74 protein-coding genes (1 of these 74 running past the window's edge) are annotated in these 84,023 nt (G+C 73.2%); 34 read left to right on the forward strand and 40 right to left on the reverse strand.

Annotated elements, in window-relative coordinates; all coding sequences use genetic code 11:
• A protein-coding gene (locus tag ACZ44S_RS05955) for a carbohydrate ABC transporter permease (RefSeq protein ID WP_466924914.1) crosses the window boundary here: on the reverse strand, positions 1-732 show its 5' portion. The gene continues 102 nt to the left of window position 1, outside the view; the window shows 732 of its 834 coding nt (coding positions 1-732); it begins with the start codon at positions 730-732; its stop codon lies off the left edge, out of view.
• Positions 729-1,667, reverse strand: a complete 939-nt coding sequence (locus ACZ44S_RS05960) for a carbohydrate ABC transporter permease (RefSeq protein WP_466924916.1) — start codon at positions 1,665-1,667, stop codon at positions 729-731. The genes ACZ44S_RS05955 and ACZ44S_RS05960 overlap by 4 nt, the downstream gene beginning before the upstream one ends.
• 162 nt (positions 1,668-1,829) lie before the next feature.
• On the opposite strand from ACZ44S_RS05960, the gene ACZ44S_RS05965 reads away from it, so the two are divergent.
• Entirely contained in the window at positions 1,830-2,693 is an 864-nt protein-coding gene (locus tag ACZ44S_RS05965) for a phosphotransferase enzyme family protein (RefSeq protein ID WP_466924919.1), read from the forward strand.
• Positions 2,694-2,728: 35 nt separating this feature from the next.
• Here the strand turns inward: ACZ44S_RS05965 and ACZ44S_RS05970 are convergent, their stop codons facing one another.
• Positions 2,729-3,451, reverse strand: coding sequence for an exonuclease domain-containing protein (locus ACZ44S_RS05970; protein ID WP_466924922.1), 723 nt, complete (start codon positions 3,449-3,451; stop codon positions 2,729-2,731).
• Between the two features lie 121 nt (positions 3,452-3,572).
• Positions 3,573-4,814, reverse strand: coding sequence for an SAV2148 family HEPN domain-containing protein (locus tag ACZ44S_RS05975; RefSeq protein ID WP_229853728.1), 1,242 nt, complete (start codon positions 4,812-4,814; stop codon positions 3,573-3,575).
• A gap of 300 nt (positions 4,815-5,114) precedes the next feature.
• Here ACZ44S_RS05975 and glgX point away from each other — a divergent pair, with 300 nt between their 5' ends.
• On the forward strand, positions 5,115-7,253 hold the full coding sequence (glgX, locus tag ACZ44S_RS05980; protein ID WP_466924925.1) for a glycogen debranching protein GlgX: 2,139 nt from the start codon (positions 5,115-5,117) through the stop codon (positions 7,251-7,253).
• A 175-nt stretch (positions 7,254-7,428) separates the two neighbouring features.
• On the forward strand, positions 7,429-9,783 hold the full coding sequence (gene treY / locus ACZ44S_RS05985; protein WP_466924928.1) for a malto-oligosyltrehalose synthase: 2,355 nt from the start codon (positions 7,429-7,431) through the stop codon (positions 9,781-9,783).
• Positions 9,784-9,835: 52 nt separating this feature from the next.
• On the opposite strand, the gene ACZ44S_RS05990 is transcribed toward treY, so the two are convergent.
• Positions 9,836-10,804, reverse strand: a complete 969-nt coding sequence (locus tag ACZ44S_RS05990) for a LysR family transcriptional regulator (RefSeq protein ID WP_466925193.1) — start codon at positions 10,802-10,804, stop codon at positions 9,836-9,838.
• Between the two features lie 85 nt (positions 10,805-10,889).
• Between ACZ44S_RS05990 and lpdA the strand changes: the two genes are divergently transcribed.
• Complete coding sequence (gene lpdA, locus ACZ44S_RS05995) at positions 10,890-12,302, forward strand: dihydrolipoyl dehydrogenase (protein WP_466924930.1); 1,413 nt, start codon at positions 10,890-10,892, stop codon at positions 12,300-12,302.
• Between the two features lie 125 nt (positions 12,303-12,427).
• Entirely contained in the window at positions 12,428-13,675 is a 1,248-nt protein-coding gene (locus ACZ44S_RS06000; protein WP_466924932.1) for a M14 family zinc carboxypeptidase, read from the forward strand.
• A gap of 21 nt (positions 13,676-13,696) precedes the next feature.
• Here ACZ44S_RS06000 and ACZ44S_RS06005 read toward each other — a convergent pair whose 3' ends face one another.
• The 3 genes from ACZ44S_RS06005 to ACZ44S_RS06015 form a co-directional block, all read right to left on the reverse strand.
• The gene (locus tag ACZ44S_RS06005) at positions 13,697-14,116 is read right to left on the reverse strand and encodes an SSI family serine proteinase inhibitor (protein ID WP_466924934.1); all 420 of its coding nucleotides are present in this window, start codon (positions 14,114-14,116) and stop codon (positions 13,697-13,699) included.
• Entirely contained in the window at positions 14,113-15,465 is a 1,353-nt protein-coding gene (locus tag ACZ44S_RS06010) for a M14 family zinc carboxypeptidase (RefSeq protein ID WP_466925195.1), read from the reverse strand. The genes ACZ44S_RS06005 and ACZ44S_RS06010 overlap by 4 nt, the downstream gene beginning before the upstream one ends.
• 117 nt (positions 15,466-15,582) lie before the next feature.
• Complete coding sequence (locus ACZ44S_RS06015; protein ID WP_466924936.1) at positions 15,583-16,134, reverse strand: FHA domain-containing protein; 552 nt, start codon at positions 16,132-16,134, stop codon at positions 15,583-15,585.
• A 174-nt stretch (positions 16,135-16,308) separates the two neighbouring features.
• Between ACZ44S_RS06015 and treZ the strand changes: the two genes are divergently transcribed.
• A complete protein-coding gene (gene treZ, locus ACZ44S_RS06020; protein ID WP_466924938.1) occupies positions 16,309-18,054 on the forward strand; it encodes a malto-oligosyltrehalose trehalohydrolase in 1,746 nt (581 codons plus the stop codon).
• A gap of 11 nt (positions 18,055-18,065) precedes the next feature.
• Here the strand turns inward: treZ and ACZ44S_RS06025 are convergent, their stop codons facing one another.
• Both ACZ44S_RS06025 and ACZ44S_RS06030 read right to left on the reverse strand, forming a co-directional pair.
• On the reverse strand, positions 18,066-19,007 hold the full coding sequence (locus ACZ44S_RS06025) for an aminoglycoside phosphotransferase family protein (RefSeq protein ID WP_466924941.1): 942 nt from the start codon (positions 19,005-19,007) through the stop codon (positions 18,066-18,068).
• A gap of 49 nt (positions 19,008-19,056) precedes the next feature.
• On the reverse strand, positions 19,057-20,184 hold the full coding sequence (locus ACZ44S_RS06030) for an aminopeptidase P family protein (RefSeq protein WP_466924943.1): 1,128 nt from the start codon (positions 20,182-20,184) through the stop codon (positions 19,057-19,059).
• Positions 20,185-20,372: 188 nt separating this feature from the next.
• Here ACZ44S_RS06030 and ACZ44S_RS06035 point away from each other — a divergent pair, with 188 nt between their 5' ends.
• Positions 20,373-21,128, forward strand: a complete 756-nt coding sequence (locus ACZ44S_RS06035) for a metallophosphoesterase (RefSeq protein WP_466924946.1) — start codon at positions 20,373-20,375, stop codon at positions 21,126-21,128.
• On the opposite strand, the gene ACZ44S_RS06040 is transcribed toward ACZ44S_RS06035, so the two are convergent.
• From ACZ44S_RS06040 to ACZ44S_RS06060, 5 genes are all read right to left on the reverse strand, one after another.
• Positions 21,121-21,714, reverse strand: coding sequence for a PDZ domain-containing protein (locus ACZ44S_RS06040; RefSeq protein ID WP_466924949.1), 594 nt, complete (start codon positions 21,712-21,714; stop codon positions 21,121-21,123). The genes ACZ44S_RS06035 and ACZ44S_RS06040 overlap by 8 nt on opposite strands.
• Positions 21,715-21,743: 29 nt before the next feature.
• Complete coding sequence (cyc2, locus tag ACZ44S_RS06045; protein ID WP_466924952.1) at positions 21,744-23,900, reverse strand: germacradienol/geosmin synthase Cyc2; 2,157 nt, start codon at positions 23,898-23,900, stop codon at positions 21,744-21,746.
• A 95-nt stretch (positions 23,901-23,995) separates the two neighbouring features.
• Positions 23,996-25,174 carry a damage-control phosphatase ARMT1 family protein gene (locus ACZ44S_RS06050; protein ID WP_466924955.1) on the reverse strand — a complete coding sequence of 393 codons (1,179 nt, stop codon included), beginning with the start codon at positions 25,172-25,174 and terminating at the stop codon, positions 23,996-23,998.
• Positions 25,175-25,205: 31 nt separating this feature from the next.
• Positions 25,206-25,853 carry a ScbR family autoregulator-binding transcription factor gene (locus tag ACZ44S_RS06055; RefSeq protein WP_466924958.1) on the reverse strand — a complete coding sequence of 216 codons (648 nt, stop codon included), beginning with the start codon at positions 25,851-25,853 and terminating at the stop codon, positions 25,206-25,208.
• Between the two features lie 255 nt (positions 25,854-26,108).
• On the reverse strand, positions 26,109-27,938 hold the full coding sequence (locus ACZ44S_RS06060; protein ID WP_466924961.1) for a S8 family peptidase: 1,830 nt from the start codon (positions 27,936-27,938) through the stop codon (positions 26,109-26,111).
• Positions 27,939-28,286: 348 nt separating this feature from the next.
• Between ACZ44S_RS06060 and ACZ44S_RS06065 the strand changes: the two genes are divergently transcribed.
• From ACZ44S_RS06065 to ACZ44S_RS06090, 6 genes are all read left to right on the forward strand, one after another.
• Complete coding sequence (locus tag ACZ44S_RS06065) at positions 28,287-29,219, forward strand: lytic polysaccharide monooxygenase (RefSeq protein ID WP_466924963.1); 933 nt, start codon at positions 28,287-28,289, stop codon at positions 29,217-29,219.
• A gap of 262 nt (positions 29,220-29,481) precedes the next feature.
• On the forward strand, positions 29,482-30,492 hold the full coding sequence (locus ACZ44S_RS06070) for a substrate-binding domain-containing protein (protein WP_466924966.1): 1,011 nt from the start codon (positions 29,482-29,484) through the stop codon (positions 30,490-30,492).
• A 51-nt stretch (positions 30,493-30,543) separates the two neighbouring features.
• A complete protein-coding gene (locus ACZ44S_RS06075) occupies positions 30,544-32,970 on the forward strand; it encodes a sensor histidine kinase (protein ID WP_466924969.1) in 2,427 nt (808 codons plus the stop codon).
• A gap of 15 nt (positions 32,971-32,985) precedes the next feature.
• Positions 32,986-33,417 (forward strand): roadblock/LC7 domain-containing protein, encoded by a 432-nt coding sequence (locus ACZ44S_RS06080; RefSeq protein WP_190165912.1) that lies wholly within the window; start codon positions 32,986-32,988, stop codon positions 33,415-33,417.
• 1 nt (position 33,418) lies between these two features.
• Entirely contained in the window at positions 33,419-33,778 is a 360-nt protein-coding gene (locus tag ACZ44S_RS06085; RefSeq protein ID WP_190165913.1) for a DUF742 domain-containing protein, read from the forward strand.
• A complete protein-coding gene (locus tag ACZ44S_RS06090) occupies positions 33,765-34,361 on the forward strand; it encodes a GTP-binding protein (protein WP_466924973.1) in 597 nt (198 codons plus the stop codon). Before ACZ44S_RS06085 ends, ACZ44S_RS06090 begins: the two co-directional genes overlap by 14 nt.
• Positions 34,362-34,404: 43 nt before the next feature.
• Here ACZ44S_RS06090 and ACZ44S_RS06095 read toward each other — a convergent pair whose 3' ends face one another.
• The 7 genes from ACZ44S_RS06095 to ACZ44S_RS06125 all read right to left on the reverse strand — a co-directional run bounded on the left by ACZ44S_RS06095 (position 34,405) and on the right by ACZ44S_RS06125 (position 40,590).
• Positions 34,405-35,358, reverse strand: coding sequence for an ABC transporter substrate-binding protein (locus tag ACZ44S_RS06095; RefSeq protein WP_466924975.1), 954 nt, complete (start codon positions 35,356-35,358; stop codon positions 34,405-34,407).
• Positions 35,359-35,438: 80 nt separating this feature from the next.
• Positions 35,439-36,104 (reverse strand): ABC transporter permease, encoded by a 666-nt coding sequence (locus tag ACZ44S_RS06100; RefSeq protein WP_466924977.1) that lies wholly within the window; start codon positions 36,102-36,104, stop codon positions 35,439-35,441.
• Positions 36,101-36,799 carry an ABC transporter permease gene (locus ACZ44S_RS06105; RefSeq protein WP_190165917.1) on the reverse strand — a complete coding sequence of 233 codons (699 nt, stop codon included), beginning with the start codon at positions 36,797-36,799 and terminating at the stop codon, positions 36,101-36,103. The genes ACZ44S_RS06100 and ACZ44S_RS06105 overlap by 4 nt, the downstream gene beginning before the upstream one ends.
• The gene (locus tag ACZ44S_RS06110) at positions 36,796-37,920 is read right to left on the reverse strand and encodes an ABC transporter ATP-binding protein (protein ID WP_466924980.1); all 1,125 of its coding nucleotides are present in this window, start codon (positions 37,918-37,920) and stop codon (positions 36,796-36,798) included. The genes ACZ44S_RS06105 and ACZ44S_RS06110 overlap by 4 nt, the downstream gene beginning before the upstream one ends.
• A gap of 123 nt (positions 37,921-38,043) precedes the next feature.
• Positions 38,044-38,784, reverse strand: coding sequence for an FAD:protein FMN transferase (locus ACZ44S_RS06115; protein ID WP_466924983.1), 741 nt, complete (start codon positions 38,782-38,784; stop codon positions 38,044-38,046).
• Position 38,785: 1 nt separating this feature from the next.
• A complete protein-coding gene (locus tag ACZ44S_RS06120) occupies positions 38,786-39,184 on the reverse strand; it encodes an FMN-binding protein (protein WP_466924986.1) in 399 nt (132 codons plus the stop codon).
• A gap of 65 nt (positions 39,185-39,249) precedes the next feature.
• Positions 39,250-40,590 (reverse strand): ferredoxin reductase family protein, encoded by a 1,341-nt coding sequence (locus ACZ44S_RS06125; protein WP_466924988.1) that lies wholly within the window; start codon positions 40,588-40,590, stop codon positions 39,250-39,252.
• Positions 40,591-40,739: 149 nt separating this feature from the next.
• Between ACZ44S_RS06125 and ACZ44S_RS06130 the strand changes: the two genes are divergently transcribed.
• The 3 genes from ACZ44S_RS06130 (at position 40,740) to ACZ44S_RS06140 (ending at position 44,112) form a co-directional block, all read left to right on the forward strand.
• Entirely contained in the window at positions 40,740-41,429 is a 690-nt protein-coding gene (locus ACZ44S_RS06130; protein WP_466924990.1) for a response regulator transcription factor, read from the forward strand.
• A 38-nt stretch (positions 41,430-41,467) separates the two neighbouring features.
• Complete coding sequence (locus ACZ44S_RS06135; RefSeq protein ID WP_466925198.1) at positions 41,468-42,871, forward strand: sensor histidine kinase; 1,404 nt, start codon at positions 41,468-41,470, stop codon at positions 42,869-42,871.
• 239 nt (positions 42,872-43,110) lie between these two features.
• Positions 43,111-44,112, forward strand: a complete 1,002-nt coding sequence (locus ACZ44S_RS06140) for an NAD-dependent epimerase/dehydratase family protein (RefSeq protein ID WP_466924993.1) — start codon at positions 43,111-43,113, stop codon at positions 44,110-44,112.
• Between the two features lie 118 nt (positions 44,113-44,230).
• Here ACZ44S_RS06140 and ACZ44S_RS06145 read toward each other — a convergent pair whose 3' ends face one another.
• Together ACZ44S_RS06145 and ACZ44S_RS06150 are read right to left on the reverse strand one after the other, a co-directional pair.
• Positions 44,231-45,343: a sensor histidine kinase gene (locus ACZ44S_RS06145; RefSeq protein ID WP_466924996.1), complete on the reverse strand. Its 1,113-nt coding sequence runs from the start codon at positions 45,341-45,343 to the stop codon at positions 44,231-44,233.
• Positions 45,344-45,345: 2 nt separating this feature from the next.
• Positions 45,346-46,071, reverse strand: coding sequence for a response regulator transcription factor (locus tag ACZ44S_RS06150; RefSeq protein ID WP_466924998.1), 726 nt, complete (start codon positions 46,069-46,071; stop codon positions 45,346-45,348).
• Between the two features lie 104 nt (positions 46,072-46,175).
• Between ACZ44S_RS06150 and ACZ44S_RS06155 the strand changes: the two genes are divergently transcribed.
• Genes ACZ44S_RS06155 through ACZ44S_RS06165 form a run of 3 tightly spaced genes read left to right on the forward strand, consistent with a single transcriptional unit; the run spans position 46,176 to position 48,213 of the window.
• Complete coding sequence (locus ACZ44S_RS06155) at positions 46,176-46,898, forward strand: glycosyltransferase family 2 protein (RefSeq protein WP_466925000.1); 723 nt, start codon at positions 46,176-46,178, stop codon at positions 46,896-46,898.
• Positions 46,895-47,521, forward strand: a complete 627-nt coding sequence (locus ACZ44S_RS06160) for a TIGR04282 family arsenosugar biosynthesis glycosyltransferase (RefSeq protein ID WP_466925003.1) — start codon at positions 46,895-46,897, stop codon at positions 47,519-47,521. The genes ACZ44S_RS06155 and ACZ44S_RS06160 overlap by 4 nt, the downstream gene beginning before the upstream one ends.
• Complete coding sequence (locus tag ACZ44S_RS06165) at positions 47,518-48,213, forward strand: class I SAM-dependent methyltransferase (RefSeq protein WP_466925006.1); 696 nt, start codon at positions 47,518-47,520, stop codon at positions 48,211-48,213. The genes ACZ44S_RS06160 and ACZ44S_RS06165 overlap by 4 nt, the downstream gene beginning before the upstream one ends.
• 95 nt (positions 48,214-48,308) lie before the next feature.
• On the opposite strand, the gene ACZ44S_RS06170 is transcribed toward ACZ44S_RS06165, so the two are convergent.
• Together ACZ44S_RS06170 and ACZ44S_RS06175 are read right to left on the reverse strand one after the other, a co-directional pair.
• Positions 48,309-48,773 (reverse strand): hypothetical protein, encoded by a 465-nt coding sequence (locus ACZ44S_RS06170; protein ID WP_466925009.1) that lies wholly within the window; start codon positions 48,771-48,773, stop codon positions 48,309-48,311.
• A 13-nt stretch (positions 48,774-48,786) separates the two neighbouring features.
• Positions 48,787-50,067, reverse strand: a complete 1,281-nt coding sequence (locus tag ACZ44S_RS06175; RefSeq protein WP_466925012.1) for a molybdopterin-dependent oxidoreductase — start codon at positions 50,065-50,067, stop codon at positions 48,787-48,789.
• Between the two features lie 113 nt (positions 50,068-50,180).
• Between ACZ44S_RS06175 and ACZ44S_RS06180 the strand changes: the two genes are divergently transcribed.
• Entirely contained in the window at positions 50,181-51,554 is a 1,374-nt protein-coding gene (locus ACZ44S_RS06180) for a hypothetical protein (protein WP_466925015.1), read from the forward strand.
• 39 nt (positions 51,555-51,593) lie between these two features.
• Here the strand turns inward: ACZ44S_RS06180 and msrB are convergent, their stop codons facing one another.
• From msrB to ACZ44S_RS06200, 4 genes are all read right to left on the reverse strand, one after another.
• Positions 51,594-52,004 (reverse strand): peptide-methionine (R)-S-oxide reductase MsrB, encoded by a 411-nt coding sequence (gene msrB / locus ACZ44S_RS06185; RefSeq protein ID WP_466925017.1) that lies wholly within the window; start codon positions 52,002-52,004, stop codon positions 51,594-51,596.
• A 14-nt stretch (positions 52,005-52,018) separates the two neighbouring features.
• The gene (murC, locus tag ACZ44S_RS06190) at positions 52,019-53,407 is read right to left on the reverse strand and encodes a UDP-N-acetylmuramate--L-alanine ligase (protein ID WP_466925020.1); all 1,389 of its coding nucleotides are present in this window, start codon (positions 53,405-53,407) and stop codon (positions 52,019-52,021) included.
• An 81-nt stretch (positions 53,408-53,488) separates the two neighbouring features.
• Positions 53,489-53,962: an indole-3-glycerol phosphate synthase gene (locus ACZ44S_RS06195; RefSeq protein ID WP_190165930.1), complete on the reverse strand. Its 474-nt coding sequence runs from the start codon at positions 53,960-53,962 to the stop codon at positions 53,489-53,491.
• Positions 53,963-54,165: 203 nt separating this feature from the next.
• Positions 54,166-54,960, reverse strand: coding sequence for a pyrimidine reductase family protein (locus ACZ44S_RS06200; protein WP_466925023.1), 795 nt, complete (start codon positions 54,958-54,960; stop codon positions 54,166-54,168).
• A gap of 37 nt (positions 54,961-54,997) precedes the next feature.
• On the opposite strand from ACZ44S_RS06200, the gene zapE reads away from it, so the two are divergent.
• The 3 genes from zapE (at position 54,998) to ACZ44S_RS06215 (ending at position 58,637) form a co-directional block, all read left to right on the forward strand.
• Positions 54,998-56,092 (forward strand): cell division protein ZapE, encoded by a 1,095-nt coding sequence (zapE, locus tag ACZ44S_RS06205; RefSeq protein ID WP_466925026.1) that lies wholly within the window; start codon positions 54,998-55,000, stop codon positions 56,090-56,092.
• A gap of 217 nt (positions 56,093-56,309) precedes the next feature.
• Complete coding sequence (locus ACZ44S_RS06210) at positions 56,310-57,152, forward strand: slipin family protein (protein ID WP_466925029.1); 843 nt, start codon at positions 56,310-56,312, stop codon at positions 57,150-57,152.
• Positions 57,153-57,242: 90 nt separating this feature from the next.
• The gene (locus ACZ44S_RS06215; RefSeq protein ID WP_466925031.1) at positions 57,243-58,637 is read left to right on the forward strand and encodes a PhoX family protein; all 1,395 of its coding nucleotides are present in this window, start codon (positions 57,243-57,245) and stop codon (positions 58,635-58,637) included.
• A gap of 57 nt (positions 58,638-58,694) precedes the next feature.
• Here the strand turns inward: ACZ44S_RS06215 and ACZ44S_RS06220 are convergent, their stop codons facing one another.
• Together ACZ44S_RS06220 and ACZ44S_RS06225 are read right to left on the reverse strand one after the other, a co-directional pair.
• The gene (locus ACZ44S_RS06220) at positions 58,695-59,180 is read right to left on the reverse strand and encodes an SRPBCC family protein (RefSeq protein WP_466925034.1); all 486 of its coding nucleotides are present in this window, start codon (positions 59,178-59,180) and stop codon (positions 58,695-58,697) included.
• Positions 59,177-59,584 carry an ArsR/SmtB family transcription factor gene (locus ACZ44S_RS06225; RefSeq protein WP_466925036.1) on the reverse strand — a complete coding sequence of 136 codons (408 nt, stop codon included), beginning with the start codon at positions 59,582-59,584 and terminating at the stop codon, positions 59,177-59,179. Before ACZ44S_RS06225 ends, ACZ44S_RS06220 begins: the two co-directional genes overlap by 4 nt.
• An 89-nt stretch (positions 59,585-59,673) precedes the next feature.
• Between ACZ44S_RS06225 and ACZ44S_RS06230 the strand changes: the two genes are divergently transcribed.
• Positions 59,674-61,197 carry an FAD-dependent oxidoreductase gene (locus ACZ44S_RS06230; RefSeq protein WP_466925039.1) on the forward strand — a complete coding sequence of 508 codons (1,524 nt, stop codon included), beginning with the start codon at positions 59,674-59,676 and terminating at the stop codon, positions 61,195-61,197.
• A gap of 94 nt (positions 61,198-61,291) precedes the next feature.
• Positions 61,292-62,146 (forward strand): polysaccharide deacetylase family protein, encoded by an 855-nt coding sequence (locus ACZ44S_RS06235; RefSeq protein ID WP_466925041.1) that lies wholly within the window; start codon positions 61,292-61,294, stop codon positions 62,144-62,146.
• 124 nt (positions 62,147-62,270) lie between these two features.
• Here ACZ44S_RS06235 and ACZ44S_RS06240 read toward each other — a convergent pair whose 3' ends face one another.
• From ACZ44S_RS06240 to ACZ44S_RS06250, 3 genes are read right to left on the reverse strand one after another with little or no spacing between them, the layout of a single operon-like run.
• Complete coding sequence (locus tag ACZ44S_RS06240; protein WP_466925043.1) at positions 62,271-63,851, reverse strand: FAD-dependent monooxygenase; 1,581 nt, start codon at positions 63,849-63,851, stop codon at positions 62,271-62,273.
• A 25-nt stretch (positions 63,852-63,876) separates the two neighbouring features.
• A complete protein-coding gene (locus tag ACZ44S_RS06245; protein WP_466925046.1) occupies positions 63,877-64,419 on the reverse strand; it encodes a DUF2231 domain-containing protein in 543 nt (180 codons plus the stop codon).
• 57 nt (positions 64,420-64,476) lie between these two features.
• Entirely contained in the window at positions 64,477-66,714 is a 2,238-nt protein-coding gene (locus ACZ44S_RS06250; protein ID WP_466925049.1) for an MMPL family transporter, read from the reverse strand.
• A gap of 98 nt (positions 66,715-66,812) precedes the next feature.
• Here ACZ44S_RS06250 and ACZ44S_RS06255 point away from each other — a divergent pair, with 98 nt between their 5' ends.
• The 4 genes from ACZ44S_RS06255 (at position 66,813) to ACZ44S_RS06270 (ending at position 70,258) form a co-directional block, all read left to right on the forward strand.
• Entirely contained in the window at positions 66,813-67,466 is a 654-nt protein-coding gene (locus ACZ44S_RS06255; RefSeq protein ID WP_466925052.1) for a TetR/AcrR family transcriptional regulator, read from the forward strand.
• A gap of 48 nt (positions 67,467-67,514) precedes the next feature.
• Positions 67,515-67,700, forward strand: a complete 186-nt coding sequence (locus ACZ44S_RS06260; protein ID WP_466925054.1) for a hypothetical protein — start codon at positions 67,515-67,517, stop codon at positions 67,698-67,700.
• 34 nt (positions 67,701-67,734) lie between these two features.
• The gene (locus tag ACZ44S_RS06265) at positions 67,735-68,457 is read left to right on the forward strand and encodes a peptidyl-tRNA hydrolase (protein WP_466925056.1); all 723 of its coding nucleotides are present in this window, start codon (positions 67,735-67,737) and stop codon (positions 68,455-68,457) included.
• Positions 68,458-68,647: 190 nt separating this feature from the next.
• A complete protein-coding gene (locus tag ACZ44S_RS06270) occupies positions 68,648-70,258 on the forward strand; it encodes an alpha/beta hydrolase (RefSeq protein ID WP_466925058.1) in 1,611 nt (536 codons plus the stop codon).
• Between the two features lie 17 nt (positions 70,259-70,275).
• Here ACZ44S_RS06270 and ACZ44S_RS06275 read toward each other — a convergent pair whose 3' ends face one another.
• Together ACZ44S_RS06275 and ACZ44S_RS06280 are read right to left on the reverse strand one after the other, a co-directional pair.
• Positions 70,276-72,144 carry a glycoside hydrolase family 76 protein gene (locus tag ACZ44S_RS06275; RefSeq protein WP_466925061.1) on the reverse strand — a complete coding sequence of 623 codons (1,869 nt, stop codon included), beginning with the start codon at positions 72,142-72,144 and terminating at the stop codon, positions 70,276-70,278.
• A gap of 47 nt (positions 72,145-72,191) precedes the next feature.
• On the reverse strand, positions 72,192-73,667 hold the full coding sequence (locus ACZ44S_RS06280; protein WP_466925063.1) for a glycoside hydrolase family 76 protein: 1,476 nt from the start codon (positions 73,665-73,667) through the stop codon (positions 72,192-72,194).
• A 239-nt stretch (positions 73,668-73,906) separates the two neighbouring features.
• Between ACZ44S_RS06280 and ACZ44S_RS06285 the strand changes: the two genes are divergently transcribed.
• On the forward strand, positions 73,907-75,976 hold the full coding sequence (locus ACZ44S_RS06285) for a neutral/alkaline ceramidase (RefSeq protein WP_466925065.1): 2,070 nt from the start codon (positions 73,907-73,909) through the stop codon (positions 75,974-75,976).
• Positions 75,977-76,005: 29 nt separating this feature from the next.
• Here ACZ44S_RS06285 and ACZ44S_RS06290 read toward each other — a convergent pair whose 3' ends face one another.
• Positions 76,006-76,206 (reverse strand): DUF2191 domain-containing protein, encoded by a 201-nt coding sequence (locus ACZ44S_RS06290; RefSeq protein WP_466925068.1) that lies wholly within the window; start codon positions 76,204-76,206, stop codon positions 76,006-76,008.
• Between the two features lie 240 nt (positions 76,207-76,446).
• On the opposite strand from ACZ44S_RS06290, the gene ACZ44S_RS06295 reads away from it, so the two are divergent.
• From ACZ44S_RS06295 to ACZ44S_RS06305, 3 genes are all read left to right on the forward strand, one after another.
• Entirely contained in the window at positions 76,447-77,763 is a 1,317-nt protein-coding gene (locus ACZ44S_RS06295; RefSeq protein WP_466925071.1) for an MbnB/TglH/ChrH family RiPP precursor modification enzyme, read from the forward strand.
• 118 nt (positions 77,764-77,881) lie between these two features.
• Entirely contained in the window at positions 77,882-78,664 is a 783-nt protein-coding gene (locus ACZ44S_RS06300) for a TIGR04222 domain-containing membrane protein (RefSeq protein WP_466925074.1), read from the forward strand.
• A 91-nt stretch (positions 78,665-78,755) separates the two neighbouring features.
• Positions 78,756-80,360 carry an alpha/beta hydrolase gene (locus tag ACZ44S_RS06305; RefSeq protein WP_466925076.1) on the forward strand — a complete coding sequence of 535 codons (1,605 nt, stop codon included), beginning with the start codon at positions 78,756-78,758 and terminating at the stop codon, positions 80,358-80,360.
• A 123-nt stretch (positions 80,361-80,483) separates the two neighbouring features.
• Here the strand turns inward: ACZ44S_RS06305 and hemQ are convergent, their stop codons facing one another.
• Together hemQ and hemG are read right to left on the reverse strand one after the other, a co-directional pair.
• Positions 80,484-81,215 (reverse strand): hydrogen peroxide-dependent heme synthase, encoded by a 732-nt coding sequence (gene hemQ / locus ACZ44S_RS06310; protein WP_466925077.1) that lies wholly within the window; start codon positions 81,213-81,215, stop codon positions 80,484-80,486.
• A gap of 5 nt (positions 81,216-81,220) precedes the next feature.
• Positions 81,221-82,678: a protoporphyrinogen oxidase gene (gene hemG / locus ACZ44S_RS06315; protein WP_466925078.1), complete on the reverse strand. Its 1,458-nt coding sequence runs from the start codon at positions 82,676-82,678 to the stop codon at positions 81,221-81,223.
• Positions 82,679-82,852: 174 nt separating this feature from the next.
• Between hemG and ACZ44S_RS06320 the strand changes: the two genes are divergently transcribed.
• The gene (locus ACZ44S_RS06320) at positions 82,853-83,815 is read left to right on the forward strand and encodes a DUF4349 domain-containing protein (protein ID WP_466925080.1); all 963 of its coding nucleotides are present in this window, start codon (positions 82,853-82,855) and stop codon (positions 83,813-83,815) included.
• Positions 83,816-84,023: the final 208 nt, after the last annotated feature.

The raw sequence follows: 84,023 nt of genomic DNA on the forward strand, positions 1-84,023 counted from the left end.
CAGCGGGCCGAGGTCGGCGACTCCCTCGGCGCCGATGAAGTGGGTGAGGATCACCGGCAGGGTCTGTTTCTCGGGGGTCTTGAGCAGAACGAGGGCGAAGAAGAACTCGTTCCACGCGGTGATGAAGGCGAACAGCGCGGTGGCGATGATGCCCGGCGCGAGGAGCGGCGCGGTCACCGACACCAGGGTCCGCAGCCGCCCGGCCCCGTCGACGGCCGCCGCCTCCTCCAGCTCGGCCGGTACGGCACGGACGTAGCCGGTGAGCATCCACAGCGCGAAGGGCAGCGCCCAGACCACGTAGACCAGCACCAGACCGGGCACGGAGTCGATCAGCCGCAGATTCTTCAGCACCAGGAACAGCGGAATGATCAGTAGCACGAACGGGAACGCCTGGCTGACCACGACCCAGCCCGTCGCGACCCGGGCGAGCGCGGTGCGGTGACGGGCCGTCACATACGCCGTCGGGGTGGCGACGACGACGCAGACCACGGCCGCGGCGAAGGCGGCGAGCAGGGAGTTGAGGGCGGCCCGCAGCAGCGGCTGCTCGTCGAAGGCCTGGCGGAAGTTGTCGAGGGTGGGGTCGCTCGGGATCCAGGTCGGGTGGAGCGCGGCCAGCTCGGCCGGGGGCTTGAACGCGGTCGAGACCAGCCAGAGGAACGGGAAGGCGAGGAAGGCGAGATACGCGAGCAGCGCGGCGTACTGGCCGACGCGGGCGCCGGTGGAGGTCCTCACGCCTTGTCACCTCCCCGGAGCCGGCCGGCGAGGAAGACGGCCAGCGCGATCGAGATCGCGGCGACCATGACACAGCCCATCGCCGCCGCGTAGCCGAACTGTCCGTAGCGGAACGCCTCTTCGTAGGCGAAGAGCATGGGCAGCCGGGTGCGTCCGCCGGGGCCGCCGTTGGTCAGCACATAGACCAGGGCGAAGGAGTTGAAGTTCCAGATCAGGTTGAGCGCCGTGATGGCGAGGGCGACGGGGCGGATGGCGGGCCAGGTGACCGTGCAGAAGCGGCGCCATGCTCCGGCGCCGTCCACGGCCGCCGCCTCGTGCAGCTCGCGCGGGGTGTTCTGCAGCCCGGCGAGCAGCGCGACCGTGGTCTGGGGCATGCCGGCCCACACGCCGACGACGATCACCGCGGGCAGGGCGGTGGCGAGCCCGCTGAGCCAGTCCCGGCCGCTGCCCAGGCCGAAGTCGCGGAGCGTCTCGTTGAGGAGGCCGGCGTCCGGGTTGTAGACGATCCGCCACATGATGCCGACGACCACCTCGGGCATCGCCCAGGGGACGATCGCCAGGGCGCGGGCGAGCCAGCGCAGCTTCAGGTCCTGGTGGAGCAGCAGGGCGAGACCGAGCGCCAGCAGGAACTGCGGCACCGTCACCCCGACCGCCCAGACCAGCCCGATCCGGAACGACTCCCAGAACAGCGTGTCGTGCAGGAGGTCCTGGAAGTTGAGGGTGCCGATCCACCGGGTCGGTTCGGTGCGCCCCGACTGGGCGTCGGTGAAGGCCAGCAGGATGCCGTAGAGCAGCGGACCGACACTCAGGACGAGGATCGGGATCAGCGCGGGCAGCACCAGGAACCACGGGCCGTGGCCCAGGGCGCGCCCCGGTGCGGTGCCCGGGCCGGGCGCACGGGGCGCGGATCTCCTCGCCTCGGTCACCGACGTCACGGAATCAGCCCCTTTGCACGGCGCGGGTGGGCCCGGTCATGGTCGTGAAGGGGTTCTGCCTCGTCAAGACACCGCGCACTCCGGCCGACCTGGGCGAATGCGAGACTGGCCGGCGGATGGCCGGATTACGGCGGCCGGAGGCGGACGGACCTGGAGGGACGGATGGACGAGGCACGGGCGCGGGAGGTCCTGGCGGCGGCGGGGGTGCTGCCCGGCGCGGCGGGGGACGCGCGGTTGCTCGCCCTCGGCGAGAACGCGGTGTTCGCCGCCGGTGACCTGGCCGTCAAGGTGGGCCGTGACCCCGAGCTGATGGACCGGGCCCGCCGGGAGCTGGACGTCGCGGGATGGCTGGAGTCGGAGGGTGTGCCGGCGGTGCGGGCGGCCGAACCGGAGGCACTGCTGGTCGAGGGGCACCCGGTGACCGTGTGGCACCGGCTGCCGGAGGCGGTGCGGCCCGCCGGACCACGGGATCTGGCCGAACTGCTGCGGCGGGTCCACGCACTGCCCGCTCCTCCCTTCGCCCTGCCGCCCCGCGAGCTGCTCGGCGGGGTGGAACGCTGGCTGCGGCTCGCGGGCCAAGCGATCGACCCGGCGGACGCGGCGTATCTGCGCGAGCGGCGCGACGGATTCGCGGCGTCCGCCGCGCAGCTGACGCCCCGGCTGCGACCGGGGCCCATCCACGGCGACGCGCTGCCGCGCAACGTGCACATCGGCCCTGACGGGCCGGTCCTGATCGACCTGGAGACCTTCTCGGCCGATCTGCGCGAGCACGACCTGGTGGTGATGGCCCTCTCCCACGACCGCTACGGGCTCCCGGACGAGGAGTACGCGTCCTTCACCGCCGCCTACGGCTGGGACGTGCGCGACTGGGAGGGCTGCTCGGTGCTGCGCGGCGCGCGGGAGACCGCCAGCTGTGCCTGGGTCGCCCAGCACGCGCCGGGCAACCCCAAGGCGCTGGCGGAGTTCGAACGCCGGGTGGCGTCGTTGCGGGACGGGGACGACAGCGTGCGCTGGTATCCCTTCTGACCTGGCGTCCCTTCCGGCCCCGGACGCCCGGCGGGTCAGACCGGCTCGCCCGCCGGCTCCCGCAGCGGCCAGGTGCCGTCGATCACCGCGCCGACGTCGCCCTTGCGGCGCAGGAAGTCCTGGAAGTCCGCCGCCCACTCGGCGTACCACTCGATCTGACGGCGGTGCAGCTCCGCCGGGCCGAGGACCGCGACCTTGGGGTGGCGGACGGCTATCGCGCAGGCCAGCCGGGCCGCGGCGAGGGCGTCGGCGGTCGCGTCGTGCGCCGAGTCGAGGATCACGCCGTACTCCGCGCAGACCGCTTCGAGGTTGCGCTTGCCGCGCCGGTAGCGGTCGACGGAACGGTCGATGGTGTACGGGTCGATGACGGGGGCGGGGTCGATGCCGCCCAGGCGCTCACGCAGGGACGGCAGTCCGTACCTCCGCAGTTCGGCGGCCAGCAGGCTCAGATCGAAGGCCGCGTTGTAGGCGACGACCGGTACGCCCGTCTTCCAGTAGGCGGTGAGAACGCCGGCGATGCCGTCGGCGACCTGGTCGGCGGGGCGGCCCTCGGCGGCCGCCCGCTCGTTGCTGATGCCGTGCACGGCCACCGCCTCCGCGGGGATCGGCACGCCCGGGTCGGCCAGCCACTCGCGGCGCCCCATCGGCTCCCCCGCCCTGACCTCGATCACGGCGCCCGTGACGATCCGTGCCTCGCGCGGGTCCGTGCCCGTCGTCTCCAGGTCGAAGCCGATCAGCAGCTCCCGGTGCCAGCCCATGGGCTGCCCCCCTTCATGTGTGGTGCGTTCCCCCAGTGGTCCCCACCTTCGCACGCACCACTGACAATCAGAGGATCGCCTTCCGCTTACTGCCGGAACGGTGGGCGCCGGAACCGGGCGTTCACGACACCGGCCGCGAATCCGCCCACATCAGCTCGAACTCCTCGCGATACGTGGGGAACAGTCCGCCTTCCTCGACTTCGCCGGGCTTGACCACTTTGGTGCCGTTGCGCAGGACCAGCACGGGCGCCTCCATCCCGCGGGCGCGCCGCAGATGGTTCTGCACGACCGCGATGCCGTCCGACCCGTCGCCGTCCACGAGGTAGGCGGTGCAGCGGGGCGTCTCGTCGTAGACCTGGATCTCGAAGGCACCCGGGTCGCGCAGCCGGGAGCGGACGCGGCGCATGTGCAGGATGTTCATCTCGACGGCGCGCCCCAGCTCGCCCCGCTTGATGCCGAGCTCACGCTCGCGCCGCTTGACGGCGCTGGACGCGGGGTTGAGGAACAGCAGCCGCACCCGGCAGCCGGACTCGGCCAGCCGCACCAGACGGCGCCCGGAGAAGTTCTGCACCAGCAGGTTGAGCCCGATACCGATGGCGTCGAGCCGGCGGGCTCCGCCGAAGATGTCCTCGGCCGGGAACGTGCGCAGCAGCCGCACCCGGTCCGGATGGACGGCGACGACGTCGGCGTACCGGTCGCCGACCAGGTCCTCCACCGCGTCCACCGGCAGCCGCCGCGCGGACGGCACGTCGCCGCCGGCGCCGAGCATCTCCAGCAGCCGCGCGGAGGCCCGCTCGGCCTGGGCGAGGACCGACTCCGACAGCGCGCGGTTGCGGGAGACGACGTTCCGGGTGACCTCCAGCTCGTCCAGGGCGAGCTCGACGTCCCGGCGGTCGTCGAAGTACGGCTCGAAACAGGGCCAGTGCTGGACCATCAGCTCGCGCAGCTGCGGCAGGGTGAGGAAGGACAGCACGTTGTCGTCGGCCGGATCGAGCAGATAGCCCTTGCGGCGGCTGACCTCGCGGACCGCGACCGCGCGCTGCACCCACTCCTGTCCGGCCGGTCCGGCGGCGGCGACCACCCAGTCGTCCCCGTGCACGGGCTCGTACACGGGCCGCAGCACGGCCGCCACGACCGCGCGGAGCCGCTGTTCCACCAGGTTCAGCCAGATGTAGGCGCGGCCTGCCCGCTGGGCGCGGGTGCGCACCTCACGCCAGGCGTCGGCGCCCCAGTCCAGCTCCGGCCCGATCGAGCCCGCGTCCATCGGCCGTGCCAGGGACACCGCACCGGGCGGGACGTCCGTGGAACTGCTCCCCTCGTGACCCTCGTCACCAGGGGGCAGTTCCAGCCCTCCCGAGCCCACCCGCGCACCGCCTTCCGCTCCCCCGAGCACTCCCCGTCCCAACGATCAAGGAGAGTACTCCGCAAGCGGCACACGGTGCAGCCCGATGGACCGGGTCGTTTCTCAACTTCCCGGTGCCGTGCGACCGTTCCGTCCGAACGGGTACCGGGAGTGAGCGGATTCATACCAGGAGCGGCGGATGCGCGGGTCGTGGTCCGAGCGGGCATGGGTAGAAGGTGGTTCCCGCCCTTTCGGGGAGACACGGGAACACTCGGAGCCAAGGCGCCCCACCGGCGCCGTACACCTGAAAGAGTCCTATCCATGCAGGTCTGGCCTGGCGAGGCGTATCCGCTCGGTGCCACGTACGACGGCGCCGGAACGAACTTCGCGGTCTTCACGGAGGCCGCGGACCGAGTAGAGCTGTGTCTGCTGCACGACGACGGCTCCGAGACCGCGATCGAGTTGCGCGAGAGCGACGCGTTCGTACGGCACGCGTACCTGCCCGGCGTCATGCCCGGGCAGCGGTACGGCTTCCGTGCGCACGGGCCGTACGCCCCCGAGCGGGGGCTGCTCTGCAATTCGGCGAAGCTGCTGCTCGACCCGTACGCGCGTGCGATCAGCGGGGCGGTCCAGTGGGGCGAGGAGGTGTACGGCTACCACTTCGACGACCGCGACCGGCGCAACGACCTCGACTCGGCGCCGCACACGATGACGTCGGTCGTGGTCAACCCGTACTTCGACTGGGGCGACGACCGGCGCCCCCGTACGGAGTACCACCACACGGTGATCTACGAGGCGCATGTGAAGGGCCTCACCATGCGCCATCCGGGGCTGCCGGAGGAGCTGCGCGGCACCTACGCGGGTCTCGCGCACCCGGCGGTGATCGAGCATCTGACCGAGCTCGGGGTGACGGCGCTGGAACTGATGCCGGTGCACCAGTTCGTGAACGACCACCGACTGGTGGACATGGGCCTGAACAACTACTGGGGCTACAACACGATCGGCTTCTTCGCCCCGCACAACGCCTACGCGTCCTGGGGCGACCGCGGCCAGCAGGTGCTGGAGTTCAAGTCCGCGGTCAAGGCCCTGCACGAGGCGGGCATCGAGGTGATCCTCGACGTGGTCTACAACCACACCGCCGAGGGCAACCATCTGGGACCGACGCTGTCCTTCAAAGGGCTCGACAACCCCTCGTACTACCGGCTCACCGACGACCCCCGCTACTACATGGACACCACGGGCACCGGGAACTCCCTGCTCATGCGGTCCCCGCACGTGCTGCAGATGATCATGGATTCGCTGCGGTACTGGGTCACCGAGATGCATGTCGACGGGTTCCGCTTCGACCTCGCGGCGACCCTCGCCCGGCAGTTCCACGAGGTGGACCGGCTGTCGTCGTTCTTCGACCTGGTCCAACAGGACCCGGTGGTCTCCCAGGTCAAGCTGATCGCCGAGCCGTGGGACGTGGGTGAGGGCGGCTACCAGGTGGGCAACTTCCCGCCGCTGTGGACCGAGTGGAACGGCAAGTACCGCGACACCGTGCGGGACCTGTGGCGGGGCGAACCGCGCGCCCTCGCGGAGTTCGCCTCCCGGCTGACCGGCTCGTCCGATCTGTACCAGAACGACGGCCGGCGTCCGCTGGCCTCGATCAACTTCGTGACCTGCCACGACGGCTTCACCCTGCACGACCTGGTGTCGTACAACGACAAGCACAACGAGGCCAACGGCGAGGACAACCGGGACGGCGAGAGCCACAACCGGTCCTGGAACTGCGGGGCCGAGGGCGAGACCGACGACCCGGACGTGCTGCGGCTGCGGGCCCGGCAGATGCGCAACTTCATCGCGACGCTGATGCTCTCCCAGGGCGTGCCGATGATCAGCCACGGCGACGAGGTGGCCCGCACCCAGCGCGGCAACAACAACGCCTACTGCCAGGACAACGAGCTGGCGTGGCTCGACTGGCCCGCGTCAGGCGAGGAGGACGAAGCCGAGGAGGACCTGCGCCGGCAGCTGCTGGAGTTCACCCGCGCGATGGTGTGGCTGCGCAAGGACCACCCGGTCTTCCGCAGGCGCCGCTTCTTCCACGGCCGGCCGGTGGAGGGTACCCACGACGATCTCTCCGACATCGCCTGGTTCACTCCCGAGGGCGCGGAGATGACCCAGCGGGACTGGGACTCCGCGCGGGCGTCGGCGCTGACGGTGTTCCTCAACGGCAACGCGATCTCCGAGCCCGGTCAGCGTGGGGAGCGCATCACCGACGACTCGTTCCTGCTGATGTTCAACGCCTCGCCCAAGCCCCTGGACTTCGTGGTACCGGTCGATCACGGCCGGCAGTGGCAGGTGGTCGTCGACACCGCCCGCGCGGACGGCGTGCCGCCGGGCACCGGGCCGAAGGTGACGGCGGGGACGCGGCTGACCCTGGCGGACCGGAGTCTGACGGTATTGCAACGGCCGGTGTAGGGGATCCAGCCCGTCCGGCGTTTGAGGACGAGGCCCGAAGCGCCGAAAGGGGGTCTGGGGGCGCAGCCCCCAGGGACGGGAAGGGAAGGGGCGGCGGGGGCGGAAAACATCCCACTCACGTCCCGAACGGCGGATCGATGACACGAGAAGCGGCCACGCGGGTACGTAGGTTCCCATGACCCCTGAGCGACCTGACCCGGCGGTGCCCACGGCCACGTACCGGCTGCAGCTGCAGCCCGGCTTCCCGTTCCAGGCGGCGGCGGACGCCGTTCCGTACGTGGCCTCGCTCGGCGTGTCCCATCTGCATCTGTCACCCGTCCTGGAGGCCGTACCCGGCTCGCTGCACGGCTACGACGTGGTCGACCACACGCGCGTGCGCGAGGAACTCGGCGGAGAGGAGGGGCTGCGGGCGCTGGCGCGCACCGCGCGGGAGCACGGGCTCGGGCTGGTCGTGGACATCGTCCCGAACCACATGGCGATGGTCCCGCGGCACAACCGCGCCCTGTGGGAGGTGCTGCGCGACGGCCCGTCCTCGCCCTTCGCGCGGTGGTTCGACATCGACTGGGAGGCGCAGGGCGGGCAGGTGCTGCTGCCGGTGCTCGGCGGGCCGCTGGGCGGCGAGGCCGGCCACCTGAAGGCGGACGGCGACGTGCTGCGCTACTACGACCACGTGTTCCCGCTGCGCGAGGGCACCGCGGGGCTGCCGCTGCCCCAGCTGCTGGACGCGCAGTGGTACCGGCCCGTGTGGTGGCGCCTGGCCCGGACCGAGCTCAACTACCGGCGGTTCTTCAGCATCTCCGAGCTGATCGGGGTGCGCGTGGAGGACCCGGAGGTGTTCGAGGCGACCCACGCCAAGACCCTGGAGCTGCTCCGGGAGGGCGTGATCGACGGGCTGCGCGTCGACCATCCCGACGGGCTCGCCGACCCCGACGGCTATCTGCGGCGGCTGCACGAGGCCACGGGCGGCCGGTGGACGGTCGTGGAGAAGATCCTCGCCGAGGGCGAGACGCTGCCCGCCTCCTGGCCCGTCGCGGGCACCACCGGCTACGACGCCCTCCGGCACGTGGACGGCCTGTTCACGGACCCCGCCGGGTTCGGGGAGCTGCTCGGCCAGTACCGGCGGTTCGCGGCCCCGCAGACGGACCGGGGCGGCGACTGGGACGGGACGGTACGGCGCGCGGCGTACAAGGTGCTCACGCACGAGCTGGCCGCCGAGGTGGACCGGCTGGTCCGGCTCACGAGCCGGTTGTGCGCGACCTCGCCGGAGACCGCGCTGCGCGACCGCGCGCCCTGGGCGCTGCGGACCGCGCTCCAGGAGCTGCTGGTCCGGCTGGAGGTCTACCGCCCCTACTCCTCCGTCGACGCCTCCGGTGTGGTGACCGAGCAGGCGGCCGCCGAGGCCCGGCTCGCCTTCGCCGTCCCGGAGGAGGCCGGGGCGGTGGATGTCGTACGGGATCTGGTGCTCGGACGGTACGGGGACGCGCCGGAGCACGTGGAGTTCCGTACGCGGTTCGCGCAGACGGCGTCGGCTCTGCGGGCCAAGTCCGTCGAGGACACCGCGTTCTACCGGTATGTACCGCTGCTGTCGGCGACGGAGGTGGGCGGCGACCCCGGCGCTCCGGCGGTGTCACCGGAGCGGTTCCACGCGTACTGCGCGCGCGTGCAGCGCGACTGGCCGGCCACCGGGACGGTCGTCTCCACGCACGACGCCAAGCGCAGCGCCGACGTGCGGGCGGCGCTGCACGTGCTCACCGAGTGCCCGGAGCGCTGGGCGGACGTCCTCGCGGAGGTGACGCGCGCGGGTGAGGGCGTACCCGACGCGCAGCTGGCGTGGGCGGCCTGGCAGACGGTGTTCGGGCTGGGGCCGGCCGAGGAGGAGCGGGTCCAGGGGGCGCTGCTGAAGCATGTGCGCGAAGCCGGCCTGTACACCAGCTGGACGGAGCAGGACCCGTCGTACGAGGAGGCGGTGGCACGCTTCGTGGCGGCGGGGCCGTGCGGGGTGCCGGGCGAGCGGGTGGCGGCGTTCCGCGCGTCGCTGGAGCCGCACGTCCGGGCGAACGTGCTGGGCGCGGCTCTCGTCCATCTGACGATGCCCGGGGTGCCCGATCTCTATCAGGGCACGGAGCACGAGTACCGGGCGCTGGTCGACCCGGACAACCGGCGGACCGTGCGGTTCGAGGACGACGGGAGCGACAAGGAGGCGGTGACCCGGGCGGCGCTGCGGCTGCGGGCGCGGCGGCCGGACGTCTTCGGTGACACGGCGTCGTACGAGCCGGTGGCGGCCGAGGGGCCCGCGGCGGCGCACTGCACGGCGTTCGTCCGCTCCGGCGAGGTGCTCACCGCCGTGACCCGTCTGTCGCTGCGGCTGGCGGAGGAGGGCGGCTGGCGCGACACACGGCTGCCGCTGCCGGCGGGGCGGTGGGTGAATGTGCTGGAGCCGGGGCCGGGGCGGGAGTTCGAGGGGCACGCGGGTCTGGCGGAGCTGTTCGGGCGGTTGCCGGTGGCGTTGTTGGAGCGGATCGCGGACTGAGGGTCCCGTCGCCGCGCCCGCGGTGAGTGGGCGGGGCGGGGCCGTGGCGGGCTCACGTGGGTGGGGCCGTCCCGGTGGGGGCCCGGTGGGGTGCTGGGCAGTCCGGGTAGGGGGATGAGGGGACCGGGCCGGGGGACGATGTGAGCTGCAACGTGGCCTTCAGTAGGTCGACGAAGGTCTCGGCGGGGCCGGTCGGTGGTACGCGGGTGAAGGCGGTCAGGGCGCGTTTCCAGGGTGGGTCCGGGGAGAGGGTCACGCAGTCCTCGCCGACGGCGCCACGGACGATGTGCGCGGGCGCGGTGGTGACGCCGACCCCGGCCACCGCCATGCGTACGGCGGTCGAGGTGTGCTCGGTGAAGACCGCGGTGCGGGGCGTGAACCCGGCCTGCCCGCAGACCCGGTCGAGGAAGCGTTCGCCGTGCACGACCGGCTCCATGGCGCAGCGGACCCAGGGGCGGTCGGCGAGTTCGGGCAGCGTCACCGTGGTGCGGCCGGCGAAACGGTCGGCGAAGGGGACGACGATGACGATCTCCTCCTCGCCGACGGGCACCACGGTGCCCGGCCAGCCGCTGGGCGCCGGGCCCACGGCCAGGTCGGCGGTGCCGCGCTGCACCTCCTCCTCCAGGGCGTCGGTCGTGGCGTACTCGTGCAGATGGAGCAGGACGCCGGGGTGGGCGGCGTGCCACCGTGCGAAGACGTCCGGCAGGATGCCGACGGCCAAGGAGTGGACGGCGGCGATGTGCAGTTCGCCGCCCTCCGCCCCGGCGGCGGCACGCGCCGCGCGGCGGGCCTGGGCTGCACTGCGGACGGCGACCTCGGCGTGCGGCAGGAACGCGCGCCCCATCGGTGTGAGCCGCGCCCCGCGCGGCATGCGTTCCAGGAGCGGACCGCCGGTCGCCCGTTCGAGCGCCTTGATCTGGTGGGACAGCGCGGGCTGGGAGACGTGCAGCACCTCCGCCGCACGGGTGAACGACGCCTCCTGGACGACGGTCAGGAAGTACTCCATCTGCCGCAGACTCATTCCGCCCCCGCCATAGAGGTCCTGCATCGATACCACAAGAACATTGCCTTGGACTCATGGCAAGGGCCGGGCGGACGCTGAGGACATGAACGCAACGGACGTCATCGTCATCGGAGGCGGTACGGGCGGCTACAGCACCGCCCTGCGCGCTGCCGCTCTCGGCCTGCAAGTGGCGCTGGTGGAGCGGGACAAGGTGGGCGGCACGTGCCTGCATCGCGGCTGCATCCCCAGCAAGGCGATGCTGCACGCGGCCGAACTCGTCGACGGCATCGCCGAAGCGCGCGAGCGCTGGGGGGTGAAGGCCACCCTGGACGCCGTCGACTGGCCCGCGCTCGTCGCCACGCGGGACGACATCGTGGCGCGCAACCACCGAGGCGTGGAGGCCCATCTCGCCCATGCGGGCGTGCGGGTGCTGCGGGGGCACGCGCGCCTGACGGGGCCGCGGTCCGTGCGGGTCGAGGGAGCGGCCGAAGGTGCCTACGGCCTCACCGCCCGTCGCGGCATCGTGCTGGCGACCGGCTCACGTCCGCGCACGCTCCCGGGGCTCGAGCCGGACGGACGGCGCGTGGTGACGAGCGACGACGCGTTGTTCGCGCCCGGGTTCCCGGGGTCGGTCCTGGTGCTCGGCGGGGGCGCGATCGGTGTGGAGTACGCCTCGTTCCACCGTTCCATGGGCGCCGAGGTCACCCTGGTCGAGGCCGCCGACCGGATCGTGCCGTCGGAGGACACCGAGGTGAGCCGGCATCTGACGCGGGGGCTGCGGAAGCGGGGCATCGACGTGCTGCCGGGTGCCCGGCTGCTGGACACCGAGGTGACCGGCGACGGCGTGCGTGCGCGGGTGCGCACCACCCGCGGTGAGGTCCGTACGGTCGCGACCGAACGCCTCCTCGTGGCCGTCGGGCGGGTTCCGGTGGCCGATGGACTGGATCTGGCCGCCGCCGGGCTGACGACGGACGGGCGCGGGTTCGTCGCGCCGGCCGACTGGGACCGGCTGGAGACGGCCGTGCCCGGGGTGCATGTCGTGGGCGATCTGGTGCCGCCTCCGTCTCCCGGCCTCGCCCATGCCTCGTTCGCCGAGGGCCTGTTGGTGGCGGAGACGCTGGCGGGGGTGCCGTCGGCGCCCGTGGACTACGCGGCGGTGCCCCGGGTCACGTACTCGTCGCCGGCGACCGCCGCCGTGGGGCTGAGCGAGGCGGAGGCCCGCGCGCAGGGGTACGAGGTCGAGGTCAACAGCATGCCGCTGACCGCGGTCGCGAAGGGCATGGTGCACGGGCAGGGCGGCACGGTGAAGGTCGTCGCCGAGGTGGGGGGGCGGGTGCTGGGCGTGCACCTGGTGGGGCCGCATGTGTCGGAGATGATCGCCGAGGGCCAGTTGGTCGTCGGCTGGGACGCGGAGCCGTCCGACGTGGCGCGGCACATTCACCCGCATCCGACGCTCTCCGAGGCGGTCGGTGAGGTGTTCCTGACGCTTGCGGGTCGCGGGCTGCACCAGCAGTGACGCGGGCGCGGTGAGCGGGGGCGGGCGTGCCCCCGGGCGCCCCCTGGGGGCTCCCCCGTCGCGCTCTTGACACCGTCTCCCCGCCGTGGGGTACTGCGCAGTGCGGATTCGGGCGGTGACGGGGGGTGAGTCCGCTGCTGGAGTCTCGCTATCCGACGGTGGCCGAACTGGTCTTCTCCGCCCGGGCGCTGGCCCTGCAGTGGCAGGGTCTGTGCGCTTTGCGGCAGGTGGGCGTCTCCCGCGCGGGGCGGCCGCTGCACCTGCTGTCCGTGGGCCGCGCCCGGCGCGCCGTTCTGGTGGTGGCCGGCGCCCACGCCAACGAACCGGCCGGCGGGGGCACACTGCTCGCGCTGGCCCAGCGGGTCCTGCACGAGCGGGAACTGCGCGACGGGACGTCGTGGCACTTCCTGCTGTGCGCGGACCCCGACGGGGCGAGTCTCCATGTGACGCCTGCGCCGCGCAGTCTGTACGACTATCACATGAGCTTCTTCCGTCCTGCGGGGCCGGAGCAGCCGGAGTGGGCGCCCTCGGTCCTGCCGCCCGGGCGGCTGCCGCCCGAAACCGTCGCGCTGACCGGGGTGATCGACGAGTTGCAGCCCTATCTGCAGGTGTCCCTGCACGGCACCGACCTGGGCGGCAGCTGGGTGCAGCTGACGAGGGACGTGCCCGGGCTGGCCGAGCCGTTCGCCAAGTCCGCGGCGCAGCTGCACATTCCGGTGGAGACGGGCGCGTCGGACGCGGCGGGCTGGCCGGCGTCCGGTCCCGGGGTCCATGTGATGCCGGCGCCGGAGGCCGCGCCGGCCTATCCGAGCCTGACCGACGACGCCCGGCACAGCACCTGGTACCACGCGCACCGGTACGGGGGACTGACCGCGGTGATCGAGGTGCCGATGTGGGCGAGCGACCTGGTGGACGACCCGGCACCCCATCCGGCACCGGACGCGGCGATGCACCGTCTGGCGGAACGGCTGCTGCGGGACGCGGAGGAGGTGCGGCGAGTTCTGGAGGACGTGGACGCGAGAGCGGGAGACGCCGACGGTCCGTTGCTGCGGGCCGCCACGTGGGTGCTGGAGCTGGTGCCGGGGCTGGCGGCCGACCTGGCCCGCACGCCGGCCGCCGACGGGACGCGGGCGTACGTGGGCAGCGTGGACGCGTTCGCGCGGCGGGTGCCGCTCAGGGCGGCGGCGATGCTGCGGCGGGCGCTGGGGGCGACGGACGCGGGGGCGGCGGTGCGGCTGGAGCGGCTGGTCGCGCTGTGGAGCGACGCGTTCGCCGCGCGGTTCCGGGCGCGGTGGGTTCCCGTGCGCCATCAGGTGGAGCACCAGTCCCGTACCGTCCTGGCAGCAGCCCACCACGCCCGCGACCACACATAGCCGCCCCCAGCTGCCCGCGGATCACTGCTGGGGCAGGTCGAAGAGGGGGCCTGTTCGGGCGGTCAGGGTGCAGGTGTTGGGGAAGGTTTCGGTGTAGTCGACCGGGCGGTCGCGCCACATGCCGTGGGCGTGCGCCGTCACCGGGGCGTAGACCATCGGGCAGATGGCGTCCTGCGACGGGACGTCGGCGATGCGCCCGTCCGCCGCGGCCAGCGACGCGCAGGCGTCCGCGGCCCGCCGGTGCTCGCCCCCGGGCGGGTCGCAGCGCAGCATCGTGCCGTCCTCCGACGCGGACGGCGTCTCTCCGTGGCTGACCGTGAGCATCAGCCAGCTCTCCTGGGCGGGGCGCGCGGAGTTCGCCCGCGCGGGTGCCGCACAGGCGAGCAGGACGAGGGCGGCGGCCAGTGCCGCCCGTACCGCTTTCACTGAGGTGTGCGTCATTCCCGTTGCATCGGCACGGAGGTCCCCGAACCCCACCCCTGCTCACCCGAACGGGAGGGTTCCGGTGTGCGCCGCGCGGCCAGCGCGAACGCGGCGAGTACGACCCGTGTCTGGTACTCGGCCTGACGCGCGACGGTGATCCACCGCGCCCCCAGGGCGTCCCGGTAGTCCGCGCACCGCGCGTCGATCAGCCGGTCCAGCTCCGGCAGCGCCCCCGCCGGATCGCGCCCCGCGCGGGTCACCAGCTGGTGCAGCAGCCCCGCGGTGCGCAGGGCCAGCCGCCGTCCGGCGAGGCGCAGGGCGGTGAGACCGGCGGTGTCCATGGGCGGCAACGGATGCGCAGAATCGTTTTGGCAGTCGGGGTCCCAGGCGTCGGCGAGTCCGGGGCAGACCAGTAAATAGTCGTCGACCGGGGCGAGCAGCCGCGCCGCGTCGGGCACACCCGCGAGGCACGGCCGGATCCGGGCCGTCAGACCGCCCAGCACCCGCGTGTCCTCGCGCAGCGTGCGGCTGACCGAGCGCAGCTCCGCCTCCGCGTCGGCGTGCGGGGAGCCGTCCCCGACGGCCGGCACGCCCCACATGGGCGCCTCGACGACCGCGGTGACGGTGCCGTACCGGTGCGGGTGGTACCACGTCGACTCGACGGCGGCCTCGGTGATCGCCGCGGCGAGGTCACGGCGGTGCGGGGGCGGGATCCGGTAGACGGCGGGGCCGAGGCCGGGCCAGTACAGGGCGTCGTAGGCGCCGAGCTCGCGCGGGATGCCGAGGCGGCCGGCGATGCCCGCGACCCGCCGGTCCAGGCCGGGCAGGTCATGCGTGAGTTCGACGAAGCCGCCGCCGACGTCGACGCCGTGCAGCGAGCACTGGAGGAACGGCCGCAGTTCGTCCTGGAGGGCGAGCAGGGCGCGGGTCTCCGGCAGTGCGGCGGCCGCGGCGCCGTCGGGCAGCCATTCGGGTTGTTCCAGGAAACCGGGCCGGAAGAAGTTCCGGAAGTGGTGGCCGAGGGTGTACGGGCCGGTCAGCCAGCGCTCGTTGCGGCGCAGGCCGTCGGGGTCCAGGCAGAGCAGCAGGTTCCAGGTGGCGTCGGCGCCCTCGGTGAGCCGGGGATCGGCCAGGGCGCGCTCGGCCAGGCGCAGTACGGTGGCGCCGCCCACCGGCTCGTTGGCGTGCGGTCCGGCGACGACGAGGGCCTGGCGGTCGCCGTGGCCGATGCTCAGCAGCCACAGGGGAATGCCGGCGCGGGAGGCGCCGACGCGGCGCAGCCGGGCCACGCGGGGATGCCGGGCGACGAAGGCGGCGGCCCGCGCGCCCAGTTCGTCGACGGTCGGATAGCGCAGGAGGGGCGGCAGGGCACACCTCCACGAAGTGGTGCCGTCTTCTCACCGGGAGTGCAGGGGGTACGCACAGTGAGTCACGGCTTCGGGGGGTACGTCAACACCACGGCAGGCACAGCGATGTGGCGGGGGTCAGTGCGCCGCGAGCCGGTAGGTGATCTGGCCGAAGCCGACCTGGTCGCCCTCGCGCACGACGGCCGCGCCGACCACCCGGCGTCCGTTCACCGTCGTGCCGTTGGTCGAGCCGAGGTCCCGCAGCACCCACAGGCCCCCCTGGTGACGGAGCTCGGCGTGCACACGGGAGACCGTCTCGTGACTGATGCGCAGCCCGCTGGCGGGATCGCGCCCTATGCGCAGCGGGTGTCCGGCGGCCGGGTGCGGCAGCAGCAGCTTGGGCAGCTTCTCGGCCTGCCAGGCCCGGCGCAGCCGTACGGTGAAGCCGGACACCGCCTCGACCGTGCCGAACACCAGGCGGGAGAAACGGCTTTCCCTCGGGAGGTCGGCGGTGAGCGCGGCGAGTTCGTCGGAACGCCGCGCGGCGAGCGCGAGTTCCATGCGCCGGATGAACGTGTCGTGCGACAGGCGGCCCATGGCGACACCGTCCCGCAGCACGCTCAGCGCCTTGTCGCGCTCCGCGTCGGACAGCCGCGCGGGGTACGTGTGGAACTCGAAGGACGACGTCACGCTGTTGATTGTCGGTCAGTGACGGCCGGACTGTCCAGAAACCGGGGAAACGGCCGGGACACGGGGACGCCCGGCGACACCCGCCGCAAAAGGGAGGATCCCCCGGCGAATTGATCTCCGATGACGCACGATGGACGGGCTACATCACGGTGAGCAGACGAAGGGGAACCGTCCGTGCAGTTCGAGGTGTGGGCACCGCAGGCCGGCAGAGTGACGCTCCAGTGCGAGGGCGTCACGCGCGCGTTGGAGCGCGATCCGGGGCGTGAGGGGTGGTGGAGGGGGGAGGCCGAGGCGCACGACGGCTCCCGGTACGGCTTCGCGCTGGACGACGGTCCCGTACTGCCCGATCCGCGCTCGCGCCGCCAGCCGGACGGGCCGGACGGACCGAGTGCCGTCGTGGACCACGACCGTTTCGCCTGGCGCTCGGAGTGGGCCGGGCGGCCGCTCGCCGGAGCGGTGCTGTACGAGCTGCACGTGGGCACGTACACGCGCGAGGGCACCTTCGACGCCGCCGCCGAGCGGCTCGGCCATCTCGCGGACCTGGGCGTGACGCACGTGGAGCTGATGCCGGTGTGCCCGTTCCCGGGCCGGCACGGATGGGGGTACGAGGGGGTGTCGCTGTGGGCCGTGCACGAGCCGTACGGCGGGCCCGAGGGGCTGAAACGGTTCGTCGACCGGGCGCACGCCCTGGGACTCGGCGTCGTCCTGGACGTCGTGCACAACCATCTGGGGCCGTCGGGGAACTATCTGCCGCAGTTCGGCCCGTACTTCACGGACACCCATCACACCCCCTGGGGCGCGGCCGTCAATCTGGACGCGCCCGGCTCCGACGAGGTGCGCGCCTACCTCGTGGACAGCGCGCTGGCGTGGCTGCGGGACTACCGGATCGACGGGCTGCGGCTGGACGCGGTGCACGCGCTGGTGGACACGCGCGCAACCCACTTCCTGGAGGAGCTGTCCGGGGCGGTGGACGCCCTCGCCGCCGACACCGGCCGCCCGCTGTTCCTCGTCGCCGAGTCGGACCTGAACGACCCCCGGCTCATCACCCCGCGCGAGAACGGCGGCTTCGGGCTGCACGCGCAGTGGAACGACGACTTCCACCATGCCCTGCACACCGCCGTGACCGGTGAATCCCGCGGCTACTACGCCGACTTCGCCCGCGCTCCGCTCGCGGCCCTCGCCAAGACGCTCACCGGCGGCTTCTTCCACGACGGGACGTACTCCAGTTTCCGGGGCCGGCACCACGGCCGCCCGCTGGACCGCGACCGGGTGGCCGCGCACCGGCTCCTCGGCTACAGCCAGACCCACGACCAGGTGGGCAACCGCGCCCAGGGGGACCGGCTGGCCTCGCTGGTCTCCCCCGGGCTGCTGGCCTGCGCGGCGGCGCTGACGCTGACCGCCCCCTTCACCCCGATGCTGTTCATGGGCGAGGAGTGGGCGGCGGGCACACCCTGGCAGTTCTTCACCGACCACACCGACCCGGAGCTCGCCAAGGCGGTGAGCGCGGGCAGGCGGCGCGAGTTCGCGGCGCACGGCTGGGCCGAGGAGGACGTGCCCGATCCGCAGGATCCGGCCACCCGCGACCGTTCCTGCCTGGACTGGTCGGAGCCGGACCGCGATCCGCACGCGCGCGTGCTGGCCTGGTACCGGATGCTGGTCGCCCTGCGTCACGCACAGCCCGACCTCACCGATCCCGACCTCGGCGACACCAAGGTGGCCTACGACGAGGAGGACCGCTGGCTGGCCTTCCGGCGCGGCGACGTCCGGGTCGCCGTGAATCTCGGGGACCGGCCCGCCACCGTCCCCCTCGGCGTTCCCGGGGCGCGGATCCTCGCCGCGTGGGAGCCCGTGGAGACGCCGGGCGCGGACGGGGTGCTGCGGCTGCCCGCGGAGTCGGCGGTGGTGCTGCTGCAGGAATGACGGGCCGGTGGTCAGGGCACGTCGTCGCCGTCCCGGAGATCCGTCACCCGCTCCAGCATGATCGGTTCCCAGGCCCGTCGCAGCCGGGTGCGCAGCAGCGGCGGCGGGCCGGCGGCGCGGCCGGCGAGGGCGTCGGCGAGGTGGACGACGGCGTCGCAGCGGGCCAGCCAGAGGCCGCGCAGGCAGGGGCGGGCGCCGTACCCGGCGAGGGTGGCGGCGCGGACGGCGGCCGGGGCGCCGACGGCGACCGCGAGGCCCGCGATGTCCTCGGCGGGGTCGCCGACGACCGCCGCGTCCCAGCCGAGGACGCCGCGCACCCGGCCGTCCGCGCCGACCACGAGGTGCTCCCCGGTGAGCGCGCGGTGGACGAGGACCGCCGTGCCGGGCTGGGCGGCGAGCTGGAGCGCGGCGGGCGGGGTGAGCTGGTCCAGCCGCCCGGGGTCGAACTCGTCGGCCCCGGCAAGCCGTTCGGCCGCCTCTTGGGCGGCCCGGCGCAGGGCCTCGAGTGATCGCGGGGCCACGCGTGGCACGCCGAGTGTCTCCGCCTGCCGGGCCGGCACCTCGCGCAACCCCGTGAGCAGCCCGGACAGGTCGGTCTCGCCGACGGCGGAGACGGTGTGCTCCTCCGCCGTCCCGCCGGGCAGCCGGGTGTCGAGGGTGCAGAGCAGTCCGGTCGCCCACTCGCCCTGTGCCACCGCGGCCGGCAGCGCCACCGGCACGTGCGGTCGGACCAGGTCGCGCAGCCGCGCCTCGCGGCGTCTGCGGGCGCTCGCCTCGCGGTCCGGGGCGAGCCGCAGCACATGATGGGCGCCGACCCACCACGCGGCGGGCCCGGCTCCTTCGGTGACGGGCCTGACGTCGGGTCCGGCCGCGCCGCCCGTGCCACTGCCCTTCAGCAGGGAGCGGGCCAGTCGGCGGACGGTGTCCGCGGTGGGTGTCGGTGCCTGGGTCATGTCACGCCATTGCCGATCGGGGAGGCAGGGAGGGGACGTCGGGGGCCGTTCAGTCCACTATGACCATCTCCCGCCCGGTGGTGTTCAGCCGCCGCCCGCCGTCCTCGGTGACGGTGACGATGTCCTCGATGCGCACCCCGAACCGGCCGGGGAGATAGACGCCGGGTTCGACGGAGAAGCACATGCCGGGGACGAGGGGCTGCTCCTCGCCCTCGATCATGTACGGCGGTTCGTGCGTGGTGACACCGATGCCGTGCCCGGTGCGGTGGATGAAGTACTCCCCGTACCCGGCGCCGGCGATGACCGCGCGGGCGGCACGGTCGACGTCCTGGCAGGCGGCGCCGGGCCGCACCGCGCGGAAGCCCGCCTCCTGTGCCTCGCGCACGAGGTCGTGCACCCGGCGTTCCTCGTCGGTGGGTTCGCCGACGTGCACGGTGCGGGAGGTGTCGGAGCCGTAGCCGTCCTTGAGGCCGCCGAAGTCGAGGACGACCATGTCGCCGCGTTCGATCACGCGGTCGCCGATCTCGTGGTGCGGGTTGGCCCCGTTGGGGCCGGAGGCGACGATGGTGAAGTCGACCTGGGAGTGTCCGAACCGGCGCAGCAGGGAGGCGAGATCGGCGGCGACGTCGGACTCGCGGCGGCCGGCGAAGGCCACGCCCTTGATCTCCTCGAACGCGGCGTCGGCGGCCGCTCCGGCGGCGGCGAGGAGGCGGAGTTCCGCCGCGTCCTTGACGGCGCGCAGCATGGGCAGCGCCTCGGTGAGGGAGGCGTAGGAGGTGCCGGGGAGCGTCTTCTGCAGGCCGAGCAGGTGCATGGCCCAGGTGTTGTCGCTGATGCCGTACCGGCCGTCCGCGTCCAGCAGGGCGGCGGTGGCGGCGTAGGGGTCCTTGCCGTCGGTCCAGTCGCGCAGGGTGAGGGCGGGGGCGCCGGTGGCGTGCTCGGCGTCCGGGGCCTCCAGGGTGGGGACGACGAGCACCGGGTCCCGGCCGGCCGCCAGGACCAGCAGGGTGAGCCGCTCGGTGACCGCGGTGGGGGTGTAGCCGGTGAGCCACACCAGGTCGGGGCCGGGCGCCACGAGCAGTCCGGCGAGTCCGGCGTCGGCGGCCTGCCGCGCGGCCCGCTCCATGCGGGCCTTGTAGTCGTCGGCGGTGAAGGACGCGGGCGTGGTGCCGGTCATCCGAGGGCCTCCCAGGGCGGACATCGGGGCTACGGGCAGCATCCTGCCCGGCGGGCGGGGGCGGCGCGAGCCGGTTCGCCGTGTTCGCCCCGGCGCCCGCTCCAACTAATGGCTGCTGACTTCCCAACCATTAGATCTCATGATGAGATCACCTTCGACCGTTGTCCTGGCCGAGGAGGCGTACGACCGTGCTCGTACTCGCGCACATCAGCGATCTGCATCTGGACGGAACCGCCAGGGCGACCGAGCGCGCCCGGCGGGTGCGCGACCGGCTGTGGGAGCTGCCGGTCCGGCCCGACGCGCTGCTGGTGACCGGTGACATCGCCGACCACGGCACCGAGGCCGAGTACGAGGAGGCCGCCCGCCTGCTCGGGCTGCGCGACGGGACCGCCCCGTTCCCGGTGCTGACCTGTCCGGGCAACCACGACAGCCGGGGGCCGTACCGCAAGGCGCTGCTGGGACAGCCGGCCGCCGACGGGCCGGTCAACAGCGCGCATGTGCTGGACGGCGGCGCCGTGCTGATGTGCGACTCGAGCATCCCGGGACACGACGAGGGCGAGCTGGACGCCGAGACCTGCGCCTGGATCGAGTCGACGCTCGACGGACTCCCGGACGGTCTTCCGGCCGTGCTCGCCTTCCACCATCCGCCGGTGCCGCTGCACCACCCCCTGCCCGACTCCTACCCCCTGCGCCACCCGGAACGGCTGGCGGACCTGCTGGCGCGCCGGCCCCGGGTGGCCGGGCTGATCACCGGTCACGCCCACACCCCGGCCGCCACCACGTTCGCGGGCCGCCCCGTGCTGGTCGGGCCCGGCGTGACGTGGACGCTGCGGCTGCCCTGGGAGGGCGAGCAGATCGCGGACCGGGACGCGCCGGTCGGGCTCGCCTTCCACGTCCTGGCCGACGAGGGGCGGCTCACCAGCCACTTCCGCGTGGTCATGTGACGATCCCGGGGACGGCCGTCAGCTGCCGGTGGCCGCCGCCGACCCGCCGCACCGTCAGCTTCACCTCGTCGCCCGGGCGGGCCCGGGCGACGGCACGTGCCAGGTCGGCGGCCGAGTCGACGCGCCGGCCGGCGAAGGCGAGGAGCACGTCGCCCCGTACCAGGCCCGCCGAGAAGCCGGGGCCCGGGATGTGCACGCCGACGACCCGTGCCCCCGGCTTCCGGTCGTCGGCCACCTCCACCCCGAGCCGGGCGACGACGGGCGCGGGGGACGACGCCGGCGCGGCGGTCGCGTCGCGAGGCGGTGACGCGGACGGGCCGACGAGGGGAACCGTACCCGTCTGCCGTTTCAGCTCGGCGAGTCCGCCCGCGCCGACGACGGTGGCGCCCATCGCCCCCAGCCCGACCCCGGACAGCACCAGGACGGCGCCGGTCGTGACACCGAGCAGCGCGGTCACCAGCCGCCGTCCGCGCCGTCGCCCGGTGTGCTGCCAGGACTTGCAGGGCTCCCGGGCGGTCCCGGAGGGCTCCTGGGCTCCACCGGGGTCCCCGGGCAGGGGTTTGGGCCGCAGCGCGGGTCGTTCCATGGTTCCCCTCCGACAGAAGTGCCAGGCCGTCAGGTCAGAACCGGTGGAGCCGGTGCGCGGTACGGCAGGAAGCCGTGGACCCGGCCGGACAGGTACGCGTCCTGGTAGCGCGGGACGTTCCGGTGCCAGTTGAGGATGCCCGCCATCCAGTTCTGCAGGTCCGTCACATAGCCCTGCATGATTTTCCGCGCCTCCTCCGACAACTGGAAGTCGTCGTAGACCACCGGCAGTTCGTGCGCCACGACATGCTGGAACTGGCGCATCCGCTGGTTCATCAGGTCCTGCACCACGGGCAGCGCGGTCGGGTAGTCGACGCCGAAGAAGTTCTGCACGACGAGGATCGCGTTGTGGATCTCGCCCTCGAACTCGATTTCCTTCTGGTAGGAGAAGACGTCGTTGAGGAGGCAGGCGTAGTCGATCGCCGCGTTCTCCAGGGAGCGTACGGGACCGCTGCGGTACACCTCGGGCGGCACCGCCGGCCCGTGTCCGGCGCGGCAGAGCCCCAGGGTGAGGTCGGAGCCGAAGGTGGCGCGCCGCATCTCCAGGTAGTCCACCGGGTCCGGGACGCGGTGCTGGATCTGGTTGGACAGCTCCCACACCCACGCCTCGGTCATCGCCTCGATCGCCGACTTCAGGGGGCGGCGCTCCTCGGGGGTCATGCCGGCCGTCGTGCGCGCCCACAGGTCGATCAGGGAGCGTTCCATGGCGTTGGCGGGCGGTGGCACCGGCCCGTCGTCGAGGGGGGTGCAGGCCGCGAGGCGGGCCGTGGTCAGCCGGGCGGCGGCCAGGTCGCGGCGGTGGCCGTACACCAGCGGGTAGTAGTCGTCGCCGTAGGTGCCGAAGGCCAGCCAGTCCGAGGCGAGGTCGAGCTGTTCCTGGGTGGCGTCCGGGTCGAGGCCCGCCGCGCACAGCGGCAGGTCGCAGCTCGCCAGCTTGTCCTCGTCCCAGACGCCCTCGCTGAGGATGCCCATGCGCCGGGACCACTCGAGCAGATGCCGGCGCGAGCCGTCGAGGGCGGGACTGAGCTCCAGCGCGAACGGCATCTCGATCTCGGGGATGACCGACGGGCCGACCTTCGGGTACGGCACGTGGGTGTAGGCGCGCAGACGCCGGGCCCCGGTGGTGGCGAGCAGGGCGCCGACGTCGGCGGCGGACGTGCCGGGGCCGGACAGCGCCTGCCAGGGGGAGCCGGAGCGCGCGCCCTCGTTCATGTACCGGCTGGAGCGCAGATGCCATTCGTGGCCGCCGGACTGCCAGTCCTGGAGCCCCTTCGCGTACGCCGCCACGGCCGCGAGCTGGTCCGGGGTGAGGCCGTTCTCCAGCGCGACCGCGGGGACTTCGGTGAACGCGGTGTGCTCGAACTGGTGCAGCCGTGAGGTGAGGACGTCGTTGACGATGTCGGCGGCCTCCTGGGTGGTGCAGCCGAAGAACGTCTCCAGGACGAGTACGCCGTTGCTGAGTTCGCCCTCGTCCTCGACCTCCCGCTGGTAGGAGAACAGGTCGTTGCGCAGGTGCACGGCGTCGGAGAACGTCTCCATCAGCACCCGCAGCGGCCGCGTCCCGGCGAGCGCGGCGGGGACTTCGGCGGTGGCGTACTCCACGAGTCCCGCCGACCAGGGGGCGCCCCCCACCTTGCGACGCATCTCGATGTACTCGACGGGGTTGGCGATCCGCCCCTCGTTGATGTTGGACAGCTCCCACATCGACTCGTTGAGCAGGTGCTCGGTGGCGACGGCGAACCGGCGGCGCCAGCCGGCGGACATCGCCGGCACGGTGCGCGCCCACAGGTCGGCCAGGCCCGCCTCGACCGGGTTCGCCGGCTCGGGGACGGGGGTCGCCGGGTCGAGCGGCATGAACAGCGGCAGCCGGTCCAGGTGGGCCTTGCCGGCGGCGCGGTCCTGGGTGCGCTTGTACTTCTCCAGGAAGTGGTCGTCGAAGAAGAAGACCCACACGTACCAGTCGGTGACGAGGGAGAGGGCGGGGCCGTCGCAGTCGGGGTGGGTGTAGGCGCAGAGCAGGCCGTAGTCGTGCGCGTCGAGGTCGGCCTGCTCCCAGACCCCGCTTCCCTCCAGCATGCCCATCTCGCGTGCCCACGCCGTCGAATGGGCACGGGCCTGATCGACGTGCGGATTGAGCCGCGCGGGGTGCGGCAGGTAGAAGTGCGGGAGTTCGAACGGCTGCGTCATGGCCGGGAGCTACCCGTGGCCCGGTGGCGACATCCACCGGCCGGGACGTGATCACACCTTCGCGTGAACCCTTTTCCGTACGGGAGTCGTGGAGTTCAGGTCCGTACCTGGATCAGCGCGTGGGTGCCGCCGGTGCGCCAGCGCTGCTCCTCGGCGGCCGTCAGCGCCGCCTCGGTCGCGGCGCTCAGTCCGGTGATCACGTCGGACTTGAGGGTGCGCAGGGCGGCGACCGGCCCCGGGAAGTATGCGGTGACGTCCGCGAACGGGGTGGTCGGGGACCAGTACCGGTCGCCGACGAGACGGCGGTAGTTGAGGTCGCCCTTGACGACGGTGAGCGAGGCGGCGGCGAAGTCGGCGCGCAGGTCGTCGGGCATCTCCCCGTAGGGCAGCGGCGAGCAGGAGAAGGGGTGCGCGCGCAGGGTGAGGCGGCCGTTCTCGAGGGCGTCCCACAGGCCGCGTCCGTACGCGGCCGCCGTTCCCCCGGCGCCGGTGAGCCGGCGGACCGCGTCGAGGACGTCGGCGGTGGTGGCGTCGGAGACGTAGTACGGGTACGGCTTGATGTGCAGCACGGCCCGGCCGATGCGGCCGTGGGCCAGCAGGTGTGCGACGAGCAGCAGGTCGGGGACGAGTTCGCGGCCCGCGTTGTCGGCGACCAGGCAGAGCGTGCCCGTGCCGGAGACGCCGAGCAGCGGCCACAGCCGCTCGCTGTCGTCGGCCACCAGGGCGGGGACGGCGGCCGTCTCCTCGGCTCCCTCGGCGGACAGCCGGAAGCCGAGGTCGGCGCGGTTGCCCCACAGGGAGCCGTGCAGGAGGGCCGCGGCCTGTTCCTCCTCCGGGCGGCCGGTGAGGTCGTCGAGCGCGGCCAGTTCCTCGTCCGTGGCGGGCGAGTGGAGTTCGGCGAGTTTGGACGGGCGGAACGGGTCGATGCCCTGCCAGGGGCCGGGTTCGAAGTAGTCCACCGCGTGCAGCAGCCGGCGGTAGAACCAGCTCTCGGACCACAGCCAGGGCACGTCGTACCAGGCGCGGCCGGCGTAGGCGTCCATCCCCCAGGCCGCCCAGCGCTCGCGGTCGTGCGCGTGGGTGGGGAGGGGTTCGATCGTGCCCTCGGTGCAGTTGGCCAGCAGGGCGTCGAGTGCGGCGCGCTGCCCGGGTCCGTAGGGGAAGGCCTCGCGCACCTGCCGGATGATCGCGGGGTGCCGCTCGGCCAGCACACTGTGGGGGAACGTGCCGGGCTCGTCGGCGACGATCACGGGCGCGGTGGGGATGTCGGACATGCGGCTCACGGTAACGCGCGCCCGCCGTGCGTCACACCGGGGCGATCTCCCGTTCCAGCCGTGCGGCCAGGCTGAGGTAGCGGGCGCGCCGGGTCACGGGGACGAGACCGCGGATGAGGATCTGCCACATCTCCGCGGTCCGGCGGGGCTGGCGGGCGACGGATTCCCGGGAGCGGCCGACGACGCGGGTGCCGACGAAGAAGCAGACGAGGGAGTGGGCCACGACGTCGATGTCGACGTCGGGATGGACGTCCGCCTCCTTGACGGCACCGAGGAGCCGCGCGGCGACGATGTCCAGCCACTCGGTGAAGGGATGGCTGAGCGGCGGACGCGGGCGGGTGCCGCCGGTGGCGAGCCGCAGACCGGCCCGCAGTACGGGGTCCTCGGCCGACATCCTGGCTATGCAGAAGGTGAGGCGCATCAGCGCCTCCAGGGAGGTGTGCCCCCGTATCTCCGTGTCCCGGGCCAGTCTGCGGCAGGTCGCGGACTGCAACTCCAGGACGGCGTGGGCGAGATCCTCCTTGGCGGCGAAGTGGAAGTAGAGGGCGCCCTTGGTGACATGGGCGTGCTCGACGATGTCGCTGAGACTGGTCGATTCGTACCCCTGCCGGTCGAACAGCTCGGCGGCGGCCGTGATGATCGTCGCGCGGGTCTGCTCGGCGCGTACCTGCCTCGCCATCGACTGAACTCCTGAGCCGGAAAGGAACGGGTCATGCCGTTTGTTTTAACGCCCCGTACACGATAACTCACCCTCCGGCGATGTTCATCACCCTGGTGTGCGACCGCATTTGGGCACATCCGGCAAAACAAACGCGCTACTCGAAAGAAAACAGCGCGTCCGGTATCTAAGTGTGTCAGGTGCCGGCGAAAAAGAGAACGGCGGGCCGACCGGTGCCCCATCCGCACCGGCCGACCCGCCTGCTTGTGGGGTCGCTCAGAAGGTCAGCTGCCAGCCGTTGAGCCGGCCGGTGTCCCAGGACGCGGTGTCCTGCACCCGCAGTTTCCAGGTGCCGTTGGCCGTTTCGGCGGAGGCGTTCACCGTGTAGGTGGTGCGGACGTCGTCCGCGGAGTCCGAGGAGCTCGCGGACTTCAGGCGGTACACCGTCCCGTCGGGCGCCACCAGGTCGACGACCAGGTCGCCGCGGTAGGTGTGGGTGATGTCCACGCCCACCTGGAGGGCGGCCGGGGCGTTGCCGCTGCGTCCGGAGACGGTGATCGGGGACTCGATCGCCGAGCCGTTGTCCGGGACGGCGACGGCCGTGGAGCTCGCGTAGGTGGAGCCCGTGGACGTACCGCCCTTGACGGCCTGGACGGTCTTCGCGGCGTCCGCGAGACCCGCGCCGCAGCCACCGGAGCAGGTGCCGGGCAGCGCACGGGCGTTGGACTTGATCGCCGACTCGGTCTGCGCCGGGGTGAGGGCCGGGGCGGCCGACTTCATCAGCGCGGCGAGGCCGGCGATGTGCGGGGCGGCCATGCTCGTGCCCTGGTAGAAGGCGTAGTTCTCGGTCGAGGGGGTGCGGGCGCCGGAGTTCAGCGTGGACAGGATGCCGTTCGCCGCGCTGGTCCGGGTCTCGCCGCCGGGGGCGGCGATGTCCACGGTGGCGCCGTAGTTGGAGTAGTAGGCGCGGCCGCCGGCGCGGTTGGTGGCTGCGACGGTGATGACGTTGTTGCAGTTCGCCGGAGAGGAGTTGGCGGCGTTCTGGTTCTCGTTGCCGGCCGCGACGACCACCGTGGTGCCCCGGCTCACGGCACCGTTGATGGCGCTCTGGGTGGCGGTGGAGCAGGCGCCGCCCCCGCCGAGGCTCATGTTGATCACCTTCGCCGTGTTGGCGTTGGCGGGCACCCCGGAGACGGTGCCGCCGGACGCCCAGGTGATGGCGTCGATGATGTCGGAGTCGTAGCCGCCGCACTTGCCGAGCACGCGCACCGGGGAGATCTTCGCGCCGTGGGCGATGCCGGCGATGCCCTTGCCGTTGCCGGTGGCGGCGGCGATGGTGCCGGCGACATGGGTGCCGTGCCAGGAGGAGTCGCTGCCGGTGGCCTGGCCGCACTCTCCGGCGGCGTACCAGTCGCCGGGGTCGGCCGGGTTGCTGTCGCGGCCGTTGCCGTCGACGGAGACGGCGGTGTCGGAGATGAAGTCGTAGCCGCCGACGACGTTCGCGGCGAGGTCGGAGTGGGCGACGTAGCCGGTGTCGATGACGGCGACGGTCACACCGCTGCCGGTGGCGAGGTCCCAGGCGCCCGGCACCCGCATGCCGGCCGTGGACTCGAACAGGTCCCACTGCTTGGCGTACTCGGTGTCGTTCGGGGTGGCCAGCGGCTTGTTGAGACGGTCCGGCACCACATAGGCGACCTGCGGGTCGGCGCTGTACTCGGCGACGACGTCGGCGACGTCGGCGCCCGTGGGCCGCTCCCCCAGGTCGACGAGGGCCGCTCCGGTGCCGAGGCGGCGCTGGAAGCCGACGTCCTCGCCCGCCTGCTTGCCCTTGGCGGCGGCATCGACGGCGGCGGCCTTGTCCGACCGGGCCTCGGCGGCACCGGACTTGTAGCCGACGATGAGCCGCTCGGCCGGGGTCCCCGGGGCGGCCTCGGTACGGGCCGTGGGGACGGCCGGCGCGTCGGAGGGTGCCTCCTGGGCCACGGCGACCTGGCCGGAGGCGGCCGTCAGCAGGGCGGCGGAGAGTGCGGCGACGGATATCAGCGTCCGTCTCGGGGACGATCCCCGGGAAGGGTTCGACGAGGTACGCAAGGGTGTGCCTTTCATGCCGGGACTCCGGGCAGCGCGGAGTGTGGGGAGAGGAATCGATTCGCTTCGTCCTCGAAGCGGGGGGTGAATCGACGTGCGGCAGATCGGCCGGCCGGGCGCGATGGCGGCGGCCCGTTCGGGGGTCACCCGGGGGCCGGCCGCGCTCGAACGATAGGCAGCGCGCGGCCCGCCGGGATACGGGGGAAACCCTCGATCGGGCCGGGAACCCACCCTCGACGAAAGGCGGTTGACCAGGAACGGGACGCTATGCCCCGCATCGGTACGGACGTGAACGCGCCAGGCGTTTCATCCGTACTGCACGGGAAGGACCCACGCGTTCCCGCCCCGCCGAAGGAGGCGTCCCGGATGTCCCGGACGACCGCACACCGCACCGCGCTCGCGGCGGCTCTCGTGCCCCCGCTGCTGCTGCCACTGTGGTCCGCGGCGCCGGCGCACGCCCACGGGGCGCCGACCGATCCGGTGAGCCGGGTCGTGGCGTGCTCCCCGGAGGGCGGTGGGCGCGCGGGGTCGGCGGCGTGCCGTGCCGCGGTCTCCGCGAACGGCGGGCCGTTCACCGCGTGGGACAACCTGCGGGTGGCGAACGTCGGCGGCAGGGACCGGCAGCGGATCCCGGACGGGAGACTGTGCAGCGGGGGCCTGCCCGCCTACAAGGGCCTCGACCTCGCCCGCGCCGACTGGCCGGCGACCCGGGTGGCGCCCGGCGGGACACTGCCGATGACGTATGTCTCGACGATCCCGCACACCGGCTCCTTCCGGGTGTACCTGACGAAGCCCGGCTACGACCCGGCGCGCCCGCTCACCTGGTCCGACCTGCCGGAGCGTCCGCTCGCCGAGGTGAGCGACCCGGCGCTGACCGACGGCGCGTACCGGTTCCGGGTGACCCTGCCGTCGGACCGGACGGGACGTCATGTGCTCTTCACGGTCTGGCAGAACAGCAGTACTCCGGACACGTACTACTCGTGCTCGGACGTGGAGTTCCCGCAGCGCAGGGAGCCGGCGTCCGCGGAACCGGAGGAGCGCGGCCAGGACGACAGGAAAACGGAGGAGGAGACTCCGAACGGCGGTGCGGCGCAGGGGACCGCGAGCCCCCGCGCCTCGGACGCTCCCGCCGCGAGCGCCCCGGCCGCCTCCGCCCCGGAGCCCGCGAGCACCCCGGCGGCCCGGACCACCGCCGCCGCGTCCTCCGGCCCCTCCGCCCCGCTGCTCGCGGGCGGCGCCCTCGCCGTCCTGGTGCTCGCCGGGGGCGCCGCGCTCGCCCTGCGGCTGCGCCGGCGCTGAACTCGGAGCGCGCGCGAGAAGGTCGCCGCCGCGCCGTACCGTCCGTTCGGTTCGGGATGCCGCGTTCGATGCCCCGTTCTCACGCTTCATCACAATGCGGCAGCATCACCTCACTTCACGTGGCCTTTCACTTGACGACCAGTGGTCGCACACGGTTGGCTCCGGGCCAGTGAGAGTCACCCGGTCGGCGCATGCGCCCAGCGGCTGCCGTCCGAGCTCTCCCCTGCTCTTGCTCTGCCGCACAGCGAGGTCCGCACTCTTCATGAACACTCGTCCCCCGTCCCGCCGCTTCCCGAGACACCGCCTGGTGGCCCTGGCGGCCGCCCTCGGTCTCGTCGCGACCGGCTGTTCCGCCTTCGGCGCGGCCGACGACGCCTCGGACGCGGACGACGCGAACGGCTCCGGGGCGGGACGGATGAAGATCACCCTGGTCACCCACGGCAGCGAGGACGACGCCTTCTGGGAGCGGGTGAAGAAGGGAGCCGAGGCGGCGGCCGCCAAGGACGGCATCGATCTGACGTATGTGAGCGACCCGGACCCGGCGGGCCAGGCGAGACTGGTCCGTGAGGCGGTGCGCGACGGCGTCGACGGCATCGCACTCACCCTGGCCAAGCCCCAGGCCATGAAGGGCCCGGTCAACGAGGCACGGGCCGCGGACATCCCCGTGGTCGGACTCAACTCGGGTATGGACGCCTGGAAGTCGGCCGGGCTGTCGGCGTTCTTCGGGCAGGACGAGAGCGTGGCGGGCCGGGCCGTCGGCGAGAAGCTGAACGAGTTGAAGGCCGAGCACGCGCTGTGCGTCGTCCACGAGCGCGGCAACGTCGGCCTGGAGGCCCGCTGCGCGGGAGTGAAGAAGGCGTTCGGCGGAACGACGGAGAACCTCTACGTGGACGGCACCGACATGCGCGCCGTCTCCGGCATCCTCACCGCACGGCTGCGGCAGGACCCGACCATCGACGAGATCGTCACCAACGGGGCGGACTTCGCGCTCACCGCGGTGGACGCGGTCGCGGAGGCGGACAGCGACGCCGACGTCGCCACCTTCGACCTCAGCAACGACCTCGTGGAGGCCGTGCGCGGCGGCAACGTCCAGTTCGCCGTCGACCAGCAGCCGTATCTGCAGGGTTATCTCGCCGTGGACGCGCTGTGGCTGTACCGGACCAACGGCAACGTCAGCGGAGGCGGGGTCGCGCCCGTGCTCACCGGACCGGCGTTCGTCACGAAGGCCAACGCGGACTCCGTCGCCGAGTTCGCCGCCGGGGGAACCCGGTGACGGGCCGGCCCGTGCGTACCCCTCCCACCATCCGACCGCTCTAGGACCACGATGTCTCCACGGACAGGTGCCCGGCGCCGTCTCGGCTCCATTCGTCTCTCACTGTTCCTCCTCGCCCTGGTGCCCAGCGTCACCCTCGCCGGCATGTGGGGCCTGACGACGATCCAGATGTTCTCCGAGGGTCTCCAACTGCGCTCCCAGACGGCGCTGAGCCGGTCGACGGGCGCGATGGGCACGCACGCCACGCTCGCCCTGCAGAAGGAGCGCAGGCTGACCGCCGCCTGGCTGGCCGAGCCGCAGAGGTCCCGGACCGCTCTCGACGCACAGCGCCGGAAGACCGACGAGGCGGTGGCGGAGCTGGTCGGCCAGGCGGACGCGATCGCCGAGGCACCGGCCCGCGTCTCGGACCGGCTGTACTCGGTGCTCGGCTCGGTGGGCAGCCTGGAGTACTACCGGGACCAGGTGGACAACCCGAGCGACATCACCGCCGAGCAGGCGCTCGACCAGTACACCTCGATCATCGACGACCAGATCCACGCCTTCCGGGAGCTCTCCCAGGTCGACGACGGGGACCTGACCTCGCAGGCCCAGCCGCTGGTCGCGCTGGAGCACGCGGCGGAGCTGGTCTCCCAGGAGGACGCGCACCTCACCCTCGCCTGGCCGGCCGGACGCCTCGACGCGGAGAGCTGGGGCGAGTTCGCGGAGATGGTCCACACCCGCCGCTGGCTGGTGAAGGACCAGATCATGCCCTCCCTGACCGGCAGCACCAAGACCCAGACCGAGCGGATCCTGCAGAGCCCCGAGTGGCGCGCCCTGGAGGCGGTCGAGGACCAGGTGCTCGCCACCGCGGCGGAGGGCGAGGACCGCAGCGTCGAACTCCCGGAGCTGCAGGAGCGGTGGAACGAGGCCCTGGACAAGGTCTCACCGCAGTACTCCACGATGATCCGGCAGCAGACCGACGCGCTGCTCGACCGCAGTGCCGACGAGGCCCGCAGCCTGCTGGTGACGGCCGCCTCGCTCAGCGCCGCCGGACTTCTCGCGCTGCTGCTGTGCGTCGGCCTGTCGTGGCGCATCACCCGCTCGCTGTCCCGTCGGCTGCGTGGTCTGCGGATGGCCACCCTCGGGCTGGCGCAGGAGCGGTTGCCCGACGTGGTGGCCCGGCTGGAGCGCGGCGAGAAGGTCGACGTCGAGTCGGCGGCACCCCCGCTGGACTACGGGCACGACGAACTGGGGCAGGTCGCACAGGCGTTCAACACCGCGCAGCGCACCGCCGTGCACACCGCGGTCGAACTCGCCGACACCCGACGGGGTTTCCAGAAGGTCATCCTGGGCATCGCCCGGCAGAGCCAGAACCTCGTCAACCTCCAGCTCAGCAAGCTCGACGCGCTGGAGCGCCGGCACACCGACCCCGAGGTCCTCAAGGGCCTGTACGAACTGGACTCCACGGCCAGCCAGTTGCGCCGGTACGAGGAGAACCTGGTCATCGTCAGCGGGGAGCGGCCCGGCCGTACCTGGAGCGAGCCGGTCGCGCTGATCGACATCGTGCGCAGCGCCGTCGGGGAGGTCGCCGAGTACCAGCGGGTGGAGGTGCTCACCGAGGAGGAGGTCTCGCTCGCCCCACCCGCGGTGGCCGACGTGATCCATCTGCTGGCGGAGCTGATCGACAACGCGACGGTGTACTCGCCGGCGCCCAGCCCCGTCGGGGTGCGGGCGGCGATGGTCGCCAAGGGCCTGGCGGTGGAGGTCGAGGACCGTGGCCTCGGCATGTCGGAGGACGACTACGCCTCCCTCAACGCCCAGTTGGCCAAGCCTCCGCAGTTCGACGTGGTGGCGCTCGCCGACGACCTCCGGCTCGGCATGTTCGTGATCGCGCAGCTCGCGCACCGGCACGGCATCGCCGTCACCCTGCGCCCGTCGCCGTACGGCGGGACCACGGCCATCGTGCTGATCCCGCACGAGATCGTGGTGCGCGACGCACCGGCCGGCCAGGACGTCCGGGACACGGCGGACACCGGGGCCGCGCAGGACCCGGCGGAGCAGGAAGGCGACGGCTCCCCCGCCGGTGCGCAGGACCGCGCGGCCGCGCGGGAGACGGCGCCCCGGCCGGCCACCGCCGTACGGACCGCCCCCGCACCGTTCGCCGAGGCGGCGCCCCGCCCGGACGGACTCACCCCGCTCCCCCGCCGGGTGCCGCAGACCAGCCTGGCCGCCGAACTGCGCGAGGAGGCCGCCCCGGACACGGAGGACGAGTCCGTCGACGACTTCACCGCGGAACGCGCCGCCTCCTCCCTGGCCTGCTTCCAGCAGGGCACGCTCCAGGCACGGGACGACGACACCGACGAGGCACGCCGACCGCAGGACGCCCGCACCGGGGACGGACGGTCCCCGGCGCCGCCGGAGGGCGGCCCGACGGACCCGTCACGGGTGCCCGCGGCCGCTCCCGGGCACCCGACTCCGACCGCTGACGCCGACCGCTGACGAAGGAACACCGCCATGACACGCCCCATCCCCGCCACCCACACCCAGCTGGACCAGCTGCTGACCGGACTCGTGGAACGGGTCGCCGACGTGAACCAGGCCGTGGTGCTCTCCGAGGACGGACTGGTGGTCAGCAAGTCCACCGGCTTCCTGCGCGACGACGCGGAACGCCTGGCGGCGACGGCCTCCGGTCTGATGAGCCTCAGCAAGGGCGTCAGCATGGACTTCCGCGGCGGCCCGGTGCGCCAGGCGCTCATCGAGATGGCGCACAGCTTCCTGATCCTCACCTCGGCCGGGCCCGGCGCCCATCTGGTGGTGCTGACCGGTCCGGGCGCCGACGTCGGCGTGGTGGCGTACCAGATGAACATGCTGGTGAAGAAGATCGGCGAGCACCTCAGCGCGGCACCCCGGGACACCGCAGGGCCCGCCGTCGACCCCGGCGCGTGAGGTGGGGGGAAGCGACTCGGCGGGCCGGCTGGTACGGCCTTTCACCCTGACCGGCGGCCGGACCCGGCCCAGCCGCGCCGACTTCACGCTCATCACCACGGTGACGGCGGCGGACCCGCAGCCCGAGACGGCCGCCCGGCCGCAGCCCGAGCATCTGCGGATCCTGCGGCTGTGCGCCGAGCCGGTGGCGGTCGCCGAGCTCGCCGCGCGTCTCGACCTCCCGGTGAGCGTGGTCGTCATCATGCTCTGCGACCTGCTGGAGGCGGGCCGGATCACCGCGCACCCGCCGCACCCCGTCACCCGCACCACCCCGGATCTGGACCTGCTGCAGAAAGTGAGGGAGGGCCTTGGCCGGCTCTGACACCACCGCTCAGGCGTCCGCCGACCGTTCGGCACCCGACACGGTCAAGATCCTGATCGCCGGCGGCTTCGGCGTGGGCAAGACCACCATGGTCGGCTCCGTCAGCGAGATCGCCCCGCTGCGCACCGAGGAACCGCTGACCATGGCGGGACTCGACGTCGACGACCTGGACGGCGTCGAGGAGAAACGTGCCACCACGGTCGCCATGGACTTCGGCCGAATCACCGTCTCGGACGATCTCGTGCTGTACCTCTTCGGCACGCCCGGACAGCAGCGGTTCTGGTTCATGTGGAACGACCTGGCGCTCGGCGCGCTGGGCGCGGTGGTCCTGGTGGACGTGCGCAGACCCAAGTCCAGTTTCGCCGCGATCGACTTCTTCGAACGCCGGGGCATACCGTTCGTGATCGCCGTCAACGGCTTCCACGGAGAGCACCCGTATCCGGTGGAGGACATCCGGGAGTCGCTGACCCTGCCGGAGAGCGTGCCCGTGCTGCTGTGCGACGCGCGGGAGCGGGAGTCGAGCCGGGACGTGCTGATCGCGCTGATCGACCGGCTGATCGCCCAGGCGGCTTGGGCGGGCTGAACCCCCGCGCGGGGTGCGGCCGTCGGCCGCACCCCGGGGGCGGTCAGTCCAGACCGGCCGACTTCAGCCAGGCCTTGGCCACGTCCAGCGGGTCCTTCTTCTCCAGCTGGATCTGGGCGTCGAGGTCGAGAAGGGTCTCGGTGTCGAGCTTCGCCGAGACGGCGTTGAGCGCGTCCACACCCTCCTGGGGGAGGCCGTCCTTGTGCACCAGCGGGGTGACGTTGGCGAACCCGAAGAGGTTCTCCGGGTCCTTCAGGACGACGAACTTCTCCTTCACGATGGTCGGGTCCGTGGTGAAGACGTCGGCTGCCTGGACCTCGTTCTCGGCGAGCGCCGCCTGGGTCAGCGGGCCGCCCGCGTCCAGCGCCTTGAAGGACTTGAACTTCAGCCCGTAGACGGACTCCAGGCCCTTCAGCCCCTGCTGCCGGGTCTGGAACTCGGGCGAGCCTCCGATGACCAGGTCGGGGGCTATGTCCTTGAGGTCGGCGAGGGTCGACTCGGCGGTCAGGCCGTATTTCTTCGCGGTCGCGGCATTGACGCTGACCGAGTCCTTGTCCTCGGCCGGTGACGACTCCAGCAGGGTCAGCTTCTTGTCCAGCTTCGCCTTGACGGCCTCGTTCACCGCCTGGGCCGAATCCTGCCCGGCCTCGGGGTCGAGGTAGGCGAGGAGGGAGCCGTTGTACTCGGGCAGGACCGTGATGGAGCCGTTCTTCATGAGGCCGTACGTCGTCTCACGGCTGCCGATGTTGTGCTTGTAGCTGACCTTGAGTCCCTTGGCGCGCAGCGCCTCGCCGTAGATGTCGGCGAGCAGGGTGCTCTCGGCGAAGTTGTTGGAGCCGACGACGACGGTGCCCGCCTCGGCCTTCTCCCCGGCGAGGGGGTTGTCGGAGGTGTCGTCGGAGGAACAGCCCGCGAGCAGCGCCGCGGCGGCGGTGAGCGCGAGCGCCGCGCCGGTGTGCCTCGTCCAGGGTCTGCTGCTCTGCGCGGTAGAAGTCATTCGCCGATCCAATCCAGCCGTTTTACGGTCAGTCAAGAACGTGGTGGTCACGGTTTGTCGCATGAGGGCCCGGCCGGTGGTCAGCGCCTGCGGACGCCGGGCGACACCGCCAGCCGTCCCGCGGCCCAGAACAGCGCGAGGGTGGCGAGGGCCAGGACCGCCACCAGCGTGGCGCCGCCGACCACCTTCTCGTAGTCGCGCTGGTAGAGCCCGTCGATGATGTACCGGCCGAGGCCGCCGAGGCTGACGTACGCGGCGATGGTGGCCGTCGACACGATCTGGATGGCCGCGGAACGCAGCCCGCTCAGGATCAGCGGGAGCGCGACCGGCACTTCGACCTGGAAGAGGATCCGCGACTCGTGCATGCCCATGCCCCGGGCGGCGTCCACCGGGGCGGGGTCGACGGAGCGGACCGCCTCGTAGGTGGTCACCAGGATGGGCGGGATCGCCAGGACGACCAGCGGGATCATCACGGGCAGCAGGCCGAAGCCGATCAGCAGGACGGCGAGCACCAGCAGGCCGAAACTGGGCAGGGCGCGGGCGGCGTTGGCGATGAAGGCCAGCGCGTTCCCGCCGCGTCCGGTGTGTCCGGTGAGCAGGCCGACGGGCAGGCCGATCGCGGCGGCGAGGGCGAGGGCCAGCACGGAGTACTGGACGTGTTCCCAGAAGCGCTGCGGGATGCCGTCGTAGCCCTGCCAGTTCGCGGCGTCGCTGAAGAAGGCGTTGACGAAGTTGAGGACGTTCACCGGACCGCGCCCTCCGGGCTGATCTCTTCCCGCCGTGCCGCGGGCCTCGGGCGGGTGCCGCGCGGCATCCAGGGCGTCACCAGGATCCGCAGCAGGACCAGCAGGGCGTCGCACAGGATCGCCAGGACGGCCATGGTGACCACGGCGTTCACGGCGAGTTCGGGCCGGTCGTACTTCTGCGCGGCCGCGAGCAGGTTACCGAGGGCGCCCTGGTTGCCGATCAGCGCGCCCACGCTGACCAGGGAGATGCTGGAGGCGGTGGCGACCCTGAGTCCGGCGATGATGGCGGGCGCGGCGATCGGCAACTGCACCTGGAGGTAACGGCGTACGGGACCGAAGCCCATGGCGGTGGCGGCGGCCAGGGTCTCGTCCGGCACCGAGCGCACGCCGTCGACGATCGCCGGGACCAGCACCACCAGGCTGTACAGGGCCAGCGGAATCATCACGGTGAGTTCGGTCTGGCCGGTGTAGTCGATGAGGACGACGAAGAACGCCAGCGAGGGGATGGCGTAGAGCACGGTCGTCACGCCGAGCACCGGCGGGTACAGCCAGCGGAAGCGTCCGCACAGCTGCGCGAGCGGCAGGGCGAGGAGCAGCCCGGCGGCCACCGGCAGCAGGGCCTCGCGCATGTGCAGTCCGATCAGGCCGGTCCAGCTGTGCTGAAGGTCGCTGGGGATGTCGAAGAAGCCGCTCATCCCGCGACCTTCTCGCCGTCGGCGCGGCCCGCCGTGTGGGCGGCGCGGATCGCCTCGCCGATGGCCTGCTGGGAGACGACGCCCGTCACCCGGCCGTCGTCGTCCACGGCGACCGCCCAGCCGGTGGGCGAGAGCACGGCGCAGTCGAGGGCGACCCGCAGGGAGTCGGTACCGGGCACGAACGGCCGCCCGTACGGCAGCAGCCGGTCGGCCGGGATGTCGCCGGCGGTCAGCGCGGCGCGCTCGGCCCAGCCGAGCGGGCGGCCGTCGGGACCGGTCACCAGGAGGTACGGGGCTTCGACGGCGGCGATCCGGGCGGCGGGCGCGTCGGCCGGGACCACGGCGTCGGTGGTCAGCTCCAGTCCGGCGGAGGGGAAGAAGGACAGCCGGCGGATGCCGCGGTCGGCGCCGAGGAAGTCCTCCACGAAGCCGTCCGCGGGGCCGGACAGCAGTTCGGCGGGCGGCGCGTACTGGGCGAGCCGGCCGCCCTCGCGCAGTACGGCGACCATGGTGCCGAGTTTGACGGCCTCGTCGATGTCGTGGGTGACGAAGACGATGGTCTTGCCCAGCTCGTCCTGGATCCGCAGGAGTTCGTCCTGCAGTCCCTTGCGGACCACGGGGTCGACGGCGGAGAACGGCTCGTCCATCAGCAGCACCGGCGGGTCCGCGGCGAGCGCCCGCGCCACGCCGACGCGCTGCTGCTGGCCGCCGGAGAGCTGGTACGGGTACCGCTTGGCCAGCGAGGTGTCCAGGCCCACCCGCTCCATCAGCTCCGCCGCCCGCTCCCGGGCCCGCTGCTTGCCCCAGCCGAGCATGCGGGGCACGGTCGCGATGTTGTCGACGATGGTGCGGTGCTGGAAGAGCCCGGCGTTCTGGATGACGTACCCCATGGACCGGCGCAGGGTGGTGACCGGTTGCTTCCGGCTGTCCTCGCCGTCGAGAAGGATCGTTCCCTCGGTGGGTTCGACCATCCGGTTGATCATGCGGAGGGTGGTCGTCTTGCCGCAGCCCGAGGGGCCGACGAGGACGGTGATCGAGCGGTCGGGGATCTCCAGCGACAGCCGGTCGACCGCCACCGTGCCGTCCGGGTACCGCTTCGTGACTGAATCGAACCGTATCAAGACGCCGAATGCCCTTCGGGTGGCGGAAGTTTCTGGCCGGGGTCGCACGCTCTGTCGCCGGTGAGTGTAAACGGCACCACCGACACAGCCCCGGATCCCCGCACCCGGGGCGGCGGCCTCGGGCTAGGCCGCCACCTGCCCAGATCCGGCGAGCGGAAACCCGTCGGTCCGTTGCACCCGGCGGTCCGCGGTCACGGCGAACACCTCGCAGCCGGGGCGTGCGGCGGCCCACGCGATGCCCTCGCGCCCCAGCGCGAAGGCGGCCGTGGCGACCGCGTCGGCCTCGGTCAGGGTCGGGGCGACGACGGTCAGGCTCAGCAGACCGGTGGCGGGCCGGCCGGTGCGTCCGTCGAGGATGTGGTCGCCGCGTTCGTAGCGCGCGGAGGTGGCGACGGCCCGGTCGGTGAGGTGGGCGACCGTGCACAGCCGACCGGCGTGCTCGGGGTGCCGCACGCCCACGCGCCACGGTCCGCCGGCGGTGACCACGTCCCCGCCGGCGTTGAGGCAGAACCGTCGCGCCCCGGCGGCCCGGAGCAGCTCGGCCCCCTTCTGCACCGACCAGCCCTTCACCACGGCGCACGGGTCGAGCCGCCGCCCCGGCAGCCGTACGTCGAAGGCGCCACCGGTCGCGGCCCGGTACCGCTCGCACAGCGCGAGGACCTCGGTCAGCCCGGGGCTCAGCCGGCCGGGGTCCAGTTCGCCCCGGTCGAGCCGGCGGACCTCGCTGTCCTCGCGGAACGGGCTGAACCGGGCGTCGACCTCGCGCAGCCAGGCGAAGAGCCGGTCGGTCACGGTGGCGTCGAACCCCTCGTCGTCGATGCGCAGGGACACCGGGAACCCCATGAGGTGCTCGACGCGCCGCATGTCAGGAGCCCTGCGCGTCGAGGGCTGCCTGCAACGACTCCCGGTAGCCGTCACTGGTGACGGTGGCGCCGGACACCGTGTCGATGTCGGCGCTCTGTGCCTCGAGCGTCTCCTCGATCAGGACCGGCACGGCGGCCGTGGTCTGCGGGTGGTCCGGCTGCTGGAGCATCCGCACGGTGGTGATGCGGTCGCCGTCGAGGGTGACCTCGACCCGTACGGGGCCCTTCTCGGTGTCGACGGCGGGGCCCGCGACGACCCGGACGGTGCTGCCCGGTGCGGTGGACACCGTGGGGGCGGGAGCGGGATCGGCGGCCGCCTGCGTCGGGGTCGCGGGGGTGTAGCGCCAGAGCGGGACCAGTCCCGCGACGGTCAGGACCAGGACGGGCAGGGCTCGTTTCACGGGGGTTCTCCTCATGCTCCGTGTGTGCGTCATGCTCCGTGTGTGCGTCATGCTCCGTGTGCGCGTCATCCGGCCAGGCTGAAGCGCTCGTGGTGGATCTGCCGCCGCGGTACGCCGAGTTCGCGCAGACCGCGCAGGACCGCGGTGGTCATGCCGGGCGGGCCGCAGACGTAGACGTCCCGTTCGGTGAGGTCCGGCACGAGCCGGGACAGCTCCCCGGGGGCGAGCCGGTCGGGGACGGGCGGGCCGGTGACGAGGTGCAGTGCGGCGCCCTTGGCGAGGGCCAGTTCGCGCAGTTCGTCGTGCAGCACCGCGTCGGTCGCGGTGTTCACCCGGTAGAGGACGACGGCGTGGCCGTGCAGCTCCTCCAGGAGGGCGCGGATCGGGGTGACGCCGACCCCGCCGGCGATGAGCAGTGCGTCGGGGCGGGTGCGGTGCAGGGCGGTGAAGGCGCCGTAGGGGCCCTCGGCGAAGACCCGGGTGCCGGGCCGCAGATGGCGCAGGGCCGCGCTGCCGTCGCCGGCCGCTTTCACGGTGAGCCGCAGGGTGCGCCCGTCGGGTGCGGCGGACAGGGAGAACGGGTTGGCCTGCCACCAGCGGTCCCTGGTCAGGAACCGCCACAGGAAGAACTGGCCGGCGCGCGCCGGCAGCCGGTGCAGATCGCGGCCGGTGATGTGGACGGACACCACGGTGTCGCTCTCCGGGACGACGGCCGTGACCCGCAGCCGGTGGCGCAGGTTGCGCCACAGCGGCAGGACCACCCGGCCGGCGAGGACGGCGGTGAGAGCGGCACCCCACAGGCCCCACCAGTAGGCGGTGGCGGCGGCGGAGGCGGTGAAGGTGGAGCCGGCGGCGACCTGGTGGGTGAAGGCCAGCACCACGGCGACATAGGTGTAGAGGTGGATGAAGTGCCAGGTCTCGTAGGCGAGACGGCGCCGGGCCCGGCGGGCCGAGACCGCGCCGACGACGAGGATCAGCGCCAGCGCGACGACCGCGCGCAGCACGCCCTCGACCGTCTCGGCGAGGTCGACGAGCTGATCGAGCGGGTCCATCGAGGACATTCCGGCGTAGCCGAAGGTGAGGAAGACCGCGTGGCCGAGCAGCGTCCACAGCAGCCCGAAGCCGACCCGGCGGTGCCACAGGGTCAGCCGGTCCATGCCGATCCTGCGGTCCAGCCAGGGCAGGCGGGCCACGAGCAGCAGCTGGAAGGCCATCAGCAGGGCAGCGTACAGGCCGGTGAGGCGGCCCAGCAGGACGAGGGCGTTGGCGCCGAACCCCGCCTGCACGAAGAAGACGGCCACCACGGCCGCGTTCGCGGCGAGCAGTCCGTACAGGCCGATGCGTCCCACCGTCTTGGGGTGCCGCCTCACCGTGGGGGGTGCGGGAGGCGATTGGACAGCTGTCACGCCGGAAACTCCTTGATCGGGTCCTGGGACACCGAGCCTGGTCGCAGACGCTGTCGATCCGCTGTCGGCCGACTTTCAGGTTTTTGTCGATCGGGACGCGGAGGTGCACCGCCCTCCGGTTCCGGGGGCGGGTGCCGCAGTATGGGCGGGTGGAAAAAGTACGACTCCTCGTCGTGGACGACGACCCGCCGATAGCCGACCTGGTGGCGACGGTCGCCCGGTACGAGGGCTGGGACGCGGTCACCGCCAACTCCGGTGAGGAGGCGCTGCGCCGTGCCGGCGAGTTCCGCCCGGACATCGTGGTGCTCGACCTGATGCTGCCGGACGTCGACGGTTTCGGTGTCCTGGACCGGCTGCGGCGTTCCGGGACGATGGTGCCGGTGGTGTTCCTCACCGCCCGGGACGGCGTCGCGGACCGGGTGGCGGGGCTGACCCGGGGCGGGGACGACTACCTGGTCAAGCCGTTCGCCGTGGAGGAGCTGATGGCGCGGCTGCGGACGGTGCTGCGGCGCAGCGCGGGGCCGGGTTTCCAGCGGTCGGTGCTGCGGGTGGCGGACCTGACGATGGACGAGGACACCCGTGAGGTGCGGCGCGGGGAGCGGCTGCTGTCGCTGACGCCGACCGAGTACGAGGTGCTGCGCTATCTGATGCGCCGGTCGCCGACCGTGCTGACCAAGGCGCAGATCCTGGACCACGTGTGGGAGTACGGCTTCGGGGGCCGCTCCAACGTGGTGGAGCTGGTGGTCAGCCGGCTGCGGCGGAAGCTGGACGACACCGGCCCGCCGTTGATCCGGACCGTGCGGGGCTTCGGGTACGTGATACGGCAGGCCGCCGAGTGACCGCGTTCGTGCGGCGGCTGCGGGACACCTACCGGCGGATGCGGCTGGGCACCCGGCTGACGCTGGGCCTCGGGGTGCTGTCGCTCGCGGTGTTCGCGGTCGTCGGCACGGCCCTGACCACGTACATGCACGACTATCTGGAGCGGCAGCTGGGCGACCAGCTGAAGCTGATCCAGACCGTCCAGGCCAAGGACGCGGCGGCGCACGGCACGGTCAGGCGGAAGCCGTACTACGGCTGGTACACCGCCGTGTACGACGTCTCCGACGACGCGGTCACGCTGCGCAGGCCCGCCGACGTGCCCGACGACACCCGGGCGCTGGCCGACCTCGCGCGGGCGATGGCGCACTCCGACACCGAGCTGACGCGCACCGCGCGGATCGACGGCGAGGGCACCTACCGGCTGCGGGGCTGCGAGGTCGAACCCGGGGTGGTGCTGGTGAGCGCCGCTCCGGTGAAGGACGTCCAGCAGACCGTCGAGCAGTTGATCACGGTGCAGGTCGTGGTGTTCGCCCTCGCGCTGCTCGCCCTGGTGGTGTCCGGGCGGCGGATGCTGCGGCGCGGGCTGAAGCCGCTGAGCGACATGGCGCACACGGCGCACGGCATCGCCTCGCACGACCTGAGCGAGTCGGCGTCCCGGCTGCCGCTGCGCGCGGACGGGCGGGACGGCGGCCTGGAGGTGGCGGAGCTGCGCACCGCGTTCAACACCATGCTGGAGCACATCGACGACTCCCTCGCGGTCCGCGCGGAGGCGGAGCTGCGGCTGCGCCGGTTCGTCGCGGACGCCTCGCACGAACTGCGCACCCCGCTGATGTCGGTGCGCGGCTACGCCGACCTGTTCCAGTACGCCGCCGCCAACGAACCCGCCGAACGCGAACGGCATCTGGCCCGGCTGCGGGCGGAGGCCGCCCGGATGGGCGTGCTCCTCGACGACCTGCTGCTGCTCGCCCGGCTGGACGCGGCGGAGGTGGAGGCACCGCTGCGGACGGCGGACACGGATCTGACGGAACTGGTCCAGCAGGCGGCCGACGCGTTCCGGGCGGGACATCCGGGACATCCGCTGACGGTGACGGCCGGGGCGGGTCCGCTGACGCTGCGGCTGGATCCGCAGCGCATCCGGCAGGTGCTGGACAACCTGCTCACCAACGCCGCCGTGCACACCCCGGCCGGGACCCCGGTGTCGGTGGAGGTGTCCGTGGACGGTGACGCGGCGCTGGTGCGGGTGTCCGACGCGGGCCCCGGGGTGCCGGCGGAGGACCGGGAGCGGGTGTTCGACCGGTTCTACCGGGTCGACAAGGCCCGCAGCCGGGACCGGGGCGGCAGCGGGCTGGGCCTCGCGGTCGCCCGGTCGCTGGCGCGGGCCCACGGCGGCGGGATCGAACTGCGCAGTGAGCCGGGAGCGACGGTGTTCACCGTACGGCTGCCCCGGTACAACGGCCGCTGACACCCCCGCCGTCCCCGCGGGCAGTCGTGCCTCCCCCAGTCCCTCAAGGGCCTGCGAGGTGCCCCCAGCGGCACGGGTGGGCGCGACGGCACCCCGTGAGCGCCGCCCCGTCCCGCGCGCACCTCGCACACAGGGCACACCGTCGAGGTGAACCGACGGCGGCGGGCGGGTCTTACGGACCCGTGACGTGGTGGCTGCCGGTCCCGCTTCCGGGCGGTGCGCGGGCCTAGCGTGGGCGTATGCGTGTACTGGTCACCGGCGGTGCCGGATTCATCGGGTCCCATGTCGTCGAGGCGCTGCGGGAACGCGGGCACGAGCCCGTCGTGTTCGACGTCCGCACCGATCCGACGGCGGACGTGCGCTCCTCCGGCGCGGTGCGGGAGGCCCTGTCGGGCGTGGACGCGGTCTGCCACCAGGCGGCGATGGTCGGTCTCGGCACCGGGTTCACCGACGCGCCGGAGTACGTCTCCCGCAACGACCTGGGTACGGCGGTGCTGCTGGCCGCGATGGCGGAGGCGGGCGTGGGGCGGCTGGTGCTGGCCGGTTCGATGGTGGTGTACGGCGAGGGCCGGTACGCCTGTGCCCGGCACGGTGTGGTGCGGCCGGGGCCGCGGTCCGTGGCCGACCTCGCGGCCGGGCGCTTCGAACCCGCCTGTCCGGTGTGCGGGGCGGACCTCGAACCCGGTCTGGTCGACGAGGACGCCCCGGCGGACCCGCGCAACGTGTACGCCACGACCAAGCTGGCCCAGGAGCACCTGGCCGCCGCCTGGGCACGGTCGACGGGCGGTTCGGCGGTGTCGCTGCGCTACCACAACGTCTACGGCCCCGGCATGCCCCGCGACACCCCGTACGCGGGCGTCGCCTCCTTCTTCCGCTCGGCGCTGGCCCGCGGCGAGGCCCCGCGCGTCTTCGAGGACGGCGGCCAGCGCCGGGACTTCGTCCATGTACGGGACGTGGCGACGGCGAACGTCGCCGCGCTGACGGCGGAGCCGGCCGCCGGGACGCTCACCGCGTACAACACGGGCAGCGGTACGCCCCACACGGTGGGCGAGATGGCCCGCGCGCTGGCCCGGGCGTACGGCGGCCCGGACCCGGTGGTCACCGGCGAGTACCGGCTGGGCGACGTCCGCCACATCACGGCCGACTCCTCACGCCTGCGCGCCGCACTGGGCTGGAAGCCGGAGATCGCCTTCGAGGAGGGCATGCGCGAGTTCGCGTCGTCGGGGCTGCGGGGCGACTGAGCACACCTCCCGGCGGCCTCAGGCGCCGGACGGGCGGAGTATCCAGCCCGTCCGGCAGAATCCAGCCCCTCCGGGGGAGTTCGAGGAGCGGGGGTCCCGGGGCGGGGCGGGCGTGTCGTCAGCCGTCCGTCGCCGGGAGGGTCACCTCGAAGCGGCAGCCGCCGGTGACGTTGCGGACCGTGGTGCTGCCCCGGTGGGCCTCGACGATGCCGCGGACGATGGCGAGGCCGAGGCCCGCGCCGGCCGGCGGGGTGCGGGCGTGGGTGCCGCGCCAGCCGGTGTCGAAGACACGGGGCAGGTCCTCCTCGGGAATGCCCCCGCAGCCGTCGGTCACGGACAGCACCACGCTCTCGGCCGAACGCCGGGCGGCGACGGCGACCGTGCCGTCGGACGGTGTCCTGCGGATCGCGTTGACCAGCAGGTTGCCCAGGACGCGGCTCATCTCCCGCCCGTCCACCTCCACCGGCACCGGTTCGACCCGGTCGCCGACGAGCCGTACGCCGTGTTCGCGGGCGAGTGGGTCCGCGCCCGCGAGGGCGTCGCCGACCAGGTCGTACAGGGAGATGCGGGACGGCGAGAGGGTCAGCGTGCCCGCGTGGATGCGGGAGAGCTCGAAGAGGTCGCCGACCATGTCGTTGAGGCGTTCCACCTCGGTGCGGATCTGCCGGAGGTAGCGGTCGGGTTCGGCGGCGACGCCGTCCTCCAGGGCCTCGGCCATCGCACGCAGTCCGGCGAGCGGGGTGCGCAGGTCGTGGGAGATCCACGCGACGAGTTCCCGCCGCGAGGACTCCAGGGCCCGCTCGCGGTCGCGTGACTCGGCGAGCTTGGCGCTGGTGGCCTCAAGCTCCCGGCTGAGTGCGGCCAGTTCGGCGGTCGCCGGGCCGTCGGGCGCGGCGAAGTCGCCTCCGTCGCCGAAGGAGCGGGCGGCGAGCGCCAGGTCCCGGCTGCGGGCGACGACCCAGCGGCCCAGCAGCAGCGCGGTGACCGTGGAGACCACGGCGGCCATGGCGACGACCGTCGTGACCACGCTCAGGTCGTGCGCGGAGAGGAACATGGCCTGGGCGACGGCCAGGGTGCCGGCGAGCATCGCCGTCACCGCGACCCCGGCGACCACCGCGAGATGCGCCGTCAGCGACCACCGCCGGATCAGCAGCAGCACGCACGCGCCGAGCAGGCCGGCCGCGGCGGCGCCGACGAAGGCGAACAGGGCGATGAGGACCGTGTCGCGCATGCTCACTCCTCCCCGGCGCCGGCGGGGTCGAAGCGGTAGCCCACGCCCCACACGGTCTGGACGATCCGGGGCCGCGCGGGATCGTCCTCGATCTTGCCGCGCAGCCGCCGCACATGGACGGTCACCGTCGACAGGTCACCGAAGTCCCAGCCCCACACCTCCCGCATCAGCTCCTCCCGCGCGTACGCCCGCCCGGGGTTGCGCAGGAAGAAGGCGAGGAGGTCGAACTCCCGGATGGTGAGGGAGAGTTCCGCGCCGTTCTTGGTGGCCCGGCGCGCGGCGGGGTCGACGGCGAGCCCGGCCGCCCGCAGCAGACCGGACCCGACGGCCGGGGCGGGGCGGGTGCGGCGCAGCACGGACTCGACGCGCAGGACGAGTTCGCGCGGGCTGAACGGCTTGGTGACGTAGTCGTCGGCGCCCACCTCCAGGCCGAGGATGCGGTCGTCCTCGTCGCCCCGCGCGGTGAGCATGATCACCGGCACGGGACCGTGACCGCGCATCCGCCGGCACACCTCAAGACCGTCCATTCCGGGCAGCATGAGGTCGAGGACGACGAGGTCGGGCCAGTGCGCCGCCGCGCGGGCGAGCGCGTCGGGGCCGTCACCGGCCCGGTCGACGACGTATCCGGCGCGGTCGAGGTAGCCCGTGACGATCTCGGCGACGGTGGGGTCGTCGTCGACGACGAGGACCCGGGCTCCGGCCTCGGCGTGGGGTGGTCGCTGTTCCATGCGGCCAGCCTCGCACCACGCGCGCGCGAGCGGTGCGGGCCGGTCGCCGACGTCCGTGTTTCGTAAGGAGCCGATGCCCGGTATGCCCGTCTTGTCTTCGTAGGGTGAGAGCCGTGACCACCTCCTCCCCCGCCCCGGAACCGCGACCGGTGTCCGTGGACGTCGTCCTCCCGTGTCTCGACGAGGCCGCGGCGCTGCCGTGGGTGCTGGAGCGCATCCCGCCCGGCTGGCGCGCCCTCGTCGTGGACAACGGCTCCACGGACGGCTCGGACCGCATCGCCCGCGAACTCGGCGCGACCGTCGTGCACGAGGAACGGCGCGGTTTCGGCGCCGCCTGCCACGCCGGGCTGACCGCCGCCACGGCCGACATCGTCTGCTTCTGCGACTGCGACGCCTCGTTGGATCCCGCCGATCTGCTGCCCTTCGTCCACGAGATCCGTTCCGGGGCCGCCGACCTGGTGCTGGGCCGGCGCCGACCCCGCGCGCGCGGCGCCTGGCCGGTCCACGCCCGCGCCGGCAACCTCGCCCTGTCCCGGCTGCTGCGGCGCCGTACCGGACTGCGGCTGCGCGACCTCGGTCCGCTGCGGGCGGCCCGGCGCGAGGAGCTGCTCGCCCTGGACCTGACCGACCGGCGCAGCGGCTATCCGCTCCAGATGGTGGTGCGCGCCGCCGACGCGGGCTGGCGCGTCGCCGAGCACGACGTTCCGTACGCACCGCGCACCGGCGCCTCCAAGGTGACCGGCACCTGGCGCGGCACGTATCAGGCGGTACGGGACATGAGCCGGGTACTGCACGAGCCGCCGGTGCGCGAGGAGGTGGCCCGGTGACGACGCCGACGCCGCCCGTGACGCTGCTCGTCATCGCCAAGGAGCCCCGCCCGGGCCGGGTGAAGACCCGGCTGACCCCGCCGTTCACCCCCGAGGAGGCGGCGGGGCTCGCCGAGGCCTCGCTCGCGGACACGCTGGACGTGGTGGCACGCACTCCCGCGCGGCGCCGGGTGCTGGTGCTGGACGGGGCGCCGGGACCCTGGCTGCCGGCCGGCATCGAGGTCGTACCGCAGTGCGCGGGCGGCCTCGACGAACGGCTGGCCGCCGCGTTCGGCGGGTGCGACGGGCCCGCCCTCCTCATCGGCATGGACACCCCCCAGGTGACACCGGACCTGCTCACCGTGGACTTCACGGACTGCGACGCCTGCTTCGGTCCCGCCGAGGACGGCGGCTTCTGGGCGCTGGGCCTGGCCGAACCCGACCCGGAACTGCTGCGTGGCGTGCCCATGTCGACGCCGGACACGGGCGCGGCACAACGCCGGCGGCTCGCGCATCTGCGGGTGCGGGAACTCCCACTGCTGCGGGACGTGGACACCGCCGAGGACGCGGCCGCGGTGGCGGATGCGGCACCGGACGGACGGTTCGCCGCGCGACTGGCCCGGCTCACGGCGGCCCGCCGGTGAGCGGCGTGCGTGCGGCGGCACGCACGGGACGTCAGCGCACGGCCCCCACCGCCGAACGCGCCTGGTCGGCCGACCCCTACGCCGACGCCCTGCACGCCGGCCGGGGGCCGCTGTTCCTGCGCCGCGCCGACGGATGGCTGCTGCCCCTGGACGTGGAGCGCTGGTGCGCGGAGGCCGACGCGGCCGACCTGGAGGTGCTGCGGCGCTGCGAGGGCACGGTGCTGGACGTGGGCTGCGGACCCGGGCGGCTGGTCGCGGCGCTGGGCGCGCGGGGGCACCGCGCGCTCGGCATCGACGTCAGCGAGGCCGCGGTCGCGCACACCGTCGGGCGGGGCGGTCAGGCGCTCCTGCGCTCCGTCTTCGACCCCCTGCCCGGCACCGGCCGCTGGGGCACCGCGCTGCTCGTCGACGGCAACATCGGCATCGGCGGCGACCCGGCCGCCCTGCTCCGCCGGCTCGCCCAACTGCTCGCACCGGGCGGCCTGCTCATCGCCGAGACGTCCCCCCACCCGGACGTCGACGAACGCACCCTGGTCCAGATCACCGGCGCGAACGGCACCCCGGGCGCCCCTTTCCCGTGGGCCCGCTTGGGCACCCCGGCCCTCCTGAAGCACGCGAGAACAACGGGCTGGCACCCCACCGACGACTGGTCAACCCCCGAACGCGCCTTCGTGTCCCTGCGCCGGGGGTAACCCCGCGGTCCCTGGGGGCGCAGCCCCCAGGGGCGGGAAGGGAAGGGGCGGCGGGGGCGACAACACAGCGCCGCCACCCCACACCGCCCCGACCGTCAAGCCGCCGCACGCCCCCTCCACACACGCCAGGCGAACACCACCGCCGACCCCCCGAACAGCACCGCCGTGATCACCAGCCACCGTCCCAGAAAGCCGTCCGCCGACTGCCCCGTCACCCCCGCGTACCGCTCCGCCACCCGCCCACTGATCAGCGGGAACCACACCAGCAGCAACAACCCGGACAACACGCAGGGCACCCGCACGTAGTTCACCCACGCCCCGTGCCGCTGCCCCGCTCCCTTCACCAGCACCCGGTCGACCCCCGCGTACAGCGGCAGCAGCACCAGGTCGTGGATCACCGCCGCCCCCGCGAACCACAGCACGATCAGCACCCAGTCCCCGTCGAGCAGCCGCACCCCCGCATACGCGCAGAGGGCGAACGAGCAGAGCAGCACGCACAGCTGGAACGGGCTGCCGAGCACGGAACGAGGGTCCTTCCACACGCCGGCCCGCCTCACCATCGGCCTCCTCACCTCACACCTCACCGAAGGTCAGCCGCTCGACCCACTTGGTGTTGAGCACACCGGGGGCGGCGGGCACGATGATCCGGGCCGGATACCCGTGATCCAGGGTCAGCTCCTCGCCGTTCACGAACAGGGCCAGCAGGGAGCGCGGGTCCTCCACCTGGTTCGCGCGCAGCGCGGCACGGCGGAAAGGTCCGCGGCGCTGCAGCGACTCCACGAGCACGTCGACCGCTTCGTCATGGCCGACGAGCGCCGCGAGGTCCCGCAGCCGCACACCCCGCCACCACTGGTCGGAGGTGGACCAGCCCTCCACGCAGGCGATGGGCAGGTCGGCGCTGTGCAGCGGCAGACCGAGCAGGTCGGCCCTGCTGAGCCGTACCGTGCCGGAGCGTCCGGTGACGGTCAGCCGCCACGCCTCCTCGCTCGTCTCGCCGGCGCGGACCCCGACGTACGCGGCGGTCTTGTTGATCTGGAAGCCCGCCGGTCCGCCGCCGGGTTCGGGTCCGCCGTGCGGGGTGAGGACGGCGGTCTCGCGCAGCGGTCCGTCGAAGCTGCGCCCGGCCGAGGTGGCGAAGAGGAGCAGCGAGGCACCGCCGACCAGCCCGAACGCGCCCCGCCGCGAGACGGTCGGCCGGTCGGGCCGCGGAGCGGCCAGCTCATCGGGTTCGTCACCCTGCTTCCCGCCCTGCTCCCCACCCCCCTCCCGCATGGCCCGCAGATTGCGGAACGCCACCGGTGCCTTCAGCACCACATGGGCGAGGAACGCGCCGACGAACACCCAGGCGCCGTAGAAGTGCAGGGGGTAGAAGGAGCCGGGGAAGACGTAGTCGAGCTGGACGTTGAGGATGCCCGTGACGAACTCGAACAGCGCCCCGCCGACGAGCAGCAGCAGTGAGATCCGCTCCAGCGCGTGCGTGAGCGAGCGGGCCGGCGGCAGGGTGAAGAGCCTGGGCACCACCGACCACAGTTTGGCCAGCAGCACCGGAACGAGCGCGAGGCCCAGCGTGACGTGAACGCCCTGGGTGAGCCGGTACAGCCACGGCGGGTCGGTGGGCCAGGAGAAGAGGTAGAAGCCGAGCAGCCCCTTGCCCGGGGTCATGTCGTTCACCCGTGCCAGATCCGGGTTGTACGCCGCGTACGACAGCAGTCCCGTCACGAACAGGATCGTGATGCCGGCGAGGAGAACCACCCCGAGGACCGAGGTGAACCGGATGCCGCGCAGCGGGCTGCGCCAGAAGTCCGGCGCGAACGGGCCGCGCGCGGCGGGGATGCGGAGGAAAGAGCGAGCCATGTGCCGACGGTAGATCCGCACCACCCCCCGAGAGGGTCAGGAAGGCATGACGAAACGCTGACATCCGCCCTCGTCAGCCGGTCGCGCCCGCTCCCCCGGCCTAGCGTGACGGCGTGAACCGCGATCTCCCCCGTACCCTCCCGCCCGTCCGTACGACCCCGCGCGGCGGACTCGGCCGCGATCTGACCGCCGTCGGCGCGGCCGCCCTGCTCGTCCTGGCCGCCGCGGTGATCGGGACGCACATCCAGAACCGTTACGGCACGCTGCGGGTGGCCTGGCCGCCGCTGGTGGGCGACTGGATGCCGCACACCGGTCCGGGCACCCCGGCCGCGCTGCTCGTCGCCGCCGCCGTCGTGGCGTACGGCCCCGCCCTGGCCGTCCGGCTGTCCTGGCGGCCCCTGCTGCTGGCCGCCTGGGGGGTGTCGCTGGCGTGGACCTGGTCGCTGGCCCTCGTCGACGGCTGGTCCCGGGGTGTCGCCGAGCGGCTGACCACCCGGCACGAATATCTGCGGGTCGTCGACCGTTTCGGTGACATCCCCGCCGCACTGCGGGATTTCAACGGCCACATCCTGATCGGCACCCCGGACAACTGGCCCGCTCATGTCGCCGGGCATCCGCCGGGCGCCACCCTCACCTTCGTCCTGCTGGACCGGATCGGTCTGGGCGGCGGCGGATGGGCCGGGGCCTTCGTCATCACCGTCGGCACCACGGCGGCGGCCGCGATCCTGATCGCGGTGCGCCGGCTCGCCGACGAGTCGCTCGCCCGCCGCGCCGCGCCCTTCCTGGTACTGGCCCCGGGCGCGGTGTGGGTGGGCGCCTCCGCCGACGGCTACTTCACGGCCGTCACCGCCTGGGCGGTCGCCCTGCTGGCCCTCGCCGTCACCGGTCACCGGCCGGCCTGGACCGGCTTCGGCTCCGGGCTGCTGTTCGGCGTGACGATGTATCTGTCGTACGGGCTCACCCTGTTCGCGGTGACCGCCGCGGCGGTGCTGCTGCTGGGCGCGCGGCGGCCGCGGCCCCTGGCGTACGCGGTGGCCGGGTTCCTGGTCGTGCCGGCCGTGTTCACGGCCCTGGGATTCGACTGGTGGGAGGCGTACCGGCTGCTGGTCACCCGCTACTACCAGGGGGCGGGCGGGGTGCGGCCGTACGGCTACTGGGTCTGGGCGAATCTGGCCTGCACGGTGCTGGTGGTCGGCCCGGCGACGGTGGCGGGGCTGCGCCGGGCGGGCGCGGTGTGGGCCGGGTCCAGGACCCCGCTCCCCCGCTCCCCGGCTCCCCGTCTGGCCCTGCTCGTGTTTTCCGCGCTCCTGGCGCTGCTGATCGCCGACCTGTCCGGGATGAGCAAGGCGGAGACGGAACGCATCTGGCTGCCGTTCGCGTTCTGGCTGCTGCCCGCCTGCGCGCTGCTGCCCGGCCCACGCGGGTGGCTGGCCGGGCAGGCCGCTCTGGCCCTGCTCCTCAATCACCTGGTCCTGACGTGGTGGTGAACCCCCTGGTCCCGACGGAGGTGAGGAGCGGGCCGCGGATCAGCTCTCGGCGGCGGGCTGCAGCCGCAGCGAGATGCTGTTGATGCAGTACCGCTGGTCCGTGGGCGTCGGATATCCCTCACCCTCGAACACGTGCCCGAGGTGCGACCCGCAGCGGGCGCATCGCACCTCGGTCCGCACCATGCCGTGCGACCGGTCCTCGACCAGCTCCACGGCGTCGCTGTCCCTCGGGTCGTAGAAGGAGGGCCAGCCGCAGTGGGACGCGAACTTGGTGTCCGAGGTGAACAGCTCGGCGCCGCACGCGCGACAGGAGTAGACGCCCTCGGTCCTGGTGTCGGTGTACTCACCGGTGAAGGCCGGTTCCGTGGCCGCCTCGCGCAGAACCGCGTACTCGGACGGCGAGAGTTCCGCGCGCCACTGCTCGTCCGGCTTCTCGACGTCGTACGGCATGAGCTTCCAGCCCCTTACTTCGACAGACGGTCCAGGATCCGCGGGCCGAGGTCGGTGACGTCGCCCGCTCCCATGGTGAGAACGAGATCACCGGGCTTCGCCATTCCCGCCACCACGTCGGGGATCTCCGCCTTGTCGTGGACGGCCGTCACGTCCGCGCCGGCCGCCCGGGCGGCCTCGATGATCAGCTCGCTGGTGACGCCGGGGATCGGGTCCTCGCGGGCCGGGTAGATGTCCAGCACCACCGAGGCGTCGGCCAGGGCCAGCGACCGGCCCATCTCCTTGCCCAGCTCCCGGGTGCGGGAGAACAGATGGGGCTGGAAGACGACGAGGATGCGGGCGTCACCGGCGGCGGAGCGCATCGCCTCCAGGTCGGCGGTCATCTCGGTCGGATGGTGCGCGTAGGAGTCGACGACCTGGACGCCCGCGGCCTCCCCCTTGAGCTGGAGGCGCCGCTTCACACCGGTGTACGCGGCCAGTGCGGGGGCCAGCTCGGCGGCCGGGATGCCCAGTGCGGCGCCCGCGGCGAGCGCGGCCACGGCGTTGTGCGCGTAGTGCCGTCCGGGGACGGACACGGTGAAGGTGAGCGGGGCGCCGTCCAGCTCGACGGTGACCTCGCTCTTCAGCCCCTGCGGCACGACCGACAGCACCCGTACGTCGGCGTCCTCCGCCTCGCCGTACGTCACCGTCCGCACCGAGCCGTCCAGCCGCCGGGTCAGCTCGCGGGCGCCCTCGTGGTCCGCGGAGATCACCAGGGTGCCGCCGGGCACGATCCGGCCGACGAACGTCTCGAAGGACTCGTGGATCTCCTCCATCGACGCGTAGTTCGCGTGGTGGTCCAGTTCCACGTTGAGGATGATCGCCACCTCGGGCGCGTACATGTGGAAGCTGCGGTCCGACTCGTCCGCCTCGGCGACGAAGATCTCGCCCGCGCCGTGCAGCGCGTTGGAGCCGGGGGCGTCCAGGTCGCCGCCGATCGCGTACGACGGCTCCCGGCCCAGCTCGGTGAGGGAGACGGCCAGCATGGAGGTGGTGGTGGTCTTGCCGTGGGTGCCGGCCACCGCGATCGGCCGCAGGCCGTCCATCAGGGCGGCGAGGGCGTCGGAGCGGTGCACCACCGGGATGCCCAGCTCCGCCGCGCGGAGCAGTTCGGGGTTGTCCTCGCGGATCGCCGAGGAGACGACCACACAGCTGGCGTCGTCGGCCAGGTGCCCGGCGGCGTGGCCGATGTGCACGGTGGCGCCGTGGGCGCGCAGGGCGTCGGCGGTCGGGGAGTCCTTGGCGTCGCTGCCGGCCACCTTGGCGCCGCGCTGGGCGAGGATCTTGGCGATGCCCGACATCCCGGCGCCGCCGATGCCGATGAAGTGCGGTCGGTCCATGGCGGTAGGAAGGCCGGGTGCCATGCGTGTTCTCCCAGTGGTGCGACGAGCGGGACGGCGGTCTTCGCGCCCGCGCCGGAGAGCCCGGGAGAGCGCCGCCCCAGCCTATGCCTTGCTGTGGGAGAAGAGTTTCAGCACCGGCACCCCCACCTTGTGCCGGGCCCGGGACGCCCAGTCCCGGTGGAAGAACTCCTCCACGTAGTGCGGGTCGGTCAGGACGATCACCTCGTCCGCGCCGACCTCTTCCACCATCGCCTTCAGCGCGTCCAGGGGATGGTCCTCGATGAGCCGGCCGTCCGCCGTGTCACCGGTGGCGCGCAGCGCCTGCAGGGACACCTCGAGGGCGCGTTCGCCCATGCTCTGGGCCTCTTCGCCCTCGGGCGTCTCTCCCTCGCGGACGGCCTCGTCGATCTCACCGAGCGCGACGTCGTCGATGGCTCTCAGCAGCCGGTCGGCCTGTTCGCCGCGCGGCTGGAGCAGCACGTGGAAGGAGACCGGCTCGTCGCCGTGCAAGGTCGTGACGAACTCCACGTCGGCGGACGTCAAGGCCTTCTCGATCATCAGTACGCTTGTGAACACCAGGCGCCCCTTCTCCTCGGAGGACCCGCGGGTCCTCTCCGCTCCGAGGGCCGAGCCAGGCCCCGCGGAAACCATCCTGCCCCGTGTTCGCACGGGTACTGCCGGAATCAGTCTTGCCGCTTCCCGCGCGGAGCGGCCGTATCCGTTCCGCCGATCGCCGGACCGGCGGCACCTCGAACAGGCGCTCGCCCCCCTCCCGGACCTCAGGCCCGCTGGTACCGCGTGAACAGGAAACCGTCTTCCTCCAACATCGACTTCAGCGTGAAACGCCGCGGAAGTGTCACGGACGGTCCACCGGCAATGCGCTGAGCGTCACCCGCGGCGAGCATCGGGGAGAGGGTGAGACAGAGCTCGTCCAGCACCCCGGCCGCCACCGTCTGGCCCAGCAGCCGCGGCCCGCCCTCGGTCAGCAGCCGGGTGTGTCCGAGGTCCGCGAGGGCCCGCACCGCCCGCGCGGGGTCCACCGCCGCCCCCTCCCCGGCGACGACCACCCGGGCGCCGGCCTTCTCGGCGGCGGCGACCCGGTCCGGGGCGGCACCGGCGCCGGTCAGGAGCAGCGTGGGCAGCAGGGGGGAGGTGAACAGCGGCAGCGAGAAGTCCAGGTCCAGGCTCGCCGTCACCACGGCGATCACGGGCGCCGGTCCCTGCCCGGCCGCCTCCCGGGCCGCGGCGAACTCGGCACGCGCGCGTGCCGGACGGTAGCCCTCCTGCCGTACGGTCTGCGCGCCGACGACCACGACGTCCGCGAGGGCCCGCAGCACACCGAAGATCCGCATGTCGGCGGGGCAGGAGATGGGCTGCGAGCGGCCGTCGTGCTGGGCGGCGCCGTCGAGGGTGGAGACCATGTTCCCGCGCAGCCACGGCTCCCGGCCGCCGGGCCCCGGCCCGGGGTAGGCGTACGCGGCGGCCACCTCGGCGAGCGTCCACTCACGGCCGTCCACCCCGCCGGGAGCTGCTGTTTCATCGGTCACGTCGGGCACGGGGAACAGGCGTCGCATGTCACGCAGTCTTCCACGACCCGTACCATGAGGGACCGTGTCGTCCTCCACCGCCGCCTCCCGTCCCGGTCCGACAGCCGACGTGGCTCCGCTGTCCCTCTGCGCCCGCGAGCCGCACGTCCCCGCGGACCGGCTCGTCGCCGAGATGGTGCCGCCGCCGCGGTTCGACGCCGTACGCTTCGACACCTACATCCCCGACCCGGACCAGCCGAGCCAGACCGAGGCCGTACGCGTCCTGGAGGGCTTCGCGGCAGGTCTGAACGGGGCGCCGGCCGGCGACTCGGGCCGGCGCAGGCTGTTCGGCTTCGGCAAGGCGCCGAGGAGGACCCCGGCCGGGCCGCGCGGCGTCTACCTCGACGGCGGCTACGGCGTCGGCAAGACGCACCTGCTGGCCTCCCTGTGGCACGCCACCCCGGCCGAACCCGCCCTCAAGGCGTTCGGCACCTTCGTGGAGCTGACGAACCTGGTGGGCGCGCTCGGCTTCCAGCAGACCGTGCGGACCCTCTCCGGGCACCGTCTGCTGTGCATCGACGAGTTCGAGCTGGACGACCCGGGTGACACCGTGCTGGTCTCCACCCTGCTCGGCAAGCTGGTCGAGGCGGGCGTGGCGCTCGCCGCCACCTCGAACACACTGCCGGGCAAGCTGGGCGAGGGCCGGTTCGCGGCGGCGGACTTCCTGCGCGAGATCCAGGGCCTGTCCGCCCACTTCCGCGCCCTGCGGATCGACGGCGAGGACTACCGCCACCGCGGCCTCCCGGAGGCGCCGCCGCCGTACTCCGACGAGACGGTGACCAGGACCGCGCACGCCACCGAGGGGGCCTCGCTCGACGCCTTCCCCGACCTGCTGGACCACCTGGCCAAGGTCCACCCCAGCCGCTACGACGCCCTGACCGACGGCCTCAGCGCGGTGTGCCTCACCGAGGTGCGCCCGGTGCCGGACCAGTCGACCGCCCTGCGGCTCGTCGTCCTCGCGGACCGGCTCTACGACCGCGAGGTGCCCGTACTCGCCTCGGGCCTGCCGTTCGACCAGCTCTTCAGCGAGGAGATGCTGAAGGGCGGCTACCGCAAGAAGTACTTCCGCGCCATCTCCCGCCTCACGGCCCTGGCCCGGGACGCGAGCGCCCTCACCTAGAGGCACGGCGAACCGCGCACACCCAGCGGCGCGGGCAACCGCGACACCCAGGGGCGCGGGGAACTGCGCAACGGGGTCCGGGGCGGAGCCCCGGGGACGGGAAGGGAAGGGGCGGCGGGGGCGAACAAACCCCACCTGGCCCCGCCCGCACCACCGGGCATATGGTTGCAAAGGCAGACAAACTCACCGCAAGAAGACCTCTGAACGGGAGGTCGTCATGGTCGAGGAACTCCTCACCGCCGCCGTCGGCGTCGGCGTCGCGGGCGCCGCCTACCTCCTCGCCGCCGCCCGGGTCGTCAAGCAGTACGAACGCGGCGTCGTCTTCCGCCTCGGCCGCCTCCGCGGCGACCCCCGGCACCCCGGCTTCACCCTGATCGTCCCCGTCGTGGACCGCCTGCACAAGATCAACCTCCAGATCGTCACCATGCCGGTCCCGGCCCAGGAGGGCATCACCCGCGACAACGTCACGGTCCGCGTCGACGCGGTCGTCTACTTCAAGGTCGTCGACGCCGCCGCGGCCCTGGTCAACGTCGAGGACTACCGCTTCGCCGTCTCCCAGATGGCCCAGACCTCCCTGCGCTCCATCATCGGCAAGAGCGACCTGGACGACCTGCTGTCCAACCGCGAGAAACTCAACCAGGGCCTGGAACTGATGATCGACAGCCCCGCCATCGGCTGGGGCGTGCAGATCGACCGCGTGGAGATCAAGGACGTCTCCCTGCCCGACACGATGAAGCGGTCCATGGCCCGCCAGGCCGAGGCCGACCGCGAGCGCCGGGCCCGCGTCATCAACGCCGACGCCGAGCTGCAGGCGTCCAAGAAGCTCGCCGAGGCGGCGCAGCAGATGGCCGAGACCCCCTCCGCGCTCCAGCTGCGCCTGCTGCAGACCATCGTCGCGGTCGCCGCCGAGAAGAACTCCACCCTCGTCCTGCCCTTCCCGGTGGAGCTCCTGCGCTTCCTGGAACGCGCCCACCAGACGCCCGGGAACCTGCCGGTGGACGCCGACGGGACGACGCCGGGCGCTCCCGCGCCCCCTCCCCCGACCCCTCCGGCGCCGTGACACGTGCTACGCGCGTGGTTCCCGTGACACGCACCAGGTGATAGACACGGCGGGGTCACAGTTCCTGTCCGCCAGCAGGAAGGTTTCCCCATGTCAGAAACCGGGTCCACCACCGGCTCCCCAGCGACACGGCGTCAGATGCTCGCGCGTTCCGGCGCCGTGGGCATCGGCATCGCCTTCACCGGCGCCCTCTCCGAACTCTTCACCGGCACCGCCGCCGCCCAGAACCTCGGCCACTGCGGCTACGGCCCCCTCGTCCCCGACCCCGACGGACTGCTCGACCTGCCGAGGGGCTTCCGCTACAAGGTGCTCTCCCGCGAGGGCGATCAGCTCCGCTCCGGCGAGGGCCCGGTCCCCTCCAACCACGACGGCATGGCGGCGTTCGCCGGCCGCCACGGCCGTGTCCACCTGGTCCGCAACCACGAGAACCGGGCCAACGGCAGAGCCCCGGTCCCGGTGGTCGAGGGCCTGACCTACGACCCGGAGGGCAAGGGCGGCTGCACGGCGCTGACCCTGGACCACCGCGGCCGGGTGCTGTCGGAACGGGTCGCGATCGCCGGTACGGCCGTCAACTGCGCGGGCGGTCCGACCCCTTGGGACACCTGGCTGACCTGCGAGGAGACCGAGGACAAGGCCGGTACCAGCGGCTATACCAAGGACCACGGCTTCATCTTCGAGGTCGACGGCGCCGACCCGCGGCGCACGGGCGCCGTGCCGCTGACCGCGATGGGCCGCTTCCAGCACGAGGCCGTCGCCGTGGACCCCAAGCGCGGCGTGGTCTACGAGACCGAGGACGCCTTCGAACGGCCCTTCGGCCTCTTCTACCGCTTCCTGCCGAAGAAGCCCCTGGGCGGCACCGGATCGCTGCGCGCGGGCGGCCGGCTCCAGGCGATGCGGGTGCCGGGCGTGCCCGACCTGTCCTCGATCCAGGAGATCGGAGCCCGTTTCGACGGCATCGAGTGGGTCGACGTACCGGACCCGCTGGCCGTCGGGACGCCCATCCGTCACCAGGACTTCGGTCCGAAGGGCATCACCCACGCGCAGAAGCTGGAGGGCTGCTACTGGGGCGGGCGCTCGGTCTACTTCGTGTCGTCGTTCGCCCGCAGCGCCGAGGGTTCGGCCGGGGACCACTACGGCCAGATCTGGCGGTACGACCCGGACCGGCGCCGGCTGACCCTGGTGATCGCCTTCGGCCCGGACACCGACATCCAGCTGCCCGGCGAGTCACCGGACAACATCTGCCTGGCGCCCAGCGGCGGCCTGATGGTGTGCGAGGACGGCGGCGGCGCCCAGCACGTCTACGGCGTCACCCGGCACGGCGAGGTCTACGCGATGGCCCGCAACCGCCAGAACACGGGCACGCCCGAGGACCCGGAGTGGGGCGAGTTCGCCGGTGTCGCCTTCTCCCCGGACGGCCGCACGATGTACGTCAACTGCTACGACCCCGGCACGACGTTCGCCGTGACGGGTCCCTGGCGCAGGTAGCCGGGCGACGGCGACCGGGACGGAGGGGGCTCGCCGCCCTCCGCCCCGGGACGGGGTTCAGGCCGCCAGCAGGGCGTCCATCTGCCCGATGGCCTGGCTCATCCCTTCCACCATGCCCATCTCGGCCAGCTGCTCCATCTGCTCCCGGGTGTCGAACACGGAACGCAGTTCCATCCGGGTACCGCCCTCGCGCTCGGTGAGCGTCATCCGTACCTCGGTGGTCGGCATCTCCGGGTTCGGCTTGCCGTCCTCATCGGAGAAGCCGTCGGTGAACTCGAGGGCCGTCGGCGGCGTGACCGAGGAGACGCGCCACCAGCCGCCGAACTTCTCGCCCTCCGGGCCGGTCATGTAGTACTTCACGCCGCCCCCGGGTGTCAGATCGTGCTCCTCGAAGGTCGCCGGGTAGCTCGGCGGGCCCCACCAGCGCTCCAGCTGCCGGGGGTCGGCCCACAGCCGCCACACCCGCTCCACCGGGGCGGTGAAGTCGGCGACGATCGTGAGGGTGAGGCGGTCGACGTCCTTGTCCACGCTGGTGACAGTCATCCGTCCGGTCCTTTCGTCGTGTGCTCGTGGGGGTCCGGGACGTCCGGGCCCGCGCCGTCGTCGGCGTCCTCGGCCAGCAGACCGGACATCCGGTCCACGCGGGCGCGCCAGGCCGACTCCAGCTCGTCCAGGGCCTGCCGGGCCCGGCCCACCGCTTCGGGGTCGGTGCGCACGAGCTGCTCCCGTCCGCGTCGCTCCTTGGTGACCAGACCGGCCCGCTCCAGCACCGTGACGTGTTTCTGCACCGCTGCGAAGCTCATCGGATAGGCCGCGGCCAGACGTGACACGGACAGCTCACCCCGCACGCAGCGGCGCAGTATGTCGCGCCGCGTCCCGTCGGCCAGGGCGTGGAACAGCCGGTCCACGGTTTCGCCGGTCTCGTCCACCATCCCATCTACAACCATTTGGTTGTACGTTAGTGCCGTCCCGCCCCTCCCGCAACCGGACAGGTCCGGCCCGCTGAAACAGGACACACCGGGGTACTCGGCCCCGCATGACGCAGAAGCAGCAGACCGGCGACTCGTACTGGCTCCAGACCGCGCCCGGCGGCCGGCACCCCGCCCCGGCCGACGACCTCCAGGTCGACGTGGCCGTGATCGGCGGGGGCATCGCGGGACTGTGCACCGCGCGGGAGCTGACCCGGGCCGGCCGGAGCGTCGCGGTACTGGAGGCCGGGCGGATCGCGGCCGGCGTCACCGGACACACCACGGCCAAGGTCACCGCCCTGCACACACTGGTCTACGACAAGCTGCGCCGCACCCGCGGCAGCGAGGGCGTCCGGCTCTACGCCCGTTCGCAGTCCGAGGCGATCGAGCACACGGCCGGTGTCGTGGCGGAGCTGGGCATCGACTGCGAGTGGGAGCGCCGCAGCGCCTACACCTTCGTCCGGGACGAGAGCCGCGTCGAGGAGCTGCGCGCGGAGGCGCGGGCCGCGCGGGAGGCGGGACTGCCGGCCTCGTTCGTGACGGAGACGGGACTGCCGTTCCCGGTGGCGGGGGCCGTCGAGGTGACGGACCAGGTCCAGTTCCATCCGCGCAAGTACCTGCTCGCCCTCGCCGACGACATCGTCGCGCACGGCGGACGCATCCACGAGGACACCACCGTGCTCGGCCTGGACGAGGGGGCGCCGTGCCGGCTGTCGACGTCGGCCGGGCCCCAGGTGACGGCCCGCGACGTCGTGGTCGCCACCCACTACCCCGTCTTCGACCGGGCGCTGCTGTTCACCCGCCTCTCCCCGCGCCGCGAGCTCGTCGTGGCCGGTCCTGTCCCGGCCGGACAGGACCCGGACGGCATGTACATCACCCCGGAGGAGAACACCCGCTCGGTGCGCACGGCCCCCTACGGCGACGCCGGCGATCGCCGCTTCCTGGTGGTCACCGGTGAGCACTTCACACCGGGCACGGGCGACACCCGGGCCCGCTTCGACCGGCTCTCCGCCTGGACCCGCAGGCACTTCCCCGAGGTGGAGCTCACCCATGCCTGGGCCACCCAGGACAACGATCCCACCGACACCGTGCCGCTCGTCGGCCCGCTGCACCCGGGCGCCCGGCACACCTACGTCGCCACCGGTTTCGGCGGCTGGGGGATGAGCGGCGGCATGATGGCGGGCCTGCTGCTCACCGCGCAGATCACCGGTGCGGACTGCGAGTGGAGCGGCCTGTACGACCCGCGACGCCTGGCCTCCGCCGTGCGCGAGGCGCCGGCCTTCCTCAAGCACCAGGCGCAGGTCGCGGGGCACTTCGTCGGCGACCGGCTGCGGCCGTCCCCGCCGGTGGAGGCGCTGCCGCCGGGCGAGGGCGCCGTGGTGCGGGCCGGCGGCGGCCGGCTCGCGGTCTACCGCGACGACGACGGCGCCCTGCACGCCCTCTCGGCCCGCTGCACCCACCTGGGCTGTCTGGTCGACTTCAACGCCGCGGAACGGGCCTGGGAGTGCCCGTGCCACGGCTCCCGCTTCGACACGGACGGCAAGGTCGTCCAGGGCCCGGCGACCCGTCCCCTGGAGCGGCGCGACATCTGATGTCGCACAGGGCACCCCGCCGACCGGGTGAGACTCGGCGCTCCGCCCTCCCGAGCCACACATATCTCCATACGACACCTCATACCGTCATGCGGTGATCACACGTACCCATGGCGCGGTCGCCGTCGGCGTGCTGGCCGCCGCCCTCACCGCATGCGCCACCGTCCACCCCCAGCAGCCGCCCCGCCCCGCGCCCTCCGCCTCCCCCGCGGTCCGGGCGGCGCCCACCCTCGCCCCGGGCCCCGCGGGCCTGACCCCGGTCTTCCAGCACGGCCCGCGGGACGGCGGCAGGACGGTCGCCCTCACCTTCGACGCCGACATGACCGCCGGGCAGGGCGCGAGGGCCGCGGCGGGCGAGCACTTCGACCATCCGCAGCTCCTCGCCGCCCTGCGCGAACTGAAGGTGCCGGCCACGGTGTTCATGACGGGCCGGTGGGCCGAGGAGTACCCGGACCAGGCCCGCTCCCTCGGCCGGGACCCGCTCTTCGAGGTCGCCAACCACTCCTACAGCCACTACGCCTTCACCGGCGACTGCTACGGCCTGCCGACCGTCCCCGCCGACCGGATGCGGGCCGACGTGGAACGGGCGTACGCGGTGTTCCGGAAGGTGGGCGTGCGGGATCCGATGCCGTACTTCCGCTTCCCCGGCGGCTGTTACGACCGTCCGGCGCTCAAGGCGCTGGTGCCGGCCGGTGTCACGGCCGTGCAGTGGGACGTGGTCGGCGGCGACGCCTTCGCCACGGACGCGGACGCGGTGGCCCGGCAGGTGCTGGACGGCGTCCGCCCGGGCTCGGTGGTCGTGCTGCACTGCACCCGCAGCGCGGCCCCGACGACGGAGCGCGCCGTGCGGACGATCGTCCCCGAGCTGCGCCGCCAGGGGTACCGCTTCGTGAAGGTCTCCGAACTGATCGCGGCGGAACGGGGCGGCGCCCGCGCCACCGGGAAGTGACGCGGACGCACAGACCCGCCGCGCCACCGACCGCTTGGCCGCCTCCGATGCCGGGCCGCCGGCCCACCGTCCACCTCTGGCCCATCGGACCGCCGCCCACCACCGGACCCACCACCGACCACCGTCAAGGGCGCCAGAGGGACGACGAGCCGGTGGCGGATCGCACCATCGGCGTCGGCCGGGCCGCGAGCACGGAAGTTACGGTGCGCCCGGTGGCCGCTATATGCCGGTCGGGGCGGACCAGGACGACAGAGGCGTCCTGGTCCAGTGCGGGCGGGTCCACGAGGCGGGCGTCGGGGAGGAAGACCACGGGGACTCCCGACCACCTCGGGTCGTCGGGCTCGGGGTGCTCCTCGCCCGCGTTCCCCCGGACGACCCAGGTGAAGCCCCGGGGCGGGAGGTGCCGGTGCAGCCGTCCACCGGCGCGCAGCAGGGGGTTGGGCAGGCGACGGCCGACCGCGAACGGGGCGCGGTCCCGGCCGGCGGACGTCCCGTCGGCGTAGGCGATGTCGAGCATGCCGACCCCGCGCCCGAACCGGCTCCGCACGGAGGCGCGCGTCAAGGCCGTCGGCGCGACCATACCCAGCAGGGCGCGGGGTACGCCCTTGCGCGTGGTGAGTGCCCCGGTCGCGCGGGCCGTGCCGCGCACCATCGCGTGCGCGACCGGGCGCCGCTCGGCCTCGTAGCTGTCGAGCAGGCTGTCCGCCGCGTCGTCGCCCGGCCGCGCGGCGACGGCAAGCTTCCACATCAGGTTGTGGGCGTCCTGCACCCCGGTGTTGAGTCCCTGGCCGCCGACCGGGCTGTGGACGTGGGCGGCATCGCCGGCGAGGAAGACCCGTCCCCGGCGATAGCGGTCGGCGACGCCGTGACTGAGCCGGAAACGTGACGTCCAGGTGACGTCGTGGCTGCCGAAGGCGATGCCGGACCGCCGCCGGATCAGGTCGTCGAGGAAGGCCGCGTCGACGGGCGCTCCCTCCTCCCGCTGTGCCCGGGGATCATGGGCGATGATGCGCCACCGGCCCGGCTCGGGCATCGGCACGATGAGCAGCAGGCCCTCCGGCGCCAGATGGACGTGTCCCTCGTCCTCGGTCAGGGCGGCCGCGGTCATGACGTCCGCCAGGACGAAGGTCGCCCCGGCGTCGGAGCGGTCCAGACGCAGGCCGACGGCGTCCCGGGTGCGGCTGCGCCCTCCGTCGCAGCCGATCAGCCAGCGCGTGCGCACCGTTTCGCACGTGCCGTCCGCGTGCCGCAACGTGACTCGGACGCCGCCGCCGCCGTCGTGGGCCTCTTCGAGTTCCACCCCCCATTCGACGTGGTGACCGCCGTCGGCGAGGTGCTCCTCGAGGACGCGCTCCGTGGCGTACTGGGGAACCGACAGCCAGAAGGGGTAAGCGGTGTCGCCCCAGGGCAGGCCGATCAGATCGACGCGCACCGGGCGGCGGCGGGGGGTGTGCACGTTCAGCGCGGTGAAGCGGGTGCCCTCCGCCAGGATCCGTTCGGCGATGCCCATCGTCTCGAAGATCTCCATGGTGCGGGCATGGACGACCAGGGCCTTGGAGAAGGTCGAACGGCTGGGTTTGCGGTCGACGACGCGCACGGTCAGACCGTGGCGTGCGGCTTCGCACGCGGCGGTCAGGCCCGTGGGACCGGCGCCGATGACCAGGACGTCGGGGGTGTCGTTCGCGTGGGTGGGGTCCTTGGACAACGGATGTCTCCTTGTCGGGGGTTCGCTAGTGGTGAGGTCCGGTGCGCGGTTCGGCACCGCCTACTCCTGGCGCCAGGGCCGTCTGTGGCGCCTGTGCCGTCGCTGCCGTCCATACGGCGTCGGCGCCGCTGTGGCCGATGCGGGCGACCTGGACGCCGCTGCCCGTCGCACTGGTCAGCGCGAGCAGGGTGGCCGCGACGGCGAGGACGCGGGAGCCGGGGGTGGATTCCCCGCTGGGGCGGGCCGCCCGCCGGAGCGCCCACAACTGGGCGGCTGCCCCCAGGGCGAGCACGACCGTCCAGGGGAGCAGTCCGTCCCCGAGGTCCATGTGCCGGCGCACCGCATCGGTGCGGTCGACGTCGTCCGCGAGGATCTCGCCGGACTTGACCGTGAGCGGGACCAGGACGAGGGCCGTGACGCTCAGCGCGAGGGGGAGCATGCCCGCCCGTGACCGGAAGCGGGGCCACAGCGCGGCCGTCGCGACCGTCAGGGCGGCGGCGGGCACGGCGACCACGGTGGCGTGGACGATCAGGGGATGGGCGGGCAGGCCGAAGAGTGTGTCGAGCACGAGTTCTCCGTCGGATCCGGTGACGTGGTGGAGGTGAGGGTCGGGCAGATGTGTCCGTCAGCGCCGAGGCTCCGTGGACACCTCGCTGCGGGCCCGGTCGGCGGCCGCCGGTGACGCGGTGCCGCCGCCGGCCTCCCCGGCGTCCGGGGACGCGGGCGGTGCGGCCTGAGCCGCCGCGTGGCCGGGCAGGCGCGGCAGGAACCGCTGCATCGGGCGCGGCGTCCACCAGGCGCGCTTGCCGAGCAGCGCCATGACGGCGGGCACCAGGACGAGCCGTACGAGCGTGGCGTCGATCGCGATGGCGACGGCCAGACCGAAGCCGAAGAGGTTGACGGTCCGCTCGTCGTTCAGCTGGAAGCTGCCGAAGACCACGACCATGACCGACGCGGCGGCCGTGATGATGCGGGCGGTGGCGGCGATGCCGTTGCGTACCGAGGCGCCGGCGTCCGCGGACCGCCGGTACTCCTCCTGCACCCGGCTGAGCAGGAACACCTCGTAGTCCATGGACAGCCCGAACAGGACGGCGAACAGCATGACCGGCGCGAAGGACTCCACAGGACCGGCTTCGGCGCCCAGCAGCCCGGCGCCCCAGCCCCACTGGAAGACCGCGACCACGACGCCGTACGCGGCGCCCACGGACAGCAGGTTCATCGCCGCCGCCTTGAGCGGCAGCACGAGCGACCGGAACTCGATCATGAGGAGCAGGAAGCTGAGTCCCACGACGAAGGACATGAACCAGGCCATCTGGCTGCCGAGCCGGTCGGCGAGGTCGATGGCGGTAGCCGTGGAGCCGCCGACGTGTGCCTCGGCCTCGGGTGCGGCCTCGGGGAGCACGTCGTCGCGCAGGTGGTGCACCAGTCGCTCGGTGGACTCGTCGTCCGGCGAGCCCTCGGGCACCACGGTGTAGAGGGCGGTGGTTCCGGTGTCGTCCAGCCGCGGGGGCCGTACCTCCTGCACCCCTTCCGCGTTCTCCAGCTCGGTGCGCACCTCGGTGGCCTGCTGCTTCACCTCCGCCGTCGACTGCCCCTCGGGGAACTGGGCCGTCACGACGAGCGGTCCGGTCCATCCCTGCCCGAAGTCCCGGGCGACCAGTTCGTACGCCTGGCGCTCGGTGGTGTCCTCCGGCGCCGAACCGGCGTCGGCCGTGCCCAGGCGCAGGGAGAACAGCGGGAGCGCCATGGCGATCAGGACGACGGTGGAGACGAGGAGGTAGGGCCATGGGTGCCGCTGGATGTGGCCGGTCCAGCGGTGCCAGCCGCCCGCCCGTCCGCCGGCGTGGTCGAAGCGCGGCTTGCGTACGCGGAACCTGTCGAGGTGGGTGCCGAAGACGGCCAGGACGGCCGGCAACAGGGTCACCGCCGCGATCAGGGTGGCTCCCACCGTGACGGTGCTGGCCAGTCCGAGGGCGGAGACGAAGGGGATGCCGATCAGATAGAGGCTCAGGATCGCGACGATCACGGTGGCACCGGCCACGAGCACCGACCGGCCCGCGGTGGCCAGGGCGAGCGGGATGGACTCCTCGGGCGGGTGCCCCTCACGCATGCCCTCCCGGTGCCGGGTGACCACCAGCAGTGCGTAGTCGATGCCCACACCGAGGCCGATCATGGTCGCCACGATGGGACCGGAGGTGCCGATGGTGGTCACGCCCGCGATCATGGTGATGACCGACATCCCGAGGGCGAGGGCGAACAGGGCGGTCAGCAGCGGCACCACCATGGCGAAGACCGAACCGAAGGCCACGAGCAGGACCAGCACCGCGGCGGCCAGGCCGATCGCCTCGCTGCCCGACGGGCCGTGCTCGCCCTGGAGCACGGCGCGGCCGTACTCGACCTGGGCTCCGGCGTCGCGTACCGGCTCGAACGCCTCCTGGGCGGCCTCCACCGACTCCTCGGGCACGTCCTTGGCCCGCTCGGCGAACTGGACGGTCGCGATGGCGGTACGCCCGTCGTCGGAGACCATCTCCTGGCCGGGCCCGTAGGGCGACTGGACGACCGCCACGTCCTGCGCGCCGCGCGCCGCGGTGACGGCGTCCGTGACGGCGGCCTTCATCGTCGCCGTGGTCACGCCCGCGTCGCTGTGGATCACCACCTGCATGCCGTCCCCGGACAGGTCCGGGTACCGCTCGCGCAGCGTGTCGTAGGCGGCCTGGGAGTCGGTGTCCTCAAGAGTGAGGTCGTTGGTGAACGAACCGCCGACCGTCCGCGCGCCGAGGGCCGCCCCGATCACGGCCAGCAGCCAGAGCGCGATCACCCACCATCGGTGCTGCACCGAGAAACGAGCCAGGGCTGAGAGCACGCCGGTCCTCCATGGTCATGGAAGCGGGGCCCGGGACGGCCCCCGCCGAGGGGTGGGAACACCGGCAGGGTCGCCCGCCCGGCCGTAGGATCTCAACCATGATGAATTCCGGGGCGCGCGGCAGAAGGGCCGGGAAACCCGAGACCCGCGCCAAGATCCTCGACGTCGCGCGCCGCCGCTTCCTGGAGGACGGGTACCAGGCCGTCACCCTGCGGGCCGTCGCCGCCGAGGCGGGCGTCGACGTGGCCCTGATCAGCTACTACTTCGGGTCGAAGAAGGGCCTCTTCGGCGCGGCCATGGCCCTGGCCGTCAACCCCGCCGAGACCCTGGCCCGCACCGCGGAGGGCGACCCGGTGACGTTTCCGCAGCGCGCCCTGCGGGATCTCATCGCCCTGTGGGAGGACCCGCGGACCGGGGCACCGCTGCGCGTCCTGGTGGCCGGTGCCACCCAGGACCCGGCGATCACCGGGCTGGTACGGGAGATGATGGAGCGGGAGATCATCGACAAGATCGCCGGCCGGATCGGCGGCGTGGACGCCCGCAGACGCGCCGGTGTGTTCTGCGCCCATATAGCCGGTCTGGTCGTCACCCGCTACATCCTGCGGCTGGAACCCTTCGCCTCCATGTCGTCCGATGAATTAATCCGCACCTACACCCCGTCGCTCCGCCTCGCGCTGGGCGAGCCCTCGCACCGCCCGGCCCGGAACGGTGGACCACGCGGCGGCGGGCCGCGCGGCGGGTCCGCCCGCTGAACGCTCGGTGCCCGGACCGCCGGTGACGCCCCGGCTTACGCTGGGGCCATGAGCGATACCGCCAACGACTACTGCCTGATCGACGTCTCCAGGCCCCCCAAGGCCGACGGCCCGCCGTACGCGGACTGCGTGCTGTGCCGGGAGCCGACGGAGTACCCGGAGTCGTACAAGGGCATCACCCTGTGCCCGGTCTGCGAATGGCGGGAGGCCGAACGCACGTCCTGCTCGGGCTGACGAAGGCGCCGCGCGGCTTGGCACACTGGGCTCCGTGAGCACTGAACCGTCTTCCGCCGCCGACAGCCCCTTCCGCCCCGAGCCCGGTGACCGCGACACGGCACCGCAGTTCGTGCTGCCCCTGGTCGTCCGCATCGAACGGGCGGCGCCCCCGGCCCGTACGGACGCCCTGGAGACGGCGGCCCGGGCGGTCCTGCTGATGCTGACCGACGAGCGCTCCGTCGGTGAGGGCGACTGGGCGCGGGCGATGCGCGACTGGCAGGACGCCCGCATCCGCAAGGTGGTGCGCCGGGCCCGCGGCGCGGAGTGGCGCCGCGCGGAGGCGCTCCCCGGTGTCACGGTCACCGGCAAGTCCGCCGAGGTCCGTGTCTTCCCGCCGGTCCCCCTGGACGGCTGGCCCAAGGACCTGGCCCGCCTCCAGGTCTCCGGCACCGACCTCGACGACCCCGACCCGGTCCCTCCGGCGGACCCCGGCGTCCCGACCCTCTGGCTCAACCCCGACCTCGGCATGTCGGCCGGCAAGGCCATGGCCCAGGCCGGGCACGGCGCACAGCTGGCCTGGTGGGAGCTGTCGCCCGAGGCCCGCAGCGCCTGGCACGCCACGGGCTTCCCGCTCGCGGTGCGCACCGCGTCCCCGGCGCAGTGGCCCGAGCTGACCGCGAGCGGCCTCCCCACGGTCCGCGACGCGGGGTTCACGGAGATCGAGCCGGGCTCCTGCACGGTGGTGGCGGACCATCCGGCGCTGCGGCGCGGCTAGCTCCTGTCGTCACATTCCCGTCTGCCGTGCGACGCCCTGCACGCTTCCCCGCTGCCCTGAAGACGCGGGAGTGCCCAGCGGAACGCCACGACGGCGGGACGCGGGGGCAGTTGACGGGCGCGGGTGCGGCCGTTCCCCCGGATGGACGTGCGACCGTGCGGAGGGGGTGGGGCGGCCGGAGGCTGGGCGCATGACTGGAAGACCTGTGACAGCCGCCGCTGCCCTGGTCTCCACCACCGTACTGCTCTCCGCGTCCCTGGCCGCCTGCGGTCACACCGGTGAGGGCAGTGCCGGTGGTGGAGGCGGGGGCGGCGGCGAGGGAAACGACCGCGGACGGATATGGGCGCAGTCCCTGAGCTGGAAGGACTGCCCCGCCCCGTCCCCCCTGCAAGGCGGAGGAGAGGCCCCCGAGCCGCTGCCGGACGGCACCCGGTGGCAGTGCGCCACCATGAAGTCCCCGCTGGACTGGGACAAGCCGGCGGGCGAGACGATCGACGTCGCGCTGATCCGGGCCCGCTCCAGTGCGAAGGACGCCGGCGACCGGATCGGTTCGCTGCTGTTCAACTTCGGCGGCCCGGGTGAGTCCGGCGTCGCCACCCTGCCCGCCCTCGCCGCCGACTACGAGAAGCTCCGCACCCGCTACGACCTGGTCGGCTTCGACCCGCGCGGGGTCGGCGCCAGCGACGGCGTCACCTGTCTGGACGCCGAGGCGATGGAAAAGATGTCCGAGCAGGACGACACCCCGGACGACGGCGACGACGAGGTGCGGGCCGTCCTGCGGAGCCATGAGGTGTACGCGCAGGCGTGCGCGCGGGAGTCGGGCCGCTTGCTCCCGCACGTCGGCACCGAGGACGCGGCCCGCGACATGGAGTTGATGCGGCACCTGCTGGGCGACGACAAGCTGCACTACTTCGGCATCTCGTACGGCACCCAACTCGGCAGTGTCTACGCCCACCTGTTCCCCCGCCACGTCGGCCGTGCCGTCCTGGACGGGGTCGTGGACCCCACACTCGACGGGATGGAGGAGGCGCTGGCCCAGGCCGGCGGGTTCCAGCTCGCCTTCGAGCACTTCGCCCGGTGGTGCGTCCGGACGGGCTGCCCGCTGGGTGACAGCGTCGACGAGGTGCAGGCGCTCGTCATGGAGCTGGAGGCGGCGCTCGACGACAAGCCGCTGGCCCTCGACGGGGAGAGGGTGCTGACCGGTTCCCTCCTCCTCGACGCGGTCGTCCGGGCGCTCTACCTGGAGTCGGCGTGGCCCGCCCTCGCGGTGGGGCTCGAGCTGCTCGCCGGGGACGAGGGCGCGACCATGCTGAACCTCGCCGACGCCCTGGGCGACCGCCACGCCGGGGTCTACAGCGACCAGCAGGACGCCCAGACCGCCATCACCTGCGCCGACCGCAGTGACCGCTACACCGTGGACGACGTCCGGGAGATGGCTCCCGCGTTCGAGGAGGCCTCACCGCTCTTCGGCGACACGATGGTGTGGGGAGCGCTGGAGTGCACCGACTGGCCGGTGCCCGGCAGGGCCGGCCACCCCGACGTCCGGGCCCCCGGCGCGCCGCCCATCCTGCTCGTCGGCAACACCGGTGACCCCGCCACCCCGTACGCGGGCGCCGCCCGGATGGCCGAGCAGCTCGGCAAGGGCGTCGGCGTCGAACTCACCTACAAGGGCGAGGGCCACGGCGCGTACGACTCCGGCAACCGCTGTGTCCAGGACACCGTCGACGCCTATCTCCTCGACGGCAAGGTCCCGTCCCCCGGGAGCGTGTGCGAGCACGAACCGCTGAACGGGAAGCAGTAGCACCGCTTGGGTGGTGATCAGCCGGACCGGGCACCCGGGCCGGGCCGCGCGGTGAGCGCCGCGAGGGCACTGGCCTGGGTGCGCCAGTCCGTCTGGTTGGGGGTGCTGCCGGCCCAGCGCTGGCCTAGCCGGTTGAGGGGGTCGCGGTCGGTGGTCCAGATGGATTCCGCCTGCCGGGTGAGGTAGTCGCGGTACGCGGCCGACCCGGTGGCGTCGGCGAGGTCGGCGAAGTGGCGGATGAAAATGCCCTTGAACTGCTTCTGGTTGTCGTCGCAGGACGCGGTGCCGATGTCGCAGGACTCCGTCAGAACGCCGTTACGGGTCAGCAGGGGTGAGGACATCGCCGCGTCCGCGAGCCGTCGCGCGGTGTCCAGGTGGCGGGTCTCGCCCGTGGCGCGCCACAGCTGGGTGAAGGCGCCGATGGCCAGGCCCTGGTTGTAACTCCACACGGTCTGCCCGTTGTTGGCGCAGCCCCTGGTCAGGCCGTCGTTGACCAGACCCGCGGAGTTGATCAGTCCGCTGTCCAGGTACCACTCCGCCGCCGTCTCGGCGCGCCCGCCCCACACCGTGTCGCCGGGCAGCCGCTGGTGCAGCGCGGTCGTGACCCACAGGTACAGGCCGCTGGTGACCGCGTTCTTGTAGGTGTGCTCCCGGTCCCACCACATGCCGCCGCCGCAGGTGCCCGGGTCCCAGTGCGTGTGCAGGTAGTCGGCGATGACGACCGCCTCGTCCAGGTAGCGCCGCTGCCCTGTCCGGTCGTAGGCGGTCACCCAGGCCACGGCCCACCACCCGGCGTCGTCGACGGCGCGGCTGATGAAGTGGCCCTCGACCGGGTCCGAACTGCGCACGCCCGCGGGGAAGACGCCCTTGTTCTGCTCGTAGGTGCGGGCCACGGCCCAGTCGTAGTCGTGCCGCCCGGTGCGCTCGGCGAAGTCCATGAGGGCGGTGAGCGCGACCGCCGAGTTCCACCAACTGCTGCGCCACCAGCCCTCGTTCGTGTGGTACGAGGCCATGAGGGCGTCCGCGGCGGCGCGTGCCCGGGTGGGCACCGGCCGGGCCCATGCCGTGCAGCTGCCCTCCTGGTGGGCCGCCTCGCGGCCGCAGGCGCGGACCGCGCCGCCGTACAGAAGCCCGCGCGGGTCGCGGGTGGCGTACAGGTCGGTGCGGGCGGCGGTCCTGCCGGAGGGCACGCCGGTGCGGCCGAGCGAGGAGCCTTCGGGCCAGGTCGCACCGCCGTCCCAGGAGCGGTCCAGCCAGATCTCGTCGCCCGCGCCGCCGTTCTCGATGACGCCCCAGGCCATGCCGGTGCTGTGGTCCATGTGCAGGCTGATGGTGCGGCCGAACAGGGTCGTCGCCGGCACCGGCCGGTCGTCGCCCGACGCGGTGGCGGGATCGGCGCCGTCGCAGGAGGAGCCGTCGCAGACGGTCGGGTGGACCCAGTCCGTGCAGGTGACGGCGTGCGCGTCACCGCAGGCGCGGATCCAGCCGCGCCGGTGCCCCACCGGGTCGCTGATGTTGTACATGAGCGTCCGGGTGCCGGTCCAGGTACCGGGGACGGACGCCTTGCCCAGCAGGCCCTCCCAGGTGGCGCCGCGGTCCCAGGAGCGGTCCAGCCAGACGGCGTCCCCGGGGACGGCCTCGTCGATGCTGGCCCAGGCCATGTTGTCGGGCCCGGACACATGCAGCCGCAGGATCCGGCCGTTGATGTTCCGGTGCGGAACGGGGAAGGTGTCCTGCGCCGCCTTCGAGGGGTCGAGGGTGTCGCAGGCCAGGGCGCAGACGGGCGCGGCCGCCGCGCGCGCGGGCGCGGGAAGGGCGACCAGCCCGGTCAGGGCGAGGGCCATGACCATCCAGGCACCGAGGACGCGCTGGATCCGGACGGACATCGGTTCGTCCTTTCGTCGTGACGCGGTCGGGGCACGGCGCTGAACGGTCAGGGCGCGGCGTTGAACAGGTCGACGGCGCTCTGCTGGCGCGCGGCGTCCACCGAGTCGAGCGGGCCGTACCAGCGCAGCCCGTACTGGTGGAGGGCGTTGCGGTCGCTCGCGTGGGCGCGGTCGGCCTGGCGCCGGAGGTAGCCGGTGTACGGATGGTCCGGGAGCACGGCGTCGAGTTCCGCCAGGCCCCGCACGTGCGCTCCCTTGAAGGACGGCCCGTCCGGCTCGCAGCTGCCGCTCTCGCACGGGTCGCGCAGGATGCCGTCCGTCGTGTGGAGGGCGGCGGCGGTGGTGGCGGCGTCGGCGATCCGCCGGGCCTCGGTGAGCAGGGCGCCGTCGCCCGTCGCGCGGTGCAGCTCGGTCAGGGCGCCGATGAGAACGCCCTGGTTGTACGACCACACCGTGTCGCCGTTGTTGCGGCAGGTGCCGAGGTCGATGCCGTCGTTGACCAGGCGGGAGCCGTTCACCATGCCGGTGCCGCGGAACCAGGACCAGCCGGCCCGCGCCCGGTCCAGGTGGGTCCTGTCGCCCGGGATCCGGTTGTGCAGCGCGGCGTTGAGCTGGATGTACAGGGAGTTGGCGATCGCGTTCTTGTAGGTGCGCGCGGTGCTCCACCACACCCCGCCGCCGCACGTGGCGTCCCAGTACGCGGCCATGTGGTCGGCGTCCGCGCGGGCGGTGGCGAGGTAGCGGCTGTCGCCGGTGAGGTCGTAGGCGGCCACCCAGGCCAGGCCCCACCATCCGGTGTCGTCGATGTAGTCGTTGCGGAACTGACCGTCCCGCGCGTCACGGTTCAGGTCGTAGGTACGGGCGATCGCGTAGGTGTAGCTGCCCATGCCGGAGGCGCGGATGTTGTCGATCAGCGCGGTGAGCGCGTTGGCGGAGTTCCACCAGCCGGTGGTGTCGAACAGGCCCGTACCGTAGTTGTAGAACGTCATCAGGGCGGTGGCCGCGGCGGTGCGCCGGTCACCGGCGTTCCACGTGGTGCGCGCCCAGGGGGTGCAGGCGATCTCCGGGCGGTCGCCTGCCCTGCCGCAGGCCCGCAGCGCGCCGACGCCGTGCGCGCCCCAGTCGTCCACGTTGTACATGAGGGTGCGCCGGCCGCGCTGTCCCGGGGGCACGGTGGTGTCGCCGAGCCGGCTTCCCGAACTCCAGGTGCGGCCGCCGTCGAAGGAGCGGTCGAGCCAGACCTCGTCGCCCGGGCTGCCGTTGCCGAGAGAGGCCCAGCCCATCGCGTCGGCGTCGTCGAAGTGCAGGGCGACCGACCGCGAGTGGACGGTCGCCGTGACGGGGACGCGGTCACCGGGGGCGAGCGCGGGGTCCCTGCCGTCGCAGTGCTTGTTGCAGATGTCCGCCGCGGTGGCCCGGGGCGCCGCCGGGGCGTCCGCCGAAGCGGTCCCCGGGAACAGCGCGCACAGCGTGAGGGCGAGCAGCGCGGCAGGGTGCCGGAGGGATCTCCGTGAAGGAATCATGGGCTGCTCCCTGTGGGGGGTGAGAGCGCTCTCGCAAGGTAGTACCGGGTGGGTGAAGCGTCAACGAGACGCGCACGCAGAAGAGTTGCGAACGGGTACGGCGAGGCTCCCGCTGCCCCCGGAGAGTTCGGCACACCTCTTGCGGCGCCCGTGAGGCGCGGTGTACCAATGGGGGCGCAGAACTTGAATGTTGTTCAGGTTTTGTCCGCGGGGGGCCGTCCGAGCCGGAGGAGCAGCACATGTCCGCGGAACCTCGTCCCGTGCGCAGCCGTCGTACCGTCCTGCGGGCGGGAGCCCTCACCGGTCTGGGGCTGGCCGGTGCGCAGATGGCGGCCCCGAGCCGGGCCACCGCCGCCCCCGCCGCCGCCCGTGGCGGCGGTTTCCAGGTCGGCCGGGGTCTCGCCGACGCCACCGGTGAGGTGGCCGAGGTCGGCATGATGGGCTACGGCCGGTTCGACCAGCAGGCCGCCGGGCTGCACACCCGGCTGCGGGCGCGGGCGTTCGTCGTGGCCGACGAGGCGAGCGGGCGGCGGGTCATGCTGATCGTGGCCGACTCTCCGATGATCTTCGGGAGCGTGCACCAGGCGGTGCTGCGCCGGCTCGCCGACGCCTACGGCGACCTCTACACCGAACAGAACGTGCTCATCACCGCCACCCACACCCACGCGGGACCCGGCGGCTACTCGCACCATCTGCTGTACAACACGACCACGTTCGGCTTCCACCGCAAGACCTTCGAGGCCGTGGCGGACGGCCTGTTCGAGGCCGCGCAGCGGGCCCACGAGGATCTGGCGCCCTCCGGACTCGTGCTCAGCCACGGCACGTTGACCGGGGCCAGCGTCAACCGCTCCCGGTCGGCCTTCGACCGCAACCCGAAGGCCGACCGCGACCACTTCCCGGACGCCGTCGACACGCACACCACCCTGCTCCGCGTGGAACGGGACGGCCGGACCGTCGGGGCCGTCAACTGGTTCCCGGTGCACAGCACCAGCATGTCCGGGGACAACCGGCTGATCAGCGCGGACAACAAGGGCTACGCGGCCTACCACTGGGAGCGCGAGGTCAACGACGTCGACTACCTGTCCGACGGCTCCCCCGCGTTCGTCTCGGCGTTCGCCCAGACCAACAGCGGCGACATGTCCCCCAACCTGGACCTCCAGCCGCCCACGACCCCGGAGGACTTCGCCCACACCCGCGCCAACGGACTCCGGCAGTACGAGGCCGCCGCCGCCCAGGTGCGGCGCTCCGGCGTCACCCTGTCCGGCCCGGTCGACTCCCGGCTGGTGTACGTCGACCTCTCCGACGTCACGGTCCGCCCCGAGTTCACCGGTGACGGACGGACCCACCGCACGTCCAAGCCCTGCGTCGGCGCCTCCATGGCGGCGGGCAGCATGGAGGACGGGCCGGCCTTCCCCGGCTTCGAGGAGGGGGAGAACCCGTTCTGGGACGCGATCTCCGACTCCGTGGTCTACACGGTGTCACCGGAGCTGAAGCAGGCGCAGGCACCCAAGGACGTCTTCGTGCCGATCGGGGAGATGAACCGCGTCTACCCGTGGGTGCAGGAGCGGGTGCCCGTGATGCTGGTGCGCATCGGCGCCCTCCATCTGATCGGCATCCCGGGCGAGGTGACCGTCTGCGCGGGCCTGCGGCTGCGGCGCACGGTCGCCGGCATCGTGGGCGCGGACCTCGACGACGTCCTGGTGGCCGGGTACGCGAACGCGTACTTCCACTATGTGACCACCCCCGAGGAGTACGACGCGCAGCAGTACGAGGGCGGCAGCACCCTCTTCGGCCGCTGGCAGCTCCCGGCGCTCCAGCAGACGGCGGCGGCCCTGGCCACCGCGTTGCGCGACGGCACGGAGCTGCCCCTCGGCCCGAAGCCGCCGGACCTGTCCGGCAAGGCGCTCTCCCTGCAGCCGGGGGTGGTGCTGGACGCGCCGCCGCTGCTGCGGAGGTTCGGGGACGTGCTGGTGCCGCCGCGGGAGACCTACCGGGCCGGCGAACGGGCCGAGGCCGTCTTCGCGGGCGCCCACCCGGGCAACGACCTGCACCGCGGTGACACCTATCTGGAGATCCAGCGCCGGAACCCCGACGGAACCTGGCACACCGTCGCCGACGACGGCGACTGGCCGACCCGCTTCCACTGGGCCCGCGACGGAATCGCCGCATCCAAGGTCACGATCACCTGGGACATCCCCCAGGGCACGGCTCCCGGCAGCTACCGCATCGTCTACCACGGCGACGCCAAGAGCCTCGTCGGCACGATCACCCCGTTCACGGGCACCTCACCGGCCTTCGTGGTGCGCTGACCCGCGGCACCCGTGGGACACCCGGAGGGTCAGCCCTGCGGTTCCTGCGGCTTGGCGTCGAGTTCGCGCAGGTTCTGGTCCTTGAGCTCGGTGCGTGCCTCGGTGCGGTGACCGCGGACGACGTAGTCCCGCACGACCGCCTCGATCGCGTCCTGCGGCGAGCCGATCCCTGCGAGAACCATGACCTCCACCACGAGTTCGGCGTCGAGACCGATGTTGACCTTTGCCACTGTTCCCCCCTCGCGCAGCGCTCCGTCCGTACTGTAAGGGACGCCGGCCGATTCCGTCCGCGAAGGGCTTCCTCACGCGTTCCCGGCGGCTGCCTCGGGCCCGAACGCCCCCAACCTCAAATGTTCCTCTGAAGTCGCCGGGGCGTGATTCGGCCGCGGGCGGCGGGGTCATACCCCTGTCACGTCCGGTGGGGACGATCGGGGGCCGGGCGGGACAGCCGGGTGCAGGAGGGGGCGGGGATGACCGTGCGACTGGGGAACGGGATCGGGTGGCGGCCGGAGATCGCGGACGCGGTGGAGCGTATGCCGGGGATCGACTGGGTCGAGGTGGTCGCGGAGAACGTCTGCCCCGGACATCTGCCCGAGTCGCTGGTGCGGTTGCGCGGGCGCGGGGTGACCGTCGTACCGCACGGGGTCTCCCTGGGACTGGGTGGCGCCGAGCGGCCGGACGAGGGGCGGCTCGCCGCGCTCGCCGAGCGGGCCGTCGCCCTGCGGTCGCCGCTCGTCACCGAGCACATCGCGTTCGTCAGGGCCGGCGGGGCGCTGACCGCGTCCCCGCGGATCGAGGCCGGGCATCTGCTGCCGGTGCCGCGCACCCGTGACGCCCTGGACGTGCTGTGCGAGAACGTCCGGATCGCCCAGGAGGCGCTGCCCGTGCCGCTCGCGGTGGAGAACATCGCCGCGCTGTTCGCGTGGCCCGGCGAGGAGATGACCGAGGGGCAGTTCCTCTACGACCTGGCCGACCGCACCGGGGTGCGGCTGCTCATCGACGTCGCCAATCTGCACACCAACCACGTCAACCGGGGCGAGGACCCGGCCAAGGCACTCGCCGAACTGCCCCTGGAGGCCCTCGCGTACGTCCATGTCGCGGGCGGGTTCGAAAGGGACGGCGTGTGGCACGACAGCCACGCCCACCCCGTTCCGGAGCCCGTGCTGGAGGTCCTCACCGATCTCGCGTCAAGGGTCTCCCCTCCGGGCGTGCTGCTGGAGCGGGACGAGAACTTCCCGGAGGCGGAGGAGATGGAGCGCGAACTGGCCGCGATCCGGCGCGCGGTCGAGAGGGGGGCGGAGAGCCGGGACGCGGGGCGGGCCGCGCTCGCGACCGCCCGGTCCGAGGAGCCGGGGGAGGTTCCCGGAGCCGAGGCCGCGCGGCAGCGGCTCGCGCTCGCGCAGACCGCCGTGCTGTCGGCGCTGGTCGCCGGTACGCCCGTGCCCGAGGGGTTCGACCGGGTGCGGATGGGGGTGCAGGCGCGGGCGCTCGCCGCCAAGCGGGCCGACGTCGTCGGCAAGGTCGCGCCCGAGCTGCCGGCGATCCTCGCAGCGGAGTACCGGCCCGCCTTCGTCGCGTACGCGCAGACGCAGCCGATGACCGGCGGCTACCGGCAGGACGCCATGGACTTCGTCGAGGAACTGCTGCTGGCCGGGCGGCCGGAAAACGCGCGGACACGGCGCGAGCTGCGGGAGTGGTGGCTGGAGCGGTCGGGACCGCGGCCCCGGTCGAACAGGCCGGCGGTGCGGCTGGTGCGGGCCACGCGACGGGTGCTGCTGCGGCGCTGACCTTCCCGGCCGGCACGCGGCCGCGCGAACCAAACGGAACGTCACATACCGACAACACTGCGTCCGGATGGTGAACAGACCATGGTGTTCTCGCGGCCGTTTCGCTTACAAACAAGTCATGTTCTGGGTTCCTCTCCTGCTCCTGGCCTGGGCCGTCGCCGGTGTGGCGTGCCTGCGGCTGTGCCTGGCCGCCGTGCACGGCGCCGCCGCGGCCACCGGACCCGCCGCGGGAGCGGAGCGCGCTCTGACGCTGTACGAGACCGCGTTCCTGTCCGGCGGCCCCGGGAGGGTCGCCGACGTCACGCTCGTCGCGATGGCGCGTCAGCGGCGGCTGCTGCTGGCGCACACCGGCTGGGCGACGGTGGTCGACCCGCGCGGGCGCGACGACATGGAGCGGTCGGTCATAGGGGCGATAGGGCCGGACGGACAGTCACCCATCGCGCCGGTGCGGGCGGCCGCGGCGGCCGCCGACGCCGTGCGCGGGATCGGCGACCGGCTGGTCAGCGCGGGACTCGCGGTCCCCGACGGTGCGGGTACGACCGTCGCGGACGCGGTGCGGCGGGTGCGGCTCGCCGTGCCGGCCGTGGCCGGGCTGGGGGTCGCGGCCCTCCTCATGCCCGTTCCGTCGGACATGCCACGCCACCTGGTCGCCCTGTGGTTCACGCTGCCGCTGATCCTCACACTGAGCTGCCTGGCCATCGCGCGGTTCGAGATCCATCCGTACTCGCGCTGGGCCTCCCCCGCCGGCCTGCGGCTGCTCGGCTCCCTGCCCCTCGGCGCCGGCGAGGCCGGGGACGACCGCACATACCTCACCTCCGTCGCGGTGCGCGGCATCCGCGCGGTGGGCGAGCCCGAACTGCGCGCGGCCCTCGCCCACCGGGAGCCGCATCACGGGCACTGACGCCGACACACCCCGGCGAGGGGTGCTTGCCTCGCACCTCCATCACCCGAAACATCCCTTTTGTCGCCGCCGTGCACCGAAGGGATCGTCGATGAGAACCACCGCCGCCGTCCATGTGGCCGCCGGGTCCGTGCTCCTCACCACCTGGGCCGCCGCTCCGGCCGGCGCCGGAATCCACGCCGCGCCTTCCGCGGCCGAGCTGCGCGGTACCGCCGTGGCCGCCGCGCGCGCCGCCGACCGGGGCATCGACTTCGGCGCGTGCCCCGCCGAGCAGCAGCTCCCGGGCACCGTCCGGTGCGGCACGGTCCGCGTCCCGCTCGACTACGCGCGCCCGAACGGCAAGCAGATCGAACTCACCGTCAGCCGCACCCGCGCCACGGGGAAGGACCCCGACAACAGCAAGCGCAAGGTGCGCCGGCAGGGCTCCCTGGTCCACAACCCGGGCGGGCCGGGCGCCGGCGGCATGTACTTCCCGATGATGGGCGCGCTCCCCGCGTGGAAGCGCATCGCGGCGGCGTACGACCTCGTGGGCTACGCCCCGCGCGGAGTGGGCCGTTCGGCCCCGCTCTCCTGCACGGACCCGGGCACGTTCTTCAAGGGCCCCGCGAAGGCGCCGGTCCACCCCTCCGAGGCGTACAAGCGCAAGCGCGTCGCGCGGGCCAAGGCGTACGCGCGCGGCTGCGCCGAGCGGGCCGGGGACGCGCTGCGTCACTACAACTCGCTCAACAACGCCCGTGATCTGGACGTCGTGCGCGCCGCGCTCGGCGAGAACCGGCTCACCTTCCTCGGGTCGTCCTACGGCACGTACTTCGGGGCGCTGTACGCCACGCTGTTCCCCTCGCACGTGCGGCGGATGGTGTTCGACGCGGCGGTGAACCCGGACCCGGAGCAGATCTGGTACCGCAACAACCTCGACCAGTCGGCGGCGTTCGAGCACCGCTGGGCGGACTTCCTGGCGTGGGTCGCCCGGCACGACGACACCTACGGCCTGGGCGGTACCGCGCGGGAGGTGCGGGCCGGTTACGACGAGGCCAGGGCACGGCTGGCGAAGGAGCCGGCGGGCGGAAAGGTCGGGCCGGAGCAGTTGCAGGCCGCGATGCTGCAGGCCGGGTACTACGACGACCACTGGCCGCATCGCGCACGGGCCCTGTCGGCGTACCTGAAGGGCGATGCCGCGCCGCTGGTGGAGCTGGCGCAGGAGTATCCGGAGGCGGCGGCGGAGGCGGAGAACGCACGGGCGGTGTATCTCGCCGTGGAGTGCAACGACGCGCCGTGGCCGACGGACTGGGCGGTGTGGGACCGGGACCACACCCGGCTCGCGCGCCGGGCCCCCTTCGAGACCTGGGCCAACGCGTGGACGAATCTGCCCTGCGCCTACTGGAAGGCGCCCCGTCAGCAACCCCTGGACGTGCGCGCCGGGCGCGGTGAGCTGCCCCCGACGCTGATCCTGGCGGCGGAACGGGACGCGGCCGCCCCGTACGACGGCGCCCTGGAGCTGCACCGGCGGCTGGCGGGCTCGACGCTGGTGACCGAGCGGGACGCCGGCAGCCATGGCATCGCGGGCGGCCCCAACACCTGCGTGAACCGCCACCTGGAGGCGTACCTCCTCGAGGGCCGCGTCCCGGGCCGCCGCGCCGCATGCGCCCCGCACCCCCAGCCGAAGCCGCAACCGCAGTCCCGGCCGACGGCCGGCTAGGCACCGCCCGGGCACGCGAGACCGCGCGGGCCCGGGCGAGGGTGCGGCCCCGGTGAGCCCTCACGGGCCCCGGCACCACCCGCGAACCCCAAGCCGAACCCCGCGGTCCGGTCGGGCCCGGGGTCAGGCCAGGCCCGTGACCAGGTCGGCGATGTCCTTGCGGCGGCCCGTGAAGAACGGGACCTCCTCGCGGACGTGCATCCGGGCCTCCGAGCCGCGCAGGTGGCGCATGAGGTCGACGATGCGGTCCAGTTCGTCGGCCTCGAAGGCGAGGATCCACTCGTAGTCGCCGAGGGAGAACGAGGCGACCGTGTTGGCGCGCACGTCGGGGTAGCCGCGGGCCATCTTGCCGTGGTCGGCGAGCATGCGGCGGCGGTCCTCGTCGGGCAGCAGGTACCAGTCGTAGGAGCGCACGAAGGGGTAGACGCTCACATAGTTGCGGGGCGTCTCGTCGGCGAGGAACGCCGGGATGTGCGAGCGGTTGAACTCGGCGGGGCGGTGCAGCGCCATGTTCGACCAGACGGGCTCCAGGGCGCGGCCCAGTTTGGTGCGGCGGAAGAGGTTGTACGCCTCCTGCAGCCGGTCGGCCGTCTCGGCGTGCCACCAGATCATGAGGTCGGCGTCCGCGCGCAGACCCGACACGTCGTAGGTGCCGCGGATCGTGACGTCCTTGGCGGCGAGCTGGTCGAACAGCTCCTGCACCTCGTCCGCGTAACCGGCACGGTCCTCGGGCAGCACGTCCTTCAGTTTGAAGACGGACCACAGGGTGTAGCGGATGACCTCGTTGAGGTCCTTGGCCAGCTTGCCCTTGTTCGGGATCCGGTCGGGGGCGGGGGTGGTGGCGTCGTCACTCATGTCCCTCATTCTCCTGCTCCGCCATGGAGGCTTTGCACCGGGTGGGCGGTGAGCTCCTGCACACCGCGCAGGTCACCGTTGATCTGGTCGGCGGCGGCGTACGCGCTCGCGATGCACGCGGGGACGCCGACGCCGTCGTAGGCCGCGCCGCACACGGCGAGCCCGGCGAGGCCCGCGAGGTGCTCGCGGACGCGGGCCACGCGCGCGTGGTGGCCGACGGGGTACTGGGGCAGACCGTCCTGCCAGCGGGTGACGCGGGTCGCCACCGGGGCGGCGGTCAGGCCCGTGGCCGCCTTCAGGTCGTGCCGGGAGACCTCCACGAGGCCGGCGTCGTCACGGCCGAGGATCTCCGTCTCGCCGTGCCGGCCCACCGAGGTGCGCAGGACGACCAGGTCCGGGTTCTCCTCCGCGATCCAGCCCCATTTGCGCGAGGCGAAGGTGGAGGCCTTGATGGTGTGCCCGTCGACGGGCGGCACCAGGAACCCGCTGCCCTCGGGCAGCTCGGTCTCCGCGCGGCGGTAGGCGAGGGTGATCAGCGCCATGGAGGCGTACTCCACACCGGAGAGCTCGGCGGCGGCTCCGGGCGCCTCCGCGCGCAACAGTCCGGCCGCGGCCGGGGCGGGTACGGCGACGACGACCCCGTCGGCGCGCAGCACCCGGTCCCCGGCGACGACCCGCCAGCCGTCCTCCGGTGCGCGGCGCAGCTCCGTGACCGGCGTACCGGTGAGGATCTCGCCGCCGCGCGCCCGCACCGAATCGGCGACGGCGAGCGGCAGGGTGCCCACGCCGCCGGCGATGCCCATGAACACCGGCCCGGTCTGCCGCGCGGCGGCGGCCTTCGCCTGGATCTCGCGGACGGCCTCGGTCAGGGAGGTGTGGGCGCGGGCTGCCTCGAAGAGCTGCGGGACCGCCGCGCGCATCGAGATGCGGTAGGCGTCACCCGCGTACACCCCGCCCAGCAAGGGCTCCACGAGCCGGTCGACGACCTCACGGCCGAGGCGCGCGGCCACGTACTCGCCGATCGCCACGTCGTCGCCGACCTCGGTGCGGGGCAGCTCTGCGTCACGCCCGATCCGGGCGACCCCTTCGTCGGACAGCACGCCGGCGAGCGCGGCCGCGGTGCCGGGTACGCCCATGACGTGGCCCTTGGGCATGGGGCGCAGGGAGCCGCGGGTCCACAGCGCCGCCGTGGCGGTGGCCGGCGCCTGGAGCCGGTCGGCGAGGCCCACGTCCCGGGCGAGGCCGACCGCCTCGGGACGGCGCGCCAGCAGCGACTCCGCGCCGAGGTCGACGCGCGCGCCCGCGATCTCGCCGGGCAGCAGCTTGCCGCCGACCCGGTCCGAGGCCTCCAGCACGGTGACCCGCGCCCCGGTCTCCAGCAGCCGGTGCGCGGCCGCCAGACCGGCGATTCCGGCACCCACGACGACGACCCGCCGCCCGCCGCCCGCATGTGATCCGCTCATGGCTCCACCCTCTCAAACGCCACCGCCGCTTTCGCCAGGGCCATGTGGCCCTGCCGAGTCCCTACCGTGACCGCATCGGGACCGTCCCACGCCAACGTCCCGGGCCCCCTGGGCGTCGAAGGAGCGTCAGTCATCACGACGACGTCGGTCGTCACGACGCTGGGGGAGTCCCATATGCGCACACCACGGTCCGTACGACCCGTCCACGCCCTGGCCGGGGTCCTGCTGGCGGCGGCGCTCGCGGTCGGCGGGTGCAGCGCCGGCGCCGACTCCGCGGATTCCGGGGGCGACGACAAGGCCGCCGCCGCGCCCGCCGAGGGGGCGGCCGCGGACGCGCGCGGGAAGCAGGGCGCCCCGGGCGGCGCGGCGGACGGAGCGGCGGGCGGTGCCGAGGCCACCGCACCGCCGAAGGCCACCGTCAGCCACATCATCCGCACCGCCTCGCTGACCGTGCGGGTCGAGGACGTGCCCAAGGCGCTGGACGAGGCCCGCGCGACGACCGAGAACGCGGGCGGCTACGTCGGCAACGAGACCACCCGCCGGGACGAGGAGGGCCGCGAGCACACCCGCGTGGTGCTGCGCGTGCCCGTCGACAGGTACGCGGAGGTCCTCGCCGATCTCGAGGGCGCGGGCAGGCTCGTCGAACGCCGTGCCAAGGCGGAGGACGTCACCGACCAGGTGGTCGACGTGGAGAGCCGCATCAAGTCGCAGCGGGCCAGCGTGGCCCGGGTCCGCGAGCTGATGGACCGGGCGACCAGGCTCAGCGACGTGGTCACCCTGGAGGGCGAACTGAGCACCCGCCAGGCGAACCTGGAGTCCCTGCTCGCCCAGCAGGCGTCCCTGAAGGACCGCACGAGCCTGGCGACCATCACCCTCTCCCTGTCCGGGACGTCGGCGGAGAAGGCCGAGAAGGACGACGACGATCCCGGGTTCATGGACGCGCTCGCGGGCGGCTGGGACGTGTTCCTGACGCTGCTGCGCTGGCTGACGGTCGTGCTCGGCGCGGTCCTGCCCTTCGCGGCGGTCGCCGCGCTGCTGGTCCTGCTGTGGCTGAAGGCCGTGCGTCCCCTGCTGCCGCGGCGCCCGCGGACGGCGACCCCGCCGCCGGCGGCCGGCGGGCGGGGTGGCGAGGACTGAAGCGAACGGTCCCGGAACGGCGGGAACCGCCCGCCCCGTAGCGTGGCCCCATGGACACGAGCGATGCGCACGGTGCACGGGAACGGCTGGTGGTCATCGGCGGTGGAGCCGCGGGGACGTCCGCGGCGTCACAGGCCCACCCCCCGAAAGGAACGCGGGAGGCTGAAGCCCTGGTGCTTTAACCCTGCCACCTCCCCCCCCCCCCCGC

This window comes from Streptomyces malachitofuscus (genome assembly GCF_055571035.1).

What these genes read in the sequence shown, in the direction of transcription:
- ACZ44S_RS05965 (WP_466924919.1), top strand. Translation starts at nt 1,830, where the DNA reads ATGGACGAGGCACGGGCGCGGGAGGTCCTGGCGGCGGCGGGGGTGCTG.
- ACZ44S_RS05970 (WP_466924922.1), bottom strand. Translation starts at nt 3,451, where the DNA reads ATGGGCTGGCACCGGGAGCTGCTGATCGGCTTCGACCTGGAGACGACG.
- glgX (WP_466924925.1), top strand. Translation starts at nt 5,115, where the DNA reads ATGCAGGTCTGGCCTGGCGAGGCGTATCCGCTCGGTGCCACGTACGAC.
- treY (WP_466924928.1), top strand. Translation starts at nt 7,429, where the DNA reads ATGACCCCTGAGCGACCTGACCCGGCGGTGCCCACGGCCACGTACCGG.
- ACZ44S_RS05990 (WP_466925193.1), bottom strand. Translation starts at nt 10,804, where the DNA reads ATGAGTCTGCGGCAGATGGAGTACTTCCTGACCGTCGTCCAGGAGGCG.
- lpdA (WP_466924930.1), top strand. Translation starts at nt 10,890, where the DNA reads ATGAACGCAACGGACGTCATCGTCATCGGAGGCGGTACGGGCGGCTAC.
- ACZ44S_RS06005 (WP_466924934.1), bottom strand. Translation starts at nt 14,116, where the DNA reads ATGACGCACACCTCAGTGAAAGCGGTACGGGCGGCACTGGCCGCCGCC.
- ACZ44S_RS06025 (WP_466924941.1), bottom strand. Translation starts at nt 19,007, where the DNA reads ATGACCCAGGCACCGACACCCACCGCGGACACCGTCCGCCGACTGGCC.
- ACZ44S_RS06030 (WP_466924943.1), bottom strand. Translation starts at nt 20,184, where the DNA reads ATGACCGGCACCACGCCCGCGTCCTTCACCGCCGACGACTACAAGGCC.
- ACZ44S_RS06040 (WP_466924949.1), bottom strand. Translation starts at nt 21,714, where the DNA reads ATGGAACGACCCGCGCTGCGGCCCAAACCCCTGCCCGGGGACCCCGGT.
- cyc2 (WP_466924952.1), bottom strand. Translation starts at nt 23,900, where the DNA reads ATGACGCAGCCGTTCGAACTCCCGCACTTCTACCTGCCGCACCCCGCG.
- ACZ44S_RS06050 (WP_466924955.1), bottom strand. Translation starts at nt 25,174, where the DNA reads ATGTCCGACATCCCCACCGCGCCCGTGATCGTCGCCGACGAGCCCGGC.
- ACZ44S_RS06055 (WP_466924958.1), bottom strand. Translation starts at nt 25,853, where the DNA reads ATGGCGAGGCAGGTACGCGCCGAGCAGACCCGCGCGACGATCATCACG.
- ACZ44S_RS06060 (WP_466924961.1), bottom strand. Translation starts at nt 27,938, where the DNA reads ATGAAAGGCACACCCTTGCGTACCTCGTCGAACCCTTCCCGGGGATCG.
- ACZ44S_RS06065 (WP_466924963.1), top strand. Translation starts at nt 28,287, where the DNA reads ATGTCCCGGACGACCGCACACCGCACCGCGCTCGCGGCGGCTCTCGTG.
- ACZ44S_RS06070 (WP_466924966.1), top strand. Translation starts at nt 29,482, where the DNA reads ATGAACACTCGTCCCCCGTCCCGCCGCTTCCCGAGACACCGCCTGGTG.
- ACZ44S_RS06075 (WP_466924969.1), top strand. Translation starts at nt 30,544, where the DNA reads ATGTCTCCACGGACAGGTGCCCGGCGCCGTCTCGGCTCCATTCGTCTC.
- ACZ44S_RS06080 (WP_190165912.1), top strand. Translation starts at nt 32,986, where the DNA reads ATGACACGCCCCATCCCCGCCACCCACACCCAGCTGGACCAGCTGCTG.
- ACZ44S_RS06095 (WP_466924975.1), bottom strand. Translation starts at nt 35,358, where the DNA reads ATGACTTCTACCGCGCAGAGCAGCAGACCCTGGACGAGGCACACCGGC.
- ACZ44S_RS06105 (WP_190165917.1), bottom strand. Translation starts at nt 36,799, where the DNA reads ATGAGCGGCTTCTTCGACATCCCCAGCGACCTTCAGCACAGCTGGACC.
- ACZ44S_RS06115 (WP_466924983.1), bottom strand. Translation starts at nt 38,784, where the DNA reads ATGCGGCGCGTCGAGCACCTCATGGGGTTCCCGGTGTCCCTGCGCATC.
- ACZ44S_RS06135 (WP_466925198.1), top strand. Translation starts at nt 41,468, where the DNA reads ATGCGGCTGGGCACCCGGCTGACGCTGGGCCTCGGGGTGCTGTCGCTC.
- ACZ44S_RS06140 (WP_466924993.1), top strand. Translation starts at nt 43,111, where the DNA reads ATGCGTGTACTGGTCACCGGCGGTGCCGGATTCATCGGGTCCCATGTC.
- ACZ44S_RS06145 (WP_466924996.1), bottom strand. Translation starts at nt 45,343, where the DNA reads ATGCGCGACACGGTCCTCATCGCCCTGTTCGCCTTCGTCGGCGCCGCC.
- ACZ44S_RS06150 (WP_466924998.1), bottom strand. Translation starts at nt 46,071, where the DNA reads ATGGAACAGCGACCACCCCACGCCGAGGCCGGAGCCCGGGTCCTCGTC.
- ACZ44S_RS06170 (WP_466925009.1), bottom strand. Translation starts at nt 48,773, where the DNA reads ATGGTGAGGCGGGCCGGCGTGTGGAAGGACCCTCGTTCCGTGCTCGGC.
- ACZ44S_RS06175 (WP_466925012.1), bottom strand. Translation starts at nt 50,067, where the DNA reads ATGGCTCGCTCTTTCCTCCGCATCCCCGCCGCGCGCGGCCCGTTCGCG.
- msrB (WP_466925017.1), bottom strand. Translation starts at nt 52,004, where the DNA reads ATGCCGTACGACGTCGAGAAGCCGGACGAGCAGTGGCGCGCGGAACTC.
- murC (WP_466925020.1), bottom strand. Translation starts at nt 53,407, where the DNA reads ATGGCACCCGGCCTTCCTACCGCCATGGACCGACCGCACTTCATCGGC.
- ACZ44S_RS06200 (WP_466925023.1), bottom strand. Translation starts at nt 54,960, where the DNA reads ATGCGACGCCTGTTCCCCGTGCCCGACGTGACCGATGAAACAGCAGCT.
- ACZ44S_RS06210 (WP_466925029.1), top strand. Translation starts at nt 56,310, where the DNA reads ATGGTCGAGGAACTCCTCACCGCCGCCGTCGGCGTCGGCGTCGCGGGC.
- ACZ44S_RS06215 (WP_466925031.1), top strand. Translation starts at nt 57,243, where the DNA reads ATGTCAGAAACCGGGTCCACCACCGGCTCCCCAGCGACACGGCGTCAG.
- ACZ44S_RS06220 (WP_466925034.1), bottom strand. Translation starts at nt 59,180, where the DNA reads ATGACTGTCACCAGCGTGGACAAGGACGTCGACCGCCTCACCCTCACG.
- ACZ44S_RS06225 (WP_466925036.1), bottom strand. Translation starts at nt 59,584, where the DNA reads ATGGTTGTAGATGGGATGGTGGACGAGACCGGCGAAACCGTGGACCGG.
- ACZ44S_RS06230 (WP_466925039.1), top strand. Translation starts at nt 59,674, where the DNA reads ATGACGCAGAAGCAGCAGACCGGCGACTCGTACTGGCTCCAGACCGCG.
- ACZ44S_RS06255 (WP_466925052.1), top strand. Translation starts at nt 66,813, where the DNA reads ATGATGAATTCCGGGGCGCGCGGCAGAAGGGCCGGGAAACCCGAGACC.
- ACZ44S_RS06260 (WP_466925054.1), top strand. Translation starts at nt 67,515, where the DNA reads ATGAGCGATACCGCCAACGACTACTGCCTGATCGACGTCTCCAGGCCC.
- ACZ44S_RS06270 (WP_466925058.1), top strand. Translation starts at nt 68,648, where the DNA reads ATGACTGGAAGACCTGTGACAGCCGCCGCTGCCCTGGTCTCCACCACC.
- ACZ44S_RS06275 (WP_466925061.1), bottom strand. Translation starts at nt 72,144, where the DNA reads ATGTCCGTCCGGATCCAGCGCGTCCTCGGTGCCTGGATGGTCATGGCC.
- ACZ44S_RS06280 (WP_466925063.1), bottom strand. Translation starts at nt 73,667, where the DNA reads ATGATTCCTTCACGGAGATCCCTCCGGCACCCTGCCGCGCTGCTCGCC.
- ACZ44S_RS06285 (WP_466925065.1), top strand. Translation starts at nt 73,907, where the DNA reads ATGTCCGCGGAACCTCGTCCCGTGCGCAGCCGTCGTACCGTCCTGCGG.
- ACZ44S_RS06295 (WP_466925071.1), top strand. Translation starts at nt 76,447, where the DNA reads ATGACCGTGCGACTGGGGAACGGGATCGGGTGGCGGCCGGAGATCGCG.
- ACZ44S_RS06300 (WP_466925074.1), top strand. Translation starts at nt 77,882, where the DNA reads ATGTTCTGGGTTCCTCTCCTGCTCCTGGCCTGGGCCGTCGCCGGTGTG.
- ACZ44S_RS06305 (WP_466925076.1), top strand. Translation starts at nt 78,756, where the DNA reads ATGAGAACCACCGCCGCCGTCCATGTGGCCGCCGGGTCCGTGCTCCTC.
- hemQ (WP_466925077.1), bottom strand. Translation starts at nt 81,215, where the DNA reads ATGAGTGACGACGCCACCACCCCCGCCCCCGACCGGATCCCGAACAAG.
- hemG (WP_466925078.1), bottom strand. Translation starts at nt 82,678, where the DNA reads ATGAGCGGATCACATGCGGGCGGCGGGCGGCGGGTCGTCGTCGTGGGT.
- ACZ44S_RS06320 (WP_466925080.1), top strand. Translation starts at nt 82,853, where the DNA reads ATGCGCACACCACGGTCCGTACGACCCGTCCACGCCCTGGCCGGGGTC.